Genomic DNA, 80,771 nt, shown 5'->3' with positions numbered 1-80,771 from the left:
AGGTCCTATCTGGGAGCCTGGCATGTCTAAGTTTATGGGTTTTTCGGGCGCGACCCTCGGCGCCGCTGCGTTTGGCGCTGTCGTGGGCGCCGTCGCCTTGACCGCCGCCGCTCAAACCGCAGCGCCTCCGGCCTCAGGCGGCTGGCTGGTCGACGCCGCTCGAAACAGAGAAACCGAGGCGGCGCGCGAATTCATCGCCCATGGCGCGGATGTCGATCACGCCCGCTCCGGCGACGGAACGCCGCTGATCGTCGCCGCCGCGCAGGGGGACATGGCCATGGTCCGTCTGTTGATGGAGCAGGACGCCAGCGTCGACAAACCGGCCCGAGGGGACGGCAATCCCCTTATCGCCGCTGCGGCTCATGGTCGGACGGAGGTGGCTGATTATCTGATCGCGCACGGGGCGGACGTGAACGCCGTCGTCGTCGACGACGAGACGCCGCTGATCAACGCGGCGCGGGAAGGTCACATGGAAACGGTCAGGCTTCTGGTCGCCCGGGGCGCCGACGTCAATCTGGCGGTCCGCGTCAACCTTGTGCGGGGGCGTACCGAGTTGCGCTCTCCGTTGAACCAGGCGCGCCGGAACCGTCACAGCGACGTGGCGGCCTTCCTGGTCGAGCAGGGCGCGCGGAGTTAAGTTCGCCGCATTTGGGGCTTTTCCTTCTCCCCTTGCGGGAGAAGGTGGCCCGAAGGGCCGGATGAGGGGGCCGGCGGTGGGCCAATTCGCACCACCTGCCCCTCACCCTTTCGCACAAGGACGACGGCTTCGCCGCCGTGTGCTCAAGCCCTCTCCCGGCGGGAGAGGGTGAAAAAGATCAGGTCGCCGGTCTGGCCGCCGCCAAGGCCGCCTTCTGGCGGGTGATTTCGGCGGCGCGGGCGCGGTCCTGGGCGGCGAGTTGGTCTTCGATGCGGATCAGTTCGCGGTTCTTTTCGTCCGAGGCCTGGGCGCGGGAGACGCCGTTGGGGCGGCCGGTGATCTCGGCGATGGAGATGGGCTGGGCGCAGATGCGGTTGTCCATGTCGTACCATTTGCCCGCCGCCTCGCAGCGTTCGCCCGGCGCGACCCAATAGTTCTGCAGGGCGAAAATCCCCACGATGGCGACGCCGAACAGGCCGAAGAAGATCATCGCCAGGCGGGGAAAGGTCAGGAAACGCTTCATCTTGTGGTCCGTTGGGTGGGGATGGTCGCCATAGCTTGACCCCGCGTTACGTTGACAGGCCTTCGCGACCGCTCCATGTCCTGCCCCTACATTCAGGCGATTTCACGGATAGACCCATGAAGGTTCTCGTCCCCGTCAAACGGGTGATCGACTCTAACGTCAAGGCCCGCGTCAAGGCCGACCAGTCCGGCGTGGATCTGGCCAACGTCAAGATGAGCATGAACCCCTTCGACGAGATCGCCGTCGAAGAGGCCGTTCGTCTGAAGGAAGGCAAGGAACACCACGCCGCCGGCACGGCCGACGAGATCGTGGTCGTCTCCATCGGCGTGACCCAGGCCCAGGAGACCATCCGCACCGCCCTGGCCATGGGCGCCGACCGCGGCGTGCTGGTCCAGTCGGACACGGACCTGGAGCCGCTGGCCATCGCCAAGCTGCTGAAGGCGGTGATCGACGAGGAGAAGCCGGACCTGGTCCTGATGGGCAAACAGTCCATCGACGGCGACAACAATGCGGTGGGCCAGATGCTGGCCGCCCTGCTGGACTGGCCCCAGGCCACCTTCGCCGGCAAGCTGGTGATCGAAGGCGGCAAGGCCACCGTGACCCGCGAGGTCGACGGCGGTCTGCAGACCGTGGCGGCGAGCCTGCCCGCCGTGGTGACGGTGGACCTGCGCCTGAACACGCCGCGCTACGCCTCCCTGCCCAACATCATGAAGGCCAAGAAGAAGGAGATCGCCGTCAAGGCGGTCGCCGACTACGGCGTCGACACGGCCGACCGGCTGAAGGTGCTGAAGGTCTCGGAGCCGCCGAAGCGTTCGGCCGGGGTCAAGGTGGCCGACGCCGCCGAACTGGTGTCCAAGCTCAAGTCCGTGGGAGCTCTGTAAATGGCTGTTCTCGTCATCGCCGATCACGACGGTTCGACCGTTCGCGACACCACCCACAAGACCGTGACCGCCGCCCTGGCCCTGTCGTCCGATGTGGATCTTCTGGTTCTGGGCAAGGACGCCAAGAGCGTCGCGGACGCGGCCGCCAAGATCAGCGGCGTCCGCAAGGTGCTGCTGGCTGAGGGCGACGCCGTGGCCCACGGTCTGGCCGAGGCGGTGGAAGCCACCGTCCTGCCGCTGGCTGCGAACTACGACGCCATCCTGACCCCGGCCAACACCGACGGCAAGAATTTCGCTCCGCGCATCGCCGCCAAGCTGGACGTCGCCCCGATCTCGGACATCGTTGAGGTCGTCTCGGCCGATACTTTCGTGCGCCCGATCTACGCCGGCAACGCCCTGGAGACGATTCAGTCGGCCGACGCCAAAAAGGTGATCACCGTCCGCCCGACGGCCTTCGCCGCCGCGGCCGAGGGCGGTTCGGCCCCGGTCGAGAGCGTCGCCGCCGGCGAAGCGCCCAAGACCGCCTTCGTCTCGGAAGAAATGGTCAAGTCGGACCGCCCGGAGCTGGGCGCCGCCAAGATCATCGTCTCGGGCGGTCGCGCCCTGGGTTCGGCGGAAGAGTTCCACGCCGTGATGGAGCCCCTGGCCGACAAGCTGGGCGCCGCCATCGGCGCCTCGCGCGCGGCGGTCGACGCCGGCTATGCGCCGAACGACTATCAGGTCGGCCAGACCGGCAAGGTGGTCGCGCCCCAGCTCTATGTCGCCATCGGCATCTCGGGCGCCATCCAGCACCTGGCCGGGATGAAGGACTCCAAGACCATCGTCGCCATCAACAAGGACCCGGACGCCCCGATCTTCCAGGTGGCGGACTACGGCCTGGTCGCCGACTACAAGACCGCCGTGCCGGAGCTGATGGCCGCTCTGGGTTAAGGCGTCTTGGGCTAGAGCCCACGACAAGCCGACAAGGGAAGGGCGCGACGCCGGACGTCGCGCCCTTCTTCGTCTAGGGAGGCCGGATGGCCCAATTGCCGATCAAGCTGGCGCCCGGCGCTTCCGTTGACCGGATCGATGGCTGGGACGTGGATCCCGAGGGACGGCCCGTGCTGAAGGTGCGGGTGCGCGCCCGGCCGGTGGACGGCGAGGCCAACGCCGCCCTGGTGAAATTCCTGGCCAAGGCCCTGGGGGTGTCGAAATCCTCGGTCGATCTGGCGCGGGGCGGCCAGTCGCGGCTGAAGATGATCGTGGTCGAGGGGGTGGAGCCGGCGGAGCTGAAGTCGCGATTGGACGGGATCATAGCCGCCGGTTGAGCGTTCAGCGAGCGGACATAATCCGCGAGGACTGATCGATGACCGACGCCCGCATTCTCCACGCCCGCAGCGGCGCCCTGCTGGAACAGATGTCCGGCATAGAGGGCGAGGCCTATGAGGTCTCCAGCCTGCGCCTGACCGAACCCCGCACCTTCGAGGATCTGGACGCTGCGGAACGCGCCTTCGAGGCCGAGGTCAAGGCGTCCGAGGACGACCCGGCCCTGATGGCGATGCTGGGGGGCGCGTGATCATGTTTCACACCCGATCCGCAATTCGTCATCGACATCCGGGCACGCGTCGGGCGGCGGTGGCCTTCCCTGTGATCCTGGGCCTGTCCGTCATGATCTGGCTGGGCCTGGCCGTCATCCTGGGCTGACAAGCCCGCCGGGGATGAGAGAGAAATGGCGCACCCGAGAGGATTCGAACCTCTGACCCCTGCCTTCGGAGGGCAGTACTCTATCCAGCTGAGCTACGGGTGCACTTGCGGCTTGACGCCGGGAAGACGCCGCTTACAGCAAGGCGCGGGCGGCCTCAATCCCGAATAGGCCGAAAGAGGGCGATCAGATGCGTGGATGGCGGATTGCGGGCCTGGCGGCGGCGGTTCTGGCCCTGGCGGGATGCGCCACCACGGCGACAACGCCGCACGACAGTCTGGACGCCGTGGCTAGGGACTATGTGGCCCTGACGCTGGAGATCGGCGAGCGCGAGCCGGGCTATGTCGACGCCTATTATGGACCGGCGGAATGGCAGGCGGCGGCCAAGGCCCATCCGCGCAGCGTGCCGGAGCTGGCAGCCGGGGCCGAGGCCCTGACGGCGCGGCTGCAGGCCCTGCCGGCGACGGACGCCGATCCGATGGTGGTGCAGCGACGCAAATATCTGCTGGCCCATGTGGCGGCGGCCGATGCGCGGCTGCGGATGCTGGCCGGCGAAAAGATGAGCTTCGCCGACGAGGCCGAGGCCCTGTTCGGCGTCCGGCCCGAGCTTAAGCCCCTGTCGGCCTATGACCCCGTGCTGGCGCGGATCGACGCCCTGGTCCCCGGCGAGGGCGCGCTGACCGACCGGGTGACGGCCTTCAAATCCCACTATGTCATTCCGAAGGACCGGCTGCAGGGGGTGATGGACGCCGCCATCGCCGAGTGCCGCAAACGGACCCTGGCCCATATCGCCCTGCCGGCGAACGAGAGCTTCACCCTGGCCTTCGTCGGGGACAAGCCCTGGTCCGGCTACAACTATTATCAAGGCGGCGCGGCCTCGAAGATCGAGATCAACGCCGACTTCCCCATCTACACCGAGCGGGCGATCGACCTGGGCTGCCACGAGGGCTACCCCGGCCATCACGTCTATAACGCCCTGCTGGAACAGACCTTCGTGCGCGACCGGGGTTGGGTCGAGATGAGCGTCTATCCGCTGTTCAGCCCCATGTCCTTCGTCGCCGAGGGCAGCGCCAACTACGGCATCGACCTGGCCTTTCCGGGCGACGAGGCGGTGAACTTCGAGAAGACGGTGCTGTATCCGCTGGCGGGCCTGGATCCGGAGACGGCGGAGAAGAAGGCCGAGCTGATGGCCCTGACCCGGGAACTGGCGCGGGCCGAATACACGATCGCCGACGACTATCTGTCGGGCCGGGTGGGGCGCGAGGAGAGTATCGCCCGGCTGGCCAAATACACCCTGACCGAACCGGCCAAGGCGGCGCAGCGGCTGAGGTTCATCGACACCTATCGCAGCTACATCATCAACTATGGACTCGGACGGGATACGGTCCAGGCCTGGGTCGAGCGTCAGGGGCCGGACCACTGGCGCGGGATGCAGACCTTGCTGTCCAGCCAGATCCTGCCGGTGGATCTGGATTGACAATCCGGCCTTCGCGAGGCCGCCGGCTTCAGTATTAGGGATTGTGACTATACCCTAGCTCATTACAATCTTGCGTCCAGGCCGTGTAGTAGTATGGCGTCTTTACACCAAAACCATGTTCAGTCGCGTGGCAAGTGAACTCATACTCGCCAGAAACCTGAGTTTTCGCGGCATCGTAGTAGTAAATTCTGTGCCAAGTGTATCGAGGGATAGCGAACGCTGGGCCTGCAGATGCGACCGCCATCAAGGTAATCAGAGCCACCCCGGCGAGTTGAGCGAGCTTCCGCATATCTAATCTCCTGATGATCACGATCAGCTTTACAAGACGACTAGCGTGACGCAGGGCCAAATGCAACCCAAATGATTTAATTATAAATATTACAAGTTGTAGATATAAAGCCACTGTGGACGCCGCGCGTGGGAGCACCGCCCAGGACGGCAAATCACTGCGCGGTCATGCCGCCGTCGATCTTGAACTCGGACCCGGTGACGAACTTGGATTCGTCCGAGGCCAGGTAGAGGACGCACCAGGCCACGTCGTCCGGTTCGCCGATCCGTTTCAGCGGGATGCCGCGCGACAGGCGTTCGTGGGCCTTGGCCTCGTCGCCGCCGGCCATGGCGACGAAGGGGTCCAGGATCGGGGTCTTGATGAAGACCGGATGGACCGAGTTGCAGCGGACGTTCCAGTCGGCCTTGGCGGCCTCCAGGGCGATGGTCTTGGAATACATCCAGACGGCGGCCTTGGTGGCGTTATAGGCGCCCATGCCGGGGGCTGCGGCGAGACCGGCGATCGAGGAGATGTTGATGATCGAGGCCGGGGCGGCGGCGCGCAGGTGCGGCATGGCGTGTTTGCAGCCCAGCATGATCGAGCGGAGATTGATCTCGTACTGACGCTGCCAGTTCTCGATCGTGTCCTGTTCGACGAAGGCGAGGGGGCCGCCGACGCCGGCGTTGTTGATCAGGACCGACAGGCCGCCCAGGTCGGCGACGGCGGCGGCGATGACCCGTTCCCAGTCGGATTCGCCGGCCACGTCATGCGAATAGGCGAAGGCGGCGCCGGGCAGTTCATCATTGATTCGGGCGGCCAGAGCAGCGGCGCGGTCGCCGTCGATGTCGGTGACGGCGACACGGGCGCCCTCGCGGGTCAGCATGAAGGCCATGGCCTCGCCCAGGCCGCCGGCGGCGCCGGTGATCAGGACGGTCTTGCCGGCGACGCGGCCGGGACGAGGGGCGGCGTGGGGGGCTGGGGCGGCCATCAGTCGCGGCCGTCGTGCGGCGTCAGGTCATTGGTGATCGAGTCGATGAACTGGGCCATCTGCACGTCCAGATCGGAGACCCCGTCCGTGTCGTGGGTGGTCAGCAGGATTTCGACCCGATTGTAGACGTTGAACCATTCGGGATGGTGGTTCATGGCCTCGGCCTGGATCGCCACCCGGGTCATGAAGCCGAAGGCGGCGTTGAAGTCAGGAAACAGGATGGCGCGGACGATGGCGTCGCGCCCGTCCTCGCCAGGGCTCCAGCCGTCCAGCATGGCGCAGGCCGCGCGCGCCCCGATATTGTCCGCCATCGTCATCTCCCAGCACGATCTCTTGTCGCTCCTCTCTGGCGTAAGGCGTTCGGCGGGTCGCGGCAAGCACCGCTGAAACCGCCCGGAAGGGGGCGCGGAACATCCGCCGAAGCTTCGGCGTTAAGGGGCGTCGAAGAAGCGTCGCTGTTGCCGTGCTGGAGGATAGAGGATGTTGGACAATCTCTGGATCGCCGCCCTCGACGCGGCCGACCGCAAGCGGATCGAGCCCCACCTGACCCGGCGCGAGGTGACGCGCGGCCAGATGCTGTACGACGCCGGCGAGGCGGTCGACCAGGTCTGGTTCCCGATCAAGGGGGTGGTGTCGCTGATGACCATCCTGCCCGACGACAAGATGGTCGAGACCGCCGCCATCGGCCGCGAAGGACTGATCGGCGTGACCTGCGGCCCATTCAACGCCCGCGCCGCCAGCCGCGCCATCTCCCAGCGCGACGGCGTCGCCGCCTGCTGTCCGGCCGACGTGTTCGGCGAGGCCCTGGACGGCAGCGAAAGCCTGCGCCTGGCCCTGTCGCGCTTCACCGAGGGACTGATGGCCCAGGTGCAGCAGGCCGCCGCCTGCAACGCCCAGCACCGGCTGGACGAGCGGCTGGCGCGCTGGTTGCTGACCCTGCACGACCGGGCCGAGGACGACCGGTTCGATCTGACCCAGGCCGACATCGCCGGCATGCTGGGGGTCCGCCGCGCCACCGTGTCCGAGGTCGGGACGGTGTTGGAAGGCAAGAAGCTGATCGAGCGCGGCCGGGGCTGGGTGCGGGTGCTGAACCGCGAGGGACTGGAGAAGGCCTCGTGCGGTTGCTACGGCCTGATGCGCGAAGTGATGAAAGACCTGAAATTGCCGCGCCCGGAAGCCGCCTGACTGGATGACGGCGGCGCATCGACGCGCTAGACCGTCCGCCATGACCGACGCCTCCTCCCACGGCCCGCATTCGCAGGGTGATCGTTCCTCCTTCGGCTTTCGCGACGTCGATGCGCGCGAAAAGGTGAAGATGGTGCGCGGGGTCTTCGACTCCGTCGCCTCCAGCTACGACGTGATGAACGACCTGATGAGCGTCGGCGTCCACCGCATCTGGAAGGACATGGCCGCCGCCAAGCTGAACCCGCGTCCGGGCGAGACTATTCTGGACGTGGCCGGCGGCACCGGCGACATGGCCCGGCGCTATTCGAAGATGGCGCGCGCGGCCCAGGAACGGCGTGGCGGCGAGGACGCCCGCGTGATCGTTCTGGACTACAATGCCGAGATGATCCTGGCGGGCGTGCACAAGGGCGGCGAGCCCGAGATGCAGTGGAGCGTCGGCGACGCGATGAACCTGCCCCTGCCGGACGCCTCGGTCGACGCCTATTCGATCAGTTTCGGCATCCGCAACGTGGCCCATATCGACAAGGCCCTGTCGGAGGCGCGTCGCGTGCTGAAGCCGGGCGGCCGTTTCCTGTGCCTGGAGTTCTCGCGCCCGACCACGGGTCCGGTGCGCAAGGTCTATGACGCCTGGTCCTTCCACGCCATTCCGCGCATCGGCGGCTGGGTCGCCAAGGACCGCGACAGCTATCAGTATCTGGTCGAGAGCATCCGTCGCTTCCCTGACCAGACCACTTTCAAAGGCATGATCGAGACCGCCGGCTTCAGCCGCGTGTCCGTGACCAATCTGTCGGGCGGGATCGCCGCCATCCACCACGGGTGGGCGATCTGACCAGCCGGATCTATCGCACGGCCCCGCCGCCGCCGAAGACCGTGGCGGTGCAGAATCCCGTGGGCGCCTTCCTGCGCCTGATGGGCTGGCTGTGGGTGTTGGCGCGCCATGACGCCCTGATCCCGCGCGAGGTCACACCCCTGCTGCCGCGCTGGACCCGGCCCTTCGCCCGGTTCGTGCAACTGCTTTCCGGTAGAGCCGGTCGCCAGGGTCGGCCGGGCCAGCGACTGGGCAAGGCCTTCGAACACCTGGGGCCGGTGGCCATCAAACTGGGCCAGGTCCTGGCCACCCGCGCCGACATCTTCGGCCTGGAGTTCGCCCGCGACCTGGGCCGGCTGAAGGACGCCCTGCCGCCCTTCCCGCTGGACGAGGCGCGGCGCGAGATCGAGAAGTCGCTGGGCCGTCCGGTCGAGAGTCTGTTCACCGACCTGGGACCGGCGGTCGCCGCCGCTTCGCTTGCCCAGGCGCACCGGGCGACCCTGGCCGACGGCCGCGCCGTGGCGGTCAAGGTGCTGCGGCCGGGGGTCGAGCGCCGGGTCTACAACGGTCTGGATTCGATGCGGCTGGGCGCGGCCCTGGTCTGGAGACTGGTTCCCCTGTCGCGGCGTCTGGAGCCCCAGGCCTTCGTCGAGACCATCGCCAATTCGCTCGATCTGGAGCTGGACATGCGGCTGGAGGCCGCCGCCGCCAGCGAGATGGCCGAGGTCATGGCCAAGGACGGCTATATGTCCGCCCCCGCCGTGATCTGGGACGGGGTGGGCAAGCGGGTCCTGACCCTGGAATGGGCGCAAGGCGTGCCCATGACCGATCCGGCCCTGACGGACCTGCCGGGGCTGGACGTGAACCTGCTGGCCGACAATGTGGTGCGCGCCTTCCTGGTTCAGGCCCTGGATCACGGCGCCTTCCACGCCGACCTGCACGAGGGCAATCTGTTCGCCAGCGCCCCGGCCCATCTGACCGCCATCGACTTCGGCATCGTCGGGCGGTTGGGTCCGGCCGAGCGGCGCTATCTGGCCGAGATCCTGTGGGGCTTCATCAGCCGCGACTACGACCGGATCGCCCGCGTCCATTTCGAGGCCGGCTACGTCCCCGCCCATCATTCGGTCGAGACCTTCGCCCAGGCCCTGCGCGCGGTGGGGGAGCCGGTGATCGGCCGGGCCGCCAGCCAGGTGTCTATGGGCCGTTTGCTGGGCCAGTTGTTCGAGATCACCGCCCTGTTCGACATGAGCCTGAGGCCCGAACTGATCCTGCTGCAGAAGACCATGGTCTCGGTCGAGGGGGTGGCGCGCCGTCTCCAGCCCGACCACGATCTGTGGAAGGCGGCCCAGCCGGTGGTTGAACGCTGGATCAGGCGCGAACTGGGGCCGCAGGCCCAGGCCCGCGACGCCCTGAACGAGATGATCGCAGCCGCCCGGGCCATCTCGCGCCTGGTGCAGGAACCTCCTCGCCCGACGACGGTGGTCATGGAAAAGTCGGGAACTCCGGCTTGGCTCGCGGCTTCCGTCACGGTCGCGGTGATCGCGGCCCTGACGGCGCTGGGCCTTTCGGTCTGGATGCTAGTGACCTGACCGGAGCCTTCCGCATGAAGACCACCCTTATCAAGACGATCCTGGGCGCCGCCCTGTTGCTGGCCCCTGCGCCCGCCTTGGCGCAGGCCGCAGCAGGTTCGGTGCCCAACGCCTTTGATCGTCCGGCTCAGGCCCAAGGCCAGGGGCAGGCCCAGCCCACCCCCGCACGCCCTGCGTCCCCGGCCGCCGCCGCCGCCGCGCCTGACATCGCCCGCGCCGAGGAAGCCTTGCGGGGCGTCATCGCCGATGTTCAGGGAACCGGCTTCGACTATGCCGACTTCACGCCCAATCTGGCGACCCAGATCCGCCAACAGGCCGCCCAGGTCGTGCCGCTGATCAAGGGCTTCGGCGCCGTGAAGACCGTCGAATACGAACGTCAGGAGGGCGAGGCCCAGATGTTCAAGGTCACCTTCGACAATCAGGTCACCGAGTGGCTGATCGGCTTCGACGCCGAGGACAAGATCGCCGCCCTGCTGTTCCGCCCCGCCGAGAGCTGACCTTCGTCAGGCCGATTTGTCAGGCCGCCTGGGGCGGCGGACCGTCCTCGTCGTCCTCGGGGATCGGTCCGGTCTGGTGATACAGGCGGGCGGCGGCGAAACAGGGGGCGATGGTGCAGGTCTTCATTACCAGCCGCGCCGTATAGACCCCGTCCGCCGCCGGTTCGATGTTCAGCACCGGATAGGAGTCGGGCAAGGTGTCGCGCTCGATGATCTTGCCGGACCCGTCCATCAGTTCCAGATCCAGGTCGGTGCATTCGGCGTCGCACTCGGCCAGGATACGGTAGGCCTGACCGCGCCGCAGATTGATCCGCCAGGCGTGAACTTCTGTCGGCTGCATGGCCACGATCTGGTCCTCCTGCCCGGCGACGGCGGAGAAACCCTTGGCCAACTGTTTGGCCGCATCGTCCAGATTGCCGCGCGCCAGTTCGCGGAACTCCTCGCGCTCGCGACTGGACAACGACACCTGAGGCGTGGCGGCGATCACGGCCTTGTCCTGTTCCGACTGGGTCGGCGCGGGGGTGGGGCCGGGGTCGGGACGGTCGTCGTTGGCCTGGGCCTGCGCCCCGTTCTGCGGGGAACAGGCCGAGAGGCCGCCCGCCGCCAGCGCGAGCCCCAAAGTCGCCGCCTGAAGTCGCCGCATCCTCGTCTCCATCAACCGTCACTGGAAGACGGACAACGACGATGCGCGCGAGGCGTTCCCCGAATTCAATCCTGGGCGGTCAATCGTCGTGGGCCGGCCGGCCGCGACCGGACTTGATGGTCGAGCGGGTTGTCTTGGCCTTCAGCCGGCGTTCCTTCGACGCCCGGGTTGGGCGGGTCGGGACGCGGAAGACCGGCTTGATCGAGGCCTCGTCCACCATGGCCTGCAGCCGCTCCATGGCGTCGGCGCGGTTCCGCTCCTGGGTGCGATGACGCACGGCGGTGATCAGGATCACCCCTTCCAGCGTCAGCCGACTGCCGGCCAGCTTCATCAGCCTGTCCTTGACCGGATCGGTCAGCGACGGGGAGTTCTTCACGTCGAACCGCATCTGCACGGCGGTCGAGACCTTGTTGACGTTCTGGCCGCCCGGTCCGCCGGCGCGGTAGAAGTGGAACTCCAGCTCGTCCTCGGGGATGGTCGTCATGACACGCTCGGGGGCGCGGCCCTGCGCGCCTTGACCACGGCCTGGTCCAGCGCCTGGAGGAAGCGCGAACGGTCGGCGGCCGAGAAGGGCGGCGGGCCCGAGGTGGCCACGCCCATCGACCGCAGATGCTCGCCCACCATCCGCCCGGCCAGGGCCGAGCCGATCGAGTCCGGGGTGAAGGCCTGGCCGTTGGACTTCAGCGCCTGGGCGCCCGACTTCAGGCAGCGGTCGGCCAGGGGAATGTCGGCGGTGATGACCACGTCGCCGACCGTGGCGCGCTCGGCGATCCAGTCGTCGGCGATGTCGGGCCCGGCGTCGACCACCACCTGTTCGACCAGGGGCTCGCGCGGGACCTGCATCCAGGTGTTGGAGACCACATAGGTCTTCAGCCCGTAGCGGCGGGCCACGCGATAGACCTCTTCCTTCACGGGACAGGCGTCGGCGTCGATGTAGAGAACCGTGGGCATGGGGCGTGACCTAGCGCGCCCAGCGCCAATGAAAAAGGGCGGGACCGAAGTCCCGCCCTTTCCGTCGGACCGAAGCGGTCGTCAGTTGCGATAGGCCGGCGGCATCGGCGTGACCTGGCGATAGCGGTCGCGCAGCAGCAGGGTGCGGGCCTCGAGCGGTTGCTCGACGCCGTTGACGAAGACCGCCGACGGCTGGCTGAGGGGCTCCAGAGGATCGCCGGACCAGACCACCACATCCCCGGCCGCGCCCGGCGCGATCTGGCCGAACTGTCCGGCCATGCCGAAGATCCTGGCCGGATTGACCGTCAGGGCCGCGATGGCCGCGCCATAGGGCAGGCCGTGCGACACCGCGTTGCCGGCGTTGTAGCGGGCGTCGCGGGCGCGGTGGGTCGAACCCTCGTTGCCCTTGATGGCGATGACCACACCGGCCGCGTTCAGGGCCGCCGCATTCTCCATCCGCGCCGCCCGCATCTCGAAGTCGTTGGGCAGGTTGTCGATGGGGTTCAGCAGGACCGGAACATTGGCGCTGGCGATGTCGCCGGCGACCAGCCAGCCCTCCTCGGCGCCGTCCAGGATGATCTTCAGACCCTCCTCGCGGGCCAGGCGCAGGACCTGCTGGATGTCCGAGGCGCGGTGGACGCTGACGATCAGCGGCATTGAGCCGTTGGCGACCGGGATCAGGGCCTCCAGATCGGCGCGCGACAGGCTGAGATCGCGCAGACCCGCCCGCTCGTAGGCCGACTTGTTGCGGGCGTAGAGGCGGACCTCGGCCAGCGTCTCCTTGAACAGGACGAACTGGGCGCCGCGGGCGCCGCCGGCGATCCCGGCGCCGGCCTCGCCGAACGGGGCGACCATGGCCACGCGCGGCTTGACCAGGATGTCGGTCCCCTGCGCCAGATTGATGATGGCCGCCTGGCCGGCGAACAGGCCGGGCGACTGCAGGCCGCCGTCGCCGACGCCGGCCGTCTCGTCCTCGTGATAGTGGCCGCCGGACGAGCCCGGATGCTGGGGCACGACCACGGCGCGGGTCACCCCGCCCAGACGCGCCACCGGCAGGGTGAAGGACCAGGGGTCCAGCCCGTAGGAGACGTCGAAGGCGGCCGACAGATTGTTGGCGGCGTTGCGCAGTTCGTTGGTGCCGCGCACCGAACTGACCTCGCTGCCGGCCAGACCGGAATCCACGGCGACGAAGCCGGGGGCCACCACCTTGCCGGCGGCGTCGATGACGCGGGCGCCGGACGGGGCGGCGCCGGTTCCGACCGAGACGATCTTGCCGTCACGGATGACGACGGTGCCGCCTTCGATGACCGAAGTCCCTGTCAGGACACGGCCGCCGACGATGGCCACGGTTTCCTGGGCGACTGCGGGGGCGGCGAGGCTCAGCGCCGCGACGGCGCCGGCGAGCATGGACGAGAGGCGCATCAGCGGGCTCCTTCCGAGACGTTGGCGGCGGTCAGGCCGTAGCCGGGCTGGCCCAGTTCGAAATCGCTGGTCGGCTGATAGGCCGGGTCGGCGCGGTCGAAGGTCAGGGCGCCGTCGATGAAGACCTGGTCGGCGCGGGCGTAGATCGAGAAGGGATCGGCGCTCCAGATCACCACGTCGGCGCGCAGGCCGGGCGTCAGCGAACCCGTCTGGTCGGCGATGCCGATGGCCTTGGCGGCGTTGGAGGTGAACCAGCTGATCGCGTGCTCCTCCGAGATGTTCAGACCGGCGCGGCGACCGGCCGACAGGGCGGCGGCGGCCTCCTGATTCAACCGTTGAGTCAGCAGGGCGTCGTCGGAGTGGATGACGGCGCACGACCCCTCGGGGGCGTCGACCAGGGCGGCGTTCTCCTCGATGGCGTCCAGGGCCTCCATCTTGAAGCCCCACCAGCCGGTCCACATGGCGGCGCAGATGCCGCTCTGGGCCAGTTGCGGGGCCAGCTTGTAGGCCTCGGTGGCGTGGTGGAAGGTCGAGATGCGGTAGCCGAACTCCTTGGCCATATCCATCATCAGCGCCATCTCGTCGGCGCGGTAGCAGTGGTTCTGGATCAGGATCGAACCGTCCAGCACGCCCGCCAGGGTCTCGCTCTGCAGATTGCGGGTCGGGGCCGCGCCCTCGCCGGTCTCATGCCACTTGTCCCACTTGGCCTTGTATTCGCGCGCGGCGATGAAGGCGGCGCGATAGCCGGCCATATTGCCCATGCCGGTGGCCGGGCTCTGGTTGCGGCCGCCATAGACGCGCGACGGGTTCTCGCCGCAGGCCATCTTGACCGTATAGGGGGCGGCCGGGAACTTCATGCCCTGCATGGTGATCGAGGGCACGTTGCGGATGGTCACGCCGCGCCCGCCGAACAGATTGGCCGAGCCGGGCAGGATGTGCAGGGTCGTGACGCCGCCGGCGCGGGCGGTGTTGAAGCCGGGATCCTGGGGCCACAGCGAATGTTCGGCCCAGACCTGGGCGGTGTTCGGGCTGGTCGCCTCGTTGCCGTCGCTCATGCCCTGCACGCCGGGCGACGGATAGACGCCCAGGTGACTGTGGACGTCGATGACGCCGGGGGTGACATAGCGGCCGCGCGCGTCGACCACCTTGTAACCGGTCGGGACGGGGGTGGAGGCGTCGCCGACGGCGGCGATCTTGCCGTCCGTGACCACGACCACGCCGTTCTCGATCTTACGCTCCGTGCCGGTCAGGACCGTGGCGCCGACCACGGCGAAATTCTCGCGCGGCAAGGGTTGATAGGTCGAGGGATAGGGGTTCAGCGTCGTCGCCGGGTCGAGGCCGGCGTCCAGGGTGCGGTCCCGCGACGGCTTGGCCGACGTGTCGTCCGTGGTCTGACCCGTGGTGGCGCAGGCCGAAAGGCCCAGCACGGCGCACGTGATGGCCGCGAGGCTGGCGCCCCGCAGATGATGTCCGATCATCGAATCCCCTTTTCCCAATGACGCGACAGCCCGACGCGTCTTGCGGGCGTCATAGAAGGGGGTTCGGCCGGGACCGTCAAAAGGTTTCGGCGTTCTGCGAGTGCGGCATGGGTGACAGACCGTCCGACCTGGGTGAAGTATCGATCCATGACCCAGAAGCTCGATCGCCGTCTGTTCCTGGCCGCCGGTTCGGCCGCCGTCGTCGCGTCTTCCATGCCGGGGAGCCGCGCCCTGGCGGCGACGCCTCCGGCCCAGGCGACCCCGCCCGAGGACTGGGCCGCCCTGGCCGCCGACGTCCGCTCCGAGTTCCAGTGGGCCTGGCGGAACTATCGCGACAAGGCCTGGGGCAAGGACGAGATCAATCCCGTCTCGGGCACGGCCCAGTCCTTCTTCATCGAGGGCCATGACCTGGGCCTGTCCCTGGTCGAGGCGCTCGACACCCTGTGGATGATGGAGCTGGACGCCGAGTTCGAGGAGGGCGTCGACTGGGTCAAGTCCAGCCTGGATTTCGACATCGACGGCGAGAGCCAGGTGTTCGAGACCAATATCCGCCTGGTCGGCGGCCTGGTGTCGGCTCATCTGGCCTGCGGCGATCCGGTGCTGCTGGACAAGGCGCGGGATCTGGCCGACCGGCTGATGAAGGCCTTCGACGCCTCGCCCCACGGCCTGCCCTATCGCTATGTGAACCTGAAGACCGGGGCGGTGCGCGACCCGGAGACCAATCTGGCCGAGATCGGCACCTACGCCACCGAGTTCGGGGTGCTGGGTCGGCTGGTCGGGGACGACCGCTATTATGCCGCGGCCAAGCGGGCCATGCGGCACGCCCTGGACCGGCGCTCGGACATCGGCCTGATGGCGGCCAACCTCCATGCCGAGACGGGCGAATTCATCAGCCGCAACGCCTCGATCGACGTCTATGCCGACAGCTTCTACGAATATCTCTGGGACAGCTGGGAACTGTTCGGCGACGCCGAGATGAAGGTCTGGGCGCTGGAGACGACCGAGGCCATCCTGAAACACCAGGCCAAGCGCTACGACGGTCGGCTGTGGTTCCCGATGGTGGATTTCGAGACCGGCGAGGCCACGGGGACCAGCCAGACCGAATTGGGCGCCTATCTGGCCGGCCTGCTGGGGCAGGTGGGGCGCAAGACCGAGGGCGACGATTTCCTGGCCAGCTATACCGAGATGCAGAACGACTGGACCATCATTCCGGAATCCATAGACGTCACGACCCGCCGGCCCCGCACCAAACGCACGGGCCTGCGTCCCGAATATCCCGACGCCTGTCTGAACCTGTGGCTGGGGGATCGGGACGAGCGGTATCGCGCCCTGTCGGCGACCCACTATCGCAACATGAAGGCCACCAGCCGCGCCGCCTACGGCTACACCGCCCTGGCCGACATCACGGCCCGGCCGATGACCCAGGGCGACAACTGCCCCGGCTACTGGTGGTCGGAGCAGATGAAATACTACTGGCTGCTGTTCTCCGACTGCCGCCGCATCGACTACGCCCAGCTGCAGCTCAGCACCGAGGCGAACGTGCTACGGGGCTTCGTCAGGGCATAGGGGTCACCGACCGTAGGGCGTCATCGAATACGGCCGCGCGGCCGGCGCCGTCGCCCAGGTCCGGTTCGGTTCGGCGCTCATGACGAAGCTCAGCTCGCCCCCGGCCAGGATCTGGTCGTGGGTCACCACCGCCCGCTCCAGCGGGCGGCCGTTCAGCGCGACCGAACCGACGTAAGGGTGATCGTTCGACAGCCCCTCGGCCCGGATCGTGAACCTGCGCCCGTTCGGCAGGTTCAGGGTCGCCCGCTCCACGAAGGGACGGCCGATGACATATTCGTTCGCGCCCGGCGTGACCGGATAGAAGCCCAGGGCCGTGAACATCAGCCAGGCCGACATCTGGCCCAGGTCGTCGTTGCCGGCCAGGCCGTCGGGCGTGATCTTGTACTGGCTGTCGACGATCTGTTTCAGCCGTTCCTGGGTGCGCCAGGGCTGGCCCGCATAGACGTACATATAGGCTGTGTGGTGGCTGGGTTCGTTGCCGTGGATGTACTGGCCGATCAGGCCGGCGATGTCCTCGGCGTGGGAATAGTCCAGGCCCGTGTTGTCGTAGTCGAACATGGCGTCCAGCTTGGCGACCACGGCGGCGTCCCCGCCCATGGCCCCGACCAGACCGCCCAGATCCTGGGGCGCGAACCAGGAATATTGCCAGGCGTTGCCCTCGGTATAGTCCGATCCATAGTTGATCGCGACCGGATCGAAGGGTTCGCGGAACGATCCGTCCGCCTTGCGGGCGCGGACGAAGCCGGTGGCCGGGTCGAACGTATTTTTCCAGAAGCCGGCGCGCCGCTCGAAGGTCTCGGCCACATCGTCACGGCCCAGCGACCGCGCCATCCGGGCGATGGTCCAGTCGTCATAGGCGTATTCGACCGTCTTGGACGCCGCCTCCGGCTCGCGGTCGATGGGCGCATAGCCCAGGTCGATATAGTCCCCCAGACCGCCGTAGGGACGGTAGGTGGCGCTGGCGATCATGGCGTCCAGCGCCTTGTCCCCGTCGAAGCCGCGCAGCCCCTTCAACCAGGCGTCGGCGATCACAGGCACGGCGTGATAGCCGATCATGGTCCAGGTCTCCTGACCGGCGAAGGACCAGACCGGCAGGACGCCATGCGGGCTATGCGTCTGGGACGCCAGCAGGGAGTTGATCATGTCGGCGTTCCGCGCCTCCGGCTGGACCAGGGTCAGCAGCGGATGTTCGGCGCGGAAGGTGTCCCACAGCGAGAAGGACGAGTGGAAGGTGAAGCCCTCCGCCCTGTGAACCTGATTGTCCGGTCCGCGATAGCGCCCGTCCACGTCGCCCGAGACGCTGGGGGCGATCAGGGCGTGATAGAGGGCGGTGTAGAGACTGGTCTTCATCTCTTCCGACGCCTCGATCTCGACGGCGCCCAGGGCCTGTTCCCAGGCGGCGCGGGTCGAGGCCCGCACCCCGTCGAAGTCGAAATCCTCGCCCTCGCTGTCCAGGTTTCGGATCGCCCCTTCCTCGTCGACGGTGGAAATCGCCGCCTTGACCAGCAGGGGTTGGCTCAGGGCGCCGAAGTCGAAGGCGGCCTCCAGGGCGCGGCCTTCCAGCACCGTCTTGTCCTCGGGCGCGCGGCCCGGCTGGCGGAAGCCGTTGTAGGGGATGTCGGTCTCGGCGTTGCGGATCGCGTGGCCGGTCATCGGCTGCGAGAACCGCAGGGCGAAATAGAGCTGCCGCGCCGGGGCCCAGCCGCGCGTCTCGCGGAAGCCCGTCACCGTGCCGTCCGGCCGCACCCGGATCCGCGACCACAGCACCTTGCCCGGATAGTCATAGATCGACCGGCGGAAATCGAGCAGCACATGGGCCGGCGTCCCGGTCGGGAATTCGTAGCGGTGCAGGCCGACGCGCGTCCCCGCCGTCAGTTCGGCCCTGACGCCCGAGTCCGTCAGGTCGACGGCGTAGTAGCCGGGCTCGGCCGTCTCGGTCGCCTTGTCGAAGCGCGAACGATAGCCGGAGCCGGGTTTGTCCGCCTCGCCCGGCTCCCATTTCACCTCGCCGGACAGGGGCGTCAGCAGGACGTCGCCCAGGTCCGAATGGCCGGAACCGGAGAAGTGGGTGTGGGAGAAGCCGAGGATGGTCGGATCGTCGTGGCGATAGCCGGAGGCCCAGTCGTAGGACTGGCGGAAGGGCTTGATGTCGGTGTCGGGGCTCAACTGCACCATGCCGAACGGGGCGACCGGGCCGGGGAAGGTGTGGCCCTTGCCCGCCGTGCCGATGAAGGGATCGACGGCGTCGAAGGGCGCGGTCGCCGGCGCCGGTGTCTGCGCCGAGGCGGCGCTCGTCGTCAGAAGGACGGCCGTCATGGCCAGACCCAGTTTTCGCATCGGCGATCCTCCCTGAAACGGCGTGGAGGTGACCCGGCCCGGAGACGAAAGGCAAGGGGGCAGGGCGGCAAAGGTGGACGCCCGGCCCTGCGGCGGCTAAGGGCGCCCGGATGAACGCCGATCTGCCCCCCGAGGACGAAAACCCCCATCTCGACCGCCCGCTGCGGTCGTTCGGCCGTATCAAGGCCCGTCCGATCAAGCCGCGCCAGGCGGCCCTGATGGAGACCCTGCTGCCCGCCATCGCCGTGCCCGACCCCAAGGCAGGGCCTTTGGATCCGAAGGCGATGATGCCCGAGGCGGTCGAGGTCTGGCTGGAGATCGGTTTCGGCGGCGGCGAACATATGGCGGCCCAGGCGGCGACGCGGCCCGACGCCCTAGTGATCGGCTGCGAGCCCTTCCTGAACGGGGTGGCCTCGGCCCTGCGCCACGTCGAGGAGGGCGGGCTGAGGAACGTCCGCATCCACGCCGACGACGCGCGGGACGTGGTCGACGCCCTGCCGGACGCCTCGGTCGACCGGGTGCTGATCCTCTTCCCCGACCCCTGGCACAAGGCGCGCCACAACAAGCGCCGCCTGCTGCAGGACGAGACGGCCCAGGCCTTCGCCCGCATCCTGAAGCCGGGCGGAAGCCTGCGGTTCGTCACCGACTGGCTGGACTACGCCGAATGGGCGCACGAGCGTCTGGAGCGGACGCCGGGCCTGAAGCGGATCGGGGCGGCGGATCAGGACTGGTTCGTCCCGCCGGCGGACCATGTGGTGACCCGCTACGAGGAGAAACGGCTGGGCGACACCATCCCGGTCTTTCTGGAATACGGCCGCACGGCCTGACCTTGCGGAATACGCAATTCTACGTGGTCTCCGCTTTGACCGGTGTTTAACGAACTTTGTTAGTCCTGTTCCCAATAATCATAAGTTTGGGTTGGAATATGAAGGCGTTGACGATCGGCGGGCGGATCAATCTGCTGGCGCTGGTGACCATGGCGGGCCTGCTGGTGGTCACGGGACTGTCCCTGATGCGGCTGGACGCCGTGATGCGCGACGAGATCGCCGCCAGCACCAAGAAGACCGTCGAGATCGCCCATAGCGTGGTCGCCTCCTACCAGGCCGAGGAAGCCGCCGGGCGGATGACCCGCGACCAGGCCCAGACCGCCGCCAAGGCCGCCGTCGGCGCCATGCGCTACGGAAACGACGACTATTTCTGGATCAACGACATGCATCCCACCATGGTGATGCACCCGATGAAGCCCGCCCTGAACGGCACGGACATCAGCCAGAACAAGGACGCCAACGGCGTGCTGATGTTCCAGAAGATGGTCGATGTGGTGAAGGCGAACGGCGAGGGCTTCGTCGCCTATGACTGGGCCAAGCCCAAGCAGGAAGCGGCCTCGCCCAAGATTTCCTACGTCAAGGGTTTCGCCCCCTGGGGCTGGGTGATCGGTTCCGGCGTCTATACCGACCAGATCGCGGCGGCCGTGGGGAAGGCGGCCCTGACCCTGGGCGGCATGGCCCTGCTGGTGGCCCTGGCGGTCGGTGCGGCGGGCTGGTTCATCGGCCGGTCGGTCTCGACGCCCGTGGTGGCCCTGGGGCGACGGATGCGCGGCCTGGCCGACGGCGACAAGACCAGCGAAATCCCCGGCGTGGCCCGAGGCGACGAGATCGGCCAGATGGCCGCCGCCCTGGCCATCTTCCGCGAGGCCGCCATCGAGAAGGACCGGCTGGAGGCCGAGACCCTGTCGCAGCGGTCCATGAGCGAACAGGAACGCGCCGCCCGCGAGGCCGAGAAGGCGCGCGAGGCCGAGGCCGACCGCGTCACCATCCAGGCCCTGGGCCAGGGCCTGTCGGCCATGGCCGACGGGGACCTGACCTATCGGATCGAGGCCGAGTTCGCACCCAAGGCGGCCCAGCTGAAGACCGACTTCAACGCCGCCGTGGCCCAGCTGCAGCAGGCGGTGTCGGTGGTGGTCGCCAATGTCTCGGGCATCCGCTCGGGCGCCGGCGAGATCAGCCAGGCCGCCGACGACCTGTCGCGCCGCACGGAACAGCAGGCGGCGGGCCTGGAAGAGACTGCGGCGGCGCTGGACGAGATCACCGCCACCGTCAACAAGACGGCCTCGGGCGCGCGCCAGGCTTCCGATGTCGTCCAGGCCGCCAAGGGCGACGCCGAGACCTCGGGCGTCATCGTCCGCGACGCGGTCCAGGCCATGCAGGCCATCGAGGGCTCGTCGTCGCAGATCAACCAGATCATCGGCGTCATCGACGAGATCGCCTTCCAGACCAATCTTCTGGCCCTGAACGCCGGGGTCGAGGCGGCCCGGGCGGGCGAGGCCGGCCGCGGCTTCGCGGTCGTGGCTTCGGAAGTCCGGGCCCTGGCCCAGCGTTCGGCGGAGGCCGCCAAGGAGATCAAGACCCTGATCTCGGCCTCGACGGCCCAGGTCGGCTCGGGCGTGAAACTGGTCGGTCAGACCGGCGAGGCCCTGCAGCGGATCGTGGACAGGGTCGCCGAGATCGACGGTCTGGTCAGCGAGATCGCCGCCTCGGCCCAGGAACAGGCCGTCGGCCTGGCCCAGGTCAATACGGCGGTGAACCAGATGGATCAGGTCACGCAACAGAATGCGGCCATGGTCGAACAGTCGACCGCCGCCAGCCATTCGCTGGCTCAGGAGGCCCAGTCGCTGCAGGCCTCGGTGGCGCAGTTCCGCGTCGGGGAAACGGCGCCGGCCCGCGCCCCGGCGCCGTCGCACGCGCCGGCTTCGCGCTCGCCGGCCCGGACGGGCTTCATGGCTGCGGCGATGAAGACCGTCGGTCGCGGCGGCGCCGCGCTGAAACCCCAGGCCGTTGCGGAAGAGGGCTGGGAAGAATTCTAGGCGAGCGAAATCCGCTGGCGCGCGCGGCTGAAGGGGCGCACTCAGGCGGCGTCCCTTCGGAGCTTTCCATGGCCTTCTCTCTCTATGACGCCGCCACCCCGGTCTTCGTGCGTGGTCTGAACGCCCTCGACGGCTTCCTCGACAAGGCCGCCGCCTCGGGTCTGGACGAGGGCGGTCTGATGGAGGCGCGGCTGGCGCCGGACATGAAGCCCTTGCCGGATCAGGTCCGCATGGCGACCTTCTCGGCCCGCGCGGTGGTCGCCCGCCTGACCGGAACCGAGGTTCCCTTCATGGCTGACGACGAGACGACCCTGGTCCAGCTGAAGGACCGGATCGTCCGGTCGCTGGCCTTTATCGAGAGTGTCGAGCCCGCCGCCTTCGCCGGGGCGGAGACCCGACCGGTGACGATCAAGCTGCCCGGCCGCGAGCTGAATTTCGAGGGCGCAGGCTATCTGACCAGTTTCGCCATCCCGAACTTCTATTTTCACGTCACGACCGCCTACGCCATTCTGCGCAAGGAGGGCGTGGTCCTGGGCAAGCAGGACTTCCTGGGACAGTTGGCGCTAACTTGAAGGAAGAGGGCTGACAAGCAGAGGGGAAACGCCTATATGCCCCCTCACATCGTTAGACCGGCGTCCAACGGCGTCGTTCCAAGCGGCGGCCCGGACGGACCGCCGCTTTTGTTTTGGATACACGTCGCTTGCGCGCAAGAACCGCCCAGGATCGCCAACTGCTGGACCTGATCGACCCCATAGCGGAGTCGCTCGGCCTGGAGGTCGTGCGCGTCCGCCTGATGACCGGCTCCAAGCGCCAGCGCCTGCAGATCATGGCCGAGCGCCCGTCCGACCACGACATCTCGGTCGAACAATGCGCCAAGCTGAGCCGCGCCGTGTCTGAGGTCTTCGACGCCGCCGACCCCATCGCCGGCGAATATATGCTGGAAGTCTCGTCGCCCGGCATCGACCGGCCCCTGACCCGTCCGCTCGACTTCGACCTGTTCGAGGGCGAGGAGGCGCGTCTGGAGACCGACCGGATGATCGAGGGCCGCAAGCGGTTCAAGGGCGTGCTGGCCGGCTATGAGGACGGCAATGTCCTGATCGACCTGGACGGCGAGGAAGACACCGCCCTGATCCCCTTCGACTGGCTGAGCGACGCCAAGCTGGTCCTGACCGACGCCCTGATGAAACGGGGCGCCGCCATCCGCGCCGCGCGCGGCGAACCCGAAGACGACGGCCTCCCGGAAGGGGAAGCCGCCGAAAATACAACCGACACCACGACCCCTTCTGAGGACAACGCCTGATGGCCGTCACCGGTATTTCCGCCAACCGCCTCGAACTGCTGCAGATCGCCGAGGCCGTGGCCCGCGAGAAGAACATCGAGCGCGAGATCGTCATCGAGGCGATCGAGGAGGCGATCCAGAAGGGCGCCAAGTCGCGTTACGGCGCCCACCACGACATCCGCGCCAAGATCGACCACAAGACCGGCGAACTGGCCCTGACCCGTCACGTCACCATCGTCGAGGACGACTGGCAGCCGGAAGACGAGCTGGAAGAGTTCAACGACAGCGCCATGGTGCGCCTGAAGGACGCCCTGAAGCGCGACCCCGAGGCCGAGGTCGGCAAGGAATATGTCGAGACCTTGCCGCCGTTCGAGTTCGGCCGCGTCCAGACCCAGATGGCCCGCCAGGTCGTGACCGGAAAGGTCCGCGAGGCCGAGCGCGCCAACCAGTACGAAGAGTTCAAGGATCGCGTCGGCGAGATCGTCAACGGCACGGTCAAGCGCGTCGAATACGGCAACACCATCGTCGACCTGGGCCGGGGCGAGGGCGTCATGCGTCGCGACCAGTCCATTCCGCGCGAAGTGTTCAACATCGGCGACCGGATCCGCACCTACATCTACGACGTCCGCCCCGAGGCCAAGGGCCCGCAGGTCATGCTGTCGCGCGCCCACCCCGGCTTCATGGCCAAGCTGTTCGCCCAGGAAGTGCCGGAAGTCTACGACGGCGTGATCGAGATCCGCGCCGCTGCGCGTGACTCGGGCTCGCGCGCCAAGATGGCCGTCCTGTCGAACGACAGCTCGATCGATCCCGTCGGCGCCTGCGTCGGCATGCGCGGCTCGCGCGTTCAGGCGGTCGTCGCCGAACTGCAGGGCGAGAAGATCGACATCATCCAGTGGAACCCGGACGAACCGACCTTCATCGTCAACGCCCTGGCCCCGGCCGAGGTCTCCAAGGTCGTTCTGGATGAAGAAGCCGGCCGCGTGGAAGTGGTCGTGCCGGACGAGCAGCTGTCGCTGGCCATCGGCCGTCGCGGCCAGAACGTCCGCCTGGCCTCGCAACTGACCGGCTGGCAGATCGACATCATCACCGAGGCCCAGGACAGCGAGCGTCGTCAGCGCGAGTTCAGCGAGCGCACCAGCCTGTTCCAGGAAGCCCTGGACGTGGACGAGGTCATCGCCCAGCTGCTGGTCACCGAAGGCTTCGCCACGGTCGAGGACCTGGCCTATGTCGACGCCTACGAAGTCTCCGAGATCGAGGGCTTCGACGAGGAGACCGCCGAGGAGCTGCAGGCCCGCGCCCGTGACTTCCTGGACCGCAAGGCCGCCGAGCTGGACGCCAAGCGCGTCGAACTGGGCGTCGAGGACGGCGTGCTGCAGGTGCCGGGCGTGACCCTGGCCATGGCGGTCGCCCTGGGCGAAGGCGGCGTCAAGACGGTCGAGGATCTGGCCGACCTGGCCACCGACGAGATCCGCGGCGGCTACGAAGTGAAGAACGGCGAACGGGTCAAGGTCCCGGGCGTGCTGGAAAGCTTCAACCTGGCCCAGGAAGACGCCGAACTGCTGATCCTGCAGGCCCGCGTGGCCGCCGGCTGGATCGACGCCTCGGAATTGCCGCAGCCCGAGCCGGAAGAGTTCGAGGAAGACGGCGAATACGCCGAGGGCGAATATGATCCGGACCAGGTGTTCGGCGACGCCCCGGCCGAAGACGCCGAAGCCTCAGACGACGCGGAGGTCCTCGCCGAGGACGACTCCGAACCGTCGAACGCGTGATGGGAGACCTGGCCACATATGAGCTTGCGCGACGCAACGATCGATAGGGAACGCCGGGACCTCGTCTCTCACGAGGTCATGGACGAATCTCGCCTGATCCGTTTCGTCGCCGGGCCCGATGGCCAGGTGGTCCCCGATCTGGGCAGGAAACTGCCCGGACGCGGCCTGTGGGTCGAAGCCAGCCGCGCCTCGGTCGAGGCGGCGGTCAAGAAGAACGGCTTCACCCGCTCCGCGAAAACCAAGCTGACCGCCCCGGCCGACCTGGCCGATGTCGTCGAACGGCTGCTGGTCCGGCGCTGTCTTGACCAGCTGGGTCTTGCCCGGCGCGAAGGCGTGCTTATCTCTGGCTTCGAAAAGTCCGCCGCGAACATCCGTTCGGGCAAGGCCGCCTGGGTGATCGAGGCCGCCGACGGCGCCGCCGACGGACGCGGAAAGATCCTCGCCCTGGCCCGCCACCAGACCTCCAAGATCTGCGGCGCGTTCACGGCGGACGATTTGAGTTTGGCCCTTGGGCTGGAAAATGCGATACACGCCGTCCTGCTTGCGGGCGGACGGGCCGATCGCTGGACCATCGAGGTCGAACGACTGGCTGGATTTCGGCCGCTTCGCCCCCCTCACTGGGATGCTTCCGGTGGCGAGGACGGATCGGCGGGAACGCTCCCCACAGGGGCGAACTGAGGATTTTGGCGGCCGAGGGCCTGTCTCCAAGGGCGGAGACGGGCTCACGGCCGTTCATGTGCATTGACGACGACGGCGGGATTTTCCGCCCCAAGTAAAGCGACCGGATGAGCGACGAAAACGACAAGACCAACCAGGGCCCAGGCGCGGGCCAAGGCAACCAGGGCGGCACGCCGTCCCAGACGGGGCCGCGCGCCCCGCTGAGCCTGAAGCCGCGCGTTGCGGGATCGGTTTCGACCGGCACCGTGAAGCAGAGCTTCAGCCATGGACGATCCAAGACGGTGGTGGTCGAGACCAAGCGCCGTCCCGGCGCCGGCGGGCCGCAACGTCCGCAGGGCTTCGACGTCGCGCGTCCGCAACAGAATGCGCAGGCGCCGCGTCCGCAGGGTCAGCGTTCGTCGCAACCCGCCGGCGGCGCCCTGTCGGCCGAGGAGCAGGAAGCGCGTCGCCGCGCCATCGCCCTGGCCACCCAGGCCAACGCCGCCAAGGCCGACGCCGCCGCCGCCGCCAAGGCTGCGGCTGACGCCGCAGCCCGTGAGCAGGCCGCCGCCACCGAGCGCGCCGCCCAGGCCGCCCGCGACGAAGCCGCCGCCGCCAAGGCCGCCGCCGAAGCCGCGCGCGCCGAGGCCGCCAAGCTGGCCGCCGCCGCGCCTGTCTCGGCCAAGCCCACGCCCAAGCCGGCCGCGCCCGTCGCCGCCGCGCCGACGCCGGCTCCGGTCGCGCCCACGCCGGCTCCTGCGCCGACCCCCGCGCCCGCCGCTCCGGCCCGTCCTGCGGCGCCGGCCCGTCCGGTCGTCAACTTCGGCCAGCGCGTGCCCAAGCCCGGCAATCCGCAGCGCGCGGCGCCCGAGCGTCCCGCCTTCGGCGGCCGTTCGGCCCGCGAACAGGCCATGGGCGGCGGCGACCGGTCCTATTCGGACCGTCCGCAGTCGACCGAACGGCCGCAAGCCGATCGTCCGCAAGGCGCCCGTCCAGGTCCTGGCGGTCAGCGTCCCCAGGGCGCCAAGCCGGCCGAGCCCGTCCGCTATTCGGCCCTGAACCCGCGTCCGGCTCCCGGGGCCGCCCGTCCCGGCGGCCCGCGCACCGGTCCTGGCGGTCGTCCGACCCCGAATGCGCCCCCGGCCCAGGCCGAGGTCGCCCGTCCCAGCCGCGCCCCCGGCGCCGGCTTCGGCCGTCCGGTCGGCCGTGACGACGACCGCGAGAAGCGTTTCTCCGACGCCGGCAAGGCGGTCAGCCGCACGCGCGGCGAGCCGAAACGCCGCGAAGGCCGCATGACCATCCAGTCCGTGGTCGGCGACGGCGACGCCGCCGAGCGGATGCGCTCGCTGGCCTCGGTCCGCCGCGCCCGCGAACGCGAGAAGGAAAAGCGCAAGGGCGGCTCCACCGATGCGCCGAACCGTCCGCGCGAAGTGGTCATTCCTGACGTCATCACCGTGCAGGAGCTGTCCAACCGGATGGCCGTGCGCGGCGTCGACATCATCAAGTTCCTGATGAAGCAGGGCCTGATGATGAAGATCAACGACGTGATCGATTCCGACACCGCCGAACTGGTGGCCGAGGAGTTCGGCATGGCCGTGCGCCGCGTGTCCGAGTCCGACGTCGAAACCGGCTTCCTGAGCGAGGCCGACGACGCCGAGGCCTCGGAAGTCCGCGCCCCCGTCGTGGCCATCATGGGCCACGTCGACCACGGCAAGACCTCGCTGCTGGACGCCCTGCGCACCACCGACGTCGCCGGCGGCGAAGCCGGCGGCATCACCCAGCACATCGGCGCCTATCAGGTGCGCCTGGAAGACGGCCAGAAGGTCACCTTCCTGGACACCCCGGGCCACGCCGCCTTCTCGGCCATGCGGGCGCGCGGCGCCAATGTGACCGACATCGTGGTCCTGGTCGTGGCCGCCGACGACGGCGTCATGCCGCAGACGATCGAAGCCATCCAGCACGCCAAGGCCGCCAACGCGCCCCTGATCGTCGCGGTGAACAAGATCGACAAGCCGGACGCGAACTCGCTGAAGGTGGTCAATGAGCTGCTGCAGTACGAAGTCATCGCCGAAAGCCTGGGCGGCGACACCCAGATCATCGAGGTCTCGGCCAAGAACCGCACCAATCTGGACGGCCTGCTCGAGGCCATCCTGGTCCAGGCCGAGGTCATGGACCTGCGCGCCAACGCCGAACGTTCGGCCGAGGGCGTGGTCATCGAAGCCAAGCTGGACAAGGGTCGCGGCCCGGTCGGCACCGTCCTGGTCAAGCGCGGCACGCTGAAGCGCGGCGACATCGTCGTCGCCGGCGGATCGTGGGGCAAGGTTCGCGCCCTGCTGAACGAACGCAACGAGCAACTGACCGAAGCCGGTCCGTCCGTCCCCGTCGAGATCCTCGGCCTGGACGAGGCCCCGTCTCCGGGCGACGTCTTCGCCGTGGTGGAATCCGAAGCCCGCGCCCGCGAGCTGACCGAATACCGCCAGCGGGTGAAGCGCGAGAAGGCCCAGGTCTCGGGCGGTTCCGTGTCGCTGGTCGACATGATGTCCCGTCTGCAGTCCAAGAAGGTCTCGGAACTGCCGGTCGTCATCAAGGCGGACGTGCAGGGTTCGGCTGAAGCCATCGTGGGTTCGCTGGACAAGATGAGCACCGACGAGGTCCGCGCCCGCACCGTCTATTCCGGCGCCGGCGGCATCACCGAGAGCGACGTCAACCTGGCCAAGTCGGCCGGGGCGCCGATCCTCGGCTTCAACGTCCGCGCGTCGAAACAGGCGCGTGATCTGGCCGACCGCGAGGGCGTCGAGATCCGCTACTATTCGATCATCTACGACCTGCTTGACGATATTAAGGGCGTGCTGTCCGGCATGCTGGCGCCGCTGCAACGGGAAACCTTCCTGGGCAACGCCGCCGTCCTGCAGGTGTTCGACATCTCCAAGATCGGCAAGATCGCCGGTTGCCGGGTGTCGGAAGGCGTGGTCCGCAAGGGCGCTCGCGTCCGTATCGTTCGCGACGACGTGGTGGTGCTGGAACTGGGCACGCTCAACACGCTCAAACGCTTCAAGGACGAGGTCAACGAAGTCACGGCGGGCCAGGAATGCGGCATGCAGTTCCAAGGCTTCCAGGACATCAAGGAAGGCGACTACATCGAGTGCTTCACGGTCGAAGAGATCAAGCGCACCCTGGACTAGTCCAGGCGCGAGCATCGAGAGAGACAGGCCCGGAACCCAGGTTCCGGGCCTTTTCTTTTGTCGAATCCCGCGCAAGATGCCGGCCGTCGCGCGGGGGGCGTATTCATGGCCAGACCACATCTGTCGTCGGGCGACTTCTTCGGCGCCGCCGCGCGGACGATCGAGGCCGGCGGCTTCCGTGTCGGTCTGTGGATCGCCAGCCGCCCGCCGGAAGCGGTCGAGGGCCACGCCCATGACGACGCCCATTTCATCCTGGCGCTGGACGACGGCTATCGCAGCCTTGCCCATGATCCGCTGACGCCGAGGGACGCCGCCTTCGGTCCCGGCGCCCTGGTGTGGAATCCCGCCGGGGTCGAACATCGCGACTGTTTCGACGTGGCCGGCGGCCGCTTCCTGTCGATCAGTTTCGACCCGCCCAAGGGCGCCCGACAGGGCGACCCGATCCGATTGCGCGACGCCGGGGCGGAGGGCGCGGCGCGGCGGCTGGTCGGGGTCGCTGGCCGGTTCGCGACAGGGGACGCGGTCGTCATGGAGGGGCTGACCCTGGACCTGGCGGGCGCGGTCCTGTCGCCCGGCGAACTGGATGAGGATCCGGCGCCGGACTGGTTGTGGCGCGCCTACGACGTCCTGCACGATCTGGCCGATCGGCCCGGACTGGAGGTGGCGACTGTGGCCCGCATGGTCGGGGTCCATCCCGTCTCCCTGGCGCGCCGCTATCGCCGTCATTTCGGCTGTTCTCCGGCGGCGGCCATCCGCCGGGCGCGCGCGGACCGGGCGGCGGGCCAGATCGCGCGCGGACGAGATCTGGCCGAACTGGCCCTGGGGACGGGCTATGCCGACCAGAGCCATCTGACCCGGGAGTTCGGTCTGATCTACGGCCTGACGCCCGCGCGCTATCGCGCCCTGTTCGCCTAGGGTCTGGCCGGTTTCACCTGTTCAAGACGGCCGAGCCGCCACGTGCGATTCCGGGTCGCTTCCCTCCCTTCAAGGATCGTCATGCGTAACCTGTTTCTCGCGACCCTCGGCCTCGCCCTCGTCGCCGCTCCCGCTCTTGCGGAGCCGAACTGGCCTGTCGCCGCCCCGGAAACCCAGCAGGTCTCGGCCGAGGGGCTTGCGGCCATGGACGCCGCCGTCCGCGCCGGGACCTTCCAGAAGATCACCAGCATCCTGATCGCGCGCCACGGTCGGCTGGTGCACGAGGTCTATTTCGACGAAGCGGGACGTGACGGCCGCCGCAACAGCCGCTCCGTGACCAAGACGGTCACCGCCATGCTCGTCGGCGCCGCCGTGGCGCGCGGCGACATCGCCGGCGTCGACGCTCCCGTCCTGCCCTTCGTCGCGGACCACGGCCCGTTCGACAATCCCGATCCGCGCAAGGCGGCGATCACGGTCGAGGATCTGCTGACCATGAGCTCCCTGCTGGAGTGCGACGACGACAACTCCTTCTCGAGCGGCAACGAGGAGCGGATGTATCTGATCGAGGACTGGGTGAAGTTCGCCATGGACCTGCCGGTGCGCGGTTTCCCCGACTGGATCCCGCGGCCCGAGAACCAGCCCTATGGCCGGGCCTTCTCCTACTGCACCGCCGGGGTGACCACCCTGGGCGCCGTGGTCCAGTCGGCGACCGGCAAGCCGCTGCAGGATTTCGCGCATGAGGCCCTGTTCGGTCCGTTGGGGATCGAGGGCGAACACTGGCAGATGTCGCCCATCGGTCTGGCCCAGGGCGGGGGCGGTCTGGGGCTGCGCAGCCGCGATCTGCTGACCCTGGGCCAACTTCTGCTGAACCAGGGGCGGTGGGAAGGCCGTCAGGTCCTGCCCCAGGCCTGGACCCGCGCCATGACCGCGCCCCACGCCAGCGTCGATCCGCAAAAGGGCGACTACGGCTATCTGATCTGGCTGCCGACCTATTCGGTCGCGGGCGCGGCGCACCCCGCCTGGACCATGTCGGGCACAGGCGGGAACAAGGTCGCGATCATTCCGGATCTCGATGCGGTCGTGGTGGTGACGACCGAGAACTTCAACGTCCGCAATCCGCATGGCCTGGCCGACACGCTGATCGCGGACCATGTGCTGGCGGCGATGAAATAGGGCGTTCGTTCGCGCTTCGCCAATGGACGGGGGCGTGCGTTCGCGAACGGCGGGCGTGCGTCGCCGCATGTGAAGTGGCGGCGAGCCGAGGGCGTCGGCAGGGTCTGGTCATCGAGAGCCGGTCGTCGGTTCTCTCCCAAACAGGACTCCACGCCATGAAGACCTTCGCCTTCGCCGCCCCCATCGCACCCATCCTTGGAATGATCGTCGCCGCCGTCGTCTCTGCCCCCGCCTTCGCCGCCGACCTGACCGTCGAGTTTCCGGCCGCCGCGCCCCAGGGCAAGATCATGGTCGCCCTGTTCAACAGCGAGGCCAACTACGGCGGCGAGGGCCAGCCCGCCCGTTACGCCGTGGTCGAGATCGCCGAGGGCCAGAAGAGCGTCGTCTTCGACAGTCTGCCGGACGGCGACTATGCGGTGCGCGCCTTCCATGACCTGAACGGGGACGGCAAGATGAACACCAATCCGTTCGGCATGCCGATCGAACCCTACGCCTTCTCCAACAACGCGGTCGGCGTCATGGGGCCGGCGACCTGGGAAAAGGCGAAGTTCGCCGCCGCCGGCGCCACCGTCCAGTCGGTGGACCTGAAGTAACCGACCCGCCGGCGACCTCGACCAAGATCTTGAACCAGAGCCCGACCATGACCCCCTCCCGCCGTTCCTTCCTGATGGGCGCCGCCGCCCTGTCCGCCGCCGTCGCCACGCCCGAGATGGTCCGGGCCGCGGCCGCCCTCGACGCCGCCTCCAGGGCGGACTGGGCCATCGCCACCCGCGACGTGGAAGGCGACGTCGCCCGCCGGGCCCTGCGTCTGGTCCACGGCCGCGCGCCCCAGGGCCTGTCGGGCGCCCTGTATCGCAACGGGCCGGGCAAGTTCCGGCGGCCGGGCGGTTCGGTCAGCCACTGGTTCGACGGCGACGGCCTGATGCGCGCCTTCCGCGTCGAGGACGGCCAGGCCACGCTGGAGGCCCGGTTCGCCGACACGCCGAAGCGCCGCTGGGAGAGCGAGATCGACGCCGTGGTCACGCCGGGCTTCGGCACCAAGGGCGACGACCGCGCCAAGGTCGGCTCCAACGACGACGCCAACGCCGCCAACACCGCCGTCATGGTCGCCGGCGACCAGATCTGGGCCCTGTGGGAGGCAGGCGCGCCCCTGGCCATGAAGGCCTCGGACCTGTCCAGCCAGGGCTTCGTCACCCTGCGCGACGACCTGAAGGGCATGCCGTTCCAGCCCCACCCGCGCTACGATCCGGACGGCACGGTCTGGAACGTCGGCCTCGCCGGCGACCGGGCGGTGATCTGGCGGCTGAACCCCGACCGCAGTCTGAACGAGGCCCAGATCGTCCGCCTGCCGCGCGCCAGCTATATGCACGACTTCACCGCCACGGATCGCCACATCGTTCTGGTGCTGCAGCCCTGGCTGTTCGAACGCCACGGCGCCCCGGTGATCTCGGGCCTGGCCTGGCGGCCCGAGACGGGAACCCAGGTCATGGTGCTGGACAAGGACGACCTGACCAAGACCCGTCTCTATGATCTGCCGGGTTTCTTCCACTTCCACCTGGGCGACGCCTGGGCCGAGGCGGACGGCACGATCCGCTTCGACGTGGCCGCCAGCGCTGATCCGCGCTTCGCCGTCGACGGCGCGCGGGTGCTGGTCGAGGGTCAGGGGACGGTGCCCGGCGATCCGGCCAGACTGGCCCTCATCACCCTGCGTCCCGACGGCCGCGCCGAGATGTTCACCAGCGACGCGGTGGGCGAGTTCCCCAAGTCCGACCCGCGCCGCGCCGGTCTGGCCCGCCGCCTGACCGTCCACACCGCCGGCGAGACGCGCGGCCGGCCCCTGCCGACCGGCCTCGCGGTGCAGGACTGGAAGACCGGCCGCTCTCAGGGCTTCGACTTCGGCGGTCATCAGATCGTCGAGGAGACGGTCTTCGTGCCCAAGCCGGGCGCTACGGCCGAGACCGACGCCTGGCTGGTCGGCCCCTCGATCAATCTGCGCGAGGGCCGCACGGAACTGCACGTCTATGACGCCGCCCACGTCGACGACGGCCCCGTCGCCACCTGGGCCGCCGACATCGCCCTGCCGGCCGGCTTCCATGGGGTCTGGGCGGGATAGGCCCGAACCTTGCGCGCCTTCACGGTTCGAAAAGCCTGACGTGCCAAGGTGAGACCATGACGCCTTCTCAGACGCCCGCCGATCTTCGCCCCATCACGGCCCTGCGCTTCGGCGCGGCGATCTGGGTGGCTGTCTATACCTTCTGGGAGAATCTGGCCGGCGCCGGCCAGTCGACCCTGGTCGGCAAGGGCTATCTGGGGGTCGAGCTCTTCTTCGTCCTGTCCGGATTCATCCTAAGCCACGTCTATCTGCAGGCGGCCGGCGAGAAGCGGTTCTCGTATCGCGGCTTCCTGTGGGCGCGGGTGGCGCGGGTCTATCCGCTGCATCTGGCGACTCTGCTGGGCGTCGGCGCCTTGGCCGCCGCCGCCCTGTTCGCGGGGATGAGCGTGGACGGCAATGTGCTCAGCTGGGCCTCGCTTCCGGCCAATCTGCTGATGGTCCACGCCTGGGGCTTCGCGCCGGTGGCGGGCTGGAACCACCCCTCCTGGTCGATCTCGGCGGAATGGTTCGCCTATCTCTGCTTCCCCCTGTTCGCCTTCGTCTTCTGGCGCGTGCGCGACAAGCCGGTGGCGGCCGTGGTCGGTGCGGCGGCCTTCCTGACGGTCCTCTATTATGTCTTCGAACGGGTCGCGGGCTTTTCGCTGACCGAGGCCACCATCCGCTGGGGCGCGCTGCGGATCGTGCCGTGCTTCGCCCTGGGTTGCGCCCTGTATCTGGTCTATCGCCGCGCCCCGCTGAAGGCGCCCTGGACCGCCTCGGCCGTCTCGTTCGGCCTGATGGCGGTCAGCGCGGCCCTGGGCCTGTGGGACGGGATCACCGTGCTCCTGGCCGGCGCCCTGATCCTGTCGCTGGCCTCGCTGCCGAACGAACGCGCCGGCTGGCTGGCGTCAAAACCGGCGGTCTATCTGGGGGAGATCAGCTATTCGGTCTATATGGTGTGCGTGCCTTGGAAGCTGCTGGCGGTGAACCTGGCCGCCAAGGTCACCGATGCGCCGGACAAGCAACTTCACGTTTTCGTGTGGCTGGCGGTCCTGGCGCTTCTGCCGGTCGTGGCCGCCGTCTCCTATCACCTGATCGAGCACCCGGCGCGCAAGGCTTTGCGTGGAATGGGCAAGCGCGGCAATAAGTTTTCAGACACGAATATGAAGCACGGCGATACGCCGAAAGAACTTGCAACAGGGCGTGAGCCCGTGGCCTAAAGGGCGTCCCATAGGCGGGTCGGGATACCCCAAGTATGATGAAACGGCTCAAAGCCGTCGCGGTTGCGACGACCCTCGGATTTTTTGCGCTGGGCGTGGCGCCCGCTTCCGCAAAGGCCGATGAGCCGTACTGGCAGTGCGTGACCTTCGCGCGCATGTTCTCGGGCATCAACATCTTCGGCGACGCCTGGACCTGGTGGCGTCAGGCCGCCGAGAATTTCCGCACCGGCAAGGCGCCCGAGACCGGTTCGGTCCTGGTCTTCCGTCCCGAGGGCCGCATGAGCCGGGGCCATGTCGCCGTCGTCTCCGACATCCTGACCGACCGCGTGGTCCGCGTGACCCACGCCAACTGGGGCGGCAGCCGCGGCAAGGTCGAGGAGAACGTCACCGTCGTCGACGTCTCGCCGTCCAACGACTGGTCGCAGGTCAAGGTCTGGTACAATCCGATCAACGGCCTGGGCACCACCGTCTATCCGACCTACGGCTTCATCTACAAAGGCGCCCGTGACGCCTTCGACACCGGCCGCCAGATCGCCTCGAACGCCTCGAGCCAGTCCCGCCAGTAAGTCCGCTTGCGCGGGGTTCACGCGCGGGCGATAGGCGGGCATGACCCAATCCAGCGACATCACCTACGCCGGCTATCTGGCGTTGGACGACCTGCTCTCGACCCAGCATCCGCTGTCGGACCAGCACGACGAGATGCTGTTCGTCGTCATCCACCAGACCAAGGAGCTGTGGCTCAAACAGATCCTGCACGAGGTGGCCCTGGCCCAGTCCATGGTCCGCGCCGGCGACCTGGTCCCCGCCTACAAGAGCCTGGCCCGCGTCAGCCGCATCCAGGCCGTTATGACCCAGAGCTGGGACATCCTGTCGACCATGACCCCGGCCGACTATCTGCGTTTCCGGGGGGCGCTCGGCTCGTCCTCGGGCTTCCAGAGCGACCAGTTCCGCCGTTTCGAGGCCATGCTGGGCCTGAAGGATTCCAGCTTCCTCAAATTCCACGCCGACCGGCCCGAGGCCCTGGCCGCCCTTCAGGCCGCCATCGCCGCCCCCAGCCTCTACGACGACGCCCTGGTCCAGATGGCCAAGGCCGGCCTGCCCGTGCCCGCCGGGGTGCTGGCCCGCGACGTGACACAGCCCTATGAACCGTCCGAAGCCGTCGAGGCGGCCTGGCTGGAGGTCTATCGCGACACCGAGAAATGGTGGTCCCTGTATCAGCTGGCCGAGAAACTGGTCGATCTGGATGACGCCCTGCTGACCTGGCGGCACAAGCACGTGGTCACGGTCGAACGGATCATCGGCCGCCGTCGCGGCACCGGCGGCACCGAGGGGGCGGCCTATCTGGCCTCGACCCTGACCAAGCGCTGTTTCCCCGAGCTGTGGTCGCTGCGCACCAAACTTTGATCCGCGCTTGATCGGGCTGCGGCAACCTTCGCCGCGCCCGGCCATTCTCCGTCTGACCGCAATCGCGGAGGAAACGGACGAGATGAGCAACCCCAACGCCCACGACATCAAGGTTCTGAACGGCCTGATCGAAACGACGCTGGACAGCGCGGACGGCTATCGCGAGGCCGCCGACGAGACCCGCGACCCGCATTATCGCGCCCTGTTCGAACGCCGCAGCTTCGAACGCCAGCAGGTGGTCGAAGACCTGTCCGGCGTGGTGCGCGGCCTGGGCGGCGACCCCGAGGCCCACGGCTCCATCCTGGCCAAGGCCCACCGCGCCTTTCTCGACGTCAAACACGCCCTGCTGCGTGAGGACGACCCCGCCGGCTCCATAGACAGCGGCGAGGGCTTCATCGCCGCAAAGTTCGAGAAGGCGCTGGAGGATTCCGCCATCTCGGCCACGACGCGCGAAACCATCCGCCGCGCCTATGCCGCCGTCCAGCCCGGCCATGAGGCGATGGAGGAGCTGAAACACAGTCTGGAGGGCCAGAAGGACGCCTCGAATCCGCTTTATCCGCAGTAAAACCGCACGGGTTTCTCCCTCCCCCTGCGGGGGAGGGTGGCTGAGCGAAGCGAAGCCGGGTGGGGACGGCAGGGCGACGCTCCACCGATCTGTCTTGGATCAGACCAGTTGCGGCCGCCCCCACCCGGTCGCTACGCGACCACCCTCCCCGGGACGGGGAGGGAGAGGCGCCGTCATCGCCGCAAAGAAAAAGGCCCCGGCGTTTCCGCCGGGGCCTTCGTCATTTCGCATTCAAGCCTTGGATCAGGCTTCGTCGCCCTTGTCGGCCGAGCCGGTGACCGGAACCACGGCGCCCTTGGCGGGACGGACCGTCTGGCGTTCGGCGATACGGGCCGACTTGCCGCGACGATCGCGCAGATAATAGAGCTTGGCGCGACGCACGACGCCGCGGCGCTTCACTTCGATCGACTCGATGTTCGGCGACAGAATGGGGAATTTGCGTTCGACGCCTTCGCCGAACGAGATCTTGCGGACCGTGAAGGTTTCGCTGATGCCGCCGCCGTCACGGGCGATGCAGACGCCTTCGAAGGCTTGGACGCGCTCGCGCTCGCCTTCCTTGATCTTCACGTTGACGCGCAGGGTGTCGCCGGGCTGGAATTCCGGGATCTTGCGTTCGCCCAGGACGCGGGCTTTTTCTTCGGCGTCCAGCTGTTGAACGATGTTCATGTCATTTCTCCTCGGGCTTTGCGCCCTTTAGCTGTGAATTGGCGGAATGCGCCTCCCAGAGGTCTGGGCGCCGCTCCCGCGTCGTCTTCTCCCGCTGCGCTTCGCGCCATTGTGCGATCTTCTTGTGATCGCCCGACAGCAGCACCTCAGGTATCTCCAGCCCCTCGAACGTCCGCGGTCGCGTGTACTGCGGGTGTTCCAGAAGCCCGTCCTCGAAACTCTCGGACGACAGGCTGTCTGCCGCGCCGAGCACTCCGGGGATCAGTCTTACGCACGCCTCGATCGCGACCATCGCCGCCGCCTCGCCGCCGGCGAGAACCGCATCTCCGACCGAGACCTCCTCGAACCCGCGGGCGTCGAGCACCCGCTGGTCCACCCCCTCGAAACGGCCGCACAGCACGACGATTCCGTCGGCCTTGGCCCATTCCTTGACGCGCGCCTGGGTCAGGGGCCGACCCCGGGCGCTCATGTACAAAAGCGGCCGCTTCGGTCCCGACAGGCTATCCACCGCCCGGGCCACAACGTCCGCCTTCAGCACAGCTCCCGGGCCGCCACCCGCAGGGGTGTCGTCCAGGAAGCCGCGCGTATCTGTGGAAAAGGCGCGAATGTCAACCGTTTCCAGGCCCCACAGCCCCTTCTCGCGCCAGGCCGTGCCGATCAGCGACACGCCGAGCGGGCCGGGAAAGGCCTCGGGAAACATGGTCAGGACGGTGGCTAGAAAGGGGGGGGCGGTAAGGGACATGGCGCGCGCTCATACACGAAATGCGCGCCAATGCCTCCCTCTCGCGCGCCCCTGGCCCGTCTTGCACGCGGGCGGGGGCCTCAGGGCGCCGGGGCGACCGTCAGGGCCGAGGCCGAGGCGGCGCAGCCGCTCAGGGTGTCGTCGCCGATCTCGACCCGCGCCGTCAGGGGATAGGTGCGGTCGCTCATCCCGTCCGAACATTCGGTGGCGATCAGCACCACGTTCAGCGCCTGGGTCAGGTCGGTGGACGAGGCGTAGGTGGCCACCGTGCCCTGGACCGTCGCGCCCCGGTTGGGCGCCCGCTGGGTCGGCTGGTCGACGCGGGTGTAGATCAGGGCGTCCTGAGTGATCTCGACGCTCCAGAAGGGTTCCGTGCCCAGGGCCCGCACCGGCTTGCCCAGATCGACCCCGGCCAGAACCGGCGCCGCTTCGGGCGGGGGGGCGGATTCCGGCTTCTTGTCGTTGCGGTCGTAGCAACCGCCCAGGGCCAGGACGGACATCAGGACCGGCGCGGCCAGAACTGCAGCAATGATCGGACGCATAACAAACTCCCCCTGGCTCAACGTGCAGGTGTGGGCGGGGGCGGTCTCGGTCAAGGGCCGGGCGTGAGTTATGCTGTCTGGATGTCGATTCGCCCGACCGCATACGAATTCTTCGCCGGCGGCGGGCTGGCCGGGCTAGGCCTGTCAGGCGTCGACACCCTGTTCGCCAACGACATGGACGCCGCCAAGGGCCGCGCCTTCGTCGCCAATCATCCCGATGTCCCGTTCCGCCTGGGCGACGTCTGGTCTCTGACCTCCGCCGATCTCCCGGGCGCGCCGGATATGGCCTGGGCCTCATCCCCCTGTCAGGACGTCAGCCTGGCCGGGGCGCGCGGCGGGCTGGAGGCCGGGCGGTCGGGCGCCTTCTGGGGCTTCTGGAAACTGATCCAGGCCCTGGCGGTCGAGGGCCGTGCGCCGCGCGTCGTCGTGCTGGAAAACGTCATCGGCCTGCTGACCTCGGGCCAGGGGCGGGATTTCGCCGCCGTCTGCACGGCCATGGTCCGGGCCGGCTACCGCGTCGGGGCGCTGGAAATGGACGCCGCCCACTGGCTGCCCCAGTCGCGCCCCCGCCTGTTCGTCGTCGCGGTGAAGGGTGAGGCGCCCGAGACGACGACTCCGTCCGGCCCCTTCCATTCCCCGCGTCTGGTCGCCGCCCACGCCCGTCTGCCCCAGGCCGTGCGCGACGTCTGGGCCTGGTGGTCCCTGCCTGTCCCGCCGCGCCGCAACCAGGATCTCGCCGCTCTGCTGCAGCCGGACGATGCGGTCGACTGGCTGGAGGACGGCGAGGCGATCCTCTCCCTGGCCGCTCCCCTGCACCGCGCCCGCGTTCAGGCCGCCGTCGCCTCGGGCGTCCGCACCATCGGCGCCGCCTATCGCCGGGTCCGGGTCGAGGGCGGCCGGAAGGTGCAGCGGCTGGAAATCCGTTTTGACGGCTTGGCCGGCTGTCTACGCACGCCCGCCGGCGGGTCGTCGCGGCAGTATGTGGTGGTCTGCGACCAGGGCCGGGCGCGGGTGCGACGTCTGACCGGACGCGAGGCGGCCCGGCTGATGGGGGTGTCGGACGACTATGTCCTGCCGTCCAGCGAAAGCGCGGCGCTGAAACTGATGGGCGACGCCGTGGCGGTTCCGGTCGTTCGCGCCCTGGCCCAAGGCCTGCTGTCGCCCGCCCTGAACTCGCGTCGCGCGGCCGCCTGAAATGCAAAAGGCCCCCGGCGAAACCGGGGGCCTGATGAGACGGTTCGGAACAAACCCGTTCAGTCGATCAGCGCTGGACCCACTGGCCCTGGGCGTTGCGGTACCACTGGCCCGACTGGATGCGGGGCAGAAGCTGGCTTTCGAACATCCGGGCGCCGGCGACATCGGCGCTGGTGCCGGCGTCGGCCGCGCTGCGGGCGTAGGCGGCGCGGCGGCCGGCGTTGGTGGCGTCCACGGCGGCGCGCAGGGCGGCGTCGGAAGTGGCGTTGCGGAAGCCGACGTAGCCGTCGGCCTGTTCGCCGACATTGCCGGCGGCCTTGGCCTGATCGATCAGGGCCTTCTGGGCGCTGGTCTGGGCGATGGCGACGCCGCCGACGGCGAGCGAGACGGCGGCGACAGTCGCGCCGATGGCGAGGAATTTACGGAAGGTCATGTCAGCCTGTCCTTTCAGAAGAAGCGAGGCGATCAGAAGAGATTCGGATTCTGCTGCAGCAGTTGCTGCAACTCCTGGTCCAGACGAACGCGGACGTCAGCGTCCAATTTGGCGTAAATCTGGATCGGCGCAACCTCCAGACGGATGGTCGGGGCGCAGGCCGAGACGGCGACGAGGGCCGCTCCGAAGCCGAGGCCGGCCAACTGGCGCTTGTTGATCATGACGAGGGCTCCGGTTCGTCTAGGGTAGGGGGCCTACTAGCACGGCCTTGGGTGAATGGTCGCTGAATGGTTCCGATCATTGGTCGGCGGTCGTCGGCTGTTCCGGCTGATCCTGGTCCTGTTGACCCTGGCGGGCCCGGTTGACGGCCATCAGGTCCGAGATCAGCTGGTTGGCGTTCAGGGTGGTGTCCAGGGTCAGGTCGATCTGGGTGCCTGACGGCAGGGGCAGTTCCCGGTTCAGGAATTTCCGGCTGATCAGCTCGGACAGGGTCAGACGCAACTCCTGCCGCTGCGGCGGCTCATGCCGGCCCCGGATGTGGAACAGGACGGCGACCCGGCCCCCGTCCAGGCTGTTCACATCGGCGCTCAACACGTCGAAGGCCAGGTTCTCCATCGCCTGATAGGCCAGGTCCTGAACCATGTTCGGCGGCACCTCCTCGCCCCCGCCGCCTGCGCTGACGTCGGTCAGGACCTCGCGCTTGATCGACAGTCGACCCGGCTGGACCGCGCCCAGGCTCCCCGCCGTGATCTTCAGACCGGTCTTGGGGTCCATGGTGAAGGGCAGGCGGCCCGAGACCACGGCGTCCAGCAGCACCTTGTCGTCGAAGCCGGTGTCGGCGACCACGTCGCCCAGCTGGACCCGGTCCAGCACGATGACGCCGCTATAGGCCTGGGTCGCGTCCAGCGGCACCACGAAAGGCTCCACCGAGACGGTCCCGCCTCCCGCCTGGACCGAGCCGCCCGCGATGCTGATCCCCGCCGCATCGATGGCGAAGGTCAGGTCCAGGGCCGTGGCGTCGGTCCCGACTTCCAGGCTGTCGATCGTCAGCCTCTGGTTCGGGGCGGTGACGATGGCCGGGCTCAGGCTGGTGAATTCGATGTCGCCCCGGACGCCCTTGACCGGTCCGGCCGGGCTGACGAAGTCCAGACCCGGCACGCGCAGGACGCCGCCGGAGGTCGGCTCGCCGTCCTTGGTCCAGTCGAACCGGCCGTCGAAGCCGATGGATCCCGTCACCGGCGACTGGACGAAGGCGTCGACCATCGGGCTCAACATCGACGGCTGCAACCCGCCTTCGGCGAAGACCACCTGGGGGGCGGCGACATGGACGCCCCCGGCGCCGGTCCGGCCATTGTGCGCCAAGGTCAGGCGGCCCAGGGTCGTCGCCGCCGCCGCGCCGGTCCCCTTCAGGTCGAAGCCGCCGCTCCAGTTCTCATTGGCCAGGGTCGCCCGGCCCGAGGCGGCCAGGGCTTCGAACCGCTGGGGCGTGGTCGTGTCCGTCACCCGGGCGTCGGCGACCGTCGCCGTCAGCCCGACTCCGGCCCTGCTCCCGTCGACCACGATGCGGCCGGACGCCTGTTCGAACCGCATCCCCAGGAAGGGCGCCTGGGCCTCGACCGCGCGGAAGTCGCCGACCACGCGCCAGACCCCGTCCTTGGCGCTCAGAAGCGGCGCGCCCTCGGGACACAGCTTCCCGGCCAGCTGATGCACGTCGTTCTCGTCCAGCTCCAGCCGCTCGACCGTCAGGTCGACGCAGTCGGGGGTCACATAGGTCAGACGCCCGTCGGCCATGGCCAGCAGGCCGCGCGTCCGGGCACCTATGCCTCGCGCCAGATCGAAATCCAGCCTGGCCCGTCCGTCCAGAAGAGCCTCGAACCCTGTCTCGGTCAGCCGCCATTTGGGCACGGCGACCGCCAGTTCCGGCAGGCCCCGACCCCGCGTCGACGTCAGGTTCAACGCCCCGCCGCCCAGCCGACCCGGCTCGGCCTGATAGGCGCCTTCGCCGGCCTGGGCCACGGTCAGCACCCCGCCGTTTGCGGGCGTCAGGGTCACGGGACGCGGCAGGACCACGCTGGTCCCGCCCGAACCGGTGGCGAACCGCACCGAGGGGGCGTTCAGGGCGAACGACCCCAGGGCCTTCTTCATCTCGGCCAGTTCGGCGATGTCGTCGGACCCGACCGGCCCGAACAGCGGCCAGGCTCCGCCCGCCGACCGGATCGAACCTTCGGCCGCGATCCGCACCGCCCCGTCCTGAACCACGTCCAGGGTCAGGTCGCCCCGCGCCTGTTTCAGCGTCAGGTCGCCGAAGCCGATCCGGTCGAAGGTCGCCGTGACCGGGCCCGTGGCCTCGAAGCTGGCGTCCCGCCCGCCCAGCGACAGGGCGGACGAGCGGATCGACAGGCCGCTGGCCTGGGCCGCGCCGGCGCGGCCCGACGCAGCGTTCAGGGCCATTGGCGTGTCCAGGCTCCAGCGCAGGGCGTCGTCGCGCGACACCACCAGCCGTCCGCCCGTCGCCGTGGCCGCCACGCGCGCGGCCTTCAGGTCCGGTCCGTCGATCGCCGCCGCCTTCAGGTCCAGCGCCGTCGTTCCCGCAATGCGGAAGGTCTCGATCCAGCCCGTGGTCGCGCCGTCGAACCGGGCTGTGACCGCGGCGTCCCGCGCCCGCGTCTCGCCCGCGCCCAGAACGCCGCTGACCAGATGCGCATCGACCACGGCCCGGCCGTCGCCGCGTCGCGTCTTCAGGTCGGGATAGGGCAGGTCTCCGGTCAGGCTCAGCCGGGCGCGCTCGCCGTCCACCGTCGGGGTGGCGAAGCCGTCGGCGCCGGCCTCGATCTTCAGGGCGACCCGGTCGCCGGTCGTGGTCAGGTCCACGGTCGCGCCCAGGCCCCGGGCCTCGATCTCGCCGCTCTTCAGCGCCGCCGCCGGCATCCGCGCCGCCAGTCGCATCAGCTTGCCGTCGTCGATCCGCGCGTCGGCCAGCAGCTGGACCGGTCCATATTCGGTGTCGAGTCGCGCTTGTCCGCCCTCGATGATGACCAGGGGGCTGCGCGAATCCGGTCGCGGCGGGCCGCCGGTGAATTCCTTGACCAGAGGGTCCAGCGACCCCAGCGACAATTTCCCCTCCTTCCAGCTGGCCCGCATCACCGGCCGCACCAGACGGATGCGGCTGGGGGTGACGCCAAGGCCGGTCTTCGACCAGGGCAGGGCCACGGCGTAATCGACCTCGACCCGCTCGACCGTCACGTCCGGGTTACGGGGATCGCCGATGCGGATCCGGCCGACGAAACCGTCCAGCTCGATCCGCTCAACCTCGACATCGGCCTGGATGCCGCGCTGGTCCAGCCAGCCGACCAGAACGTCCCGCGCCGCCGCCCGGCGGTTCAGATAGAGGGCCGCCAGCAGAAGCGCCGCCACCAGCAGCAGCGCCAGCAGCACCAGGCCGAGGCGACGCGCCAGGCCGCCGCCCCGGCGCGGGGGGCGAGACGGTCGAACGGGGGGGATGGCCGTATCTTCGGTCAAACGAGAATGTCGCGTCGATTGGAAACAGGTCGCCGGATCACCATCGCCACCCTCGATGTGAATACAAGTCTCAAGCGTGGCCGACGAACGCCCGGTCGCGGCGTTCCGTTGCAGCGAAGCTGGGCGACAAGAGGGCGGGCGCGCGAGTCATTCGCATGAATCTTCGGGCTTTTTGCTGTCACACAACTCTGCGGCCTATGGTCTGGCTTTTACGCAGCGATACGGAGTTGATCCCGCTCTTAACGGTTTGTAACAGTCTATCTTCCCAAAGTGAGACAGCCGGGGTATAGCCCTTGGCTTCGCGTCCGTAGGGCGTGGCGCGAATTTTGGTGAGTATGGTTTGACGCCGCTGGCGTTGTAGCACGACGGGACCGATGGCTCAGTTCGACCCACGCCGCCAGCCGATGCGCCTTGCGCCGCACGCGCTTACCGCAGCCGCCGCTGTTTCGGTGGCCCTGCTTGCCGGCAGAGTCTATCAACCCGCCCAGGCTGAAGAAGTTCCCGTCCTGTCGTCGGCCCAGATGGCCGCGATGGAAGCCCAGGCCTTCGCCGCCGCCAACGCCCCGGCCGGCATGACCGCCCCGGAAGCCGTCCCCGTCCAGATCCGTCGCGGCGAAACCTTCGAGCAGGCCGTGCGCCGCACCGGCGTCGCGCCGGAAGAAGCCAGCGCCGTCGCCGCCACCGTCGCCAACGCCTTCGACCTGGCCGACCTGCGGGCCGGCCTGCGTTTCGAGACCGCCATCGCCAAGCCGCGCGACGGCCGGGGCGACGCCCGCCTGATCGGTCTGACCATGCGCACCGGCCCGGCCAGCCAACTGACCGTGTCGCGCAGCTTCGACGGCGCCCTGCGCCTGCGTTCGCTGGAAGAAAAGGTCACGCACGAGACCGTGGTGCTCAAGGGCGACGTCGAACGCTCGCTGTCGGCCAGCGCCCGCGAACTGGGCGCCACCGCCTCGATCGTCCGTTCGGCCAGCCGCCTGTTCGCCACCAAGTTCGACATGCAGCGCGACATCCGCGCCTCGGACGAGTTCACCATGGTCTTCGACCGCGACGTGACCGAGGCCGGTCGCACCGTGGACGTCGGCGACCTGATGTACGCCGAACTGCGCGGCGTGACCTTCTACCGCTTCAAGCCGGCCGGGGCGAAGGACGCCCAGTTCTTCGACGCCAACGGCAAGAACCTGCGCTCGGCCATGATGCGCACTCCGCTGCAGAGCTTCCGCCGGGTGTCGTCCAACTTCGGCTTCCGCACCCATCCGATCTCGGGCTTCAAGAAGATGCACCAGGGCATCGACTTCGCCGCCGGATCCGGCACCCCGGTCGTGGCGCCCGCCGACGGCGTGGTGGTCGAGGCGCGTCGCTGGGGCGGTTACGGCAACTGGCTGCGCATCCGCCACAACAACGGGCTGGAAAGCGGCTACGGCCACCTGTCGCGCTACGGCTCGGGCATCCGCGCCGGCCAGCGTGTCAGCCAGGGCCAGGTCGTCGCCTATGTCGGCTCGACCGGCGCCTCGACCGGTCCGCACCTGCACTATGAGCTGTGGCGCGGCGGCCAACGGATCAATCCGGCCGGCGTCCGCACCCAGGAAGGCACCGAACTGTCGGGCGCCGACCTTGCCGCCTTCCGCGCCGAAAAGGCCCGTATCGACCGTATCATCGCCTCTGGCGGCCAGAAGCGTCCGGCGGTCCAGCAGGCCTCGGCCGAGGGTCTTCGCCCCGCCCAGGGCTGATCTCTCGCCCACGTCGAACATCCAAGACCCGCGTCGTCGCCGACGCGGGTTTTTCATTGGCGGGCATGTTCGATGTCGCGACCTGGATCGGCCATGCGCCTTCGGTGCTGGCTGGATGAGAGGCCGGCTCGAAAGGCCAGTTACGGCCAAGCCGCACTCAAGAACTTGGAGCCTATACGGCCTGCCGGTGCTTGCGTGCGGTGCGGCGGGATCAGGGAAAATCCAGGGTCTTGACCAGCGCTGAGAAGCGCTGGTCGCCGCGGATCGGGGCCAGCATCGGGTCGACGCGCAGATAGATCAGCCCTGGATCCTTCACGCGGAGGGCGTTGTCCAGGTGGGTGAAAGCCTGGTTCAAACGGCCCCATTGTGCGTAGATCTGGGCAAATTGGTAACTTACCGTGAGGCCGGCGCTCTTTTGCAGGTCATCGACGATACGTTGGGCGCTCGCATCGTCGCCGGCCCGCGCCGCCACGATCGCCTCTCCGGCGATGGGGAGCGGATCACTCACTGTGCCGGCCTTGAATTGCGCCAGGGCTTCGCGGTCGCGGCGTTGCATCAGCATGGCCAGGCCGATCCAGTATCGCACGCCAGGGTTCGGACCGATCGCCAACGCCCTGGCTCCGGTCTCGATCGTCTGCTGATAAAGCAAGTGGCGCGCCGCGACGGATGATGCCGAGAACTATTGTTCGAGCGTCCTGCTGGTGGGCTGATGTCTCGAAGGCGCCAGGAGCGATGGGGTGGACGCCCCTGACGGCATCTAAGTTCCAAAGTGGAGGTGTTGAGCACACCACTTGAAGGAGGCGTCCGTGGGTGAAGTTAGCATCATCGGCCTGGACCTGGCCAAGACAGTCTTTCAGGCGCCCGGCGCAGATTCGTCCGGCGCCGTGGTCTTTCGCAAGAAGCTGCGACGCGACCGGCTGCGGGCGTTCTTCGCCGGCCAGCCGCGGTGCTTGGTGGCGATGGAAGCCTGCGCCAGCGCGCACTTCTGGACCAGGGAGATCGCCGCCCTGGGACATGAGACCCGGCTGATCCCGCCGTCGTACGTGAAGCCCTTCGTGAAGCGGCAGAAGAACGATATGGCCGATGCCGAGGCGATCTGCGAGGCGGCGCAGCGACCGACGATGCGGTTCGTCGCGCCCAAGAGCGCCGAAGCCCAAGGAACCGCGGTCGTCTTCCGCACACGCGATCTTCTGGTCCGCCAGCGCACCCAGCTGATCAACGCCCTCCGAGGCCACCTGGCCGAGTTCGGCTTCGTCGTGCGCCAAGGGTCCGGGCACGTCAGTCGGCTCATCGAGCTAACGCAAGATCCGACGAGCGACCTGCCCGACCAAGCCCGCCAGATCCTGGAGATCGTCGCCCAGAGCCTGCAGCAACTTGAAGCCAAGATCGCCCTGGTCGATCGCGAGATCGCCGCACGGTCGAAGGCTGACCCTGTCGCCAAGCGCCTGATGACGATCCCGGGGATCGGACCGATCGTCGCCACCGCCCTGGTCGCGCTGGCGCCGCCGGCGAGCACGTTCAGGCGGGGCCGCGACTTCGCTGCCTGGGTCGGGCTGACGCCACGGCAGCACTACAGCGGCGGCAAGGAGCGGCTTGGCCACATCTCCAAGATGGGCGAGCGCAGTCTACGACGGCTGCTGATCCTGGGCGCCAGCTCGGCGGCCAAAGTCGCGGCGCGAGAGCCGTCCCGGGCCAGCCCGTGGCTGGGCATGCTGGCCAGGAAGCCGCGCATGCTGGTCACCGTGGCGCTGGCCAACAAGATCGCGAGGATCGTCTGGGCGCTGATGGCGCACGGCGGGTCCTACAGAGCTCCGGCCGCCACAGCCTAAGCGCTGTGACAGTCTGAGGCGTCAGGAGGAGGCAGGAAGGTCAGACGAGACGTATGGCGCAACGGTCCACGAGACGGCCCCGGGAAAACCAGAAATGTCCGATGCGCCTCGAGCGCGCAATAGCGACGTGGACCCGGTGCGCGAACTCCGTACAGGCCAGCGGCGTGTGAACAGCCGCATCAACAGGCCGGACACACGGAAGAACCTGAACCTGAGCGCACTACCCTCGAAAAACCGCTTGCTTCTGAAGGGCGTCCACACACGGACATTGTTGAACAGCCACAAACCAGACGCTCCGCGCGCGACGAGAGGCTGCTGATTGGGAAGATGGAGCAGGCTGGGACCCAGCCCGATACCCCCTGTGCTGGCGATCTCCCTAGAAGATGTCCGGTGGGGCTTAGGCGATCAGTGTCGCAGCGAAGCCTGATTACGCTATGGTTCGCATATGAACGGACGTCTCAGTGAACTGACCGAGCGGGAGAAGGAGGTTCTGCGCCTGCTCGCGGCGAGCCATGACGCCAAGTCCGCCGCCGCGGAACTAGGTCTCTCCGTGCATACGATAAATGAGCGCCTGCGCACCGCCCGCCAGAAGCTGGGCGTTTCCAGCAGCCGCGCGGCTGCTCGCCTGCTGGCGGGGGCCGAGGGCAGCGTTCCCAAAACTTTTGTAGACAAGGATTTCGGGGAAGCCGCCGCTCCGCTTGTCATCAATAGTCCCCCTCCATCAGCTCGGCGCCCCGGTTCGCGCCAAGGCTGGCTCATTGGAGGACTTCTGATGTCGGTTGTCGCCCTAACCTTCACGATAGCCCTGATGGGGAGGCCTGGGGTCGTCCCTGAGCCCAATCCGGGTGCGCCCGCGCCGGAGCCCGTCGTGACGCCAAAGTCGTCACCAACGACAGCCGAAACGGGCGGAGCGGCCGTCCGGAGGCAAGCACAAAAAGGCGCCGATCCAGCTCCGGCCCCTGAGACCGTTGGGCCGCGAGCAGCGCCGCCGGGCGCGGCCGCTCACGCTCTCTCCTGGCTAGCCTTAGTGGATCGAGGTGATTGGACGGAAAGCTGGCGGGCGGCCAGTCCGACATTCCAAAGCAGGATGTCTCAAGACGCTTGGGAGACCCGAGCCGCACAGCTCAATCGTCCCGCTGGGCCTCTCGACCGCGTCCAACAGTATGCGGTGAGATCCGCCTCCCCTACCAACTCTGACGCCGGGGGCTCAGTCCTCGTTCAGTATCAGGCCACCTCGCCCACAGGGGCCCGGCTGTTGGAGACGGTCGCTTTGGTCCCGGACGGCGACACCTGGAGGGTGTCAGCCTATTTCGCCCACGGATCGCCGGGGCCGGCTCCTGGGCCCATACCCTAGCTCTCGCACTCCACTGACGCGCCAGACAGGCCGGCGGCTCAACCGTCGCCGGCGATGGCGTCTGCGTGTCTGCAGCCTCTCACCGACCAAACGCGCGCAGCGCGATCCGCCACAGCCGCTCCCGGAGTTTCAACAATGAACACCCGCATCTTCGTCATCGCCACAGCCCTCGGGCTGTTGGGCGCCGCAGCCCCGGCCACGGCGCAGGCTCCCGCTCAAACCCAGCCCGCCGGCCTCTCGATAGCGCCGCTTGAGTATCGAATCCGCACCTTGCCGAACGGTCTTCAGGTCCTGACCCTGCCGGACCGAAACACGGCCGATGTCACGGTGCAGGTCTGGTACCGCGTGGGTTCCAAGGATGACCCCCAAAACCGCTCGGGCTTCGCGCATCTGTTCGAACACATGATGTTCAAGGCGACCCGTAACCTGCCCGGGGACACCTGGGAGTCTCTTCTCGACGACGTCGGCGGCGTGAACAACGCCGGCGTCTTCCCGGACTCAACCTGGTACTTCTCCGTTGCGCCCGCCAACCAGCTGGAGCGGCTGCTGTTCGCAGAAGCCGAACGCATGGGTTCGCTGGTCGTCGACGAGTCCTCGCTGATCTCGGAGACCTCCGTCGTCCAGGAAGAGTATCGGCAGCGCGTGCTCGCCGAGCCCTACGGCCGCCTGTTCAGCCTGTATTTGCCGCGCGAGCTCTATCGGTCCCATCCTTACCGGCGGCCCGCCATCGGCTCCCTTGAAGATCTGTCCGCTTCGACGGTGGAAGATGTCAGACGGTTTCACGCCACCTACTACCGTCCGGACAATGCCGTTCTGGTGGTTGCCGGAGACTTCGACGGAGCGCAGCTGGACGGTTGGATCGACCGGTATTTCGGCCCGCTCGACCGGCCCGGGACTGCGCCGCCGATCCACGCTGTGAACGAGCCGGCGCCGGTTGGTCCGCGCCAAGCCACCTATTACGCCCCCAATGTCCCAGCGCCGGCCGTCGTCGTCGGCTGGAGAACGGTGCCTTATGCACACCCGGATCGGGCCGCGTTGAAGGTTTTGAATGGCGTCCTGTCCACGGGTCAGTCGTCACGGCTGTTCCAGAGATTGGTCTATGACCAGCGGCTCGCACCGCGGGTGGCGTCGAGCGCCGACTTCTACCTACAGGGCGGAACGCTGACGGCCCACGCCATGATGGCTGAAGGCCACGACCTCGCGGAAGGCGAAAGCGCCATGCTGGCCGAGGTCGCCCGACTGCGGGACGAGCCGGTGAGCGATGGTGAACTGCAGGAGGCCAAGACGGAACTGGTCGCTTCCCTACTCCGCGACCAAGAGACGATTGACCGCAAGGCGCACGATCTGGGTCAGGCGCTCCTGATGACCGGCCAGGCCTCCGCTGCAGATGCCGAGGCGGCTGCCATACAGGCGGTCACCGTTCAGGATGTGCAACGTGTTGCTCGCCAATATCTGACCGAAGAAACCCGCATAGTCGTGCGGTATCTCAATGAGGCCGAGAGACCCGATGGCGCGCCTGCCGAGTCCACACCATTCCCGGTCGACGCCCCGATCAAACTCGCCGACCTTGCCCGGCAGTACGAGGTGTTCGAGCTTGCTCCGCAAGCTAGCCGCGCCGCCCTGCCCCAAGCTGGGCCGGAGCGCGCCATCTCGACGCCCGAAGTGTTCGAGCGCACCCTCGCCAACGGTCTGCGGGTCTATGTGGCGCCGACGAAAGGTCTGCCGCTCGTATCGGCGCGCCTCAGCTTCGCAGCCGGATCGGCGGATGATCCAGCCGGGCGGTCGGGCCTAGCCGGCCTGACCGCCAGCCTTCTGACACAAGGGGCCGCCGGCAAGTCCGCACCCCAGATCGCCTCCGAGATCGAGCGCCTGGGCGCAGTCATCGGCGCCACGCCAGGCGCGGACTTCACCAGCCTGCACGCCAGCAGTCCGAGCCACACCTTCGAACAGACCTTCGCCTTGCTGACGGATCTGGTCCGTCGCCCCGACCTGAGCGCTGAAGACCTCGACCGACAGAAGCAACAGGCGATCGCCACAGCCGGGATGGAACACAGCCAACCCATGATGCTGGCCTATGCCGCAGTGGCGCGGGCTGTCTATGGCGACGCCCCCTATGGCGCGCCAGGCCGGGGCACGCCCTCCGGCCTGGCCGCGATTTCTGCGGAGGATGTGACTATCTTCCGTGCTCAGAGATGGCGCCCGGAGGCGGCGACGCTCGTGTTTTCGGGAGACGTCGATCCCGAAGCGGCCTTCATGCAGGCTGAAGCCGCGTTTGGGGACTGGGCGGCGCCTTCCTCCCCCTCACGCAGCCTGAGGCCGGCGGGTCCGCCTGTCGCCCCGAGGGTGATCGTGATCGACATGCCAGGCGCTGGCCAAGCCGGCGTCTACCTAGGGGCGAGGGCGGTCCGCCGGACGGATGAGGACTATTATCCTCTGCTCGTCGCCAACTCGGTTCTCGGCGGCGGCTTCTCGGGCCGCCTAAACCGGATCATTCGGGTTCAGCGCGGGCTCGCCTATTACGCCCTCTCGGGCTTCCTGCCACGCGAGGACGAGGGCATCGCCATGGCCTTCACTCAGACCCGTAATGAGAAGGTCCCTCAAGTGGTCGAGGTGATGCTGGCCGAGATCGGTCGCCTCTCCGCCGAAGAAGCGTCGCCTGAAGAAATGGCGACCCGCCGCGCTGTCTTGGTCGGCGGCTTCGCCAGGGGCCTCGAGACGGTCGACGGCCTGGGATCGGCGGTCGCGACTTTGGCCAATCACCGCCTGCCCGTCGCCGACCTCCAAGACCACGCATCCCGCATCCGCGATGTCTCCGCAGAGGCCGTGAAGCAGGCCTCCGCCGCGCACCTTGATCTCACGAACTTCAGCATTGTCGTGGTCGGGGACGCGTCGGAGTTCATCGACGCGCTGCGGGCTGCCCATGCGGAGATCGAAGTCATCCCAGCGGCGGTGCTGGACCTCGACCGGGGCGCACTTCACTAGTGCCGGAGCGAGAAGACCGTAAAGGCAGAGTCGAGTGCTCTTTGCGACGACCGCACGGGGTGGCCGCGAAGACTGCGGCGGGTTGTTCCCGCCGGCTCCTTTGCGCCAGATCCAGTCGTACGACTGAGAGCCCTCGAGCACTGGCGAACCTTGGCGAGGGTGCGCCGCCGTGGATGAAACTGAGAACCATTTCGCGGAGGTTGCGCTAGCTGGCTGATTTCTCGAATGCACCAGAAGTGGACATCGGCCGCGAGCCATACAGCTGACCTACGGACCAGCATTTAGCGACGCCTAGGCTCTGTCCGGGTAGTCCCAAGGCTTCCAGCCGTAGAGATCTTCCACATACTTCGCCATCACGTCTTTGTCGGGGGTGGTGACCTGCATGGAGTAGCCTTTGTTGGTTAGGTCGTCCCACGTCAGCATGAGTTCATCGGTGCCCAGTTTACGGTAGAGCACCCAATCCCTGCCATCGGGCTTCGGCCCCACCTCAACGGGTTCATGTCCGCCCCTATCCAGAGGGCCGCTACCGCAACCGGGAAGGGGATGCGCTGCAATCCAGTCCGTAGTCATCAGCGCATGGACGCCGGCGACATTCAGTGGTCGGAGGTTGTCAGCTGCTCGCTTGAGATCGCGCGGCGCGAAAGCGCCGTGCCATAGGTTCACCGTCATGCCCTCCTGAATAAGGGCGTCAAGTAGCGGCTTGAAATCGAGGTCGCTGGTGAGGAGCGTGCATCGCTCCATATTGCCGTTGAACGTGTGACGCAGCATGTCCACTGCGATCATCACGTCCACCATCTTCTGCTCTAGCCCGCGACGTTTCCGGTGCCGGGCTTCACCGGCGTAAGCATGCCATCCGCCATTGCTGCTGATGCGGTCGATTAGATCGTCGTGAAGGTCGCACACCAGCTTGTAGGCATCATCGTCCTGTCCCTCTCGTTGGTGGGGCCAGGCATCGTAGTAAAAGCACTTGCCGAAGCCGGCGCCGATCTTTGCGTAATCGAGGTCCGCCTCTTGGCCGGGCCACCAACGCTTCAAGACCTGATTGACTTCGGCGTTGAGCGCTCCACCGTCAACGAAGAGATATTCTACCGGGGGACGATAGCCGCCGCCATTTACAAAGCCCATCAGCCAGCCCCGGCGCCCATGAAGAAGGCCAGTGCGGGAAGCGCCCACTGGATGACCCCGATGTGGTCAGCTGCTAATCCGATGAGCCGCTGGTAATGCTCGACGAAACCGGGTGTGTTTTTCGTGGCCTCCATCTCGGAAACCGCCTGCAACATGGCTTGGCGTTGACCCTCATTTGCCACGCCTTGGCTGATGCGGGTGCGGAGGTCACCGAACACGCTGCCTTCCACGATGATGTTGTCACCGCTTCCGTTGTTCTGCTGGTTCATGCGAGCGCCGTCGTAGAAATTGTAGGTGTTGTGGATGCCGTCAGCGGCAGTGCTCTTCTTATCTTCCGTCACGTCGCCGCCTTCGAGTTCCTGAGCCCAATCCATCACTCGCGTCCGCACTGCATCCAAGAGGTCTTTGAACTTGCCTCGCGCGATGAACACGCCAGCTTTGTCCATGCCGACGTTCTGGTTGGTCACCGCCACTTCTAGGAATTCCGGGAGGCTCAATCGCGAACCTTCACCCTGGCTATCGGAGGCAAGACTTTCCACTTCGGTGATGGAGTGGTTGTAGAAGATGATGCTGTAGGCAGCGTTCATCTTCTCCTCGTTGCCGAGACGCAGGCTCCTCCAGCCGTGGTTCACCCAATGGCCCTGTGGAATGCCAGCCAGCACCCTGTAGCGCGGAATCTCAAGTTCATTGGGATAGCCCGACGACTCGTGCTCGATCCAGTCGTCCACACTGGGATTGCCGCGTCGCCGGGATATGAGTTTGGCGCGGCGCAAGAGTTGGCTCACCGGCACCTGCCCGTGCGCTGCATCGTCGGCCAGTTGTTCCAGCACACCAGTCATTGAGCAGGCGCCTCTCCACCGGGCTCGTCAGGGGCGGGCTGGAGCGGAGGAGCGGGCTGGGCAACCGGCGGAACGGTAGCCGCTAGTGCGCGGACTTCCACACTCACTGCCGGTGGCACGTCGCTGCTCGTGAGGTCGCGCAGGAGGCTGATGCCCTGCATGATGCGCTCGGGGGTTTGGGTCTGGTCGCGGGGTTGGAGACGGTGTCCACTGAGGCTGCCGAACACCCCCGTCATGATGCCGAAACTGCCGAGCATGAAACCCACCATGCAAAGGATTATAGCATTGAAGCTGTCCCGGTTGGTTTTCCGGAAATGCTCTGCGCTAGTGGCATCCCAGAACTTACCCTCAGCTTCATTGTTTTCGGGATTGGTGCCGCTGTGGCGAGCGGTCACGTCCAGCTGCCGGTGCATCAGGCCAAGGTAACCGATGGCGAGGCTCATGCCGCTGACGAACAGTCCGCCAGTCATCAAGATGAAGGGTAGGCGCATGGCGGTGAGCGCGTAGTCGGGATCATCGACCTGGCTCACCAACTGCACCAGAGCCAGCAAGCCTGCACCGTTAAGGATGCAGCCTGCCCACAAGATGCGAACCTGCATGGCGCGGACTTCGCGTTCAGCTTCCAGGCGGTTTTCTAAGAGTTTCATAGGGCCAAAGTATCAGCGTTTGCATAGTTGGCTACCCGCGCGGGCCTGAGAGCGGATACCGTTAACTACCGCTATGAGCCCGACCCGGTCGGTCGATTGATCGATTGAGCGGGCTGTCGCGCCTCGGCGAGTCTAGCGAAGCTGCGCCGTGGATGATCCTGAGAACTATTCGGTATCAACCGCAGTATCCGGCTAATCCTGCGGCTCCCCCGCGGTGCTGTGTATGTGCGTCAGCGAAGGTGGCGGAGGGTGGTGCTAGTCGCGATGACCACTTTGGCCGAGCGCGGGGATGCCGAAGGCCAGCAGTCTATCGACGCTGTCCTGGGCTCGCCGCCGTTCCTGGCGGGCCTGACCTCGCAGCAGCACGCCGACGTGCGCGTCCTCGCCGCCGAGCGGTGGTGCCGGCAAGACCACCGCCAGCTGAATGCCTGCAAGATCATGCTCAGGGCCATCCGGGTTAGCGTCGAGCACATGGGGACGGTGCCCGACCGACTGAAGACCCACGCCGAGGCCTCGCCGGGTACCGTGGCTGGCAAGAAACGGGTGGAGCTGTCACAGCTTTAGCGAACCACTTGAATCGGACCGCGTAGGAGCGGATGGTTCGGCAAGTAGATCGACTGCCGGCCCTGTGCCGCCATGAGCGCGGCAGAAGCGAATTAGGCTTTTTAATACAGACAGATAAAACGCATCTTGGGCAGCATCTGAAGAAGCTGGCGAAGTTTCGTCGCGCCGTCTTGCCGAATCCCTTCTCAGCCGTCCTTGCCGAACCAGCCAATACGAGGTCACACAACCCATTGATTAAACACGAGATAACTTGGAGACCTCGCACCCGACGTCAAGATCGGCCGTGTTATCCGCATGTGCAGCATGTTTTATGAAGAGGATACCTTGAAGACGCGGTGCGCATCCCTTACCTTCCAGTTCTCAGGAATCTGGAGCTGACATGGCGGACGAGACGAGCACCGGTGGGGGCGAGCCCAACCCCCTCGCGGAAATCAAGGCGATGGAAACTACTCACGAGGCCCTGAAGGGCCTAGATCCTCAAGCCCGGCAGCGTGTCTTCACATGGCTGTTGAGCGTTCTTGGACTACAGCCGATCGCGTCACCTCAGAAGGGGCCCGAGCGTACGGGCATGTTGGACGAAAAGCCACGTGATCAAGGCGCAGGACAGCGCAGCGGGCCCGAATCCGGGCCGCAAGGCGGCCGGGATGTCGGGTCTGCTGAGTACCCGACCTTTGCGGACCTATTCAGCGCGGCAGGGCCAACAACCAATCCAGAGAAGGCGCTCGTTGGAGGCTACTGGCTCCAAGTGTGCGAGGGCGCCGACGGCTTCGCATCAATGTCGGTGAATAACGCGCTCAAGAACCTGGGCGAGGGCGTGGAGAACATCACCTCCGCGTTCGATGGCCTGAAGGACGGCAAGCCCCAGCTAGCTCTGCAAGTTCGCAAAGATGGCAAGAGCCAACAGGCGCGGAAAAAGTACAAGCTGACCGTGGCGGGTATCCGTGTTGTTGAGCGGATGCTGCGAGGGGAGCGCGTCGATGGATAAAGCTGCGCTCACAGGAGCGCTTGCTCCACTGGTCACCACGCCGCTTGCGTCGAAGCTGGTTGACCAGTTCGTCCAAATCCGGATCGATTTTGCCACGAAAACGCTCGGTCGAGCGTCCCCTGGGAAATTCGTTGAGACCTTTGTTCAGTGCCTCCAGCACATGGCTACAGGTACCTTCGAGGCAAAGCCGGATATCGATCGCTACCTGAATCTCAAGCTTGAGAATGAGGCATCACTGCCCGAGAGCATCCGCGTTTGCGGCGGCAGAATTGCGCGGTCCATCTACACCCTCCGAAACAAGCGAAACATTGCGCACGACAACGAGGTTGATCCAAACACCTTCGATCTGGCCTTCATTCAGCAAGCCTCAGCTTGGATCATGGCTGAGCTGTTTCGGACAGCCTCCGGCCTTTCCATGCAGGAGGCGGGCAATCTAGTCGCCATTGTGCAAGCGCCTGTGAATACGCTTGTCGAGGAGATAGGCGACACGCGCTTGGTGCTTCCTGATGTGTCGGCTAGGGCTGAGCTCCTTCTGCTGTTACACAGCCACTACCCGGAACTCGTCACGGTGCCCGACGCTCTGCGGAGCCTCAGTCGGCGGAGCGCGAAGACGGTCCGGAACCGGCTCCGGGACCTCCATGATGAGAAGCTCGCGCACGGCAGCGCTAAGGATGGATATCGCCTGACGACGGCAGGCCACAGCGCGGCCATGCGAGAAGTGTCGGCGTTGAAAGCCTGAGCTGCTACCTTTTCGCAAGCACGGCCGAGCCCCGGAAAATAGCCTATCTTGACCAGATGACGGTCACCGATTCGATCACTCCGCTCGCCTTCTCGGTCTTTGAGGCCAAAGGCGTTTACGCCCTATTGCTGGGATCGGGGCTGTCCCGCTCGGCGGAAGTGCCGACGGGCTGGGAGATCACGCTTGATCTCGTCCGCCGGGTCGGCCTCAGCCAAGGCGTGGATGCTCAGGCCGACTGGGCGGCCTGGTATCGGGACCAGACGGGCGAAGAGCCGGACTACTCCAAGCTGCTTGCGGAGATCGCCTCGTCGCCAGATGAGCGCCGCGCCATTCTGCACAGCTACATCGAACCCAGTCCACAAGACCGTGAGGATGGCCGCAAAGCCCCCACGCGCGCGCATCACGCCATCGCCGCATTGGTGGCGGCCGGGTTCATCCGAGTGATCATCACCACAAACTTCGATCGGCTGATGGAGAACGCCCTGCGCGAAGCCGGCGTAGAGCCTACCATCGTGGCGTCGGTCGACGCCCTATCCGGCGCCGAGCCGATCACTCACAGCGCCTGCTATCTCCTGAAGCTGCACGGCGACTACAAGGACGCCCGCATCCTTAACACCGATGAGGAATTGAAAGCCTATCCAGCAGCCTATGACGGGCTACTTGATCGCATCCTGGATGAACACGGCCTCATCGTCGCGGGTTGGTCGGGAGTCTGGGATCACGCCCTGCGCGCCGCCCTCTTGCGAGCGCCCAACCGCCGCTACGGCGCCTACTGGGCGACGAGGGGCGAGCGGCCGGCGGAGGCTGCCGAGCTGATCCAGCATCGGCGGGCCAGGGTGATCCCAATCAAGGATGCAGACACCTTCTTCGAACACCTGAAGCAGCGCATCGATACCCTGGAACAAACGCGCCAGCAGAATCCCCAGAGCATCGACCTAATGGTCGCCAGCGCCAAACGCTATCTGTCGAAACCCGAGCATCGCATCCAGCTGAGAGACCTGATTGATCAGGAGATGGAGCGCCTTCTCACTCAGTTGAGCAGCGAAAGCGCCGACCTGTCTAACAACGGAACCTATGACAAGGCGGAGTGGCGTCGACGGGTAGGATACTACGAAGCAGCGACGGAAGCTTTGGCCAGCATGCTGGGCTTGCTCGGCCGCTGGGGCGACGGGACGGATCTGATGATCGCCCACGAATCCATTGAGGCCCTGTACGCCCGCGCCGACAACAACAGAGGCGGGCTCACCGTATATGTGGAACTTCAGTCATATCCTGCAGTATTGGCCTTCACGGCCTACGGGGTCGGCCTGGTGCGCGCCGAGCGATGGCGAGACTTGCACGAATTTCTTCGCTCAACGGTGAACCGGCTTCATCATGGACCTACGACGCTCGTTGAGGCGCTGTTTCTTGGGGCGTGGGACGGGGGTGACAGAGACATCTGGCGAGGTCTCGAAGGTTTCGATCGACACAGAACACCGCTGAGCGATCACTTGCTGTCCTTACTTTCAAGGTGGGGTCGCCGCTTCCTGGGGCCGGTGCCTGACTATGAATTGGTGTTTGAGCGCTTCGAGATGTTGGCATCCCTTGCGCATTTCGAGCGCAATGACCCAACCGAAGTCCTTGCGTCGATTGAGACCAATCCTCAGCAGGGCTGGGCTTGGATGCCGATTGGACGGAGCAGCTGGCATGGCGCGACAGCCAGCAAGCTGATCGCCGAACTGGAATCTCCCTCGATGTTCGGCGCCCTGATGGCTGCGAGATTTGGAAACGGACAGGCGAACTTTATCGAAGTCTTCATCCGCAACTTCCGAAGCCTAGCTGGTCGGATGAAATGGGAATAGGGCACTTACGGAAGCGCGACCGTGACCCTCCGTTGATCACCATCGGATATTTGGGTGGACGGCGAATGCAGCTATCGGCGATCAATGCTAGATGACCGACGCCCGCACCTTTACCAGCTACGCGACGCCATACGACTCTTTCGTGGGCCAACGCGATATTGGCGGCCTGCAGAAGGAGGACACCGATCGGTTGATCCGCGCAATATTCTCAACCGACACAGATTTTCGTGAGCTTGTCGTGGAATGGAACGTCCGAAAGAAGCAAGCCGAAGGTCTGTGGTTTCTGGTCGTGGGCTTAGGGCTACGGCTCGAAGAGTTCGGCCGCATTCGCGACTTCCAAGAGCGCAATGACGCCGACATCCAAAAGATCATTTCGGCCCTAGATGGAACCGCCATCGGCCGTCGGGTGGAGGAAGCATTTCCACCATTCGACGCTCTGTCATCTCGGACGTCTTACGACTGGAGCGAGCTTGAAAACCTCCCCGAGGCGCTAGGCCACTATTTGAGCCCGCCAATACGGGAACTGATCGAAGACGGCGATTTAGCTCCGGCCGAGAATGATCCAATCATCCGCGACCGTATGTCATTCGAAGAGCTTCACGATCCTCGGAACAAGGGCAAATGGAGCCTCGTGGTTGATCGGGCGATGGCCTACCGCATCGCCCCTCGCATGAGGACGGGGTTGTTAGGATGGGCGTCCCTCATCTGCCCGGTGATATTCATAGCGAGCGTCCCGCTGATGATCTGGGTGAACATATGGGTCGGTCTGGCAATGATCATCGCAGGGATAGTCATCCTGAAATGGAGTGCGGTTGATCTGCGAAGACGCATCTTCGAGAAAGCCCTCACGGATCGTGACGAATATCGGTGGCTCATGAGTCGTCGCGTAATCTGGGTGAGGCCGCGAGATTGATCGACCTCGACTGGGCCGAACTGTGGTCGAAGGCGTGGCCGATCATTGTGGCGTTCTTCACCGGCACCTTCATTGGCAACGTGAAGACCCTCTTCGAGATCGCCGACATCATCGACCGCCGGAAGACCAAGATCGTGGTGGAAACGTCATTATCAGGCCACCCAGACGCCGAAGGGAACTATGTCCATATGGCCAATCTCTCGGGCAGAACCATCATGATCTCATGGTGGGAGATTTATCACCGGCGGGCTTGGTGGGATTTCAGGAAGAGCAACCAGAGCGTCGTGGACTCCGATGGTTCGCCGACCCGGACGCTCCAGCCGAATGAGATCATGGACCTGTCTTTCAAAGACCAGTTCTGGTTCAACCCGTGGCCGAAACACCTTCCGAACCATAGCCTCTTCATTCGCTACAACGTCATGGGCGAACGGCGGGCGAGAGAATTCAAGCTGACAAACAGATAGGCCCGCGCGGGCGAACTGGAATGGGCCTTGATTTGAGGGGCTACCGGTCGTTCAAAGCCCCGTTGATGCTATCGCTCCAACACCTTTAATCTATCGGGTCGAGGGTCCGACCGCGATTTATATCGGTACCCGGATGCGATTGGATGGATGATCGGGGTGGGCGTTCCAACGCTGTATCGCCGCCCTGACCAACGGGCGAATGGAGTCCGCCTTCATCATCCAGTGGTAGGTGTTGGTTAGGTGCGCGAGCCGGGTGACCGCTTCCCGGTCGTCACCCCTGATCTCGGTCTGTGATCCGAGGATACCCACGGCGACGGTGTAGACATAGGCCGCCGCCGCGTCCCATTCGTTCCCGCCGGTGTCGAACGCCACGTCTACGCCTTGCTGGAGCATCAGGTTGTCCAGACCCTCCAGCGGCTCCTTCAGCGGTAACTTGTAGAACGTCTGGAGGATCGACAGAGCCTTCGCCCGAAGCCAGCGTTTCTTCATCCATCCTATCATTGAGCGGCACCCTTGGCGGCAGCACGAGCGCGGGCTTCGGCGATCATCTTCTCGATCTTGGGATCAGCCGGTTCAGCCTGACTGTCGAACTCTGCATTTACCCGATCCTCTGGCCAAGCCTCCAGTGAATAGTCGCTGACCCTGTAGAGGATGACTGTGCGGGCACCGAGCCCGCCGACATTCGGGACTGACTGTTCCAGGCGGTAGGTCTCGCCGTCCGACTTTCGAGTTAGGAAGATTGTCGGCTTAGGCTGGGTAGCTGGTGTGTTTCGCCAGACGTTGGCGAGGATGGTCCCGACCAACGCACCGATGACGATCCCGATGATCAGATAGGCCATGTCGCTTCCCCGTGAGGGAAGCGACGGTAGCTCAACACCAGAACAGCTTGAAGAGGGCGGTGCCTTCCTTACGTTCGAAGGCGTATTTCTCGGTCGGTCGAGGGCTGCCGGTCCGTCGCTCGTGCAATTGGGACGTTCCGCGCCCATTGCCGCGTCAGTTGAAGATTCACAACACGCGCCGACCTTCGGTGATGTTGATGAGTTGAGGCAGAGCATAGATCGCAGCGACCCTGCCCCCTCCCTCCCGGACGCGCGCAATGAGGCCAGCGTCGTTAAGTTGGCGCAGCATGTTATTTGCCGTCACGCGGTTGTTGAAGCCCGCAGCTTGCGCAAACGCAGGCGCGGGAATGACTGGCCGCATGAAGAAGGCGTCGACAGCCGCCATCGCGTACTGCGAATGGGTTACTTCGACGAAGTCGCGACGCATGGCTTCGTAGAGATCGCGAACTGAACGCACCTTTTCCAGATTGCTCTCGGCCTGGGCGATGAGCGCATTGACGAAGAACCGTAGCCAGCCCTCCCAGTCGCCTGCTTCGGTAATGGCGAGAAGCCGGTCGTAGTACTCCGCCCGGTTCGCCTCCAGATATTCGGACATGTAGAACATCGGCCGGGATAGGGCGCCGCGCCGGTAGAGCAGCAGCGGGATGAGCATCCGTCCAATCCGCCCGTTGCCATCTTTGAAGGGGTGTAGAATCTCGAATTGCGCGTGGGCGATGGCTGTTTGGAGGATGGGGTCTTCCCCTTCCGCCTGAAGGAAGCGCTCCCAGTTCTCCAGTGCTCCCTGCAACATCAGAGGGCTCGGCGGCACAAACCGCGCTCGATCGATCGGATCACCGTGCCGACCGATCCAATTCTGATCAGTGCGGAAGGTCCCAGGTTCTTTGTCACGACCGCGCACGCCCTGCATGAGACGCTGATGGGCCGCGCGGATCAGCCCAAGCGACAGCGGTCGATCTACCAGCGCGTCTTCGGCGCCTTGCACCGCTGCGCGATAGTTAGAAATTTCCTCAATGTCGCCCCGACGCACATCGGCGCTCTCCATGCCCGCATCGAACTCCAGCACTTCGTCTAGAGTGGCTTGTGTGCCCTCAATGCGCGAAGACAGCACCGCTTCGTTCACCGTGATGGGTGAAAGAAGGACCGCCGGGTTCGGCAATGTCTGCAACATGCCATCGTAGCGCGCCAAGGCAGCATTGGCCCGTCCAGCTAAGGGCAACAGGCTGCGCCAGTCCAAATTGGCCAGCGGGAGATCGTCCGGAGTGCAAGGTGCCATGCGCCGCACTTATCATCGTTGCAGCTTTATGAAAAGCAGATCGTCTATCTGGCTTTCATAGCGCCGTTAACGATAAACAGATTTTCGACAAATCCCGTAACGATTCCCGAAACCGGATTTGACGTTCCGTTGAGCCGGATACGGAAACGTTAGCTTTCGAAAATGGAGCTCCAGTAAGACGCTCTGCGGAGGAATCAGCCGCGCAGTCGAACGCCCGGTCCGCCAGTGGAATCAGCGGGCAGGAAAACCACCCCGGCAGCTTCTAATGCCTCCTCCATGCGCTTCATATTGGTGGTGAGGATCGCCCCTTTCCCGCTCTCGAAACGGAGGATTGTGGAGTCGGCCACACCAGACAGCTTTGACAGTTCACGGACACTGATTTTCAGTGCGGCTCTTGCCATCCGCATTTGGCTGGGTTCAATCATGACCGAAATTCCTCCTCACGTGACGGAATTTCGTTGACAAGATCGCGGAAATTCGGTGGAGTGTAAGTGAAATTCCATCAAACTCCACCGTTCAGCATGTTCTGAGCGACCGGGCGGCTGCGCGGGAGGTCACGCATGCCTAAGCATCAGCGGATATCGTCTGGGCAGCGGAAGTGGCAGCGATGCCCTCCCCAGCGCCGCTTGGCCATCGCCTTCATCCGTAACGCCCGAGGCTTCCATGCGATGGCCTGGACAGACGATGACCGCGTCGGCGCCCAGTCAGCCTATCACTCCGCCATCGCCATCGAACTGGGCCTCAAAGCCTATCTCCTGCATCGCGGCTTTTCTGACGACTGGACCCGCGTATGGCTCCGTCACGATCTCAGTAAGGCGCTCCGCTGCGTACGGATGCTGGGGTTCCAGAGCGTTCCTGGCGGCATTGCCGAACTCGCTGCTGTGCTCGGTCCGCTTTACGGCTCTGGCTCCCTACGCTCCGGTATCAAGCCAAACCTCCCGCTCCCGCCTGAAGCCGCCGATCAAGCCATCTGCGACCTTCTGAGTGCGGTAGAGGCCGCCTTAGGGATCGAGGGCGGGACTGATCAATGAGCCTGTCGCCATCGCAGTCCGCTGAGGAATACCGCGAGCGCCTGATTCTTGTTCGAGCGATCCGGCGATTACCCCGGCGCTGTCGAGATGTCTTCGTCCTGCATCGATTCGCCGGAATGGCTCAGGAGCAGATCGCCGCGCACCAGAGCATTGAGAAAAGAGCGGTCGAAGCCCTTCTGGCGGCGGCGCTCGTTCGGCTGAGCCGCGCTGTTGATGGTGAGGGCCGTGGAGGGCCACCTGAACGCTAATGAGGGTCTAGGGCAGGATAGGCTTTGCGCCGGCATTGTCTGACAAGCGGAGCCGTATTGACCCTCATTTTGGGGTGGAGAGCAGCGCCGTCCGCCCGCTTCAACCCCGCTTCGCGCCCTGCGGGCTGCGGCTGGCGCCGCAGGCGTTGACCCGGTCGGCCGCCGCCGCTGAGGGCTTGGCGTGGATCGATGGATCGATCCGCTTTGCGAGAAAGCGGCGACCGGAGATTTGCGAGGGAGAGGTTACGAGTATGCGCGTCGGTCTACCGCGATCAGCTTGGCAGGCATGTATGTCCAGCCGTCATCAGAGCCGGAGGTGCGTCGGCGCCGGACTCCGCAAGCCCGGAGGGTTGGCGTACAATCGGCTGTCCACGTCACCGACACCTGGCCCGATGATCTTCCGATCACCCCGGCCGAGCTTCTGGCGGTGGAGGCGTGGCTTGGCGAGGTGCTCGACGAGGTTCTGGGTCCGCGCCTCTGAGAGGAGCAGGACATGACCCGCAAAGCCATCACCACAGGCGTTCAGACCCGCGCCGCTCTCTATCTCCGCGTCTCTACCGGACGGCAGGCCGTCAACGATCTGTCGATCCCTGACCAGCGCCGTCAGTTGGAAGCCTACTGTGAGGCCAAGGGTTGGGAAGCGACGGCGGAGTATGTCGAGCCGGGCAACACCGCCACCGACGACCGACGCCCATCCTTCCAGTCCATGATCGAAACAGCGCTGACCAAGCCGCCTGCGTTCGACGTGATCGTGGTGCACAGCTTCTCCCGCTTCTTCCGCGATCAATTCCAGTTCGAGTTCTATGTCAGGAAGCTGGCGAAGAATGGGGTCCGTCTCGTCTCGATCACCCAGGAGCTGGGCGACGATCCCATGAGCGTGATGATGCGCCAGATCATGACGCTCTTCGACGAGTATCAATCGCGCGAGAACGCCAAGCACACCCTCCGAGCCATGAAGGAAAACGCACGCCAAGGCTTCTGGAACGGTGCCCGGCCGCCCATCGGCTACCGCATCATCGCGGCCGAGCAACGCGGAGCCAAGATCAAGAAGACGCTGGAGATTGATCCGCTCCAGGCCGAGACCGTTCGGACCATCTACCGCTGGGCGCTGACCGGCGACGGCGCGCAGGGGCCGATGGGGCTAAAGACCATCGCCACGCGGCTGAACGACCGGAACATCCGCACCCGAGACGGCGGGCGGTGGGGTATCGGCACGGTCCATCAGGTTCTAACTCGCTCAACCTACATGGGTGAGCACCGGTTCAACACGCGCGACCACAAGACCAAGACGCCAAAGCCGGAGTCCGAGCACGCTGTCATGGCCGTGCCGCCCATCGTGTCGAAGGCGGATTATGAGGCCGTTCGGGCGCGCTTGAAGTCGCGAAACCCCAAGTGGACGCCGCCGCGTGTTTCGACGGGGCCGAACCTGCTGACGGGCATCTGCTTCTGTGGCGTCTGCGGCGGCGCGATGACGCTCAGAACCGGCAGGGGAAGCGCGGGCGGCCAGTATCGCTACTACGCCTGTTCGACCAAGGCTCGCATGGGCGAGACCGGCTGCACTGGTCTGGCCGTCCCCATGCACAAGCTGGATGATGCGATCATCGACCATCTCGAAACCCGATTGCTCGATCCCGACCGCCTCGCGGCGTTAATGGAGCAGCTTCTGGATCGTCGGGAGGAGTGGGCGGACCAAAGACGCGGGCACATCGCGGAGATGCGTAAGCGCGCCACCGAGGCCGATGCCAAGCTGAACCGGCTCTATGAAGCCATCGAGAACGGTCTGCTGGCGCCAGACGACGCTTCGCTGAAGGATCGGGTCGCCGAACTTTCCGGCACCCGCGATCAGGCCAGGGCGGACGCGGAGCGGATCAGTGCGTCTGTGGATCGCTTGGCGCCGACGATTACGCCGGACGCCTTGGCGCGGTTCGCCACTGCCGCCCGGCGCAAGCTCCGGGATCGCACCAGCGGCTATCGGCGGGATCACCTGCGCGCCCTGACGCAACGAGTGGAGGTCATCAGCAAGACCGAAGCACGCATCATCGGCTCGCGTACGGAGCTGCTGCGGGCCTTGGCGTCCAGCGATGGTGGGAGTTACGCCGCCTCAGGCGGAGTTCTCAGTTTTGAACGGAAGTGGCGCACCCGGAGCGATTCGAACGCCCGACCCTCAGATTCGTAGTCTGATGCTCTATCCAGCTGAGCTACGGGTGCGGCTGCCTTGCGGCGAGGGCGGGTCTTTAGCTGTTGAAACGGGCGGGCGCAAGCGGGGGAATGCAGTTTCTGCGACGCGCAAGGTTGGCGCGGCCGTCATGACGGCCTAGGTCGGAGGGAGACGCCCTCCCTCGTCCGGAATTTCTCATGCACTTCATACGTCGCCGCCTCGCCGCCCTGCTCGTTCCCGTGGTTCTCGCGGGGTGTCAGACGGGAGGTTCGGCGACGCCGGTGGCGGCGACCGCTCGGCCGGAGACCACGGCGGCGCTTCAGGCGACCACGCCGGCGCGCGGCCCGTTCGTGGCGGCCGCCAATCCGCTGGCGGTCGAGGCCGGGATGAAGGTGCTTCGGCGTGGCGGGGCGGCGGTCGACGCCGCCGTGGCCGTGCAGGCGGTCCTGGGCCTGGTGGAGCCGCAGTCGTCGGGTCTGGGCGGCGGCGCCTTCATGATGAGCTATGACGCCGCGACGGGCGAAGTCACCGCCTATGACGGGCGCGAGACCGCGCCGGCCTCGGCCACGCCTGAACTCTTCTACGAGAACGGCAAGCCGTTGCCCTTCATCGACGCCGTCCTGTCGGGACGCTCGACCGGGGCGCCCGGGGCGGTGGCCATGCTGGCCATGGCGCAGAAGGATCACGGCAGGCTGGACTGGCGCGACCTGTTCGGCGACGCGGAGCGACTGGCGCGGGACGGCTTCGTGGTCAGCCCCAGGATGGCGAGCATGATCAATGGATCCTCGCCCCAGGCCCGCACCCGGTGGGCGACCGAATATTTCACCAAGCCGGGCGGCGGTCGCTATCAGGCGGGGGACAGGATGCGGAACCCCGCCTACGCCGCCACGCTCGGTCGACTGGCGAGCGAAGGCCCCGGCGTCATCTACGGCGGCCCCATCGGACGCGAGATCGCCGAGACGGTGGCCGAAGGGCCTCGCCCGGGCGGTCTGACCGAGGCCGACATCGCCGGCTATCGCCCGTTGCGGCGCGACGCCCTGTGCCGGCCCTATCGGATCTATGTCATCTGCGTGCCGCCGCCGCCGTCCAGCGGCGTGGGTCTGCTGCAGTTCCTGGCCATGGCCGAGCGCACGCCGGACCTGGACAAGGGGGCGGACAGTCCCGAGGCCTGGGTCGCCTTCGGCCGGCTGCAGCGGCTGATGTACGCCGACCGGGATCGCTATATCGGCGATACGGATTTCGTCGGCGTGCCGATCGCCGGCCTGCTGGATCCCGACTATGTCGCGGCGCGCGCCGCCCTGGTTCCCCAGGTCGACGGCCCGGTCGCGGCCGGGTCTCCGACGGGGTCTCCGCCGCGCGGCGAGGACCGGACCGCAGAACCCGGCGGCACCTCGCATGTGGTCATCGTCGACGCGGATGGAAATGCGATCAGCATGACGACCACGGTCGAGAGCATTTTCGGCAACGGCCGGATGGTCGAGGGCTTCTTCCTGAACAACCAGCTGACCGACTTCTCCTTCACCCCGCGCGAGGGCGACCATCCGGCGGCGAATGCGGTGGCGGCGGGCAAGCGGCCGCGTTCGACCATGACGCCGGTGTTGATCCTGGATCGCCAGGGGCGGTTGGTCGGGGCCATCGGTTCGCCGGGCGGTTCCAGCATCCTGGCCTATGTGGCCAAGGCCCTGGTCGGGATCGTGGACTGGGGCCTGCCGGTGCAGGAGGCCTTCGCCCTGCCCAATCTGGTGGTTCGCGGCGAGACGATCGGCGCCGACACGGCCCAGATCACGCCGGAGATCCGCGACGCCCTGGGTGCGGCGGGCATGGTGCTGGAGCCGAATGCGACCGAGACCTCTGGTCTGCACGGCGGGATCTGGCGCGATGGACGCTGGGATGCAGGCGCGGATCCGCGTCGCGAGGGCGTGGCGGTGTCGGAGGTCCGCTAGGCGCGGACAGGACCGCGGTCAGCGGCGCGGCTTGATCGACAGCTGGAAGGCGATCAGGCCCTCGTCCACGTCGGTGTCCAGGCCGTTCATGCCGCGCAGCCCCTTGCCGGCGTCAATCTCGCGATAGACCAGACCGACCGAGGTCTGGACGTCGCCCCGGCGATAGGCGACGCCGACCGAGGCGTCGCCCAGGAAACTGCCCCGATCCTGGGTATAGCCGGAACGGGCGTAGTCGCCGTCGCGGGTGCGGGCGAAATTATAGCCGACGGCGCGCCCCGAACCGGCGGCGTACAGGTACCAGCGGGCGCGTTCGCCGAACCTCTGGCTTCCATCTGGCGCCAGACGCTCGAGGTTCTCGCCGATCTTCAGGGTGGCGCCCGCCTCGGCCGACCCGCCCTCGCTGCCGACGCCGAAACCGGCGTGGGGCGTCAGGCTGACTTCCAGGCCCGAGGCCGTGCGGCCCACGGCGCCGCGGAAGCCGCGCACGAAACGCAGGTCGTAGGCGTCGGGCTCCAGCTCGGCCCGGTCGACCGGCGTGACCGGCAGGGGCGAGCCGTCGGCGCGACGCAGCCGTCCGGCGGTTTCCAGGGTCAACCGGTCGGAAAAGGCGTTGCGGTCGACCCAGACGTCGGCGCGGGTGCTGGCGGCCAGCCCCGTTCCGTCGGCAGGCCGGAAGGCGGTTGGAATTTCGATCTCGGGGCCGAAACGGGCGTCGGGCGCGACGCGGAAACCGGGCTGATCGGTCAGTCGGGCGGTGACTGTCTGGGGCGTGTCAGGCGCGGCGTCGAAGGCGTCGGGGACCAGGGTCTGGGCGTGAACTTCGGCGACCGCGCCGGCCATCGCCAGCACGCCCCCCAGTCCCACGATACAGGCCCTCACGCGCATTCGGTCTCCCCACCGTTTGCAGACGCCCACCCTGCACCAGGCGGAACGGGAGTCCAACAGACATTTTCACGACACTCTTCAGCCGCTTTTCAACGTCGTCTTGAAGCGAGGGTTCCGCAAACGAAAAGGGCCCCGCTTTCGCGAGGCCCTTCAGCGTCTTGGCTAGGCCTGCCTTACTGGCAGGCGAGGCATTCGTCGTAGTCGGTCTTGGGCATGGAGAAGAGGTCGGGCTGGTTCGGGTCGACCACCGCCTCGGCCTTGTCCTCGGCGCCGGCGAAGGCGGCGCGCTGCACCGACTTGGAGCGCAGATAATAGAGCGACTTCACGCCGCGTTCCCAGGCGGACCAGTGCAGCATGTGCAGGTCCCATTTGTTGACGTCGCCGGGGATGAACAGGTTCAGCGACTGGGCCTGGCAGATTTCCGGCGCGCGGTCGGCGGCCAGTTCGACCACCCAGCGCTGGTCCAGTTCGAAGGCGGTCTTGAACACCCCCTTCTCGTCCTCGTTCAGATCGTCGATGTGCTGGACCGAACCCTCGTGTTCCAGGATCGAGTTCCAGACGCTCTCGGTGTTGATGCCCTTCTCGTCGAGCAGGCGCTCCAGATAGGGGTTCTTGACCGCGAACGAGCCCGACAGGGTCTTGTGGGTGTAGATATTGGCCGGGATCGGCTCGATGCCGGCGCTCGTGCCGCCGCAGATGATCGAGATCGAGGCGGTCGGGGCGATGGCCAGCTTGTGGCTGAACCGCTCCATCACGCCGCGCTCCTCGGCGTCCAGGCAGGGGCCCTTCTCCTCGGCCAGGGTGCGGCTGGCCTTGTCGGCCTCGCGACGCAGATGCTTGAACAGACGCATGTTCCACGACTTGGCCATGGCGCTTTCGAAGGCGACGCCCTGGCCCTGCAGGAAGGAGTGGAAACCCATCAGGCCCAGGCCGACCGAACGCTCGCGCTTGGCCGAATAGACGGCGGCGGCCATGGCCGGCGGGGCGCGGCGGATGAAGTCTTCCAGCACATTGTCCAGGAAGCGCATCAGGTCCTCGACGAAACGGGGCTCCTCGCGCCACTCCAGGAAGGTCTCGGCGTTGACCGACGACAGGCAGCAGACGGCGGTCCGGTCCACGCCCAGGTGGTCGCGGCCGGTGTGCAGCATGATCTCGGCGCACAGGTTCGACTGTTTGACCTTCAGGCCCAGGTCGCGCTGGTGCGGCGCCATCTGGCGGTTCACCGTGTCGGAGAAGATCATGTAGGGCTCGCCGGTCTGCATCCGGATGTCGAGCAGCTTGGTCCACAGCGAACGGGCGTCGACGGTCTTCATGACCTCGCCGTTCTTGGGCGACTTCAGGTCGAAGGTGGCGCCGGCCTTCACCGCCTCCATGAACTCGTCGGTGATGTTGATGCCGTGGTGCAGGTTCAGGGACTTGCGATTGAAGTCGCCCGAGGGTTTGCGGATCTCGAGGAACTCCTCGATCTCGGGGTGGTGGATGTCCAGATAGACGGCGGCCGAGCCGCGACGCAGCGAGCCCTGGCTGATCGCCAGGGTCAGGCTGTCCATCACGCGGATGAAGGGGATGATGCCCGAGGTCTTGCCCGCGCCCTTGACCTTCTCGCCGATCGACCGGACGCCGCCCCAGTAGGTGCCGATGCCGCCGCCGTTCGAGGCCAGGGAGACATTCTCGTTCCAGACGTTCTGGATGCCGTCCAGGCTGTCGCCCACCGCGTTCAGGAAGCAGGAGATCGGCAGGCCGCGGTCGGCGCCGCCGTTCGACAGGACGGGGGTGGCGGGCATGAACCACAGGCGGCTCATATAGTCATACAGGCGCTGGGCGTGTTCGGCGTCGTCCGAGAAGGCGGTCGAGACGCGGGCGAACATGTCCTGATAGCTTTCGCCGGCCAGCAGATAGCGGTCTTCCAGGGTCTTCTTGCCGAAATCGGTCAGCAGGGCGTCGCGCGAACGATCCACCTGGACCGATTTCACGACAGTCAGATGCGGCTTCTCGGGGGTCACGTTCGCCGCAACCTCTTGGAATTCCGCCGTCTTCAAAGCCTCGCCGCCAGCCATGGTCATCTGCGTCCTGAACAAAAAACTGCCTAGAGCCACCTGCGCCGACACCACATCATCTTGTGGCTCCAGCGCTCTCTGAGCCCACATATAGGGCGCACATGCCTAATAACCCGTCAACGGGTTGACGCCTCGCTTTGTGGGCGAATCGGTCGGACAAGTCGTCCACGCCTGGGGAAAAGCCCGCGAACAAGCCAGCAAGGCCGAATTGTGTCCTCGCACCTGCGAGATCACGAACGCGTGATCGGAACGGAGAGGCAGCTTGGCCGTTTGGACGATCCATGACCCGGGCCGATCTCCGTTCCTTTTTGATACGCCTGCTGACGGTCGCGCGCACCGAGATCGCGGCCCTGAGCGCCCTGCTGATCGCCGCCGTCGGGGTGATGAGCTTCATCGAGATCGCCGACGACATGACCGAGGCGGACGGGCAGGCCCTGGATCACCAGATCCTGGCGTTGATGCGCCCCTATGCCGACGACCCTGGTCGCCCCTGGGGTCCGTGGTGGCTGAAGGAGGCGGCGGCCGACATCACCTCCCTGGGCGGCATATCGGTGCTGGGCCTGTTCGCCCTGATCGTCATCCTGTTCCTGCTGAGTCAGAGGAAGTGGCTGTCGTCCCTGCTGCTGGCCCTGGGTCTGGCCGGCGGGGTGGCGCTGAGCGAGGGACTGAAGGCCGTGTTCGAGCGCGAGCGGCCGCCGGCGACCATGCAGGCGGTCGAGACGATCAACGCCAGCTTCCCTTCGGGTCACGCCCTGTTGTCGACCGTCTTCTATCTGAGCGTCGCGGTCATGCTGACCCGCGCCTTTCCCCGCAAGCGGTTCAAGGCCTTTGTGCTGGCGGTCGGCATGACCATGGCCCTGCTGGTCGGGCTGACGCGCATCTATCTGGGGGCTCACTGGGCCTCGGACGTCTTCGCCGGCTGGGCCGTAGGGGCGGCCTGGGCCATGGTTCTGTGGCTGATCGCCTATGGCGTCGCGCGATTGCAAAGCCGCCGTCGCGCGCCGCTGCAGGATGCGCCTTCGCCGACCGATTAGGTTTCGTCCGCGCGCGAACCCGCTACTGTCCCGCCCATGACCGAACCGCTCCTGTCCATCGACCGTGTCAGCGTGGCGCGCGGCGACCGCCCCATGCTGGATGATGTCAGCCTGCTGATCCCCGAGGGTCGCCACACCGCCATCCTGGGCCGCAACGGCTCGGGCAAGTCGACCCTGGTCAAGCTGATCACCCGCCAGCTCTATCCGACCGTGGGCGCAAGCGGCGATCTGGGCCAGGTCCGCATCTTCGGGCGCTCTCACTGGGACGTGTTCGAGCTGCGCGGCCTGCTGGGCGTGGTCTCGCCCGCCGTCCAGTCGGACTTCGCCGCCGAGGAAGGGCTGGAGGTGTTCGACGCCGTGGTGTCCGGCTTCTTCGCCGCGCGGGGCGTCTGGAACCACCGGGTCACCGAACCAATGCGCGCCGCCAGCCGCGAGGCCCTGGAACGGATGGGCGTGGCCCATCTGATCGGACGGCGGATGGCCACACTGTCGACCGGCGAAGCCAGGCGCGTCCTGATCGCCCGCGCCCTGGTCCACCGCCCCCGCGCCCTGCTGCTGGACGAACCCTGCGGCGGGCTGGATCCGGCGACGCGACGCCTGTTCCTGGAGGCCCTGCGCGAGGTGGCGCGGTCGGGCGTGACCCTGGTTCTGGTCACCCACCATATCGAGGAGATCCTGCCCGAGATCGACCATCTGGTGATGTTGCAGGGCGGGCGGGTGCTGAACGAGGGGGCCAAGGCCGACCTGCTGACCGGCCCGGTCCTGACCGACCTGTTCGGCCTGCCGACCACGGTCGAGCGGCGCGGCGACTGGTCCTGGGCGCATCTGGATTAATTTTCGTCATCCTCCGGCGACCCTCGCGAAAGCGAGGGGAGACCGGGGGACCCAGCGGCGCGCGAGAGCGCGAACCTGTCACGGACACCGATTTCAAACACCTTTGCGCCTGACACATCGCCTTCGGCGCCGCTGGGTCCCCCGGTCTGCGCCGCCAAGCGGCGGCTTGCCGGAGGATGACGAAAGGAAGAGGTTGAACGTCTCATGTTGCGCCCCCTACTCCTGATCCTGACCTTGCTCGCCGCCCCCGCCGGGGCGAACGCCGCCCAGCGGACCTATGCGGTCGAGGGCGACTGCGGCGGACGGCCGATGACCACGGTGCGGATGGCGCCCGGCGCCTGTCTGGGGTTGGTGTGGCAGGGGACGGGAACCGAGGGGCCCAGGATGCCGCGCGGCCTGCTGCCCCTGGGTAACGGCGACTGGCTGGTGACCGATCTGGGCGGCTGGGATCCGGGACGGGGCTCGGTCTGGCGGCTGTCGTTCGGGCCCGACGGCGCGCCGCGCTGGCGCACGCTGGCCCAGGGTCTGTCCATGCCCCACACCGTAGCGCGGGGGCCGGACGGGCGGATCTATGTGTCCGAGATGAACCGGATCCTGACCCTGGATCCCGAGGCGGCCGATCCGGCGGCGACGGTGCGGACCGTGATCGGCGACCTGCCGGACAACCGGCTGCACGACAACCGCCACCCCCTGTCCAGCTTCGTCTTCGACGGCGACGGCGCCCTGCTGGTCAATGTCGGAGCGCCCAGCGACCGCTGCGTCGACGCGCGCGGTCGGGCGCGGACCGATGGGAGCAGCGGCTGCGCCGACTCCGCCGACACGGCCCAGGTGCGCCGCCACGCCTATCTGGACGACGGCCGCTGGGCCGAGGAGAGCACGGTCTTCGCCTCGGGCCTGAGGAACTCCATCGCCCTGGTCCGGCACCGGTCGGGGACCCTCCTGCAGGGCGAGAATTCGGTCGATCTGACCACGCCCGACCATCCCTATGACGAGATCAACGTCCTGCGCCGGGGCGGCCACTACGGCTGGCCCTATTGCGTCGACCTGACCACGCCCCTGCCGGGCTGGAGCGCGGCCCAGGCGCGCTGCGGCGAACGCGAACGGCCCGTCGCCCTGCTGCCGCCGCACGCGGCGCCCCTGGACCTGATCTATTACGAGGGGGCGATGTTCCCCGAACTGCGCGGCCGGCTGCTGATGAGCTGGCACGGCTATCGTCGCGCGGGCGGCCGGATCGTCGCCGCCGAGACGGACGCCCAGGGCCGCCCCCTGACCGATACCGGCGGCCGCTACGCCATCTATCCGCGCGGGTCGCTGACCTATCCGGCCGGCGCGCCCAGCGTGCGGGGCAAGGTTCTGACGCCGGGCTGGGATGCGGTCGCCGGGCGTCAGCCGCGCGGATCGCCGGTGGTCATGGCGGTCGCCGACGACGGCTCGATCTGGGTGACGGACGACCGGAGCCGGGCGATCCTCAGGATCGCCCGGCAATAACCGAATTGCGAAAATTAAGCGGCCACATCAGGTGAGCCAAACAGCTCAGTAACCCGGCGATCTATCAAAAATGGTTCGAAGAACGGCTCTTTGGAGTGTTCCGGCGCCTTCGCTTTAGCATCAACGTAGAAATACAAGTGAGCGCGTCCGCTTGAATTTTGCTGCGCCTTAGCGAGGTATTCCTCGTGCCGGAAGATCCAAATCCGATCCGTAGATAGATCACACAGGGCCACCAGTTGAGCCGGGCTATTATGCCTTAGCCACCAATCCAATGTCAGCTTGCCCCTACCGCCCGCCTTCTTCGGCGCAAGGACGGTCTTGACCTGTATGGTGACCGCGTCGCGTAATTGCGGTGAATAAGCGACCACATCAATTCCGTCGTCCGTCGTCATAGCGGACGAGTCGATACCGGATTTGAGCAGGCAATATTGGAGCAGCAGGACGCCCGCTGCTCCAATCTGTGCAGTCTTCACTGCGCTTATCGGGCCTTGCGCTTGGCCAGGACGCGCAGACGCAGCGCGTTCAGCTTGATGAAGCCGGCGGCGTCCTTGTGGTCATAGGCCTGGACGCCTTCCTCGAAGGTCACCAGATCCTGGTCGTACAGGCTGTTGGGGCTCTCGCGGCCGATGACCGAGACATTGCCCTTGTACAGCTTGACCTTGACCGTGCCGGACACCTTTTCCTGGCTCAGGTCGATGGCGGCCTGCAGCATCTCGCGCTCGGGCGAGAACCAGAAGCCGTTGTAGATCAGCTCGGCGTATTTCGGCATCAGCTGGTCCTTCAGATGCATGGAGCCGCCGTCCAGGGTGATGCTCTCGATGCCGCGGTGGGCCGCGATCAGGATCGTGCCGCCGGGGGTCTCGTAGACGCCGCGCGACTTCATGCCGACGAAGCGGTTCTCGACCAGGTCCAGACGGCCGATCCCGTTGTCGTGGCCGTACTGGTTCAGGGCGGTCAGGATGGTGGCGGGGCTCATGGCCTCGCCGTTGATCGAGACGGGGTCGCCCTTCTCGAAGCCGATCTCGATGACGGTGGCCACGTCCGGCGCGTCTTCCGGCGAGATGGTGCGCTGGTGGACGAATTCGGGGGCTTCGACCGCCGGGTCTTCCAGAACCTTGCCCTCGGACGAGGAGTGCAGAAGGTTGGCGTCGACCGAGAAGGGGGCCTCGCCGCGCTTGTCCTTGGCGATGGGGATCTGGTTCTTCTCGGCGAAGTCCAGCAGGGCCTCGCGGCTGCGGAACTCCCATTCGCGCCACGGGGCGATGACGCGGATGTCCGGCTCCAGGGCGTAGTAGCCCAGTTCGAAGCGGACCTGGTCGTTGCCCTTGCCGGTGGCGCCGTGACAGACGGCGTCGGCGCCGACCTGGCGGGCGATCTCGATCTGGCGCTTGGAGATCAGCGGACGGGCGATCGAGGTGCCCAGCAGATAGTCGCCCTCATACTGGGCGTTGGCGCGGAACATCGGGAAGACGAAGTCGCGGACGAACTCCTCGCGCAGGTCGTCGATGAAGATGTTCTCGGGCTTGATGCCCAGTTTCAGCGCCTTCTCGCGCGCCGGGCCCAGCTCTTCGCCCTGGCCCAGGTCGGCGGTGAAGGTGATGACCTCGGCGTTATATTCGGTCTGCAGCCATTTCAGGATGATCGAGGTGTCCAGGCCGCCGGAATAGGCGAGGACGACCTTCTTGACGGGCTTGTCGGCGAGGGCGGACATGGCGGCTCTTTCAGCGAACATCGGGGGAGTTTGACGCGCGCATAAGACCGGGGGTCCGGCGATGCAACCTTTTCCGGGGCGGGCGGCGGCGAAGATGAAGCTTTGTTCATGTTCAAAGCGTCGCGTTGCCAGACCATCGACCGTCGTTATGGTCGTCGCCCATCTGTCATCGAGGATGTTTCCCATGCGCCGCACCGGTTCACTCGTCGCCGCAGCCGCTCTTCTTGCGGTCTCCACCCCCGTCTGGGCTTCGGCGCCCGCCGCGCCGGTTCAGGCGTCCGCGCCCGCCGTCCAGGCCGCGCCGGTGTCCGAACTGGTCGCCGAAGTCGACATTCCCTACACCCGCTTCGTTCTGGACAACGGCCTGACCGTCCTGGTTCACGAGGACCACAAGGCCCCGGTCGTGGCGGTGTCCGTCTGGTACAATGTCGGCTCCAAGGACGAGCCGGCGGGCAAGACCGGCTTCGCCCACCTGTTCGAACACCTGATGTTCGGCGGGTCGGAGAATGCGCCCGGCAGCTATTTCACCCCGATGCGCAACATGGGCGCGACGGACATGAACGGCACCACCTGGTTCGACCGCACCAACTATTTCGAGACCGTCCCGACCCCGGCGCTGGAACAGGCCCTGTTCATGGAAAGCGACCGCATGGGCTATATGCTCGGCGCCATCAGCCAGGAGACGCTGGATCTGCAGCGTGGCGTCGTCCAGAACGAGAAGCGGCAGGGCGACAACCAGCCCTATGGCCTGAACGAGTACAAGCAGCTGGAGGCCCTGTTCCCGGAAGGCCACCCCTATCGCCACTCGACCATCGGTTCGATGGCCGACCTGGACGCCGCCTCGATGCAGACGGTGCGCGACTGGTTTACCTCCAACTACGGCCCCAACAACTCGGTGCTGGTGCTGGCCGGCGACATCACGCCCGCCAAGGCCCGCGAACTGACCGAGAAATACTTCGGCCCGATCAAGCGCGGCCCGGTCAACAACCCGGCCCAGGCCCCGGTGCCGACCCTCGCCGCCCCGGTCAACGAGACGACCCACGACCGCGTCTCCAACGCCCGCGTCCAGATCAGCTGGGCCGTGCCCGGCATGCTGGACGCGGACTCGGTGCCGCTGAGCGTCGGCGCCTCGGTGCTGGGCGGTCTGGCCAGCTCGCGCCTGGACAATGAACTGGTGCGCGGCGAACAGAGCGCCGTCTCGGTCAGCGCCGGCAATGGCGCCTACCACCGCGTCGGCATGTTCGAGATCACCCTGGATGTGAAGCCAGGCCAGGATCCGGCCGCCGTCGAGGCTCGCGCCCGCGAGATCCTGAACGGCCTGATCGCCGACGGCCCGACGGCCGAAGAGGTCGAGCGGGTGAAGACCCAGTATGTCTCGCGCACCGTCCAGGGCCTGGAACAGGTCGGCGGCTTCGGCGGCAAGGCCGTGGCCCTGGCCGAAGGACAGCTCTACGCCGGCGATCCGGAACACTACAAGAAGGAGCTCCAGGCCTATGCGGCGGTGACCCCCGCCCAGGTTCAGGCGGCCCTGCAGAAGTGGCTGACCCGTCCGGCCTATACGCTGACGACCCTGCCGGGCGACCGTGAAGCCTATGCCGAGGCCGCCGAGGCCCCGTCGGGCGCCAACCATACGCCGGCCCCCGAGATCGTGCGCGTGCCCCGCATGGCCAAGCCCGAGATCGGTCAGGTCGCCAATGTCGACTTCCCGTCGGTCGAACGCGCCCGCCTGTCGAACGGCGTGGAGGTCATCTACGCCCGGCGCGACGCCGTGCCGGCGACCAAGATCGCCATCGACTTCGACGCCGGTCTGGCGGCGGACGACACGGCGAAACTGGGCCTGCAGAGCCTGATGCTGGACCTGATGGACGAAGGCACCACCAGCCTGAACGCCACCCAGTTGGCCGAGGCCCAGGAAGCCCTGGGCGCGACCATCTCGACCGGCGCGACCATGGACCGTTCGGTCGTGTCGCTGTTCGCCGTGACGCCGAACCTGCAGCCCTCGGTCGCCCTGCTGGCCGATGTGGTCAAGAACCCGGCCTTCGCCGGTTCGGAGCTGGAGCGTCTGCGGGCCACCCGCCTGTCGCGCATCGCCGCCGAACGGACCCAGCCGGCCGCCCTGGCCAACCGCGCCTTGCCGGAGCTGATCTATGGTTCGGCCAGCCCCTATGGCCGTCCCTTCAGCGGCAATGGCGACGAAACCAGCGTCAAGGCCATCACCGAGGCCGACGTTCGCGCCGACTACGCCGAATGGATCCGTCCGGACAACGCCAAGATCTTCGTGGTCTCGGACAAGCCGTTGAGCGAGATCGTCCCGGTCCTGGAAGCCGGCTTCGGAACCTGGACCGCCCCGAGCGCGGCCAAGGGCGCCAAGGACTTCTCGGCCCCGATCCCGGCGGCGACGCCCAGGATCGTCCTGATCGACCGGCCGCAGTCGCCCCAGTCCTACATCCTGGGCGGCGAGGTCCTGGCGGCCTCGGGCACCGACGACCTGCTGGTGCTGAACGCGGCCAATAATGTGCTCGGCAACGACTTCCTGTCGCGCATCAACTCGGACCTGCGCGAGACCAAGGGCTGGTCCTATGGCGTCAACGCCTCGGCGGCCGGCTTCCGCAACCGCGTGCCCTATCTGGTCACCGCTCCGGTCCAGGCCGACCAGACCGGCCCGTCGATCGCCGCCCTGAACGCCCAGTTCAACGACTTCCTGAAGGGCGGCAAGGGCGTGACCCCGGCCGAGCTGGAACGGACCGTCAACGGCAACACCCGCCGTCTGGCCGGCAGCTACGAGACCTCGGCCGCCGTCCTGGGCGCCCTGCGCTCGAACGACCTGCTCGGTCGTCCGGACGACTATCCGGAGACCGTCGCGGCGCGCACCAACGCCCTGACGGCGGCGCAGATGGACGAAGCGGCCAAGGCCGCCATCGACCCGTCGCGCTTCGTCTGGGTCGTCGTCGGCGACGCCTCGGTGGTCAAGCCGCAGCTGGACGCTCTGGGCATCCCGGTCGAGGTCCGCTCGGCGGCGCCGGCCGCCCAGTAAGGCGGACGACAGCCTGAAACGACAAAGGCCCGGAGAGCGATCTCCGGGCCTTTTCTCATTGTAAGTTTCGCCAGGCCTTCGATCAGTCGATCGTCGCCCCGGTGGTGCGCATGATCTCGGCGCGCAGTTCGGGCAGGCCCAGGCCCTTTTCCGACGAGGTCAGGGCCACGACCGGGAAGGCGGCCGGGCGTTTGGAGATGGCCTTCAGCGTGGCCTCCTGCACGGCCTCGCCCTCGCCCTTCTTCAGCTTGTCGGCCTTGGTCAGGACGATCTGATACGAGACGGCGGCCAGATCGAGCGCGTCCAGCGCCTCCTTGTCCACCGATTTCAGGCCGTGGCGGCTGTCGATCAGCAGATAGACCCGTTTCAGCGTCACCCGGCCGCGCAGATAGTCGCGGCCCAGGTCCTGGAACTTCCTGACCGTGGTCTTGGACGCCTTGGCCCAGCCGTAGCCGGGCAGGTCGACCAGACGCATCCGGCCGTCCAGATCGAAGAAGTTGACCTCGCGCGTCCGTCCCGGCTCGTTCGAGGCGCGGGCCAGTTTGTGCATCCCCACCAGGCCGTTGATCAGGCTGGACTTGCCGACGTTGGAGCGGCCGGCGAAGGCGATCTCGGGCAGGTCGGGCTCGGGCAGTTGCTCGATCTTGGCCGCGCCCATGATGAAGGTCGCCGGCCGCGCGAACAGGATGCGCGCGGCCTCAATGTCTTCGGGGGTGAACTCGGTTTCGTCGATCACGCCGGTGATTTCTTGAAACGGGCGATGAAGGCGTCGATCGGGTTCTCGGCCTTGTAGCGGTGCATGATGACGTACTGCTGCAGGATGGTCAGGATGTTCGACCAGGCCCAGTAGACCAGCAGGCCCGCCGCGAAGGGCGCCATGATGAAGGTGAAGACCAGCGGCATGAACTGGAAGATCTGGCGCTGGACCGGATCGGCCGCCGGCGGGTTCATCGCCGTCTGCAGCCACATGGTCAGGCCGTAGGCGATGGCCAGCAGGCCGATGTGCAGCGGGCCGCCCAGCAGGCCGCCGACCAGGACCAGCGACGACGGATCCCACGGGATCAGGCCGAACAGGGTCCAGATCGAGGACGGGTCACGTGCCGACAGGTCGCTGATGAAGCCCAGGAAGGGCTGGTGGCGCATTTCGATGGTGACGGTCAGCACCTTGTACAGGGCGTAGAAGACCGGGATCTGCAGCACCAGCGGAAGGCAACCCGCGACCGGATTGATCTTTTCCTTCTGGTACAGGGCCATGGTCTCCTGCTGCTGCTTCTGCGGGTCGTCTTTGAACTTCTTCTTGATCTCCTCCATCTTGGGCTGGAGGTTCCGCATCTTGGACATGCTGGCGTAGGCGTTGTTGGCCAGCGGGAACATGATCAGCTTGACGATGACGGTCAGGGCCAGAATGGCGACGCCGAAGCTGCCGACCAGGCCATAGACGTTCTCCAGCACCCAGAAGATCGGGCGGGTCAGGAACCAGAACATGCCCCAGTCGATCGCATAGACGAAGCGCGGCAGCTGCAGGCTTTCCTCATAGGACTTCAGCACCTCGGCGCGCTTGACCCCGGCGAACAGACGCTGGGTCTCGGTCGCGGTCGCGCCCGGCTGGATCGTGCGGGTCGCGCCCAGGATATTGGCTTCCAGCTGCTGGCCGCCGTTGACGTCGCGGACGCGGAATTCGGTCTCGATCGCCTCGTTCTGCTGGGGCAGCAGGGCCGCTAGCCAGTATTTGTCGGTGATGCCCAGCCAGCCGCCGGTCGAGGCGTTCTCGATGCGGGGCTCCTTCAGCCAGTCCTTGTACTTCTTCTGCTCGGTCCGGTACTCGCCCGGCTTGCCGAAGGTGCCGATCGCGCCCTCGTGGACGATGTGCGACGAACCGGCCGCCGGCGGCACACCCTGGCGCTGGACGCTGCCGTAGGGGGCGATGGTGATGGCTTGCGTGCCCAGGTTCTGGACCGTGTCCTTGACCGAGAAGACGTAGCGGTCATCGACCGAGACGACGCGGGTGAAGCGCAGGCCCTGGCCGTTGTCCCAGGTCAGGGTGACGGGCGTGGTCGGGGTCAGGGTCGAACCGGCGGTCAGGCGCCAGACGGTGTTGGGCCCCGGGACGCCGCCGGCCACATTCGGGCCGGTCCAGCCGAACTGGGCGAAATAGGCGTTCTGCATTCCTTGCGGGCGGAACAGTTCGACCGGCTCGGGTTTGTCCTGGGTTTCCTTGTAGTCGGTCAGGAACAGGTCGTCGATGCGGCCGCCCTGCAGCGACAGCGAACCCTTCAGGACGCCCGACTGGATCGGCACGCGCGCGGCGGTGCTGAGCGCCTGGCCGCGATCGGTGACGAAGGTGGAGCCCGCCGGGCTGAGCGCGGTCTGGGCCGCGTTCTTTTGCGTCTGCGACTGTTCGGCCTGGGCCTGCTGCTGGACGGCGCGGCGCTCGGCCTGCGGGCGCAGCACGGTGAACCAGTAGACCCCCAGGATCAGGGCCGAGCACACGATGAAGATGATCGTGTTGCGCGAATTCTCGTTTTTCATGGATTCTGGCGGTCCTGGCCGGATGGGGCGCGGGCGTGCGAAGGCCGGTCGGCCTTGGGTGTCGCCAGCCTTGTAAGCGTCGATTTCACGTCGTCAAGCAGACGGTCCCACGCACGCTCGGTCGTGCCCATGCGGGCGATGAAGACATAGTCGCTGCCGGGCACGCCGTGATCGGGCAGCATGGCCCGTGCAGCCTCGCGCAGACGGCGTTTGGCGCGGTTGCGGACGACCGCCCCTCCGACCTTGCGGGTGGCGGTGAAACCCAGGCCGATGTGCGGCGAACCGTCGCCGCGTTCCAGCCTCTGGATCACCACGCCGCCGCGGGCCTCTGAAACGCCTTTGGCGGCCGCCAGAAACTGGGGCCGCCGCAACAGACGTTTGATCTGTAAAGGGTCGCTCATGCGTCCTGTGGTCCGGACGCGGAGCCGCTTACGCCGTCAGGCGCTTGCGGCCCTTGGCGCGACGGCGCGCAACAATCTTCTGGCCGTTCTTGGTGGCCATCCGGCTGCGGAAGCCGTGACGGCGCTTGCGCACGAGTCGCGACGGCTG

At 66.9% G+C, this 80,771-nt stretch carries 77 protein-coding genes and 2 tRNA genes; 46 read left to right on the top strand and 33 right to left on the bottom strand.

Annotation, left to right across the window (positions count from 1 at the left end):
* Positions 1-22 precede the first annotated feature (22 nt).
* On the top strand, positions 23-637 hold the full coding sequence (locus ACIQ1T_RS15190; RefSeq protein ID WP_395945384.1) for an ankyrin repeat domain-containing protein: 615 nt from the start codon (positions 23-25) through the stop codon (positions 635-637).
* A 178-nt stretch (positions 638-815) separates the two neighbouring features.
* On the opposite strand, the gene ACIQ1T_RS15185 is transcribed toward ACIQ1T_RS15190, so the two are convergent.
* The gene (locus tag ACIQ1T_RS15185) at positions 816-1,160 is read right to left on the bottom strand and encodes a hypothetical protein (RefSeq protein ID WP_395945383.1); all 345 of its coding nucleotides are present in this window, start codon (positions 1,158-1,160) and stop codon (positions 816-818) included.
* Positions 1,161-1,276: 116 nt separating this feature from the next.
* On the opposite strand from ACIQ1T_RS15185, the gene ACIQ1T_RS15180 reads away from it, so the two are divergent.
* From ACIQ1T_RS15180 to ACIQ1T_RS15160, 5 genes are all read left to right on the top strand, one after another.
* Entirely contained in the window at positions 1,277-2,041 is a 765-nt protein-coding gene (locus ACIQ1T_RS15180; protein ID WP_395945382.1) for an electron transfer flavoprotein subunit beta/FixA family protein, read from the top strand.
* Positions 2,042-2,971 (top strand): electron transfer flavoprotein subunit alpha/FixB family protein, encoded by a 930-nt coding sequence (locus ACIQ1T_RS15175; RefSeq protein WP_395945381.1) that lies wholly within the window; start codon positions 2,042-2,044, stop codon positions 2,969-2,971.
* A gap of 86 nt (positions 2,972-3,057) precedes the next feature.
* Entirely contained in the window at positions 3,058-3,348 is a 291-nt protein-coding gene (locus tag ACIQ1T_RS15170) for a DUF167 domain-containing protein (RefSeq protein ID WP_395945380.1), read from the top strand.
* Between the two features lie 38 nt (positions 3,349-3,386).
* Positions 3,387-3,596 (top strand): hypothetical protein, encoded by a 210-nt coding sequence (locus ACIQ1T_RS15165; RefSeq protein WP_395945379.1) that lies wholly within the window; start codon positions 3,387-3,389, stop codon positions 3,594-3,596.
* 2 nt (positions 3,597-3,598) lie between these two features.
* Positions 3,599-3,724, top strand: a complete 126-nt coding sequence (locus ACIQ1T_RS15160; RefSeq protein WP_395945378.1) for a hypothetical protein — start codon at positions 3,599-3,601, stop codon at positions 3,722-3,724.
* A gap of 26 nt (positions 3,725-3,750) precedes the next feature.
* On the opposite strand, the gene ACIQ1T_RS15155 is transcribed toward ACIQ1T_RS15160, so the two are convergent.
* Positions 3,751-3,827: transfer RNA gene (locus ACIQ1T_RS15155), tRNA-Arg, on the bottom strand.
* Positions 3,828-3,912: 85 nt separating this feature from the next.
* Here ACIQ1T_RS15155 and ACIQ1T_RS15150 point away from each other — a divergent pair.
* Entirely contained in the window at positions 3,913-5,199 is a 1,287-nt protein-coding gene (locus ACIQ1T_RS15150) for a hypothetical protein (protein WP_395945377.1), read from the top strand.
* Between the two features lie 443 nt (positions 5,200-5,642).
* Here ACIQ1T_RS15150 and ACIQ1T_RS15145 read toward each other — a convergent pair whose 3' ends face one another.
* Both ACIQ1T_RS15145 and ACIQ1T_RS15140 read right to left on the bottom strand, forming a co-directional pair.
* Positions 5,643-6,455, bottom strand: coding sequence for an SDR family oxidoreductase (locus tag ACIQ1T_RS15145; RefSeq protein ID WP_395945376.1), 813 nt, complete (start codon positions 6,453-6,455; stop codon positions 5,643-5,645).
* Entirely contained in the window at positions 6,455-6,772 is a 318-nt protein-coding gene (locus tag ACIQ1T_RS15140; protein ID WP_395945375.1) for a 4a-hydroxytetrahydrobiopterin dehydratase, read from the bottom strand. Before ACIQ1T_RS15140 ends, ACIQ1T_RS15145 begins: the two co-directional genes overlap by 1 nt.
* A gap of 163 nt (positions 6,773-6,935) precedes the next feature.
* On the opposite strand from ACIQ1T_RS15140, the gene ACIQ1T_RS15135 reads away from it, so the two are divergent.
* The 4 genes from ACIQ1T_RS15135 to ACIQ1T_RS15120 all read left to right on the top strand — a co-directional run bounded on the left by ACIQ1T_RS15135 (position 6,936) and on the right by ACIQ1T_RS15120 (position 10,534).
* A complete protein-coding gene (locus tag ACIQ1T_RS15135) occupies positions 6,936-7,640 on the top strand; it encodes a Crp/Fnr family transcriptional regulator (protein WP_395945374.1) in 705 nt (234 codons plus the stop codon).
* A 40-nt stretch (positions 7,641-7,680) separates the two neighbouring features.
* Complete coding sequence (gene ubiE / locus ACIQ1T_RS15130; protein ID WP_395945373.1) at positions 7,681-8,469, top strand: bifunctional demethylmenaquinone methyltransferase/2-methoxy-6-polyprenyl-1,4-benzoquinol methylase UbiE; 789 nt, start codon at positions 7,681-7,683, stop codon at positions 8,467-8,469.
* Between the two features lie 80 nt (positions 8,470-8,549).
* Positions 8,550-10,037 (top strand): 2-polyprenylphenol 6-hydroxylase, encoded by a 1,488-nt coding sequence (ubiB, locus tag ACIQ1T_RS15125; protein WP_395945389.1) that lies wholly within the window; start codon positions 8,550-8,552, stop codon positions 10,035-10,037.
* 14 nt (positions 10,038-10,051) lie between these two features.
* A complete protein-coding gene (locus tag ACIQ1T_RS15120; RefSeq protein ID WP_395945372.1) occupies positions 10,052-10,534 on the top strand; it encodes a hypothetical protein in 483 nt (160 codons plus the stop codon).
* Positions 10,535-10,553: 19 nt separating this feature from the next.
* Here ACIQ1T_RS15120 and ACIQ1T_RS15115 read toward each other — a convergent pair whose 3' ends face one another.
* From ACIQ1T_RS15115 to ACIQ1T_RS15095, 5 genes are all read right to left on the bottom strand, one after another.
* Positions 10,554-11,177, bottom strand: coding sequence for a hypothetical protein (locus tag ACIQ1T_RS15115; RefSeq protein WP_395945371.1), 624 nt, complete (start codon positions 11,175-11,177; stop codon positions 10,554-10,556).
* Positions 11,178-11,256: 79 nt separating this feature from the next.
* Complete coding sequence (gene arfB, locus ACIQ1T_RS15110) at positions 11,257-11,661, bottom strand: alternative ribosome rescue aminoacyl-tRNA hydrolase ArfB (RefSeq protein ID WP_395945370.1); 405 nt, start codon at positions 11,659-11,661, stop codon at positions 11,257-11,259.
* Positions 11,658-12,128, bottom strand: coding sequence for a YaiI/YqxD family protein (locus tag ACIQ1T_RS15105; RefSeq protein ID WP_395945369.1), 471 nt, complete (start codon positions 12,126-12,128; stop codon positions 11,658-11,660). The genes arfB and ACIQ1T_RS15105 overlap by 4 nt, the downstream gene beginning before the upstream one ends.
* Positions 12,129-12,209: 81 nt before the next feature.
* Entirely contained in the window at positions 12,210-13,550 is a 1,341-nt protein-coding gene (locus tag ACIQ1T_RS15100) for an amidohydrolase family protein (protein WP_395945368.1), read from the bottom strand.
* Positions 13,550-15,028 (bottom strand): amidohydrolase, encoded by a 1,479-nt coding sequence (locus ACIQ1T_RS15095; protein WP_395945367.1) that lies wholly within the window; start codon positions 15,026-15,028, stop codon positions 13,550-13,552. The genes ACIQ1T_RS15100 and ACIQ1T_RS15095 overlap by 1 nt, the downstream gene beginning before the upstream one ends.
* A 147-nt stretch (positions 15,029-15,175) precedes the next feature.
* On the opposite strand from ACIQ1T_RS15095, the gene ACIQ1T_RS15090 reads away from it, so the two are divergent.
* Complete coding sequence (locus ACIQ1T_RS15090) at positions 15,176-16,594, top strand: glycoside hydrolase family 47 protein (RefSeq protein ID WP_395945366.1); 1,419 nt, start codon at positions 15,176-15,178, stop codon at positions 16,592-16,594.
* Between the two features lie 3 nt (positions 16,595-16,597).
* Here ACIQ1T_RS15090 and ACIQ1T_RS15085 read toward each other — a convergent pair whose 3' ends face one another.
* Positions 16,598-18,931: a GH92 family glycosyl hydrolase gene (locus tag ACIQ1T_RS15085; RefSeq protein WP_395945365.1), complete on the bottom strand. Its 2,334-nt coding sequence runs from the start codon at positions 18,929-18,931 to the stop codon at positions 16,598-16,600.
* Between the two features lie 110 nt (positions 18,932-19,041).
* Here ACIQ1T_RS15085 and trmB point away from each other — a divergent pair, with 110 nt between their 5' ends.
* From trmB to ACIQ1T_RS15010, 15 genes are all read left to right on the top strand, one after another.
* Entirely contained in the window at positions 19,042-19,758 is a 717-nt protein-coding gene (gene trmB / locus ACIQ1T_RS15080; protein WP_395945364.1) for a tRNA (guanosine(46)-N7)-methyltransferase TrmB, read from the top strand.
* A gap of 98 nt (positions 19,759-19,856) precedes the next feature.
* Positions 19,857-21,794 (top strand): methyl-accepting chemotaxis protein, encoded by a 1,938-nt coding sequence (locus tag ACIQ1T_RS15075; RefSeq protein ID WP_395945363.1) that lies wholly within the window; start codon positions 19,857-19,859, stop codon positions 21,792-21,794.
* A 68-nt stretch (positions 21,795-21,862) separates the two neighbouring features.
* The gene (locus ACIQ1T_RS15070) at positions 21,863-22,366 is read left to right on the top strand and encodes a DUF1993 family protein (protein ID WP_395945362.1); all 504 of its coding nucleotides are present in this window, start codon (positions 21,863-21,865) and stop codon (positions 22,364-22,366) included.
* Between the two features lie 128 nt (positions 22,367-22,494).
* A complete protein-coding gene (gene rimP, locus ACIQ1T_RS15065) occupies positions 22,495-23,094 on the top strand; it encodes a ribosome maturation factor RimP (RefSeq protein WP_395945361.1) in 600 nt (199 codons plus the stop codon).
* Complete coding sequence (gene nusA / locus ACIQ1T_RS15060; protein ID WP_395945360.1) at positions 23,094-24,842, top strand: transcription termination factor NusA; 1,749 nt, start codon at positions 23,094-23,096, stop codon at positions 24,840-24,842. Before rimP ends, nusA begins: the two co-directional genes overlap by 1 nt.
* Positions 24,843-24,860: 18 nt before the next feature.
* Complete coding sequence (locus tag ACIQ1T_RS15055; protein WP_395945359.1) at positions 24,861-25,520, top strand: RNA-binding protein; 660 nt, start codon at positions 24,861-24,863, stop codon at positions 25,518-25,520.
* A 107-nt stretch (positions 25,521-25,627) separates the two neighbouring features.
* On the top strand, positions 25,628-28,681 hold the full coding sequence (gene infB / locus ACIQ1T_RS15050) for a translation initiation factor IF-2 (protein ID WP_395945358.1): 3,054 nt from the start codon (positions 25,628-25,630) through the stop codon (positions 28,679-28,681).
* Positions 28,682-28,786: 105 nt separating this feature from the next.
* On the top strand, positions 28,787-29,596 hold the full coding sequence (locus ACIQ1T_RS15045) for a helix-turn-helix domain-containing protein (RefSeq protein ID WP_395945357.1): 810 nt from the start codon (positions 28,787-28,789) through the stop codon (positions 29,594-29,596).
* An 81-nt stretch (positions 29,597-29,677) separates the two neighbouring features.
* Entirely contained in the window at positions 29,678-30,769 is a 1,092-nt protein-coding gene (locus tag ACIQ1T_RS15040; protein ID WP_395945356.1) for a serine hydrolase domain-containing protein, read from the top strand.
* A 155-nt stretch (positions 30,770-30,924) separates the two neighbouring features.
* On the top strand, positions 30,925-31,362 hold the full coding sequence (locus tag ACIQ1T_RS15035; protein ID WP_395945355.1) for a DUF2141 domain-containing protein: 438 nt from the start codon (positions 30,925-30,927) through the stop codon (positions 31,360-31,362).
* A 47-nt stretch (positions 31,363-31,409) separates the two neighbouring features.
* Positions 31,410-32,882, top strand: coding sequence for a carotenoid oxygenase family protein (locus tag ACIQ1T_RS15030; RefSeq protein WP_395945354.1), 1,473 nt, complete (start codon positions 31,410-31,412; stop codon positions 32,880-32,882).
* Between the two features lie 56 nt (positions 32,883-32,938).
* On the top strand, positions 32,939-34,081 hold the full coding sequence (locus ACIQ1T_RS15025) for an acyltransferase family protein (RefSeq protein WP_395945353.1): 1,143 nt from the start codon (positions 32,939-32,941) through the stop codon (positions 34,079-34,081).
* A gap of 35 nt (positions 34,082-34,116) precedes the next feature.
* Positions 34,117-34,647: a CHAP domain-containing protein gene (locus tag ACIQ1T_RS15020; protein WP_395945352.1), complete on the top strand. Its 531-nt coding sequence runs from the start codon at positions 34,117-34,119 to the stop codon at positions 34,645-34,647.
* Positions 34,648-34,687: 40 nt separating this feature from the next.
* Positions 34,688-35,485 carry a tryptophan 2,3-dioxygenase gene (locus ACIQ1T_RS15015; RefSeq protein ID WP_395945351.1) on the top strand — a complete coding sequence of 266 codons (798 nt, stop codon included), beginning with the start codon at positions 34,688-34,690 and terminating at the stop codon, positions 35,483-35,485.
* Positions 35,486-35,567: 82 nt separating this feature from the next.
* Positions 35,568-36,050, top strand: a complete 483-nt coding sequence (locus ACIQ1T_RS15010) for a PA2169 family four-helix-bundle protein (protein WP_395945350.1) — start codon at positions 35,568-35,570, stop codon at positions 36,048-36,050.
* Positions 36,051-36,293: 243 nt separating this feature from the next.
* Here ACIQ1T_RS15010 and rplS read toward each other — a convergent pair whose 3' ends face one another.
* From rplS to ACIQ1T_RS14995, 3 genes are all read right to left on the bottom strand, one after another.
* Positions 36,294-36,716 carry a 50S ribosomal protein L19 gene (gene rplS / locus ACIQ1T_RS15005; protein WP_395945349.1) on the bottom strand — a complete coding sequence of 141 codons (423 nt, stop codon included), beginning with the start codon at positions 36,714-36,716 and terminating at the stop codon, positions 36,294-36,296.
* A 1-nt stretch (position 36,717) separates the two neighbouring features.
* A complete protein-coding gene (gene trmD, locus ACIQ1T_RS15000; RefSeq protein ID WP_395945348.1) occupies positions 36,718-37,458 on the bottom strand; it encodes a tRNA (guanosine(37)-N1)-methyltransferase TrmD in 741 nt (246 codons plus the stop codon).
* A gap of 80 nt (positions 37,459-37,538) precedes the next feature.
* The gene (locus ACIQ1T_RS14995; RefSeq protein ID WP_395945347.1) at positions 37,539-38,000 is read right to left on the bottom strand and encodes a COG3650 family protein; all 462 of its coding nucleotides are present in this window, start codon (positions 37,998-38,000) and stop codon (positions 37,539-37,541) included.
* Positions 38,001-38,081: 81 nt separating this feature from the next.
* On the opposite strand from ACIQ1T_RS14995, the gene ACIQ1T_RS14990 reads away from it, so the two are divergent.
* The gene (locus ACIQ1T_RS14990) at positions 38,082-39,194 is read left to right on the top strand and encodes a DNA cytosine methyltransferase (protein ID WP_395945388.1); all 1,113 of its coding nucleotides are present in this window, start codon (positions 38,082-38,084) and stop codon (positions 39,192-39,194) included.
* Between the two features lie 67 nt (positions 39,195-39,261).
* Here the strand turns inward: ACIQ1T_RS14990 and ACIQ1T_RS14985 are convergent, their stop codons facing one another.
* The 3 genes from ACIQ1T_RS14985 to ACIQ1T_RS14975 all read right to left on the bottom strand — a co-directional run bounded on the left by ACIQ1T_RS14985 (position 39,262) and on the right by ACIQ1T_RS14975 (position 43,146).
* The gene (locus ACIQ1T_RS14985; protein ID WP_395945346.1) at positions 39,262-39,627 is read right to left on the bottom strand and encodes a DUF1318 domain-containing protein; all 366 of its coding nucleotides are present in this window, start codon (positions 39,625-39,627) and stop codon (positions 39,262-39,264) included.
* A 32-nt stretch (positions 39,628-39,659) separates the two neighbouring features.
* Positions 39,660-39,848: a YnbE family lipoprotein gene (locus ACIQ1T_RS14980; protein WP_395945345.1), complete on the bottom strand. Its 189-nt coding sequence runs from the start codon at positions 39,846-39,848 to the stop codon at positions 39,660-39,662.
* A gap of 76 nt (positions 39,849-39,924) precedes the next feature.
* Positions 39,925-43,146: a YdbH domain-containing protein gene (locus ACIQ1T_RS14975; protein ID WP_395945344.1), complete on the bottom strand. Its 3,222-nt coding sequence runs from the start codon at positions 43,144-43,146 to the stop codon at positions 39,925-39,927.
* A gap of 374 nt (positions 43,147-43,520) precedes the next feature.
* Here ACIQ1T_RS14975 and ACIQ1T_RS14970 point away from each other — a divergent pair, with 374 nt between their 5' ends.
* Positions 43,521-44,876, top strand: a complete 1,356-nt coding sequence (locus tag ACIQ1T_RS14970; protein ID WP_395945343.1) for a peptidoglycan DD-metalloendopeptidase family protein — start codon at positions 43,521-43,523, stop codon at positions 44,874-44,876.
* 211 nt (positions 44,877-45,087) lie between these two features.
* On the opposite strand, the gene ACIQ1T_RS14965 is transcribed toward ACIQ1T_RS14970, so the two are convergent.
* Complete coding sequence (locus ACIQ1T_RS14965; protein ID WP_395945342.1) at positions 45,088-45,525, bottom strand: TPR end-of-group domain-containing protein; 438 nt, start codon at positions 45,523-45,525, stop codon at positions 45,088-45,090.
* Between the two features lie 157 nt (positions 45,526-45,682).
* Here ACIQ1T_RS14965 and ACIQ1T_RS14960 point away from each other — a divergent pair, with 157 nt between their 5' ends.
* The 3 genes from ACIQ1T_RS14960 to ACIQ1T_RS14950 all read left to right on the top strand — a co-directional run bounded on the left by ACIQ1T_RS14960 (position 45,683) and on the right by ACIQ1T_RS14950 (position 51,041).
* Positions 45,683-46,705, top strand: a complete 1,023-nt coding sequence (locus tag ACIQ1T_RS14960; protein ID WP_395945341.1) for an IS110 family transposase — start codon at positions 45,683-45,685, stop codon at positions 46,703-46,705.
* A gap of 445 nt (positions 46,706-47,150) precedes the next feature.
* A complete protein-coding gene (locus ACIQ1T_RS14955) occupies positions 47,151-48,059 on the top strand; it encodes a DUF4019 domain-containing protein (protein ID WP_395945340.1) in 909 nt (302 codons plus the stop codon).
* Positions 48,060-48,194: 135 nt separating this feature from the next.
* The gene (locus ACIQ1T_RS14950) at positions 48,195-51,041 is read left to right on the top strand and encodes a M16 family metallopeptidase (protein WP_395945339.1); all 2,847 of its coding nucleotides are present in this window, start codon (positions 48,195-48,197) and stop codon (positions 51,039-51,041) included.
* A 291-nt stretch (positions 51,042-51,332) separates the two neighbouring features.
* Here ACIQ1T_RS14950 and ACIQ1T_RS14945 read toward each other — a convergent pair whose 3' ends face one another.
* The 3 genes from ACIQ1T_RS14945 to ACIQ1T_RS14935 are packed head-to-tail and all read right to left on the bottom strand — an operon-like array spanning position 51,333 to position 53,652.
* Entirely contained in the window at positions 51,333-52,166 is an 834-nt protein-coding gene (locus tag ACIQ1T_RS14945) for an NYN domain-containing protein (protein ID WP_395945338.1), read from the bottom strand.
* Positions 52,166-53,005 (bottom strand): hypothetical protein, encoded by an 840-nt coding sequence (locus ACIQ1T_RS14940; protein ID WP_395945337.1) that lies wholly within the window; start codon positions 53,003-53,005, stop codon positions 52,166-52,168. The genes ACIQ1T_RS14945 and ACIQ1T_RS14940 overlap by 1 nt, the downstream gene beginning before the upstream one ends.
* A complete protein-coding gene (locus ACIQ1T_RS14935; protein WP_395945336.1) occupies positions 53,002-53,652 on the bottom strand; it encodes a hypothetical protein in 651 nt (216 codons plus the stop codon). The genes ACIQ1T_RS14940 and ACIQ1T_RS14935 overlap by 4 nt, the downstream gene beginning before the upstream one ends.
* A gap of 264 nt (positions 53,653-53,916) precedes the next feature.
* Between ACIQ1T_RS14935 and ACIQ1T_RS14930 the strand changes: the two genes are divergently transcribed.
* The 6 genes from ACIQ1T_RS14930 (at position 53,917) to ACIQ1T_RS14905 (ending at position 59,158) form a co-directional block, all read left to right on the top strand.
* Positions 53,917-54,216, top strand: coding sequence for a hypothetical protein (locus tag ACIQ1T_RS14930; protein WP_395945335.1), 300 nt, complete (start codon positions 53,917-53,919; stop codon positions 54,214-54,216).
* 379 nt (positions 54,217-54,595) lie between these two features.
* On the top strand, positions 54,596-55,201 hold the full coding sequence (locus ACIQ1T_RS14925; protein WP_395945334.1) for a hypothetical protein: 606 nt from the start codon (positions 54,596-54,598) through the stop codon (positions 55,199-55,201).
* A complete protein-coding gene (locus ACIQ1T_RS14920) occupies positions 55,194-55,940 on the top strand; it encodes a hypothetical protein (protein WP_395945333.1) in 747 nt (248 codons plus the stop codon). The genes ACIQ1T_RS14925 and ACIQ1T_RS14920 overlap by 8 nt, the downstream gene beginning before the upstream one ends.
* Positions 55,941-55,996: 56 nt before the next feature.
* Positions 55,997-57,781, top strand: a complete 1,785-nt coding sequence (locus ACIQ1T_RS14915; RefSeq protein WP_395945332.1) for an SIR2 family protein — start codon at positions 55,997-55,999, stop codon at positions 57,779-57,781.
* Positions 57,782-57,872: 91 nt separating this feature from the next.
* A complete protein-coding gene (locus tag ACIQ1T_RS14910) occupies positions 57,873-58,694 on the top strand; it encodes a hypothetical protein (protein WP_395945331.1) in 822 nt (273 codons plus the stop codon).
* Positions 58,691-59,158, top strand: coding sequence for a hypothetical protein (locus tag ACIQ1T_RS14905; RefSeq protein WP_395945330.1), 468 nt, complete (start codon positions 58,691-58,693; stop codon positions 59,156-59,158). Before ACIQ1T_RS14910 ends, ACIQ1T_RS14905 begins: the two co-directional genes overlap by 4 nt.
* 117 nt (positions 59,159-59,275) lie before the next feature.
* Here the strand turns inward: ACIQ1T_RS14905 and ACIQ1T_RS14900 are convergent, their stop codons facing one another.
* The 4 genes from ACIQ1T_RS14900 to ACIQ1T_RS14885 all read right to left on the bottom strand — a co-directional run bounded on the left by ACIQ1T_RS14900 (position 59,276) and on the right by ACIQ1T_RS14885 (position 61,695).
* Positions 59,276-59,647, bottom strand: coding sequence for a hypothetical protein (locus ACIQ1T_RS14900; protein ID WP_395945329.1), 372 nt, complete (start codon positions 59,645-59,647; stop codon positions 59,276-59,278).
* An 8-nt stretch (positions 59,648-59,655) separates the two neighbouring features.
* Positions 59,656-59,997 (bottom strand): hypothetical protein, encoded by a 342-nt coding sequence (locus ACIQ1T_RS14895; protein WP_395945328.1) that lies wholly within the window; start codon positions 59,995-59,997, stop codon positions 59,656-59,658.
* A gap of 166 nt (positions 59,998-60,163) precedes the next feature.
* Entirely contained in the window at positions 60,164-61,270 is a 1,107-nt protein-coding gene (locus ACIQ1T_RS14890) for a Fic family protein (protein ID WP_395945387.1), read from the bottom strand.
* A gap of 194 nt (positions 61,271-61,464) precedes the next feature.
* A complete protein-coding gene (locus ACIQ1T_RS14885; RefSeq protein WP_395945327.1) occupies positions 61,465-61,695 on the bottom strand; it encodes a helix-turn-helix domain-containing protein in 231 nt (76 codons plus the stop codon).
* Between the two features lie 201 nt (positions 61,696-61,896).
* Between ACIQ1T_RS14885 and ACIQ1T_RS14880 the strand changes: the two genes are divergently transcribed.
* From ACIQ1T_RS14880 to ACIQ1T_RS14870, 3 genes are all read left to right on the top strand, one after another.
* Positions 61,897-62,301, top strand: coding sequence for a hypothetical protein (locus tag ACIQ1T_RS14880; protein WP_395945326.1), 405 nt, complete (start codon positions 61,897-61,899; stop codon positions 62,299-62,301).
* Complete coding sequence (locus ACIQ1T_RS14875) at positions 62,298-62,549, top strand: sigma factor-like helix-turn-helix DNA-binding protein (RefSeq protein ID WP_395945325.1); 252 nt, start codon at positions 62,298-62,300, stop codon at positions 62,547-62,549. Before ACIQ1T_RS14880 ends, ACIQ1T_RS14875 begins: the two co-directional genes overlap by 4 nt.
* Positions 62,550-63,042: 493 nt before the next feature.
* On the top strand, positions 63,043-64,725 hold the full coding sequence (locus tag ACIQ1T_RS14870) for a recombinase family protein (protein WP_395945386.1): 1,683 nt from the start codon (positions 63,043-63,045) through the stop codon (positions 64,723-64,725).
* On the opposite strand, the gene ACIQ1T_RS14865 is transcribed toward ACIQ1T_RS14870, so the two are convergent.
* Positions 64,681-64,757, bottom strand: a tRNA-Arg gene (locus ACIQ1T_RS14865). The genes ACIQ1T_RS14870 and ACIQ1T_RS14865 overlap by 45 nt on opposite strands.
* 147 nt (positions 64,758-64,904) lie before the next feature.
* On the opposite strand from ACIQ1T_RS14865, the gene ACIQ1T_RS14860 reads away from it, so the two are divergent.
* Positions 64,905-66,650 carry a gamma-glutamyltransferase family protein gene (locus ACIQ1T_RS14860; protein ID WP_395945324.1) on the top strand — a complete coding sequence of 582 codons (1,746 nt, stop codon included), beginning with the start codon at positions 64,905-64,907 and terminating at the stop codon, positions 66,648-66,650.
* An 18-nt stretch (positions 66,651-66,668) separates the two neighbouring features.
* Here ACIQ1T_RS14860 and ACIQ1T_RS14855 read toward each other — a convergent pair whose 3' ends face one another.
* Together ACIQ1T_RS14855 and ACIQ1T_RS14850 are read right to left on the bottom strand one after the other, a co-directional pair.
* Positions 66,669-67,535, bottom strand: coding sequence for a lipid A-modifier LpxR family protein (locus tag ACIQ1T_RS14855; RefSeq protein WP_395945323.1), 867 nt, complete (start codon positions 67,533-67,535; stop codon positions 66,669-66,671).
* Between the two features lie 173 nt (positions 67,536-67,708).
* Positions 67,709-69,598: a ribonucleoside-diphosphate reductase subunit alpha gene (locus ACIQ1T_RS14850; RefSeq protein WP_395945322.1), complete on the bottom strand. Its 1,890-nt coding sequence runs from the start codon at positions 69,596-69,598 to the stop codon at positions 67,709-67,711.
* A 275-nt stretch (positions 69,599-69,873) separates the two neighbouring features.
* On the opposite strand from ACIQ1T_RS14850, the gene ACIQ1T_RS14845 reads away from it, so the two are divergent.
* The 3 genes from ACIQ1T_RS14845 to ACIQ1T_RS14835 all read left to right on the top strand — a co-directional run bounded on the left by ACIQ1T_RS14845 (position 69,874) and on the right by ACIQ1T_RS14835 (position 72,948).
* Positions 69,874-70,626 (top strand): phosphatase PAP2 family protein, encoded by a 753-nt coding sequence (locus tag ACIQ1T_RS14845; protein WP_395945321.1) that lies wholly within the window; start codon positions 69,874-69,876, stop codon positions 70,624-70,626.
* A 36-nt stretch (positions 70,627-70,662) separates the two neighbouring features.
* Complete coding sequence (locus ACIQ1T_RS14840; protein WP_395945320.1) at positions 70,663-71,460, top strand: ABC transporter ATP-binding protein; 798 nt, start codon at positions 70,663-70,665, stop codon at positions 71,458-71,460.
* A gap of 204 nt (positions 71,461-71,664) precedes the next feature.
* The gene (locus tag ACIQ1T_RS14835; protein WP_395945319.1) at positions 71,665-72,948 is read left to right on the top strand and encodes a PQQ-dependent sugar dehydrogenase; all 1,284 of its coding nucleotides are present in this window, start codon (positions 71,665-71,667) and stop codon (positions 72,946-72,948) included.
* A 14-nt stretch (positions 72,949-72,962) separates the two neighbouring features.
* Here the strand turns inward: ACIQ1T_RS14835 and ACIQ1T_RS14830 are convergent, their stop codons facing one another.
* Together ACIQ1T_RS14830 and ACIQ1T_RS14825 are read right to left on the bottom strand one after the other, a co-directional pair.
* Positions 72,963-73,421: a hypothetical protein gene (locus ACIQ1T_RS14830; RefSeq protein ID WP_395945318.1), complete on the bottom strand. Its 459-nt coding sequence runs from the start codon at positions 73,419-73,421 to the stop codon at positions 72,963-72,965.
* A gap of 5 nt (positions 73,422-73,426) precedes the next feature.
* The gene (locus ACIQ1T_RS14825; RefSeq protein ID WP_395945317.1) at positions 73,427-74,659 is read right to left on the bottom strand and encodes an argininosuccinate synthase; all 1,233 of its coding nucleotides are present in this window, start codon (positions 74,657-74,659) and stop codon (positions 73,427-73,429) included.
* 184 nt (positions 74,660-74,843) lie between these two features.
* Here ACIQ1T_RS14825 and ACIQ1T_RS14820 point away from each other — a divergent pair, with 184 nt between their 5' ends.
* A complete protein-coding gene (locus ACIQ1T_RS14820; RefSeq protein WP_395945316.1) occupies positions 74,844-77,693 on the top strand; it encodes a M16 family metallopeptidase in 2,850 nt (949 codons plus the stop codon).
* 82 nt (positions 77,694-77,775) lie between these two features.
* Here the strand turns inward: ACIQ1T_RS14820 and yihA are convergent, their stop codons facing one another.
* The 4 genes from yihA to rpmH form a co-directional block, all read right to left on the bottom strand.
* Positions 77,776-78,429: a ribosome biogenesis GTP-binding protein YihA/YsxC gene (gene yihA / locus ACIQ1T_RS14815; RefSeq protein ID WP_395945315.1), complete on the bottom strand. Its 654-nt coding sequence runs from the start codon at positions 78,427-78,429 to the stop codon at positions 77,776-77,778.
* The gene (gene yidC / locus ACIQ1T_RS14810; RefSeq protein ID WP_395945314.1) at positions 78,426-80,222 is read right to left on the bottom strand and encodes a membrane protein insertase YidC; all 1,797 of its coding nucleotides are present in this window, start codon (positions 80,220-80,222) and stop codon (positions 78,426-78,428) included. Before yidC ends, yihA begins: the two co-directional genes overlap by 4 nt.
* A complete protein-coding gene (gene rnpA / locus ACIQ1T_RS14805; protein ID WP_395945313.1) occupies positions 80,219-80,623 on the bottom strand; it encodes a ribonuclease P protein component in 405 nt (134 codons plus the stop codon). Before rnpA ends, yidC begins: the two co-directional genes overlap by 4 nt.
* Before the next feature lie 28 nt (positions 80,624-80,651).
* A partial coding sequence (gene rpmH, locus ACIQ1T_RS14800; RefSeq protein ID WP_395945385.1) for a 50S ribosomal protein L34 occupies positions 80,652-80,771 on the bottom strand: 120 nt, incomplete at its 5' end.

The sequence above is a fragment of the Brevundimonas sp. genome (assembly GCF_044336875.1).
Classification (GTDB): domain Bacteria; phylum Pseudomonadota; class Alphaproteobacteria; order Caulobacterales; family Caulobacteraceae; genus Brevundimonas.
Note: the sequence above shows the minus strand (reverse complement) of the source record. Positions and strands in the feature narration are given on the sequence as shown.

Bases quoted from the DNA above. Each gene is read 5' to 3' on its own strand.
- ACIQ1T_RS15190 (WP_395945384.1), top strand. From the start codon at position 23: ATGTCTAAGTTTATGGGTTTTTCGGGCGCGACCCTCGGCGCCGCTGCG.
- ACIQ1T_RS15185 (WP_395945383.1), bottom strand. From the start codon at position 1,160: ATGAAGCGTTTCCTGACCTTTCCCCGCCTGGCGATGATCTTCTTCGGC.
- ACIQ1T_RS15180 (WP_395945382.1), top strand. From the start codon at position 1,277: ATGAAGGTTCTCGTCCCCGTCAAACGGGTGATCGACTCTAACGTCAAG.
- ACIQ1T_RS15175 (WP_395945381.1), top strand. From the start codon at position 2,042: ATGGCTGTTCTCGTCATCGCCGATCACGACGGTTCGACCGTTCGCGAC.
- ACIQ1T_RS15170 (WP_395945380.1), top strand. From the start codon at position 3,058: ATGGCCCAATTGCCGATCAAGCTGGCGCCCGGCGCTTCCGTTGACCGG.
- ACIQ1T_RS15165 (WP_395945379.1), top strand. From the start codon at position 3,387: ATGACCGACGCCCGCATTCTCCACGCCCGCAGCGGCGCCCTGCTGGAA.
- ACIQ1T_RS15160 (WP_395945378.1), top strand. From the start codon at position 3,599: ATGTTTCACACCCGATCCGCAATTCGTCATCGACATCCGGGCACGCGT.
- ACIQ1T_RS15150 (WP_395945377.1), top strand. From the start codon at position 3,913: ATGCGTGGATGGCGGATTGCGGGCCTGGCGGCGGCGGTTCTGGCCCTG.
- ACIQ1T_RS15145 (WP_395945376.1), bottom strand. From the start codon at position 6,455: ATGGCCGCCCCAGCCCCCCACGCCGCCCCTCGTCCCGGCCGCGTCGCC.
- ACIQ1T_RS15140 (WP_395945375.1), bottom strand. From the start codon at position 6,772: ATGACGATGGCGGACAATATCGGGGCGCGCGCGGCCTGCGCCATGCTG.
- ACIQ1T_RS15135 (WP_395945374.1), top strand. From the start codon at position 6,936: ATGTTGGACAATCTCTGGATCGCCGCCCTCGACGCGGCCGACCGCAAG.
- ubiE (WP_395945373.1), top strand. From the start codon at position 7,681: ATGACCGACGCCTCCTCCCACGGCCCGCATTCGCAGGGTGATCGTTCC.
- ubiB (WP_395945389.1), top strand. From the start codon at position 8,550: ATGGGCTGGCTGTGGGTGTTGGCGCGCCATGACGCCCTGATCCCGCGC.
- ACIQ1T_RS15120 (WP_395945372.1), top strand. From the start codon at position 10,052: ATGAAGACCACCCTTATCAAGACGATCCTGGGCGCCGCCCTGTTGCTG.
- ACIQ1T_RS15115 (WP_395945371.1), bottom strand. From the start codon at position 11,177: ATGCGGCGACTTCAGGCGGCGACTTTGGGGCTCGCGCTGGCGGCGGGC.
- arfB (WP_395945370.1), bottom strand. From the start codon at position 11,661: ATGACGACCATCCCCGAGGACGAGCTGGAGTTCCACTTCTACCGCGCC.
- ACIQ1T_RS15105 (WP_395945369.1), bottom strand. From the start codon at position 12,128: ATGCCCACGGTTCTCTACATCGACGCCGACGCCTGTCCCGTGAAGGAA.
- ACIQ1T_RS15100 (WP_395945368.1), bottom strand. From the start codon at position 13,550: ATGCGCCTCTCGTCCATGCTCGCCGGCGCCGTCGCGGCGCTGAGCCTC.
- ACIQ1T_RS15095 (WP_395945367.1), bottom strand. From the start codon at position 15,028: ATGATCGGACATCATCTGCGGGGCGCCAGCCTCGCGGCCATCACGTGC.
- ACIQ1T_RS15090 (WP_395945366.1), top strand. From the start codon at position 15,176: ATGACCCAGAAGCTCGATCGCCGTCTGTTCCTGGCCGCCGGTTCGGCC.
- ACIQ1T_RS15085 (WP_395945365.1), bottom strand. From the start codon at position 18,931: ATGCGAAAACTGGGTCTGGCCATGACGGCCGTCCTTCTGACGACGAGC.
- trmB (WP_395945364.1), top strand. From the start codon at position 19,042: ATGAACGCCGATCTGCCCCCCGAGGACGAAAACCCCCATCTCGACCGC.
- ACIQ1T_RS15075 (WP_395945363.1), top strand. From the start codon at position 19,857: ATGAAGGCGTTGACGATCGGCGGGCGGATCAATCTGCTGGCGCTGGTG.
- ACIQ1T_RS15070 (WP_395945362.1), top strand. From the start codon at position 21,863: ATGGCCTTCTCTCTCTATGACGCCGCCACCCCGGTCTTCGTGCGTGGT.
- nusA (WP_395945360.1), top strand. From the start codon at position 23,094: ATGGCCGTCACCGGTATTTCCGCCAACCGCCTCGAACTGCTGCAGATC.
- ACIQ1T_RS15055 (WP_395945359.1), top strand. From the start codon at position 24,861: ATGAGCTTGCGCGACGCAACGATCGATAGGGAACGCCGGGACCTCGTC.
- infB (WP_395945358.1), top strand. From the start codon at position 25,628: ATGAGCGACGAAAACGACAAGACCAACCAGGGCCCAGGCGCGGGCCAA.
- ACIQ1T_RS15045 (WP_395945357.1), top strand. From the start codon at position 28,787: ATGGCCAGACCACATCTGTCGTCGGGCGACTTCTTCGGCGCCGCCGCG.
- ACIQ1T_RS15040 (WP_395945356.1), top strand. From the start codon at position 29,678: ATGCGTAACCTGTTTCTCGCGACCCTCGGCCTCGCCCTCGTCGCCGCT.
- ACIQ1T_RS15035 (WP_395945355.1), top strand. From the start codon at position 30,925: ATGAAGACCTTCGCCTTCGCCGCCCCCATCGCACCCATCCTTGGAATG.
- ACIQ1T_RS15030 (WP_395945354.1), top strand. From the start codon at position 31,410: ATGACCCCCTCCCGCCGTTCCTTCCTGATGGGCGCCGCCGCCCTGTCC.
- ACIQ1T_RS15025 (WP_395945353.1), top strand. From the start codon at position 32,939: ATGACGCCTTCTCAGACGCCCGCCGATCTTCGCCCCATCACGGCCCTG.
- ACIQ1T_RS15020 (WP_395945352.1), top strand. From the start codon at position 34,117: ATGATGAAACGGCTCAAAGCCGTCGCGGTTGCGACGACCCTCGGATTT.
- ACIQ1T_RS15015 (WP_395945351.1), top strand. From the start codon at position 34,688: ATGACCCAATCCAGCGACATCACCTACGCCGGCTATCTGGCGTTGGAC.
- ACIQ1T_RS15010 (WP_395945350.1), top strand. From the start codon at position 35,568: ATGAGCAACCCCAACGCCCACGACATCAAGGTTCTGAACGGCCTGATC.
- rplS (WP_395945349.1), bottom strand. From the start codon at position 36,716: ATGAACATCGTTCAACAGCTGGACGCCGAAGAAAAAGCCCGCGTCCTG.
- trmD (WP_395945348.1), bottom strand. From the start codon at position 37,458: ATGTCCCTTACCGCCCCCCCCTTTCTAGCCACCGTCCTGACCATGTTT.
- ACIQ1T_RS14995 (WP_395945347.1), bottom strand. From the start codon at position 38,000: ATGCGTCCGATCATTGCTGCAGTTCTGGCCGCGCCGGTCCTGATGTCC.
- ACIQ1T_RS14990 (WP_395945388.1), top strand. From the start codon at position 38,082: ATGTCGATTCGCCCGACCGCATACGAATTCTTCGCCGGCGGCGGGCTG.
- ACIQ1T_RS14985 (WP_395945346.1), bottom strand. From the start codon at position 39,627: ATGACCTTCCGTAAATTCCTCGCCATCGGCGCGACTGTCGCCGCCGTC.
- ACIQ1T_RS14980 (WP_395945345.1), bottom strand. From the start codon at position 39,848: ATGATCAACAAGCGCCAGTTGGCCGGCCTCGGCTTCGGAGCGGCCCTC.
- ACIQ1T_RS14970 (WP_395945343.1), top strand. From the start codon at position 43,521: ATGGCTCAGTTCGACCCACGCCGCCAGCCGATGCGCCTTGCGCCGCAC.
- ACIQ1T_RS14955 (WP_395945340.1), top strand. From the start codon at position 47,151: ATGAACGGACGTCTCAGTGAACTGACCGAGCGGGAGAAGGAGGTTCTG.
- ACIQ1T_RS14950 (WP_395945339.1), top strand. From the start codon at position 48,195: ATGAACACCCGCATCTTCGTCATCGCCACAGCCCTCGGGCTGTTGGGC.
- ACIQ1T_RS14945 (WP_395945338.1), bottom strand. From the start codon at position 52,166: ATGGGCTTTGTAAATGGCGGCGGCTATCGTCCCCCGGTAGAATATCTC.
- ACIQ1T_RS14940 (WP_395945337.1), bottom strand. From the start codon at position 53,005: ATGACTGGTGTGCTGGAACAACTGGCCGACGATGCAGCGCACGGGCAG.
- ACIQ1T_RS14935 (WP_395945336.1), bottom strand. From the start codon at position 53,652: ATGAAACTCTTAGAAAACCGCCTGGAAGCTGAACGCGAAGTCCGCGCC.
- ACIQ1T_RS14930 (WP_395945335.1), top strand. From the start codon at position 53,917: ATGACCACTTTGGCCGAGCGCGGGGATGCCGAAGGCCAGCAGTCTATC.
- ACIQ1T_RS14925 (WP_395945334.1), top strand. From the start codon at position 54,596: ATGGCGGACGAGACGAGCACCGGTGGGGGCGAGCCCAACCCCCTCGCG.
- ACIQ1T_RS14920 (WP_395945333.1), top strand. From the start codon at position 55,194: ATGGATAAAGCTGCGCTCACAGGAGCGCTTGCTCCACTGGTCACCACG.
- ACIQ1T_RS14915 (WP_395945332.1), top strand. From the start codon at position 55,997: ATGACGGTCACCGATTCGATCACTCCGCTCGCCTTCTCGGTCTTTGAG.
- ACIQ1T_RS14910 (WP_395945331.1), top strand. From the start codon at position 57,873: ATGACCGACGCCCGCACCTTTACCAGCTACGCGACGCCATACGACTCT.
- ACIQ1T_RS14900 (WP_395945329.1), bottom strand. From the start codon at position 59,647: ATGAAGAAACGCTGGCTTCGGGCGAAGGCTCTGTCGATCCTCCAGACG.
- ACIQ1T_RS14895 (WP_395945328.1), bottom strand. From the start codon at position 59,997: ATGGCCTATCTGATCATCGGGATCGTCATCGGTGCGTTGGTCGGGACC.
- ACIQ1T_RS14890 (WP_395945387.1), bottom strand. From the start codon at position 61,270: ATGGCACCTTGCACTCCGGACGATCTCCCGCTGGCCAATTTGGACTGG.
- ACIQ1T_RS14885 (WP_395945327.1), bottom strand. From the start codon at position 61,695: ATGATTGAACCCAGCCAAATGCGGATGGCAAGAGCCGCACTGAAAATC.
- ACIQ1T_RS14875 (WP_395945325.1), top strand. From the start codon at position 62,298: ATGAGCCTGTCGCCATCGCAGTCCGCTGAGGAATACCGCGAGCGCCTG.
- ACIQ1T_RS14870 (WP_395945386.1), top strand. From the start codon at position 63,043: ATGACCCGCAAAGCCATCACCACAGGCGTTCAGACCCGCGCCGCTCTC.
- ACIQ1T_RS14860 (WP_395945324.1), top strand. From the start codon at position 64,905: ATGCACTTCATACGTCGCCGCCTCGCCGCCCTGCTCGTTCCCGTGGTT.
- ACIQ1T_RS14855 (WP_395945323.1), bottom strand. From the start codon at position 67,535: ATGCGCGTGAGGGCCTGTATCGTGGGACTGGGGGGCGTGCTGGCGATG.
- ACIQ1T_RS14850 (WP_395945322.1), bottom strand. From the start codon at position 69,598: ATGACCATGGCTGGCGGCGAGGCTTTGAAGACGGCGGAATTCCAAGAG.
- ACIQ1T_RS14845 (WP_395945321.1), top strand. From the start codon at position 69,874: ATGACCCGGGCCGATCTCCGTTCCTTTTTGATACGCCTGCTGACGGTC.
- ACIQ1T_RS14840 (WP_395945320.1), top strand. From the start codon at position 70,663: ATGACCGAACCGCTCCTGTCCATCGACCGTGTCAGCGTGGCGCGCGGC.
- ACIQ1T_RS14835 (WP_395945319.1), top strand. From the start codon at position 71,665: ATGTTGCGCCCCCTACTCCTGATCCTGACCTTGCTCGCCGCCCCCGCC.
- ACIQ1T_RS14825 (WP_395945317.1), bottom strand. From the start codon at position 74,659: ATGTCCGCCCTCGCCGACAAGCCCGTCAAGAAGGTCGTCCTCGCCTAT.
- ACIQ1T_RS14820 (WP_395945316.1), top strand. From the start codon at position 74,844: ATGCGCCGCACCGGTTCACTCGTCGCCGCAGCCGCTCTTCTTGCGGTC.
- yidC (WP_395945314.1), bottom strand. From the start codon at position 80,222: ATGAAAAACGAGAATTCGCGCAACACGATCATCTTCATCGTGTGCTCG.
- rnpA (WP_395945313.1), bottom strand. From the start codon at position 80,623: ATGAGCGACCCTTTACAGATCAAACGTCTGTTGCGGCGGCCCCAGTTT.